Below are 115,343 nucleotides of genomic sequence, written 5' to 3'. Positions count from 1 at the left end.
TACCGAACATGTACGACTGCCAGTCCGAGGTGGACGCCCCGCCCCGGCCGTAGCGCGGATAGCCCACGGCACCGCGCGACAGGGTCACGGGCGTCTTGTGGTCGCTGTAGATGAGGCGGATGGATTCGATCTGCCCGGCCGTCAGGCAGCTGTCGTTGTCGGCGCCCTGGCACAGCAGGTCGGTGGGCACGTAGTTGCATGCCTCGACGTTGCCGATGATGCCGTCCTTCAGGCCATCGAGACCATCACACGCGGCCGCCTCGGCCTTGGCATACAGCGCGATCTTGGCCGGGCTCATCCAGTTCTCGCGGCTCTTGAAGATGTGGCGCAGCACCGTGGGGCCCAGGTTGACCTGGTGCGCCTGCTGGCTGATGGCGGGCTCCATGGCCACCACGCCGTCGTAGTCCTTGGGGTACTTCTGCGTGGAGATCAGACCCGAGCGCCCGCCGTTGGAGTGGCCCATGTGGTAGCGCCGCACGGGGCGCTTGCCGTAGAACTCCGTGGCGATGGTGGTGCCAATCTCCAGCACGAAGTGGTTGGCATCGAACGCATGGTTGCGCAACGCCACATCGCTGTTGCCCCAGGCAAAGCCGCGCACCTGGTGGCCAGAGTCGGAACTGATCTTCACATAGGGATTGGCCGATGGACCCACGAGCTGCTGGTACCACGGGTCATCGGTCGGAATGAACCCGTCGAACCCACCGCCGCCAATCGTCAGCGTCTTGCCGTTCCACTGCGCCAGCGTGGGCAGCTCCACCGCCCAGTTGATCGTCGACTCGGGCGAGGACACGATCTGGCCGCGCACGATGCAGGCGTCCGGCAGCGTGCCCTCGGCCTTGCGCAACTCGGTGCGCGTGACCTTGGCGCCATGGGGCAAGGCGGTGGAGGTGTAGGCGGCGCAGGCCTCGGCCAGGGGCCTGCTGGCCAGGGGCGCGGGGGCATCGCCACCGCCGCCGCAGGCCGTCAGCGCCACGGCGGCAAGGGCAGTCAGGGTGCAGGCGGCCCACCGCCCCGGGGGGGCACGGTGGTGGACGCGGCGATGGGGTGCCACGCCGGCAAGGAATGGAATCGGGAACATGCGGGAGTCTCCAGTGATGGTGGTTTTCAGGAGCCCAGGCACTGGCAGCAGCAGCAGGACGGCCGCCACCGCAGCCCTTGTGGCTCCGGTGGGGACGATAGGAAAAGAAGGCTCCCTTGCAGCCCCTGCAAATGCAGAGGGCCCGGGAAACTACCGAGCAGGCCTGGCTACCCGTTGCGCAGCGCCGCCACCAGCGCCAGCTTGTTGTTCACCCCCAGCACGGCGTAGGCGGTGCGCAGGTAGGTGCGCACGGTGGCGGGGGTGAGCCCCAGGGTGGCGGCGATGTCCTTGTGGGAACGCCCCTGGGCGTAGAGCATGGCGGCGCTCAGCTCGCGCGGGGCCAGTGGGGACTTCTGGTGGCGCGATGCCATGCTGACAGCCACCAGCGGACCGCAGGGTTCGAGCCGCAAGCGGCAGGACTTGCCCACCAACAGGCTGCAGGGAGCACGTGGCAGGGCCTGCAGAACCTCCAGCGGCACGCGGGTTCCCGTCCAGCCGGGGCACGCCTCGCCCAGCGCCATGCTGATGCGCAGGCCCGCAAACAGCAGCTCTCCCGAGGGCTCCGCCAGCGCAAAACTGTCCCAGGGACGGCTGGCGGACTCGCTCTGCAGCCGCTGCAGCACGTGGTGCCAGTGCTGCAGCAGATGCACCACAAATTCGCCAAACAACACGGTCTCTTCGTCGGTGAATTCCGAACGCGCCTGCGGGCGGTACACCGAGACAAAAAACATCAGTCCGCTGTGGGGCAGCTCGGCGGTGAGCGCCATGCAGTGGTACAGGCCATGGCGCTGGCTGAACGCCACCACCTCGGGGTGTTCCACGATATCGCCCACCACATCGCGCTCGCGGATCACCACGCCCAGCCGGGTCATGGACTGGCGCGCGAACTCGTCCACCGCGGACAGTTCGTTCCATTCCTGCGCAAAGCTCTGGCTCAGGCCGATGCTGCCATGCAGCCAGTTGCGCGGACCGGTGTGCACATCGCCGGCCGACACCTCGCCCCACCAGGCCGCGTCGAAGGGGACCAGCTCCCGCAGCGTCTGCAAGGCCTGGTGCAGCATGTCCTGCGGCGGCGCTTGCTGCGCCCCCCGCGCCAGCGCGAGCAGGCTGCGGCTGAGCGCCCGCAAGGCATCGGCGGGGCCGCGCCCGCCCGTTGCGGAAGGGGGCATGCTCATCGGCATACCGCCGGGGCGTCTTGCGCTGCGCGAAGCGCGTCGTCTGCGTGGGCCATGGCGCCAGTCTCCTGTTTTTTCAGGCGATGGTAGCGGCCACGCACGGGCCGCCACCCCAAGCCCCACCCGAGGCGGCGGCAGGTGCGTGCGCAGCCCGCTACGCGGCTGCAGCCCGCGCCGGCGCAAATGCTATCATTTTTATAGCTTTCTGCGCTTATTCACAAAGCGCCAGCGACCAATTCCATTCCATTCAGCGTGCCAGCCCATCCACCGCCTGGAACATCGACTGCCGCGCCTGGCTGATGATCTGGCCCTTCCATTCATCGGTGTCGGTGTAGAACGCCGCCAGCATCTGCGCCTTGATCTGCGCGGCCTTGTCGGCGGGGGTGCCGGGGTGCAGGTTGAGCCACTGCTCGGCGCGAATCGCGTTCATCACATCGAGCACGGGTACGGTACCGTATTCCATGGCGATGCCGGTGTACTCGGCATGCGGGCATTCGTCGTAGATCGAGGTCCACATGAGGCCGGTGAGGAAGGCCGAGGTGGACGAGCCGTCATAGATGGAGGTGACCGGCGTGGCGCCGCCGCCATCCCACCAGGCGCGTGCGCGCGCCACGGCCACATCGTCGTCGTTGCCGGCGTAGATGCGCTCGCCATGGCCGCTGGGGCCCAGGCCCGTGTGCAGGTCGATCCACGCGATGTGCGACGCGCCCGCGCCATGCTGGCGCAGCACCTGGCGCAGCGTGCGGTTGCTCCAGGTGGGCTCAGTGCCGCCAAAGAACAGGCCTTGCGGAAACTCGTGCTGGCCGCGCGATATGGCGGCCTGCCAGGCCGCCTCGCCCTTGGTGTCGATGTACTGCTGCACGGCGGCGGCATTCTCGGGCAACGGGGGCCACGCCTCGGGCAGCAGCAGCGGCTGGACTTCGCGGTAGGCCTCGTTCACGGGCAGGGGCTTTGAAAAGTCCTGGAAGTTGCGGTTCAGGTCCACGTTCTCGTGGGTGAAGCGGCGCACGTGCGAAAAACCGTAGGGGTTGAGCGCGTGGATGTAGAGCGTGGCCACGCCGGCCGCGCGCGCCTTGTCGCGCCACTCCTGGTCGTGCAGCGCAAACACCTGCACGCCACTGCCGCAGTAGCCTTCCACGCCGTGGCAGGCGCTGCTCACGATGAGCAGCCTGGTCGCATCGGCCGGGCCGTCGCGCACCACGTCCATGGCCAGGTCTTCGCCATCGCGCCCTTTGAGCGGGTGGGCGTGCGATTCGATGGGCAGGCCCGCAGCGGCCGCGGCCTCCAGAAATTTCTTGCGGGCCTGGGCGTAGCTGGGCGAAAAGGCGCGGGCGATGCCGATCATGGGCGGTGGCTTTCGTGGGTGGGTTGGGAACAAGAGAAAAGAAAGCCCGGGCACCCAGGGGGCCCGGGGCGTCAGGACAGCCAAGAAGCCGGCGTCAGGCCGCCGTTGGCTGCGCCAGCCACTCCTCGGCCAGCTTGACCCAGTAGGTGGCGCCCAGTGGGATCAGGTCGTCGTTGAAGTCGTAGCTCGGGTTGTGCAGCGTGCAGGGCCCGCCGCCATGGCCCATCTCGCGGTGCGCGCCGTCGCCATTGGCGATGAAGCAGTAGGCACCGGGCTTGGCCTGCAGCATGAAGGCGAAGTCTTCCGCGCCCATGGTGGGCTCCTGCACCAGCACATTGGCCTCGCCCACGATGCCGGCCATCACCTTGCGCGCAAAGTCGGCCTCGGCCGGCGAGTTCACGGTGGGCGGGTAGTTGCGGTGGAAGTGGAATTCGCAGGTGGCGTCGTGCGCGGCGCAGGTGTGCTCGGCGACCTGCTTCATGCGCTTTTCGATCAGGTCCAGCACCTCGATGGAGAACGTGCGCACCGTGCCCTGCAGCTCGCAGCTGTCGGGCACCACGTTGGTGGCCTCGCCCGCGTGCACCATCGTCACCGAGATCACGCCCGCGTCCACGGGCTTCTTGTTGCGGCTGATGATGGTCTGGAAGGCCTGCACCATCTGGCAGGCGATCGGCACCGGGTCGATGCCGTTGTGCGGCAGCGCCGCATGGCTGCCCTTGCCGCGGATGGTGATCTTGAACTCATTGCTGGACGCCATCACCGGGCCGGGGCTCACCGCGAACTGGCCCACGGGCATGCCAGGCCAGTTGTGCATGCCGTACACGGCCTGCATGGGGAACTGCTCGAACAGGCCGTCGGTGATCATCTCGCGCGCACCGCCGCCGCCCTCTTCGGCCGGCTGGAAGATCAGGTACACGGTGCCGTCGAAATTGCGGTGCCTGGCGAAATGCTGCGCCGCGGCCAGCAGCATGGCCACATGGCCGTCATGGCCGCAGGCGTGCATCTTGCCCTGGTGCTTGCTGGCGTGGGCAAAGGTGTTGAACTCCTGCATGGGCAGGGCGTCCATGTCGGCGCGCAGGCCGATGGCCCGTCCGCTGGCGCCGCCGTCGCGGCCCTTGACGATGCCGACCACGCCCGTGGTGCCCAGGCCCCGGTGGATGGGAATGCCCCATTCGGTGAGCTTTTGCGCCACCACATCGGCGGTGCGCACCTCTTCGAAGCACAGCTCGGGATGCGCGTGAATGTCCCGGCGCACGGCGGCAATACTGGCCGCCTGCGTGACGATGGAATCAATAACGTTCATGATATGTATCCTTACGATCTCACAGTCTAGCCCGCTGGCCTGCCCTGCGCCACCCGGGGTTTATTTGCACTGCAACATGAAGCTCTCGCCACACGCCCTCGAACTCGCGCAAACCCTGGTGCGCATGAACACCGTCAGCCACAACTCCAACCTGGAGCTGATCCATTTCATCCGCGACCACCTCGCCCGGCTGGGCGTGAAAAGCCGGCTGACCTTCAACGAGGACAAGACCAAGGCCAACCTGTTCGCCACCCTGGGCGAAGGCAAGCCGGCCGGCGTGATCCTTTCGGGCCACACGGACACCGTGCCGTGGGATGGGCAGGAATGGACGATGGACCCGCTGAGCGCGCGCGTCCTGGACGGCCCCGAGGGGCCGAGCCTGTATGGCCGGGGCAGCGCCGACATGAAGGCCTTCATCGGCATCGCCGTGTCGCAGGCCGAGCAGTTCCTCCACAGCAACGCGCCCTTCGCCGTGCACCTGGCCTTCAGCTATGAGGAAGAGATCGGCTGCTTCGGCGTCAAGGAACTGATCGCCGACCTGCGCGAAGCGAACATCAAGCCGCTGGCCTGCATCGTGGGCGAACCCACCAGCATGGTGCCCGCCATCGCCCACAAGGGCGTGTACCGCTACAAGTGCTGCGTGCGCGGCAAGGAGGCGCACTCGTCGCTCACGCCCCATTCGGTCAACGCCATCGAGATGGCGGCCCGCGTGGTCGGCCGCCTGCGCGACATGGGCGAGGGTTTCGAGCGCGAGGAGCCCCGCTTCGAGGGCTTCGACGTGCCGTTCTCGACCACCAGCGTGGGCCAGTTCCACGGCGGCATCGCCGACAACGTGGTGCCGCGCGATGCCGAGTTCCGCTATGAATTCCGCGACCTGCCCACGGCCAACGCCGCGCAGATGCAGTCCGAGGTGGTGGCGTATGCGAAATCTCTGGAGCCGCGCATGAAGCAGGTGGCGCCGGCGGCCGGCTTCTCGTTCGAAACCATCTGTGAGATCCCGAGCTTCCTGGGCAGCAAGGACGACCCGGTGACGCGCCTGGCGCAGACCCTGTCGGGCGAGAAGAGCACCACCCTCGTCGCCTTCGGCACCGAGGCCGGCCTGTTCAAGAACGCCGGCATCTCCACCGTGGTCTGCGGCCCCGGCAGCATCCGCCAGGCGCACCAGCCGGACGAGTATGTGAGCCTGGAACAGCTGGCGCGCTGCGAGGCGTTCATGCAGGGGCTGGCGCGCACCACCTCGATCGACTAGCCAAGTCCTGCAAAGCCTCTGGCCAACGCAATCCCCACGCGGGCTGCAACTGGCGCCCCCCAGACCAGTGCCACCGTGGAACTGGCTCCGCCAGGCCACGGGTGGCGTCCCCCTCTGGGGGAAGACGCGAAGCGGCTCAGGGGGATATCAAGTCCTCACGCGTCCGTCCCCCGTCAGCATCGACATCTCGACAAACTTCGACGCCGCGTGGCTGGTGGCGCTGAACGACACCGGAAACCCCGAGATCACCTGGTTGCCGATCGCCTCGGTGCCGGCGATGAAGCTCTCGCGCGTGAGCTTGCCACCGCCTTGCGCCTGCCGCAGGCCCTCGGTGAAGATGCGGGCGGCCAGGTAGCCTTCCATGCTGGAATAGTTGGGCTGCACCTTGTCGCCCCCCTTCTTGATGGCCTCCAGGAACTCGCGCGTGATCTGGCGCGAGGGCTGGTAGGGCGAGGGCACGACCTGCGAGACCACCACGCCCGCGCCGTCCTTGCCCAGCTCATCGGCCAGGGCCTGCGTGCCCACGAAAGACACGTTGTAGAACGTGCCGCCGTACCCCGCCTTGCGCGCCGCGCGCACGAAGGCCGCGCTGCCCGCATAGGCGGCGATCTGCACCACGGCGTCGGGCTGGGCGGACACCAGCTTGTCCACGGCGGCCTTCACATCGGTGGAATTGCGCTCCACCGTGGCCGTGGCCACCGCCGCGAGCTTGAGCTCGGCCAGGGCCCGGTTCACGCCGTCGAGCCCGGCCTTGCCGTAGGCGTCGTTCTGGTAGAACACGGCGATCTTCTTGAGCCCGAGGTTGGTGAGCTGGCGCACGATGAGCGCGGTTTCGTCGTAGTAGGACGCGCGCACATGGAAGATGAGCCGGTTGAATGGCTGGCGCAGCGCCTCGGCCCCGGTGAAGGGGCCGAAGAACGGCACCTTCTCCCGGGTGAACAGGGGCAGCGCGGCCAGGCTGGTGGGGGTGCCGATGTAGCCGAACAGGGCGAACACCTCGTCGGCGATGAGTTTCCTGGTGTTTTCGGCGCAGCGGTCGGGCTCGTAGCCATCGTCCATGGTGCGGATCTCCACCATGCGCCGGCCCACGCCGCCCTGGGCATTGAGCTGGTCGAAAAAGAGCTTGGCCCCCAGGTTGAACTGCACGCCCAGCTGCGCCGCCGGGCCGGTGAAGGCAGCCGACTGGCCCAGCACGATGCGGCCTTCGCCCTGGGCACCCGCCCTCTGGAAGCCCCCCAGCGCGGCCGCACCCAGGCCGATGGAAAACTGTCTGCGCCCCAATGCCATTTGCTTCATGGTGAAATCCCTCTTCCTGTCAACACAACGAGGCTGACCCCTCGATGCTGCCGGTGAGCAGCCTGCTGGGGAAGCGATGCGCAATTTGATAGATGTTGGTTAGATATGCACGCCGTTTCCAACCCTCTGGCAGTTTAACGACCACCCCACATATGTCCACGCCTTCCGCCACCATTTCTCCGCCAGCTGTCCCCGTCCAGGTGCGTGGCGCCTGCCCGCACGATTGCCCCGACACCTGCGCCCTGATCACCACCGTGGACGACAACGGCGTGGCCACCCGCGTGCAGGGCAATCCCGACCACCGCCACACCGACGGCGCGCTGTGCGCCAAGGTGAGCAAGTACACCGAGCGCAGCTACCACCCCGAGCGCGTGCTCACTCCGCTCAAGCGCACGGGCCCCAAGGGCAGCGGCCAGTTCGCGCCTGTCAGCTGGGACGAAGCCCTGGACGACATCGCCCATCGCCTGCAGTCCATCGCCGCGCGCGACCCCGAGGCCGTGCTGCCCTACAGCTACGCCGGCACCATGGGCATGGTGCAGGGCGAGAGCATGGACCGCCGCTTCTTCCACAAGCTCGGTGCATCGCTGCTCGACCGCACCATCTGCGCATCCGCCGGGGCCGAAGCGCTGACGCAGACCCTGGGCGGCAAGGTGGGCATGAAAGTGGAGTTCTTCGCCGAATCGCAGCTCATCCTGATCTGGGGCAGCAACTCCATCGGCAGCAACCTGCATTTCTGGCGCTACGCGCAGCAGGCCAAGAGGAATGGCGCCCGGCTGGTGTGCATCGACCCGCGCAAGAGCGAGACAGCCGACAAGTGCCACGAGCACATCGCCCTGCGCCCGGGCACCGATGCCGCGCTGGCCCTGGCGCTGATGCACGAGCTGATCGCCCACGACTGGCTGGACCACGACTACATCGCGCGCCACACGCTGGGCTGGGACCCGCTGCGCGAGCGCGCCCTGCAGTGGCCGCCCGAGCGCGCCGCCGAGATCTGCGGCATTCCGGTCGAGCAGATCCGCCAGCTGGCCCGGGACTACGGCACCACGAAGCCCGCCGCCATCCGCCTGAACTACGGCATGCAGCGCGTGCGCGGCGGCGGCAACGCGGTGCGCGCCGTGGCCTGCCTGCCCGCCCTCACCGGCGCCTGGCGCCACCGCGCGGGCGGCGTGCTGCTGTCCAGCTCCGGCCAGTTCCCGGCGCAGCGCGCGGTGCTGCAGCGGCCCGACCTGATGCCCCAGGCGGCCTCAGGGCGCGTGCCCCGCACCATCAACATGACGACCATCGGCGACGACCTGCTGCGCGAGGCATCGCCCGCCTTCGGCCCGAAGGTCGAGGCCGTGGTGGTCTACAACAGCAACCCCGTGGCCGTGGCCCCGGACTCGGGCAAGGTAGTGCGCGGGTTTGCGCGCGAAGACCTTTTCACCGTGGTGCTGGAGCACTTCAAGACCGACACCGCCGACTACGCGGACTACATCCTGCCTGCCACCACGCAGCTCGAACACTGGGACGTGCACCTGTCCTACGGCCACACCGACGTGGTGCTCAACCGCCCCGCCATCCAGCCCTTGGGCGAGGCCCGCAGCAACGCCCAGATCTTCCGCGACCTGGCCGCGCGCATGGGCTTTGCCGAGCCCTGCTTTGCCGACACCGACGAGGCGCTGTGCCGCCAGGCGTTTGGGGATGCCGTGGACTACGCGCTGCTCGAATCCCAGGGCTTTGCCACCGTGGCCATCCCGGATGCACTGTTCGCCGAAGGCAACTTTCCGTCACCGTCGGGCAAGTGCGAGTTCTACAGCGCCCGCCTGGCCGCCCAGGGCCTGGACGGCCTGCCCGACCACCTGCCCAATTACGAGCTGCAGGGCACCGACGCACGCTACCCCCTGGCGATGATCTCGCCGCCCGCGCGCAACTTCCTGAACTCCACCTTCGTGAACGTGACGAGCCTGCGCAACATCGAAGGCCGCCCGATCCTGGAGATCCACCCCGACGACGCCGAAGCCCGCGGCATAGCCAACGACGCCGTGGTGCGCGTGTTCAACGACCGCGGCAGCTACCAGTGCCACGCCACCGTCTCGCGCCGCGCCCGCCCCGGCGTGGTCAACGGCCTGGGCATCTGGTGGCGCAAGCTGGGGCTTGACGGCACCAACGTGAACGAGGTCACCAGCCAGGCCCTCACGGACCTGGGCCGCGCGCCGACGTTTTATGACTGCTTGGTGGAGGTAGAAGCGAGCACGGTGGAAACGCCGACGCTGGCATTTGCCTGATCGCACTCATCTGTGCAACTGAGTTGATATCAATTTGATAGCATTCAGCGCATACTCCAATAGCGCCACAGGCTATTTGTACTAAAAATCCTCCTCAGTGTGCGTGCGAAGCGTTCGATGACGGGGCTGGGCCCTCTTCACCCACGCCCCCCGGCGTTAGTGCCAGAAAGTGGTGCACCACCGGCCGCTCCGGCCCCTGGTGAAACCGCAGCGCCTCCGCCTGCAGGTCCGCGTCCGCCTTGGACACGCGGTGGTGCTGGCGCAGGTGCTCGGCCCAGGATTCGACCAGGAACCATTCGATGACCCGGCCCGGCTCGCCGGTGTGTTCGGCCACGCCCCAGGCGTAGGCACCGTCGCGGCGGCGCTCCTGGGACAAGCGCTGCATGGCCTGCAGGAAGGCGGGCAGGTCGGGCTTGGCGATGCGGTATTCGATCTGCACCATCACCGGGCCCCGGTCGTGCGCGACGGGCTCGGCCAGCAGGGGCTCGGGCCAGTGGTTGGAGGGCTGCAGGTCGGCCTCGCCGGTGGGCAGCTTCACGCGGTGAAAGATGAGCGATGCCACCACCAGCCCGGCCGCGCCCATCAGCAGCGTGACCGGCAAGCCGGCCTGCCCCGCGATGAGGCCCCAGCCCAGGCTGCCGGCGGCCATCGCGCCGTTGAAGACCATGAGGTAGATGGCCAGGCCGCGGCCGCGCACCCAGTTGGGCAGCACGGCCTGGGCCACGCCGTTGAGGGTGGTCAGCGCGATGATCCAGCCCAGGCCCAGCACCAGCATCAGCGCCACGGCGGCCCACTGGGGCGGGGCCACGGTCAGCACGCCCATGACGGCAGCCGTGAGCAGCGAGGCCAGCAGCACCAGGCCATCGGTGTCCAGCCGCTGGCGCAAGCGGGGCAGCAGCACGGCGCCCAGGATGGCGCCCGCGCCCACGGCGCCCAGCATCACGCCGTAGAAACCGGCCGTGCCGCCCAGCATGCGGCGCGCCACTAGCGGAAGCAGCGCCCAGACGGAGCTGGCGAACAGGAAGAACACGGCCGCGCGCAGCAGCACCACGTGCAGCTCGCGGCTGGCGCGGGCGTAGCGCACGCCGGCGCGGAAGGCGCCGAAGAACTGCTCGTTCAGGCCTGAGGCCTCGGCCTTGGGGCGCTTCCACCACAGCAGCGCGACGATCACGAACACATAGCTCAGCACGTCCAGGCCGTAGGCCATGGCCGCGCCGAAGCTGGCCAGCAGCAGGCCGCCCGCCGCCGGGCCGATGGCGCGTGCAATGTTGATGCCCAGCGAGTTGAGCGCCACGGCGCTCTTGAGTTCGCTGCGCGGCACCAGCTCGGGCACGATGGACTGCCAGGTGGGGCCCATGAGCGCGGCACCGATGCCGCCCACGAAGGTCAGCGCCACCAGCCACTCCACCGTCAGCGTGTGGGTGTTGGCCAGGATGAGCAGCGTACCGCTGACGGCGGCCAGCAGCACCTGCACGCCGATGAGGAAGCGGCGTCGGTCCAGGATGTCCGACAGCACACCCGCGGGAATGGCGAGCAGAAAGACCGGCAGCGTGGCGGCGGTCTGGATCAGCGCGACCGCGGTGGGGCTGGACGAGAGCTCGGTCACCATCCAGGCGCTGGCGACGTCGCGCATGAAGCTGCCGATGTTGCCCAGCACGGTGGCGGCCCAGAGCACCGCGAAGACGGGGATGGCCAGGGGAGCGAAGCTGCCGGATGCCGCGGGCGCTGTGGATGCCGCGGGCGCTGCAGCAGCGGGGGTATGGTGGTGGTGATGATCGTGTGGGTTATCCGGCATGGTGGCCTCCGAGGTCGTGCCAGGCGACGAGCAGCATGCCGCCCACCAGGCCCCAGTGTTCAAAAAATGCGTTGGCGCTGCGCTGCCGATCGGCGGGCGGTGCAGCCCAGAAGCGGTCCGCCAGCAAAGCGGCGAGCACGGTGAAGCCCGCCAGGGCCAGCGCCCCGAGCCAGCGGTACCAGCCCGAAAGGATGAGCGCCGAGGCCGAGAGCTGCAGCACCAGCGTGGCGGCCGCGATGGGCGCGGCGGGCGCCAGGCCGAGCGAGCGCACTTCGGCCACGGCGCCGGCAAAGTTGCGGGCCTTGCCGATGCCGCCCTGCAGGTAGGCGGCGCACAGGCACAGCAGCGCCAGCGTCTGCACCCAGGGCGCGGTGGCGGCCGATTGCAATGCGTGCTGCACCGTCACACCGCCCAGCAGGCACAGCCCAGGGCGCCCCAGAAGCCCTTGAGGTCGGACACCGGCAGCTTGCTGCTCCAGGCCGTGGCGTGGGCATGGCCGTGCAGGTTGCAGTTGCTGGCGCAACCGCAGTTCGCGGCAGCGTTGCGCAGCACGGCCTGCAGCGGCGCGCCGTCCGGCCCTCCCTGGGCGCCCCAGGCGCCGTAGCCGCCGAAGGTGCGCACGGGTGACCAGTCAGGCATGGCGGGCGGCGGGGCCGCGTCGTCGAAGCGCGCGAAGTCGCCCGCGCCATAGACCACCTTGCCGCCCACCACGGTGAGCAGGGCGGTCGTGTCGGCGATGTCGGACTCGGGGCAGGCAAAGAAGTCGCGGTCGGGCACGACGAGGTCGGCCAGCTGGCCCGCTTCGATGCGGCCCTTCTTGCCCTGCTCGTTGCTGAACCAGGTGACGTTCTCGGTCCACATGCGCAGGGCCTGGTCGCGGGTGAGGCAGTTGCGCTGCGGCGTGAGCTGCAGGCCGCCCACCGTCTTGCCGGTGACGAGCCAGGACAGCGACACCCAGGGGTTGTAGCTGGCCACGCGGGTGGCGTCGGTGCCGGCGGACACGTTGACGCCCTTCTCCAGCATGCGCTTGACCGGGGGCGTGGCCTCGGCCGCGGCAGCGCCGTAGCGCTCGACGAAGTACTCGCCCTGGTAGGCCATGCGGTGCTGGACGGCCACGCCGCCGCCCAGGGCGGCGATGCGGTCGATGGACTTTTCCGAAATGGTTTCGGCGTGGTCGAAGAACCAGTTCAGGCCGGCCAGCGGCGTGTCCTGGTTGACCTTTTCGAACACGTTGAGCGCGCGCTCGATGGTCTCGTCATACGTGGCGTGCATGCGCCAGGGCCAGCGGTTCTGCGCGAGGATGCGCACCACCTCTTCCAGCTCGCCTTCCATGCCGGGCGCGAGCTCGGGCTGGGGCTGGCGGAAGTCCTCGAAGTCGGCGGCGGAGAACACCAGCATCTCGCCCGCGCCGTTGTGGCGAAAGTAGTCCGTGCCCTGCTTGTACTGCGAGGTGGCCGTCCAGTTCAGGAAGTCTTCCTTCTCGTGCTGGGGCTTTTGCGTGAACAGGTTGTAGGCCAGGCGGATGGTGAGCTGGTCGGCATCGGCCAGCTCCTGGATCACGTCGTAGTCATCCGGGTAGTTCTGCATGCCGCCGCCCGCGTCGATGGCGCCGGTCACGCCCAGGCGGTTGAGCTCGCGCATGAAGTGGCGCGTGGAGTTGACCTGGTAGTCGTGCGGCAGCTTGGGGCCCTTGGCGAGCGTGGCGTACAGGATGGCCGCATTGGGCTTGGCCAGCAGCAGGCCCGTGGGGTTGCCCGCGCTGTCGCGCACGATCTCGCCGCCGGGCGGCGCGGGCGTGTCCTTGCCGTAGCCCACGGCGCGCAGCGCGGCGCCGTTGAGCAGCGCGCGGTCGTACAGGTGCAGGATGAACACGGGCGTGTCCGGCGCCACGGCGTTCAGCTCGGCGAGCGTGGGCAGGCGCTTTTCCGCAAACTGGTGTTCGGTGAAGCCGCCCACCACGCGCACCCACTGCGGCGCGGGCGTCACCGCCACCTGGGCTTTGAGCATGGCCATGGCGTCGGCCAGGCTGCGCACCCCGTCCCACCGCAGCTCCATGTTGAAGTTGAGGCCGCCGCGGATGATGTGCAGGTGGTTGTCGATGAGCCCCGGCAGCACGCTGCGCCCGCCCAGGTCGATGACCCGCGTGCCTGCACCGGCCAGCGCCATCACCTCGCGGTCGTCACCCACCTTGGTGAAGCGCCCTTGCGCAATGGCGACCGCACTGGCCACGGGGTTGGCGCGGTCCAGCGTGGTGAAGCGCCCGTTGCGCAGGATGAGGTCGGGGGTTTGGGCGGGTTGTGTCATGGTCTTCTGGCTTCGAAATTTCAGCGATGGCAGAGCGCAAAAAAAGGGTGCAGTGGCCGTAGCGAGCGGCCCAAGCCTGCATCGAGGACCGCAGCCGTACAAGCGTACGGCGAGAACCGCAGGTGCGGGATCGGGTCGCGCAGTAGGCCAATGCACCCTTTTTTTTAGGATTCTTGGGCGTTGAACATGGTCTTGGCGTAGGTGATGCCCAGGCCATAGCCCCCGCCGAACTTCCTGGCGATACCCGTCGTCATGTCGTACGTCTCGCCCCGCGCCCAGTCGCGCTGCAGCTCCAGCAGGTACTGCAGGGCCGTGATGGGCCGCGCGCCGGCCTGCACCATGCGCTCCATGGCGCGGTTGTGGGCTTCGGCCGAGATGTCGCCGCTGGCGTCGGCGATCACATACACCTCGAAGCCCTGGTCCAAGGCCGACAACGCCGGGCCGACGATGCACACGCTGGTCCACAGGCCGGCCAGCACGATGCGGGGCTTGCCGATGGCGTTGACCCGGGCGATCACGGCCTCGTCTTCCCAGGTGTTCATGGAGGTGCGGTCCAGCAGCGCCTGGCCGGGGAACGGTGCGGTCACTTCCTCGAACATGGGGCCGCTGAAGCTCTTTTCGGCCACGGTGGTGAGGATGGTGTCCACGCCAAACCCGGCGGCTGCGCTGGCCACCAGGCCGGCGTTGGAGCGCAGCGTGATCGCATCGATGGAGTGCGTGGCAAAGGCCATCTGCGACTGGAAGTCGATCATGACCAGGGTGTGGTCGTCGGCGTTCAGCAGCGTGGCGCCGGGCTTGGCGTAGGCGACGGGGCGGGCGTTGGCGCTGGCAGTCGTGGTGTGGGCGTGGGTCATGGTGAGCTCCCTGGAAATTGAAGATGAAGTACGTGAAGAAGAACAAACAAAAAAACGAGTCAAGGCAATGCGGCGGGCCGGGGCGCAGGGGATGGGCGGCATCGCCCACCCACCCCCACCTCAGGGCGCCCCATCCGCTCAGTGCGGCATCGTGGGCAGCTCGTTGGGCCGCAGGTCGAACACCAGCACCTCGGCGCCTTCGCCGTGGGCAAAGCGCAGGGCCCCGGCGTCGCGGATGCGGGCGCCGTCGCCTTCGGACAGCCGCTCGCCGTTCACCTCCAGGCTGCCGCGGGCCACGTGCACATACACGTTGCGGCCCGGGCCCACGTTGAGTTCGGCCGCTTCTTCGCTGCCGTCGAACAAGCCGGCATAGACCCGGGCGTCCTGGTGCACTGCCAGCGAGCCGTCGGCCCCTTCGGGCGAGATGATCTGGCGCAGGCGGCCGCGCTTGTCGGCCTCGCTGAAGTGCACCTGCTGGTAGCGGGGCTCGGCGCCGCGGTGGCCGGGCACGATCCAGATCTGCAGGAAGTGCACGGGCTCTTCGCCCGAGTGGTTGAACTCGCTGTGGCGCACGCCGGTGCCGGCGCTCATCATCTGCACGTCGCCGGGGCGGATGACCGAGCCGGTGCCCATGGAGTCCTTGTGCTCCAGCGCGCCTTCCAGCACGTACGAGAAGATTTCCATGTCGCGGTGCGGGTGGGTGCCGAAGCCCTTGCCCGGGGCCACGCGGTCGTCGTTGATGACCAGCAGGTCGGAAAAGCCTTGCTGGTGGGCGTCGTGGTAGTGGCCGAACGAGAAGGTGTGGCGCGAATGGAGCCAGCCGTGGTTGGCGTTGCCGCGGTGTTGGGCTTTGCGGATGTCGAGCATGGTGTCTTCCTTTCAATGTCTGTCGATGAATTTCACACTGGGCGTCCGGTTTGAAATCTGCTGGATTTCATTGGTCCTCAGTGCTGCGATGAATGAAGTATCCGGCGCATGGCAGGGCATCAGGTTGAAAGGTTTGGCCCGCAATCATCGATAATTTCGATGATCGAAAATCCGGGCCTGTTGCCATGCTGAAACTCTCCCTCGAAGCCATCGAACTGGTGGATGCGATTGCCCGCTACGGCTCGTTCGCGGGCGCCTCGGAGCGGCTGCACAAGGTGCCGTCCACCATCTCCTACGCCGTGGGCAAGCTCGAGGAGCAACTGGGCCTGGCCCTGTTCACCCGCAACGGGCCGCGCGTGGCGCTCACGCCCGCGGGGCACGAGCTGCTCAAGGAGGGCCGCTGGCTGCTGGCCTCGGCGCGGCAGCTCGAATCGCGCCTGCAGCAGATCGCCACCGGGTTCGAGTCCGAGCTGCGGCTGGTGCACGACTCGCTGATACCCACCAGCGCGTTCAACGACGACATCGCGGCCTTTGAGGGGCTGGACTGCGGCACGCGCCTGCGCATCGGCTGCGAGGCGCTGACGGGCACCTGGGAGGCGCTGCGCGATGGGCGCGCCGACATCATCGTGGCGGCGGGCGAAGGCCCCGCCGGCGGCGGCTACAAGGCCGTGGCGGTGGGCAGCCTGGACTTCGTGTTCTGCGTGACCGCGTCGCACCCGCTGGCGCGCCTGGGCCGGCCGCTCACGCGCAGCGACCTGCTGGAGCACACGGCCGTGGTGGTGGGCGACGGGGCGCGCACGCTGTCGGACCGCACGGTGGGTCTGCTGTCGGGCCAGCGGCGCATCACCGTGCCGTCGATGCAGGCCAAGATCGCCTGCCAGGCCGCCGGGCTGGGCCACGGCTTCGTGCCGCGCGCCTGCGTGCGGGTGGAGCTGGAAAACGGCATCCTGGTGGAGGTGCCGGTGGAGGAACCCCGCGCTGATGAGAGCTTCTGGCTGGCCTGGAAGTCCGAGCACCGGGGCGAGGCGCTCAAGTGGTGGTGCGAGCGGTTGGCCCGGCCGCTGCTGCCCGGAATCCTGCCGTACTAGCGGGCCCGGCGGAAGCCGGAACTACACTTTTGATAGCTACTTCCGCTTACCAGACAAGCGGTAGGAAGCTTTTTCATCTCAAATTATCAGACTCAGCGCCACTGCTGCGCGAAGAACTGCACCACCTGCTCTTCCAGCACCGCGTGGTAGGCCACGCGGTCGAAGCCCGCCGGGTTGGCGGCGGCGTCGCCCGCGTCGGACGGCAGGCTCTGGCTGGGCTGGGCCATGAAGGCGAAGTGGCCGGCGCCCGGCACGGTGTCCGCCTGCGCGGTGGCCAGATTCGCGGCCACCAGCCCGCCGTGGTACTTGCCCGTCAGCACGGCATCCTGCTCGGCCACGCGCAGCAGCACCGGCACGGTGACGGCCTTCAGGCTCTCGGGGGTGAACACCACGGCCATGGGCGCCAGGGCCACGACGGCGCGGATGCGCGGGTCGGGCACGGAGACCAGGGCGCCGTCCGGCACCACGTTGGCGGGCGTGGCAGTGTTGGCAGCGGCCGGCTGCGGCGCCTTGGGGCCCTGGGCCAGGCCGCAGAAGCCGGGGTCGTCCTGCACGCTGCGGCAGTGCTGCGCGGCACGGGCGGGCTCGGCCTGCCCGCCGGCCAGGGCCAGCACGGTGTAGCCGCCGGCCGAGTGGCCCAGTGCGCCGATGCGGCCTGCAGGGACGCGGGGTCCCCACTCATGGCTGGCCAGCAGCGCGTCGAGCACGCGGCTCACCTGGCGGGGGCGCTCGCCGAAGTAGCGGCCCGAGGTGATCATGGAGCGGTCCTGCCAGTTGTCACCCGGGTGGCGCACGGCGGCCACCAGGTAGCCCTCCGCCGCCAGGCGCGTGGCCAGGTTGTGGTGTGCAAGTTCATTGCCGCCCGTGCCGTGCGACACCAGGATCAGCCCCTTGAGCGGCTCGGCCGACACGGGCGCGCCCAGGCCGACCACCGGGCGCCAGGGGCCCAGCTGCACTACGCCTGCACTGCGCACGGTGGGGTAGAACAGCGCGACGTTGATCGGCTCGTCACCGGGCACGACCAGAGTACGCAGGCCGGCGTGCTGGGCCGATGCGGCGCCGGACAGCATGGTCAGCGCCACGAAGGCGGCGGCCATGAAGGGGCGGATATGCCGCGCGGCAAAGCGCAGGGCCAGGAGGAGGAGGATGGTCACGGTGCGCCTTTCGTCGGGTCTGCCAGAAGCCGCCACCGTGCGGAAGTGTGGTGGCGGCATGGCGGCACTGTAGGCGCGGCCCCCCTGCACGGGGAGCGGCATGCGACGAAATGCCCGTGGGCGGCGCGAAACGGTGGGCGAAAGGCGCAGGCCGTGCAGCTGGCGTCCCGGTCAGGGCCGCAGCATCACGCCAGCGCCTGCAGCAGGGCCTGCGCCGCAGGCTCGGACGACGCGGGGTTCTGCCCAGTGATCAGCAGCCCGTCGGTGACCACGTGCGGCTTCCAGTCGGCCTGCTTGGTGTACAGCCCGCCGTGGGCCATGAGCATGTCTTCCACCAGGAAGGGCACCACATGCGTCAGGCCGGCGGCGGCTTCCTCGCTGTTGGTAAAACCCGTGACGTTCTTGCCGCGCACCAGGGGCGTGCCGTCGGGCGCCTTGGCATCGCGCAGCACGCCGGGGGCATGGCACACGGCAGCAAGGGGTTTGCCGGCGGCCAGCGTGGATTCGATGAGGGCGATGGAGCGCGCGTCCTGTGCCAGGTCCCACAGCGGGCCGTGGCCGCCGGGGTAGAACACCGCATCGAACTGGGCGGCATCCAGCTCGGACAGCTTCAAGGTGCTGGCCAGTTGCGCCTGGGCCGCTGCGTCGTCCTTGAAGCGGCGCGTGGCATCGGTCTGCGCATCGGGCGCGTCGCTCTTGGGGTCCAGCGGCGGCTGGCCACCCCGGGGGGACGCGAGGGTGACCGAGGCGCCCGCGTCCTGGAACACGTAGTACGGGGCGGCGAATTCTTCGAGCCAGAAGCCAGTCTTCTTGCCCGTGTCGCCCAGTTGGTCGTGCGACGTGAGAACCATGAGGATGCGGGGCATTAGGCGTCTCTTTCCTGGGTGCGGTTGAAAATATCGAGTCTCCCACCCTACCCGCAATCCCCACCGCCGCGCCCCCACCCGGCGCAGGTTGCGGCGTTGGCTTACAGCGCGGCTTCAAGAATCCGACGACTCACGGCCGGCGTGATCTCGCGCTGCTCGCCCAGCGTGACCATGCCGTGCGCTTCGAGCTGCGCCACCACGGCGCCCACGGTGTCGGCGCCCAGGCCGTAGCCCGACAGGCGCGTGGCGATGCCCATGCTTTCAAAGAAGCCCCGCGTGCGCTCGATGGCGGCGGTGATGCGCTCGTCGTCGCTGCCGGTGGTGATGCCCCACACGCGCTCGCCGTACTGCAGCAGCTTGGCGCGCTTGGGGCCACGGCGCTCGTGCAGCAGCGCGGGCAGCACGATGGCCAGCGTGCGCGCGTGGTCGATGCCGTGCAGCGCCGTGAGCTCGTGGCCGATCATGTGCGTGGCCCAGTCCTGCGGCACACCCGCGCCGATCAGGCCGTTGAGCGCCATGGTGGCCGCCCACATGAGGTTGGCGCGGTCGTCGTACACGGGCTCGGGGGCGGTCAAGAGGCGCGGGCCGATCTCGATCAGCGTCTGCAGGATGCCTTCGGCAAAACGGTCCTGCACGGGCGCGTTGACCGGGTAGGTGAGGTACTGCTCCACCGTGTGCACGAAGGCATCGACCACGCCGTTGGCGAGCTGCTGGGGCGGCAGGGTGTAGGTCTTGGTGGGGTCGAGCACCGAGAACACGGGGTAGGTGTGGTGGCTGCCAAAGGCCAGCTTGGCGCCCTTGGTGCGGTGGGTGATCACGCCGCCGTTGTTCATCTCGGAGCCCGTGGCGGGCAGCGTGAGCACGGCGCCGAAGGGCAGCGCGGCGGTGACGTTGCGGCCGTGCTTTTCCAGAATGGCCCAGGGATCGCCGCCCTCGAACTTCACGGCCGCTGCGATGAACTTGACCGCATCGATCACCGAGCCGCCGCCCACGGCGAGCAGGAAGTCAAACCCGCCTTCGCGGATCTGCGCCACGGCCTTCATCGAGGTTTCATAGCTGGGATTGGGCTCGATGCCGCTGAAGGTGGCGTGCTGGCGGCTGGCGAGCGCCGTGCGCACCTCGGCCAGCGTGCCGGTCTTCTCGGCGCTGGCGCCGCCCACCAGGATCAGCACCTTGGCGGCGGCGGGCACGAGCTTGTCCAGGTCGGCGATGCGGCCCTGGCCGAACGCGATGCGGGTGGGGTTGTGGAAGTCGAAGTTCAGCATGGCAATCCTTGGGTGGGGTGCGGGCATTGTGTCGTGCCCTGGGCCGGGGCGAGCGTCGCCTGCGCAACACGGCGGGCAGGCACACCGGCCCGCCAGCGCGCCATGCCCCTCCCTGCCCCGCCTACCGCAGCACCACCAGCGCCGCAAACCCGAGCAGCAACACCATCGCCAGCGCCACGATGCCGGCGATGCCCACCGTCAGCACCTTGGCCACGGAGAATCCCCCGCTGCGGCGCAGGGTGCCCAGGCCCCGCAGCAGCAGGACCAGCGCGGCACACAGGGTGCACAGCACCGTGCCAAAAGCCGCGGCGATGCAATCGAGCCCGAACGTACCGCATGCCATGGCCTGCCCGAAGCCGGTGAGCAAGGCCAGCGACACGCCAAGGCCCACGGCGAGCACACCAAGCCCCGCCCAGACCGGCACCGGCACGCGCGCCGCCGCCGAAGATGTAGTGGTGGTGGTGGCCATCGATCAGCCCTCGGCCTCTTCTCGTGCCGCCTGCCAGGGCAAGGCCGGGTCGGTGAAGGCGGGTTGCCACAGGTCGGCATAGACCGCAAACGCCTGCCGGCGGGTCTCGTCCGACTCCAGCTCGACCGCGCCATCGTCAAGCCCCCGCACGCTCCAGTCGGCCAGCACGGCGTAGCGCCGCTGCGCCGTGTCGATCAGCACCGAATGCAGGGCGTGGGTCGTGCACGCCACATAGCGCCCACCGGGGCTGACCAGGAAGTAACCCACGTCGCCGGGCCGCAGGGCAGCCAGTGGCAGGGCGCGGCGCAAGGCATCGGCCCATTCGGGCGGGGCGGGTACGGGCATGGAAGAAAGAAACTCCTGGTGGGGCGCGGAACGTGCGCGCCGCGGTGGCGCGTCCTGCGTGGACCGACTGTAGCGGCAACGGCCACGGCCACGCTGGCGCCGCCCCTCAGGTGCTGCGGTCCCCGGGAGGCCCCGATCAATCCGGCGCCCCTGCCGCCCCACCCCTGGTTTCGCCCTGGCGACCGGACTCCGCGCCCGCCAACACCTGCAGCCGCTGCGCCATGAAGTCGCGCAGCGCGCGCACCAGCGGCGTGAGCTGGCGGCGGCTGGGCGCCACGAGGAACAGGGGCACGGCCTCGGTGGTCCAGCCCGGGCACAGCGGCACCAGGCGCCCGGCGGCAAGGTCGTCCGCCACATCGAAGTACGACTTGTAGGCGATGCCCCGGCCCCGCACGGCCCAGCGGCGCACGGCGTCGCCGTCGTTGGACACATTGCGGCTGCGCACGCGCACCAGCACCTCCTGGCCCGCCGCATCCCAGAAGCGCCAGCGGTCGTGCACGTCCTCGCCGAGCATGAAACACAGGGCGTCATGGCCGGCCAGCGCATGCGGCGTGGCGGGCGCCCCGCGGGCCTGCAGATAGGCGGGCGCGGCGCACAGCACGCGCCGGTGGTCGGCCGCGAGCGGCAGTGCCACCAGGCTCGAATCCTGCGGCTTGCCGTAGCGAAAGGCCGCGTCCACCGGCTCGCTGTAGACATTGGCCATGCGGTCCGACAGCTGCAGGCGGATGTCGATGCCCGGGTGCTCGGCCTGGAAGGCATCCAGCCACGGCAGCAGCACGTTGCGTCCCAGGTCCGAGGGGGCGGCGAGCAGGAGCGTGCCGCGAAATCCGCGGGCCTGGCCGCCTTGCAACTGGCCCCGCACCTGCTGCAGCGCGGCCAGCGCGGGGCGGCAGTGCTCCAGGAACAGCTCGCCCTCCTGCGTGAGCCGCAGGCTGCGCGTGGAGCGCACGAAGAGCGCCACGCCCAGCTCGGCCTCCAGCCGCTTGAGGGCCGCGCTGGCCGCCGCCGGCGTGAGGTCCAGCGCCCGCGCGGTGGCCGACAGGCTGCCGCTGTCCACGGTGCGCACGAAGATGTCGAGGTCCTGCAGGCTTTTCATGGGTGGCGTGGGGAGTTTTAGGGCTGGATTTTCAAATTTTCTTTGAATATTGATTCAACCACCAACCTATTTAAAACAAAAGACAACAGGATCACCATCACGGCCATGTTCCACACCGCTTGCCAAGGCACAACGCCATGACCTCCTCCGCCACCGCGCCCGCTCTCGCGCGCCCCTTGCAACTCGGCCCGCTCACCTTGCCCAACCGCCTGGTGATGGCCCCCATGACCCGCGCCCGCAGCAGCCAGCCGGGCGGCGTGCCCAACGCGCTCATGGCCGACTACTACGCCCAGCGCGCCAGCGCCGGGCTCATCGTGAGCGAGGCGAGCCAGGTCTCGCCCCAGGGCCAGGGCTACAGCTTCACGCCCGGCATCCACAGCGACGCGCAGGTGCAGGGCTGGCGCCGGGTGACCGACGCGGTGCATGCCGCCGGCGGCCGCATGGTGCTGCAGCTGTGGCACGTGGGCCGCATGTCGCACGCCAGTTTCCACGCCGACGGCCTGCCCGTGGCGCCCTCGGCCATTGCCCCCGAGGCCCGGGTGTGGGTGGCGGACGGCGACGGCGTGGGCCACATGCTCGACTGCCCGGTGCCGCGCGCGCTGCAAGCGAGCGAAATCGCCGGCGTGGTGGACGACTTCCGCCGCGCCGCCGCCAACGCCATGCGTGCTGGGTTCGACGGCGTGGAGATCCACGGCGCCAACGGCTACCTCATCGACCAGTTCCTGCGCACCACTTCCAACCACCGCAGCGATGCCTATGGCGGCCCGGTGGCCCACCGCACCCGCTTCGCCCGCGAGGTGGCCGCCGCCGTGGCCAGCGAGGCCGGGGCCGAGCGCACCGGCATGCGCCTGGCGCCGTTCATCACGCAGCGCGGCATGGACTGCCCGGACATCATCCCCACCATCCTGCACCTGGCACGCGAGCTGGACACCCTGGGCCTGGCCTACCTGCACCTGGCCGAAGCCGACTGGGACGATGCCCCCTCCATTCCCGCCGATTTCCGCCAGGCCCTGCGCGCGGCCTATGGCGGCCGCGTGATCGTGGCGGGCAAGTACACGCCCGAACGCGCGCAGCAGATCCTGGATTCGGGCATGGCCGACCTGGTGGCCTTTGGCCGGCCGTTCATCGCCAACCCCGACCTGCCCGCGCGCTATGCGGCCGGGCTGCCCCTGGCCGGCTACGACCCGGGCACGCTGTTCGGCGGCGCGGCCCAGGGGTATTCCGACTACCGCGCGCACGCGGCCGCGGCGTGACGCCTGGCCGCCACTGCATGGACCGCTCTTTTTCCACCTCACTTTTCTGCAAGGACACACCACCATGAAAGCCATTGGCTACCAGGCCCCCCGCGCCATCGACCACCCCGCATCGCTGCTCGACATCACCCAACCCGACCCCGTGGCCACCGGCCGCGATCTGCTCGTGGAAGTGCATGCCGTTTCCGTGAACCCCGTGGACACCAAGGTGCGCAAGGGCAGCGGCCCCGCCGAGGGCCAGGCGTACAAGGTGCTGGGCTGGGACGCCAGCGGCATCGTGCGCGCGGTGGGGCCCGACGTGACGCTCTTCGCGCCCGGCGACCGCGTCTGGTACGCGGGCTCCATCGCACGCGCTGGCACCAACAGCGAACTGCACCTGGTGGACGAGCGCATCGTAGGCCACGCCCCCCAATCGCTGGACTTTGCCGAGGCCGCCGCGCTGCCGCTGACCACCATCACCGCGTGGGAGCTGCTGTTCGACCGCCTGGGCGTGGTGCCCGGCAAGCAGCCGACGAACAGGACCCTGCTCATCATCGGCGCGAGCGGGGGCGTGGGCTCCATCCTCACGCAGCTGGCGGCGCGGCTCACCAGCCTCACGATCATCGGCACCGCATCGCGCCCCGAAACGCAGCAATGGGTGCGCGACCTGGGCGCCCACCACGTGATCGACCACAGCCAGCCCCTGACACAGGAGCTGGCCCGCATCGGCCACCCCTCGGTGGACATCATCGTGAGCCTCACGCAGACCGACGCGCACTTCGACCAGATCGTCGAGGCCATCGCGCCGCAGGGCCAGTTCGCGCTGATCGACGACCCGGTGTCGCTCGACGTGACGAAGTTCAAGCGCAAGTCGGTGTCGGTGCACTGGGAGCTGATGTTCACCCGCGCGCTCTTCGGCACCGCCGACATGATCGGCCAGCACCGGCTGCTGACCGAGGTGGCGCAGCTGGTGGATACGGGGCTGATTCGCACGACGCTGGACCAGCGCTTTGGCACCATCAATGCCGAGAATCTGAAGCGCGCGCATGCGCTCATCGAGAGCGGCAAGGCGCGGGGCAAGCTGGTGCTGGAGGGATGGGCCTGAAGAACTGCGGGCCACGCAGGGGGGCGCAGCACCATCCGCGCGACAGATTGTGTGCCGGGTTGAAAAACACTGTATTTACAAACAGTATTTCAGGTATAAAACAGGGCACCACAACCCGAGGAGACCTCCCATGCTGGACCACATGACCTTCCGCGTCACCGACATCGCCCGCACCAAGGCGTTCTACACCGCAGTCCTCACGCCTTTGGGCTACAGCCTGTGTTTTGAAGGCAACTACGGCTCCAACATGCTGGGCTATGCCTACCCGGCTCCGTCCGAGCCCGACGGCAAGAAGGCGGATGTGTGGTTCATCGACGGCCCCTCGCCCTACGGCGGCCCGCCTGCGACTACGGGCTGCCATCTGGCGTGGCGGGCCGCCACGCGGGCCCAGGTCGATGCCTTCTACCGCGCCGCCGTCGAAGCCGGGGGCCAAGACAACGGCGCCCCGGGCCTGCGGCCCGACTACCACCCCCACTACTACGGCGCGTTTGTCATCGACCCCGAGGGCAACAACATCGAGGCGGTGTGCCACCTGCCGGAGTAAGAAACACCGCTGCACCCTCCGCAGAGGGCGCGTCGCCAAGCGAGTGCACCCGTGGAACTGGCTTTGCCAGGCCACCGGGTGCGTCCCCCTGGGGGGAAGCGGCGCAGCCGCTCAGGGGGGTCAGTCGAGTTTCACGCCCGCCGCCTTGATGATCTCGCCCCAGCGCTTGGACTCCGCCCGCGCCATCGCGCGGAACTGCTCGGGCGTGCCGGGCAGGGCTTCCATGCCGAAGTCGTTCATGCGCTTGACCACAGCGGGGTTGAGCAGGGCCTTGTTCAGGTCGCCGTTCAGGCGCGCCGTGATCGCAGCGGGCAGACCGGCGGGCGCCAGGATGCCCTGGAACGCAAACACCTCGGTGTTGGGCACACCGGCTTCGGCCAGCGTGGGCACGTCGGGCAGCGCGGCCACGCGCTTGGCCGAGCCGATGGCCAGCGCGCGCACCTTGCCCGAGGTGATCACGGGCAGGCCGGCGGCCAGGTCCAGGAACATGCAGGGCACCTGCCCGCCCATCACGTCCTGCAGCGCGGGCGCCGCGCCCCGGTAGGGGATGTGCGTGAGGAAGGTCTTGGTGCGGTTCTTGAACATCTCCATCGCCAGGTGGTGTGGCGAGCCGTTGCCGGGCGATGCGTAGTTGAGCTTGCCGGGGTTGGCCCGCGCGTAGGCCAGGAATTCCTTGACCGTCTTCGCTTCGAACGCCGGGTGCACCACCAGCGCCAGCGGAAAGCGGCTGATGCCGCCCACGTAGGTGAAGTCCTTCTCGGGATTGAACGGCAGCTTGGTGAACAGGTGCTCGTTGTAGGCCAGCACGGCGTTGTCGGCCGACATGAAGGTGTTGCCGTCGGGCTTGGCCGTGGCCACCAGCTGCGCGCCGATGTTGGTGGACGCGCCGGGACGGTTGTCCACGATGATCTGCTGGCCCAGGGTCTGGCGCATGGCCTCGGCCACGGTGCGCGCCAGCACGTCGGTGCCGCCGCCGGCCGGGTACGGCACCACCCAGCGCAAGGGCTGGTCGGGCCACGCGGACTGGGCGGAGGCCCAGGGGGCGGCGGAGGTGGCGCCTGCGGCGGCCAGGGCGGTCAAGAGGGTTCTGCGGTGCATGGGGCTGTCTCCTTTTACTATTCAATTGATAGCTGCTTGCGCTTATATATCAAGCGCTAGAGGCCATTTTGGCTTAAAAATCTCTATGCCACACGTTCAGCGCACGGCGCATGAAACGGGCACATCCTCAGGCCAGTGCCACCGTGGAACTGGCTCCGCCAGGCCACTGGTGGCGTCCCCCTGAGGGGGAAGGCGCCGAAGGCGACTCAGGGGGCTGCAATGGTCTGGTCGATCGCGCCGAAGATGCTGGCGCCGTCCTTGCCCTTGATCTCGATGCGGATGGTGTCGCCGAACTTCATGAATTCGGTGCTGGGCTTGCCGTCCTGGATGGTCTCGATGCAGCGCTTTTCGGCGATGCAACTGTAGCCCTTGGGCCATTCGGTACGGCCGCTGGCGTCGGTCACGCCCTTGTTGCTCACGGTGCCGCTGCCGATGATGGAACCGGCGCGCAGGTTGCGCGTCTTGGCCACGTGGGCGATCAGCTGGCCGAAGTGAAAAGTCATCTCGGGGCCCGCATCGCACATGCCAACCTTGCGGCCGTTCCAGGTGGACTGCACCGTGAGGTTCACGCGGCCGTGGTCCCAGGCGTCGCCCAGTTCGTCCAGCGTCACGGCCACGGGGCCGAACGCGGTGGCGGGCTTGCTCTGGAAGAAACCAAAACCCTTGGCCAGCTCGGCGGGGATCAGGTTGCGCAGGCTCACGTCGTTGGCGATCATCACCAGGCGGATGCCGTCCAGCGCCTGGTCGGCGGTGGCGCCCATCTTCACGTCGCCGGTCACCACGGCGATCTCGGCCTCGAAGTCGATGCCCATGGCCTCGCTGGGCACCACCACATCGTCGCAAGGGCCGATGAAGTCGTCGCTGCCGCCCTGGTACATCAGCGGGTCGGTGTAGAAGCTTTCGGGCACCTCGGAGTTGCGCGCTTTTCGCACCAGTTCGACGTGGTTGATGTAGGCCGAACCGTCCGCCCACTGGTAGGCGCGGGGCAGCGGGGCCATGCACTGGGCGGGGTCGAAGGGGAAGGCGTGGCGCGCGCGGCCGCTGTTGAGCTGGTCGTACAGGTCCTGCAGCTGGGGCGACAGGAAGCCCCAGTCATCCAGCACCTGCTGGAGCTTGCTGGCGATGCCGGTCGCATAATGGGCTGTGCCCAGGTCGCGGGAGACGACAACCAGTTGGCCGTCGCGCGAGCCGTCTTTGTAGGTAGCGAGTTTCATGGTGGCAGGACCTTTGTCTCAAGGGGTTGAAAGTCTTCACCCAGCACGAATTACGCTTGGGTAAATTGATTTAACTAAACAAAACTCGCAAATTTTAGTGCACATGGACAAAGAACGTGCAGGAATTCAATCGGTCGAGGTGGGTTTTGCCCTGCTGGAGGGGCTGACACGCTCGCGCGGGCCGCTGATGCTCAAGGATGTGGCGGCCTCGGCCGGCATGAGCGCGGCCAAGGCGCACCGGTATCTGGTGAGCTTTCAGCGCCTGGGCCTGGTCATGCAGGACAGCCGCACCGCGCGCTACGACCTGGGGCCCGCCGCCCTCAAGCTGGGGCTGGCCTCGCTGGCCCGGCTCGATGCCGTGCGCCTGGCGCGCGAGCGCATGCCCGAGCTCATGGAAAGCATCGGCCACACCTTGGCGCTGGCCGTGTGGGGCAACCACGGCCCGACCATCGTGCACTGGGAGGAATCGCCCCAGGCCGTGACCGCCAACCTGCGCCTGGGCGACGTGATGCCGCTGCTCTCGTCCGCCACCGGCCGCTGCTTTGCGGCGCACATGGCGCCCGACGTGGTGGCTCCGCTGCTCAAGGACGAGCTGGCCCGCGCCGTGAAGATGCGGCGCACCGACCTGCCCTCCACCATGGCCGAGGTGAACGCACTGCTGGCGGAGGTGCGCACGCGCGGCGCGGCCCGCGTGGTGGACACCCTTCTGCCCGGCATCGTGGCGTTCTGCGCACCGGTGTTCGACGCGGACGGCCATCTGGAGCTGGGCATCACCACGCTGGGCTCCATCGCCACCTTCGACCCGGAATGGGACGGCGCCATCGACGTTCCGCTGCGCGCGGCCGCCGCCCAGCTGTCGAGCGACCTGGGCGCCGGCAGCGCCTGACGCCCCCTCCTGCACGCATCGCTGTAGATGCCACGGCGCGCCCTGGTTCTCATCACCGCCCTGGTACTGGCCCTGCACTGGCTGGTGCTGACAGGGGTGCCTCTGGCGTGGGACAGCCCCCAGCAGCCAGCGGCGGGCCGCGTCTTCAGCACGCGCAGCGTGGCAGCCCCGCCGCCCGCGCCCGCCCCCACCGCGGCTCCAGTGGCCGCGCCCACGCCAACGCCGCCTGCGGCCAAGCCCGTGGTGCGCAGGAAACCTGCGCCGCCCGTCCCCTCCCCGGCCGCGGCAGATCCGCCGGTTGCGGCGCCCGGGGCCTCCGTGCAGGTGGAGGGTGCAGAGGCCAGCGCAAACGCCGCCACCGCCGCGCCAGCCGCCGACGTTGCCACGCCAGACGCGGCCACCCCGGCATCAGCCCCCCAGGCCGAGGCACCGGCACCAGCGGCTTCGGCACCGCCTGCGGAAGAAACCACCACCACCACCGCCGCCGGAATCGACATCGCGCCCCCGGGCTCCGGCACAGCACGCAGCGCGGGTGCCCCGCCGCCGCCCGTGCGCATTCCGGCCCCCACGCGGCTGGCGTTCGACGTGAGCGGGCAGGCCAAGAAGTTCGCGTACAACGCCCGCGCCGAACTGCTCTGGCAGCACGACGGCAGCCGCTACGAAGCGCGCCAGGAGGTCAGCGCCTTCCTGGTGGGCAGCCGCATACAGCGCAGCGTGGGCGCCATCACGGCCCAGGGCCTGCTGCCCGAGAAGTTTTCCGACAAATCCCGCAGCGAGCAGGCCGCGCATTTCGACCATGCCAAGGGCCGGGTGACCTTCAGCGCCAACACACCCGAGGCCGCCGTCGGCCCGGGCGCACAGGACAGGCTGAGCCTGTTCATCCAGCTGGGTGCCATGCTGGCGGCCGACCCGGGCCGCTTCGTGCCCGGCACGCAGGTCACCATCACCACCGTGAGCGCCCGTACCGCAGACCGCTGGACCTTCACCGTCGAAGGCCCGGAAACGCTGGACCTGCCCGCCGGCCCCACCCCCGCCCTGAAGCTGCTGCGCCTGCCCCGCAAGGACTACGACCAGAAGGCCGAGCTCTGGGTGGCCCCCGCCCTCAACTACCTGCCCGTGCGCATCAAGCTGACCCAGGCCAACGGCGACTTCGCCGACCTGCTGCTGCGCAGCAGTGGCGCGCCGTGAGGCGTGGTCGCGGCAGGCCGGTTGAAACTGGTCTGCGCAAGAGGAAAGACGGCACAGCAGGCGGCTGCGGCGCCCACTCCTGCATCAAAGTGTTGCGCCCGAGCGCCACCCGAGCTCCGGACCGGTAAAAAACCCCCGGAAGCCCGGCCGCACCGCTTTTTCATGAAATACTGGAACGCAGCAGAGAGCCAAGCCCAGAGCGGGCTTCCCCTGATCACCGATCCGTAGGACAAGGCGTTACGACCTTGCCAGCGTTTCCCGGAAGCTGCCTTGGGCCTTGAACTCTGCGAACCCGCTGTCATCTGACATCTATATCGACAAGGGGAACACGATGCACATGCTCTACGACTCAGAATCCTTCGTGGTGGTCCACATGCTGCCCGACGCCGTGGAGAAAAAGAGCACCCAGGCGCTCAACGACACCGCCCCCGCCGTTCCCCAGCTCGCACGCCATGGCTTTGAAATCGTGGACAAGCGTTCGGGCAAAGAGGTGTACCTGGACGGCTCCTGGGCCGAGATGTTCCAGGAGCAGATCCTGGCTTGGCAGCGCGACACCCCCACGCAGGAAGAAGTGGAAGACGCGCTGGACCGTTATGCGGGGCTGGCGCAGAACCCGGTGGTCGTGCACTGAGCGGCGCGCGAAGGGCCGCGCAGCCTCTCCCCCCTCGTGGCCGGATCAAATGGGGATCCCGTCTGGCATCAATCCTTGTACATGTCGGCTATGCATCGCGGTATAAGCCGCTTCCAGGTGCCTCGCAAATTGCCGCGCATCAAATAGTGGCGAGACAACTTTCTGCTCCGCCAGTCTGGCGCGCAGCGCCTGCAAGCGCCCCGGGTCCTGCGCCAGCGCAATTGCCAGGGCCTCGTATTCGGCCGCGTCCCGGGTCACTAACTCCTGCATGCCCACGGCATGGAGCAGGCTGGACGCCACGCGGGCAGCAAACGACCTGCCCTGGCAGGTAAGCACTGGGAGCTCCGCCCACAGCGCATCGCTGGCTGTCGTGTGGGCGTTGTAGGGTAACGTGTCCAGGAACAGGTCGGCGCAGCGATGGCGCGCCAAGTGCTCATCCAACGGCATGCGCGGTGCGAACACCAGCCGCTCTGGAGCAACACCTCGCGCCTGCGCTTCACCGCGCAAATTGGTCACTACGCTGGCATTACCTTCAAAAAGCCACAGAACACTGCCTGGTACAGCGCGCAAGATACGCATCCAGCTATCGAAAACGAGTGGGCGAATTTTGTAATTATTGTTGAAGCAACAAAATACGAACCCCGCACTTGGAAGCCCCAGTTCCTCACGAGTGAATACCCTGTCACTGATTCTTCGCTTCGCGTCATTGACTTGGTAGCTGTGCGGCAAGTACACAACCTTCTCAGAAAAAAACTCCCTCTCGGCATCCGGAATGACCACCCTGTCGGCCATCACATAATCCATATATGGTGCCCCTGTCGTTCCTGGATATCCCAGGTAACTAACCTGTACGGGCGCACAACGATGAGAAAAAACTCCAAAACGTTGGTCTGTAGTGAAGCCTTTCAAATCGACAGCAATGTCTATACCCAGCTCCCTTGACATACGGGCAACATCAGCATCCCGGTGCTCACGCACATCGATAAAATGATCGAAGCTGGCAACCAAGCGTTCTCGCATTGAATCATGGATATTTGGCCCGCTTGAAAATGCAAACCATTCAAAATGCTGCCCATCATGCTCCTCAAACAGCTCCGCCATGAGATATGCAGTCGCATGACCATAAAAATCAGCAGAATAGTAGCCAACGCGAATTTTTTCAGATGACGCATGCTGAGGAATTGCACCCAGAGAATGATTCTCTGGGAAATCCGCCTTCACCCGATTAATAGCAGCTCGCATTTGCAGCGAGGGCGAATCAAACAACGACAACGCAACAAAAGGTGGCACATTATTTTCACCAGCAAGAATGCTTTCTTCGCAGCGTTTCAAATCGGCAGATAGCTCACTCCAGTCGCAAGAATGAACACGGCTATTCACAATCCAGCCGAACAAATACTGGTTATCTGGCTGCATATCCGACGCAGCCAGGAAGTCTGCTAGAGCCTCTGCATGTCTGTTGAATCGTACGTGGAGACCCGCACGGTTAAAGTACAGGCCGGGCCTGTCAGGAGCCAACCGGATTGCCAAGTCGTATATGTCCAGCGCATCTGCAAACAGCCCTGCGTCGGTCAGCGCCACCGCCAGAAGTGCAAGGATGTCCAAGTCATGGGGTTGCAGCGCAGAAGCCTTTCGCAGCACAGGCACGGCTTGGTCGTACCGGGCCAGCGCATGTAGTGACTGCCCCAGGTTCTTGTACGCTGGCACCAGCTTTTCGTCTGACTGAATGGCTGCTTGAAAATGCGGTACCGCCAACTCCCATTGTTCCTTCTGGGCCAGGATGGCGCCTTTACCGTTGTGGGCCTGAGCATGTAGCGGTTGCAGTGCGAGCAACCGGTCGAAGCCAGCTAGCGCCTCATCGGTGCGGCCTAGTGCTGCATTCAACGTTGCAAGGTTCAACAGGGCATCGACGTAATTGCCGTCCAATGTCCAGGCCTGCTGGTAGCACGCCAACGCCTCGTCCAACCGATCGAGCGCCCGAAGCGCGGTTCCTTTGTTGTTGTGGGCGGTAGCCATTCGGGGTTGGACGGCGATAGCCAGATCGTAGCTTTGGAGGGCCTCTGAAACCCGTCCAAGCTCAACCAATGTCTTTCCCCGGTTGACATGGGCCTCGGCAAAATCGGAGCGCAGTGCAATGGCGCGATCAAAATGCGCCAGTGCCTCTTCTCGCAGTCCCAATGCACCCAGTGCAAGCCCGCAGTTGACATAGGGCGCGGGATCCCTCGGCTGCTGCTCAATCGCTTGACCAATCAAATCGCATGCAGCCTGGTGATGCCCCGTCTGGTACGCCAAAACGCCCAGCATGTGCAAGGCTCCAAAATGGCGCGAATTGACCTGCAGGATGGCGTTATACATTTGATTCGCTTGTGCCAACTGCCCCTGCTGGTGCAAACGTATGGCCTGCTCAAACAATGCCGTTTGCTGGGTCTGGAGACTCCGTGGAGGGCGGCCACCCAAGTTGTATTTGATGCTCATGATCAGAAAGTGCGGCCATACAAGGGCACGCGCAAGATAGTTGTGTAAGCGAACGCATCGCCATGAACTCTGATTGTGCGGGAGGCCGCGGCCTCGCCCAACGCAGTCGCTCCCTGCCACATATCAGGCCTCGGAGGACGGGTAGATTTTGCGGTACAGCGGGTCCACCAGCATCAGCACCGCGATCAGCCGGCACACCTGGAACGCCGTGACCACCGGCACGCCCAGCTGCAGCACCTTGGCGGTGATGGCCATCTCGGTGATGCCTCCGGGCGAGGTCCCCAGCAGCAGGGTGACCCAGGGCAGACCTGTCGCCCAGGCCAGCGAGGCCGCGAACAACGCGCACACCCCCATGAGCACCAGGGTGCCCACCGCCACCGACACGAGCCAGCGCGGCGCCGTGTGCAGAAAATCCGCACGAAAGCGGACCCCCAGGCTCACGCCGATGACCAGTTGCGCCGCATTCACCATCGCCTGGGGCACGGCGGACAGGGTGATGCCTGCCATGGTGAGCCCCATGGACACCAGCATCGCGCCCATGAACCACGGGTTCGCCCGGCCCAGCCTGTCCATCAGCAGGGCCCCGGCCCCCGTCAGCAGCGCCATCAGCGCCAGACCGGGTGCGCTCACCACCCGGGCCGTGGGCGGCAGGATGTCCAGGCCATGCAGTCCGCTCCATTGCAGCGCGAAAGGGATCGTGACCGTGACGATCAGCAACCGCAGGCTGTGGCTGGCCGCCACGAGGTCGGTGCGGGCGTTCTCGCGTTCGGACAGCAGGGTCATTTCGGATGCCGCACCGATGGCCCCCGAGAAGTAGCTCGTGGCCCGCAGCATCGGCGCAGGCACCCCGTGCATGCGCGGCGCATGCACCCTGTACAGCCAGGCGCCAAACAGCCAGCCCAGGAACAGCGCCCACACGATGCCCAGCGCGATGGCCCACCAGAGCCCGCCAATCAATCCCACGACCTGGGGCGTGAAGTACAGGCCCAAGGCGGCGCCAATGGTCCACTGCCCCGCATTGCGCAAGGGCCCCCAGCTTTCCGTGGGCCCGCCAGCGATGGACACCACCGAAGTGGCCAGCAGCGGGCCGATCATCCAGGGCAGCGGGGTGTGAAGGGCTGCGCAGCCGATCGCGCAAGCCAGAGCGAGCAACAGGGTCAGGAGGATACGGAGAAACAGATTCATGGCAGCGGGGGCTCGGTATCGGCATCGGAAAGGACCAAACCCCGGCGGGCACCATATCCGCACCTCCGGCCCCTCGACATGTTCCAAATGGAACGGGGGGCATCGCGGAATGGCACAGCGGGGGCGGATGCCAGACACGCGCTGGCTCCGCCTCCCGGGGCTCAGCCGGCGTCCGCCTCCTTGAAATAGGCAATGGTCCGGCGCAAGCCCGCGTCAATGTCGACGCGGGGGGCCCACCCCCCCAGCAGCTGGCGCGCCAGCGAAATGTCGGGCTGCCGCTGCCGGGGATCGTCTCCCGGGAGCGGGTGGTAGGTGATCCGCGCGGACGAGCCCGTCCCTGCGAGGATTTTCTGCGCGAGTTCCAGGACGGTGAACTCCCCTGGATTGCCCAGATTGACCGGTCCCGCCACCTCGTCCGGCGTGGCCATCATGCGCACCAGGGCTTCCACGAGGTCATCCACGTAGCAGAAGCTGCGGGTCTGCGTCCCCGCCCCGTAAACGGTCAGATCCGCCCCGCGCAGCGCCTGGACGATGAAGTTTGAGACCACCCGGCCGTCATCCGGACGCATGCGCGGGCCATAGGTATTGAACAACCGCACGACCTTGGTGCGCACGCCATGCTGGCGCCGGTAGTCGAAGAACAGGGTCTCCGCGCAGCGCTTGCCCTCGTCGTAGCAGGCCCGCACACCGATGGGATTGACGTTGCCCCAATAGGACTCAGGCTGCGGATGCACGCCGGGGTCGCCATACACCTCGCTCGTCGAGGCCTGAAGAATCACGGCATGGCACTTGCGGGCCAGCTCCAGCAGATTCATGGCACCCAGCACGCTGGTGCGCAGGGTCCGCAGCGGATCGGACTGGTAGTGCACGGGCGACGCGGGGCAGGCCAGGTTGTAGATCTCGTCCACTTCGGCATCCAGGGCCTGGACGACGTCGTGGCAAAGCACACGAAACCGCGGCGAGGCCAGGAGGTGGGCGATGTTCTTTTCCAAGCCGGTGGAGAAGTCGTCCACGCACAGCACCGCATGGCCATCCTTCAGCAGGCGCTCGCACAGATGGGAGCCAAGAAAGCCAGCGCCTCCCGTGACCAGGATTTTCTTTTCCGTCGTCATGCTGCCATGGCCCCGAGTGCATCCGCAGCGCTGCGGCCCACGGTCAGATAGTCGAACCCCAGGGCCCGCATGGAGCGCGGCTCGTACAGATTGCGCCCGTCCACGACAAGGGGCTGCCGCAGGGCCGCCCGCAGGGCATCGAAATTGGGACTGCGAAACACCTGCCATTCGGTCACGATCAGCAAGGCGTCTGCACCGCGCGCGGCGTCAATGGGATCCTGGGCATAGCTGATATGCTCGAGCAGTTCGGGCCGGTCGCGCAGATCCTCCTCCAGGCAACGGCGGGCCTCCTGCATGGCCACCGGATCGAAGACCCGAAGCACCGCCCCGCGCTCCAGCAATTCACGGACCAGCACCCGGCTGGAAGCCTCGCGCATGTCATCGGTATTGGGCTTGAAGGCAAGCCCCCACACCGCCAGCCGACGGTCGGAAAGATCCGGTCCGAGCCGCTGGGCGAGCTTGTCCACCAGCAGCCGCTTCTGTCCATCGTTGACCTGTGCCACCGCCGCGAGCAATCGCAGCGGCAGACCGACCTCCTCGCCCATGCGCTGCAACGCAGTCACATCCTTGGGAAAGCAGCTGCCGCCATAGCCCACGCCCGGGTAAAGAAAGCTCTCACCAATGCGCGGATCCGCGCCGATACCCACGCGCACGGGTTCGATGTCCACACCCAGCCGGTCGGCCAGGTTGGCCATCTCGTTCATGAAACTGATGCGCGTGGCCAGCATGGCGTTCGCCGCATACTTGGTGAACTCGGCACTGCGCCGGTCCATGCAGATGACGCGGTCGTGGCCATGCCCGAACGGGCGGTACAACTCACGCATGAGGTTGCCGGCCCGCAGCTCCTGCGGCGTGTCGCCGCAGCCGAGAATGATGCGGTCGGGCCGCATGAAGTCCTCGATCGCGCTGCCTTCCTTGAGGAATTCTGGATTGGACACCACGGCGTAGTCAGGGGCCGGGTCCGCGCCTTCCCCGCGTCGCGCCAGCGTGGCGGCGACAGCACGGTGCACCGCTTCGCCCGTGCCGACGGGCACCGTCGACTTGTTGACGATGACCTTGAAGCCCGTCATGTGCGTGGCAATGGCACCAGCCACATCGAATACATGGCGCAGATCCGCACTGCCGTCCTCCGCAGAAGGAGTGCCCACCGCGATGAACTGGACATCCCCGTGGGCCACTCCGCGCGCCATGTCGGTGGAGAACCCCAGCCGGCCCGCGCGGGAGTTGCTGACGACCAGCTCCTGCAACCCGGGCTCGTAGATGGGCACTTCTCCGCGCTGAAGGGCTGCAATCTTGTCGGCATCCGTGTCGATGCACAGGACATCATTGCCCAGTTCCGCAAGGCACACCCCGGTGACAAGCCCCACATAACCGGTTCCGAACAGGGTGAGATTCATTTTTGGAGTCAGAGCAAAGTTGTGGAATTGGCACGCGCTGCGTACGCACCCGTGACGGCGCCAGCCACCGCTGCTCGGGGCTGCCAAGGAGGGAGCATCACACCTCGATCACATCGGGAGGCAAACCCTGGCACAAGCGGTCGTACATGGTGGTGTACGCCGATTCCACATGGCGTGCGAAGAGCCTGGCATCGAACAGCGGCGACACAGGGCCCTCCCTGCGCAGTTTGCCGCGAATATGCCCAAGCTGCGAGGGGTCACGGGCCAGCTCAATCGCCCGCGCCTCGAAATCGCCCTGGGTCTGCGCGATGAGTTCCGGCAGTCCGACGGCGCACAAGAGACTGGCAGCCACGCGGCTCGCGAATGACTCCCCCATGCATGTCAACACCGGCAACCCCGCCCACAAAGCATCGCTGGCGGTGGTGTGCGCGTTGTAGGGCAGGGTGTCCAGGAACAGGTCCGCCAGCCGCAAGCGCGCCAGATACTGGTCCATGGGCATGCGCGGCGCAAACACCAGGCGCTCCGCGGAAATCCCCCGGGCCTGCGCCTCGCGCCGCAAGTTCCGCGCGGCTGTCGGGTTGTCTTCCAGCAGCCACAGCACGCTGCCTTCGACAGCGTGGAGGATGCGCATCCAGCCGCCGAAAGTGGGTGGCATGATCTTGAAATTGTTGTTGAAGCAGCAAAAGACAAACCCGCTGGCTGGCAGACCCACCTCCTCGCGAGTAAATTCGCGCTCCGCAATCTTGCGCCGCGAATCGTTGACCTGGTAGCTGTGGGGAAGGTAGACCACTTTTTCAGTGAAATGGGCCTGGGATTGAGGCGGGATCACCACCTTGTCGGCAATCACGTAGTCCATGCAGTCGGCCCCGGTGGTACCCGGATAGCCCATATAGCTGGCCTGGACAGGGGCACACCGGTGGGAAAAGCAACCCAACCGGCTCGCCATGGTAAAACCCATCAGGTCAATGGCGATATCGATACCGAGTTCCCGAGAGAGACGGGCGATCTCGATATCACTGCGCTCACGGACATCCAGAAAATGATCAAACGCCGCCGCCACGCGCTGGCGCATCCTATCCTGTACGTCAGGCCCCACCGAGAAGGCGAACCACTCGAACCGCTCGCGGTCATGCACCTCAAAGAGCTCGGCGATCAGGTGCGCCATGGGGTGATCTCGAAAATCTGCCGAGTAGTACCCCACGCGGATTTTTCCGTGCCTTGCACGTGCAGGAATGGCGCCCAGTGCCGGAGCAGGAAGCTCGCGCTCGGCCTGGAGCCGCGCCGTCTCCTTGTGAAGCGCGGGCACATCGAACAATGACAACGCAATGAACGGCTCCAGCGCGTGCTTCTGGTCTGTGACTGCCTGCTGCAGCTGAAGGATCTCCTCCTCCAGACCCTGCCAAATGCAACCATTCACCTTCGCCGTGGCGATTTCGCACTGCAGCACAGGAATCGGGGCAGACAGGCGCTGAGCCAGGTACAACTGCTGCAATGCTTCGTCATACCGCTTCATCTCCCGCAGAAGCCTGCCCATGAGGAATCTGGACTCCCCTTGCTGGGGCCGAAGCTCGACCGCGCGGCGGACATCCGCCAGCGCGTTTTCCAGGTTTCTCAGTTGCAGTTGCGCCTCGCCCCGGTTGTTGTATGCCTCTGCGTACTGAGGCTGGAGGGCCAGTGCCCGGCTGAAGCTGGCAACTGCTTCGGCATAACGCCCCAACCGAAGCAAGGCCGTGCCCCGATTGTTGTGCGGCTCCGGTATCTCGGGTGCGCGCGCTATCACTTCGTCCATGCATTCCAGGGCTTCTCCAAACTGCTTCATCTGCAGGTGCACGCAGCCCAGGTTGAAACGCGCCTGCGCATTCCCGGGCTCCATCGCCAGCACGCGGCGGTAGCTTTCCATGGCCTCCGGCAACCGGCCCAGCGTTTGCAGGACGGTTCCGCGGTTGTAGTGCGCCAGCACCAACCCCGGCGAAAGCGCGATGGCCTGGTCGAATGAGGCCAAGGCCTCTTCGTTGCGCTGCAGGCGCAGCAGGGCGTTGCCGCGGTTGAAGTACGGATCAACGTAGTCGGGCTTGAGTGCGATGGCCCGGTCGTAGGCACGAATGGCGTCGGCAGTCCGGTTGGACAGCAGCCAGTCATTTCCCCGCGTGTTGCAGGCTGTCGCGTCATCGGGGAGGGCTGGCTCAGCGGCGACTCTATTGCCCGACACCAGGCCCGTGCCGTAGTTGATCCCGAACTTGAAACCAGGCGGTGTGGAAGATAGGGAGCCCACCTTGAAGGGCTGGCCAAAATGGGGTTTCTTTGCGTCGGTCAAGGTGCGTCCCGGTGCAGATGAGAGAGTGACATCCCGTGATGGTAAACACCTGCACGGCTCCAGTCCCGATCCGCCCTCCACCCGGGTGCCATCGGCCTCTGGACCTGAGAGGCTCCGGGGACAAGGCTCCGCTCGCTCCGTCTAGTCAACCGTTCCGGAACACGGGTACTGCGGCACCCGGCTCAATCACGGCACACGGGGGCGCTGCAGAGGGCACCACCGTGTCAGGCAGCGCCGCGGCGGCGCGCCATCTCCCGCCCCATCCCGTCCAGCGCAGCGGGCTCCAGCAGGTGCAGCGCCGCCGGGTAGGCTTCCTGCTCCTCGCGGCGGATATGGCCTGCATAGTGGTCCGCAAATCGATCAAGGAGCGCCTCCTCCGATTCCGCGAATCCCTGGATGGCTCCTTGTTCCAGCGCCTGGAGCGCAACCCGTGCTGCAGCCCAGTCCGCCACCATGCGGACATGGTCATCCTGCAGGCTGCGCACCAGCGCCTGGACCCCAGGCGCGGCCTGGGCGAGCAGCAGCGGGAAGACGTGGAGTTCCTCGTCTTCATGGTGCAGCGGTGCGGCGATGTCGAAATACCGCAGCACGTCGCGCGCCGCCTGGCGGGCGCTCTCGTCGGCACCCTGCAGGCGCACATGGGCGCGCAGGCGGCCCAGCAAGGCCAGCGAACGCTGCACGCGCTCATGGCAGGCCTCCAGCATGGCGAAGGGTTGCTCGAACCCGACGGCCGGCGCGCTGAAACCGGGGATATGGCGGGCGGATGGGGCGGGCGAGGCCATCTGCGCCTCAACCGAACCGGACGGGCTGTCCCTGCCGGTCGAAGGGTATATACGCCCCATGGGACCCGCCCTTGATCGCATCGACCATGCGTTGCAAGGGCGCCTGGGCATCCGCACTGGTGGGTGCCTTGTCCAGCGTGCCCGACAGGGCTGCTGCGAACACCATGGCCCAGTCATGGCCCGGGGCGCTGAACTGGCTGGCCTCTTCCACCAGCGCACTGAACGAAGGCAGCTCCTGCGGCGCCTTGTCCACGCACATCAGCGGCACCAGGGCTCCGCCCTGCCCCGCTTCGAAGCGGGCACGCTGGGCCGGGCTGGCGTCGTCCGGCAGCTCCACCGCGGCAAACACGAACAGGAGGCGCTGGGGCTCGGGCTGCAGGCGCGCAGCCTGCAGCAGGTCGTCAAAACTGGAAATGTCCATGAAGGTTTCTATGAAATGAAAGGAAATGAAAGGAAAGGAATCGCCGGGCGCGCCCCGCTTCAGAAGCCGGGCAGCACCACGCCCTGCTGCGCGTCGAGCGTGCTCACATAGCTGTCCGCCGCGGGCCGGGCACGCGCGGCCTTGCGCGACTGCACGGTCCCGATGCTGACAAAACACAGCGCCTGCTCCCAGGGGGCCAGCTGGAACAGCCCCCGCAGCCCGCCCGACGTGAGGGCCTTGCCGCTCGTGAGCGCCGACCCATACCCCTGCGCTGTGGCCATGAGCAGCATGTTCTGCACCGCGCATCCCGCGGAAACCTGGCGCTCGGACAGGTCGATGCCGGGGTCGCCGCATTGCCCGTTCACCACCACCAGCATCAGCACCGGTGCCCGGTAGGCCTTCTCGCGCGCCTGCTCGACCTGCGCCAGCGTGGCTGCGGGATCGCGCTCGCGCAGGGCCTGGGCAAACACATCGGCCAGCGCCGGGCGCGCTGCCTCGGGCACCAGCACGAAGCGCCACGGCACCAGCTGGCCGTGGTCCGGTGCGTGGGACGCGGCGTTGAGGATCTGCGCCAGTTCCAGGGCACTCGGCCCCGGGGCGGCCAGCCGCTTGGGCAGGATGGTCTGGCGCGACTGGATCAGCGCCGCGGCCATGGCGGCGACATCCTCCGGCGCGGCGGCCGCGCGTGCAGCGCCATGCGCCGCAGGGGGCGCGGGCCGGGGCGTGTGGTTCAAAGGCCAGGGAATGACAGCCATGGAATATCCTTGAAAAGGTGCTTCAGCCCGGACGGCCATCGGCCCGCACCCGGCCATACCACCGGCCCAGCCGGAGGCCCCACATGCCCATGGTGACGGCCCACAGGCACGCTGCCAGCGGCAGCAGCCAGGCCCACGCGATACCGAAAACACCCGGCACCGCCGACGCGATGCGCAGCACCGTGGCCGCCTGCAGCAGCCAGAACAGCGACCACGCGATGCGGTCGGCGACCAGCGCCCGGCCACTGTGCCCGCACGACACCCGCGTCACCATGGCCAGCATCAGCGACGCCAGGCAGCCCATGGTCAGCGCGTGCAGCGCGCCCAGGCCCAGCGTTCCCAGGCCAAAGCCCCAGGCCAGCCACTGCGACAGGCCTCCGAGCACGAAAGCCAGCCCCAGCCACAGAAATCCGATGTGCAGCATCGCCAGCAGCCGGTTTCTGAGGCTTTGCACCAGCCCCCACACGCAGGCCAGCCAGACCAGCACGCCCCCCACCACCAGCTGCAGCGTGCCGTGCACCAGCGTCCAGGCGGGCCCCGCCCGGGTGGCGGGCAGCCCGGCCCACTCCAGCCAGGCGGCGAGCACCTGCAGCAGCGCGGCGGCGAGCATGAGCCACAGCACCCAGAAGGGCCGCCACGCCTGCACCATGGGCATGGCGCTGGAGGTGAAGAAGGGGATCATGCGGTGCGCCACCGTGACGTAGACCACGACGACAAACCCCCACAGGCCGGTGAACACCCAGGCGCGGGCGAGCGCATGTGTTCCCACGGCAAGGCTCAGCCACAGGCCCGCGAGGCTGAGGCAGCCCAGCGCGCAGGCGCCCGCGACGACACGCGCATGCAATTGGTCCTGCGCCTGGCTCTGGCGCACACGGCCCCAGAACAGCGCCGACATCCACACCAGGCCAACGGCCGCCAGCGCCAGCCCCGCGAGGGCCGCGCCAATCCGCCAATGCGCGCCCGCCAGCCACAGCAGCCAGCCCGCGGCCTGCGCCACCAGGGGTGCGCGCAACGCCTGCGCCGGCAGGGGCGCCACCCCGAGCCATTTGGGGCCGGCCGTGAACAGGAAACCCGCAAAGAACAGCGGGATGAAGCCGAATGCCATCACGACCGAATGCACGAGCGTGGGGGACAGCGCATAGTAAAGGCCCCACCAGCCGGTGGACCTGGCCACCTGCACCAGCGCCCACCATCCCCCCGACGCCACCAGCACCACCATGGCCAGGAAGAAACCCAGCCGGTGCGGTGCCAGCATGAGGTAGCGCCAGCGCCACCGCGTGTCCAGCGCGGCCAGCACCTCAGGCGATGGTTTTCCCGCCGCGGGGCGCACGGGAATGACCGGCCGGGAGGTCACCCACAGGTCCCCAGGTGTCCACACTGCGTGCAGTAGTCGCAGCCGTCCTTGCGGATCACGGCGTGGGCGCCGCATTCGCTGCACTTCTTGCCCGCCATGGCCTGCGGCACGGCCACCGGCGGCGGCGCGGGTTCGTCCAGGGGCAGCAGCTGCTGCACGGGGTCGGCCACGCGGCGCGCCAGGATGTTCTGGATGGCATAGGCCATGGCCGCCACTTCGGAGTCGTGCCACATGGGCACCAGGGTGCCATCGTCCTTGCGGTGCTGCCCCAGGCGCACCGGGCCCCGGTCCCAGGCCACCTTGCGCATGTCGGACAGCGCCCGCTCCAGGAAGCCGCCGCGCGCCGCCAGCGACAGCATGCGCATGCTGGAGGTGATCCACTGCTGCGATTCACCGCTCTGGCCCACGGGCATGAAGAACTCGATGGCGCGGTCCACCGTACCGTTGCCAACCCCCGTGGGCACGGGCAGGAACGACACGATGAGGTACAGCGTCTTGTGGCCTTCCTGCGTCCAGTATTCGAGCTTTTCGGCCACGGCCGAAAGGCCGCCTTGGGGGCGGCTTTCGATCACGGTACGCATGGGGTCCACCGCAGGTGCGGGGGGTGCTACAGATGCTGGTTCAGGCGCGGCATGGGTTTCCAGCACCGATCCCAGGATGGCATTGGGCCGGTAGGTGGCCAGGCCCTTGAGCCTGGCGCGCCAGGCCTGCAGGTACAGGTCCTTGAAACCTTCGTAGGGATAGTCGGCCGGGATGTTCACCGTCTTCGAAATAGCCGTGTCCACAAAGGGCTGCACGGCCTCCATCATCGCAATGTGGCCTTCAGCGGGCATGGCCAGCGCCGAGACGAAGTAGTCCGGCAAGGCCTCCACATCGCCGCCCAGCTCGCGGTACAGCCGCCAGGCGTGGTCTTCGACGGCGTACTCCGAGGTGCTGCCGTCGAACTCGCGCTTCTTGCGCTTGTACATCCACGAGAAAGGAGGCTCGATGCCGTTGGAGGCGTTGTCGGCAAAGGCCAGGCTCACGGTGCCCGTGGGGGCGATGGACAGCAGGTGGCTGTTGCGGATGCCGTGCTGGCGGATGGCGGCCTTGAGCGAATCGGGCAGGCGGCTGGCGAACGTGCCCTCCGACAGGTAGGGCTCGGCCTGGAACTTGGGGAACACCCCTTTCTCGCGCGCCAGGTCTACCGAGGCGGCATAGGCGGCATCGCGCATGCACTCGGCGATGCGCGCGGCCATGGTGCGGCCCTCGGGCAGGTCATAGCGCAGGCACAGCATGGCCAGCGTGTTGCCCATGCCGGTAAAGCCCACGCCGATGCGCCGCTTGTCCATGGCCTCGTCGCGCTGCTGCGGAAGCGGCCAGTAGGTCACATCGAGCACGTTGTCCAGCGCGCGCACCTGCAGCGCCACGGCCTTCGTGAACGCATCGAAATCAAACGCGGCCACGCCCCCGAAACCGAAGGGATGGCGCACAAAGCGGGTCAGGATGATGGGGCCGAGGTCGCAGCACCCGTACGACGGCAGCGGCTGCTCGCCACAGGGGTTGGTGGCCGCGATGTCTTCGCAATAGTGCAGGTTGTTGTCTTCGTTGATGCGGCCCAGGAACAGGATGCCGGGCTCGGCGAAGTCATAGGCCGACTTCATGATCGTGTCCCACAGCTCGCGCGCGGGCACCGTGGCGTAGACCCACTGGCCATCGGCGCGCTGGCGGGCTCCCTGGGCCAGCAGGGCAGTGCCGGGGCGTGCCTTGTGCACCAGCTCCCACGGCGCGCTGTTCTGCACGGCATGGATGAACTCGTCGGACACCCCCACCGACACATTGAAGTTGTTCCAGCGCCCCGGCGTGCGCTTGGCCGTGATGAATTCGTGCACATCCGGGTGGTCGATGCGCAGCACACCCATCTGCGCGCCCCGGCGCGCGCCCGCGCTCTCCACGGTGGAGCACGACTGGTCGAACACGTTCATGTAGCTGCACGGCCCCGAGGCCATGGACGCGGTGCCCTTGACCTGCGCGCCCTTGGGCCGGATGCGCGAGAAGTCGTAGCCCACGCCGCCGCCCCGGCGCATGGTTTCCGCTGCCTCGCGCAGCGCCTCGTAGATGCCCGGGAAACCCTCGTCGTCCACACCCTGGATGCAATCGCCCACGGGCTGCACGAAGCAGTTGATGAGCGTCGCCTGGATGTCGGTGCCCGCCGCGCTCATGATGCGGCCCGCCCCGATGGCGCCCGCCTTCAGGTTGGCCAGGAACAGGGTTTCGTACTTTTCGCGGAGTTCTGGTTTTTCGACCGAGGCCAGGGCCCGCGCCACGCGCTGGTACAGCTCGTCGGCGGTGGTTTCCCCGGGTTTGAGGTATTTCTCGCGCAGCACATCCAGGCTGATGGGCTGCAGGGACGAGGTGGGCTTGAGGGGGGGCTGGGGTTCGCGTTTCATGGGGGCCGATGATTTGGGTTTCACGCCAGTGAGGTCTTGCGTTCCATCAAGAGGGACTCATTCCTCGCGGATCTGCCACGAGCATGCCCGACAAGGTCAAAGCTCGTCCAGAAGAACCTGCCCATCATGCTCCACGTACGGATGGTAAGGACCGGTTCCGCTGTTGTCCGCCCGCGAGGCCGGCACAAAACCGCCCGTCTTGACATCAAACACATGGACTTCTCCTTCCTCGATCACATAGTGCCAGCCGTGCAGGCTGATCTGCCCTGACTGCACGCGGCTGCGCACCATGGGGTACTCCATGAGGCGTTCGAGCTGCAGCACCACCGCGCGCTGCTCGGTGCGGCGCAGCACCTCGGGGCCAGCCTGCATCGGCAGCAGGGCCTCGCGCCCCAGGTCCAGCCAGCGGTTCAGGTTGGGCGCTTCGGGCGAAACCTCACCATACATCGCCTTGATAGCCCCACAGTGACTGTGGCCGCACACCACGATGCGGCGCACCTGCAGGTTGAGCACCGCGAACTCGATGGCCGCCGTGGTGCCATGGTGACCGTGAGATCCGTCATACGGCGGGATGAACGCACCCACGTTGCGCACCAGGAAAAGCTCCCCCGGGCCCGCGCCCGTGAGCAGATAGGGCACCAGGCGCGAGTCGGAGCAGCCGATGAACAGGGTGGTCGGGTGCTGCCCTTCGTCCACCAGCGCCTGGAACTGCTCGCGGTACTGGGGAAAGGCGTCGTTGTGGAAGCGGCGCAGGCGATCAAGCAGCTCGTCGGGCATGGGCAGGCAATCGGGTGGCGTGCGGTGCAACTACTGTACAAGCGGCGAGTCGGCCGCGTCCAGCGACACGCCTTCCACCACGGCCGCGCCCGCCAGCACCTGCAGGTACTGGCGCAGGGCGTTCACCCAGGCCTGCTGGCGCAGCGTGAGGGCGATGGCCCGGCGCACTTCCTCGAACGACGGCTGCTGCCCCGGGTCGCGGGCCACCACCTCCACCACATGCAGGCCAAACCGGCTGTGCACAAGGCGTGCGAGCACGCCGATCTCGGCGCTGCCAAACACCTCGCGGGCGAACTCGGGGGCGCAGTCGGCGCGGGTCAGCCAGCCCAGGTCGCCGCCTTGCTGGCCGCTGGGGCAGTTGGACCACTGCGCAGCCGCTTCGGCAAACTTCGCGCCCCCATCGTCCGCGCAGCGCAGGTCGATCAACATGGCCTCGGCACGCAGCCGCAGCTGCTTCACGTCCACACCCGGCGTCACGGCGAACAGTACGTGGCGCAGCTGGGCCCGCTCGCCATGGGCGTGTGCCGCAGGGTGGGCGTCGTGGTAGCGGCGGCAGGCTTCTTCCGACGGGTCGGGGATGGGCAGCTCGCGCTCCAGCAGTTGCTCGATGGCATTCGAGGCCTTGGTGCTGATGGCGCCTTCGACACCCGGCACGTCGTCCTGCGCCAGCAGGCCGCCTTGCTGGGCCGCCTGTCGCAGCAGCTCGGTGCAGGCACGCTGACGCAGGGCCTCCTCATCCAGCCACTCGGCCGTTGAATTCAATGCCACGCCGTTGATGCGCGCCACCGGGGCCTGCCCCATGGGCTGAGGGGTTGCCATGGCGGGCGAATCTGCCATGGCAGTCGCTCCTACCGTGGCGGAGAGCGCCTCGTAGGCGGCCGTCTGCTCCGGGGAGAGCATGCTTTGGGGGGCGCTCTGGCTGGTTGCGCTGGTGCCGCAACCGCAGCTACCGGTTCCACATCCGCTCATGGTGTGCTCCTTTTGTGATGCGAAATCAAGCGCCACGGCGGTCTTGCGACTGCATGTGGCCGGGCGGCAGGTTCAGGCGGCGCGCACGCACCACCTGGTAGGGGCGCAGCACATAGGCCAGCGTGCCAAAGCCGCTCCACACATGCACCAGGCGGGTGAAGGGGAAGATCAGGAAGATGCTCATGCCCAGGAACATGTGCGTCTTGAAGATCCATCCCGCACCGGCCAGCAGGTCGACCGCGCCACTGCGGAACGTGACGATGCGTTGCCCCCACTCAGCCAGGCGCATCATCATGGAGCCGTCCAGATGTTGTGCCGACAGCGGAATGGTGGCCAGGCCCAGCGCCAGTTGCACCCACAGCAGCACCAGGATCAGGATGTCGCTGGTCCTGGAGGTGGCGCGGATGCGCGCATCCGACAGGCGGCGGTGCAGCAGGAGGGACAGGCCCACGAAACCCATCAGGCCTGCAATGCCCCCCGACACCATGGCCATGAGCTGCTTGGCGCCTGCGCCGATGAAGTGCTCATACAAGAAGTGCGGTGTGAGCATGCCCACGGTATGGCCAAAGAACAGGAACAACACACCCACATGGAACAGGTTGCTGCCCCAGCGCAGGCTGCCGGTGCGCAGCAGCTGGGAAGAATCGCTTTTCCAGGTGTACTGGTCGCGGTCGAACCGCGCCCAGCTGCCGATGAAAAAGACAGCGAGGCAAATATAGGGATAGATGCCAAACAACAGGGTGTCAAGCCAGGCGGTCATACGGAGACTCCTTCTGGTGCCCGCTCGGCGCGGGGGGTACGAACAAAATGCAGAGGCTGCGGCTGGTCGGGCTTGGACTGGCCCTGGGTGCTGCAACCGCCAAACGCTTCGGGCTCGGCCCAGGCCTCGTCCATGGGCGGCTCGGGCGTGAGCGCCACCGACTGCACGAGCTGGCCCGACACTTCGAGCACCGCAGCAATCACGCTGGCATAGGGGCTGTTGCGCGCCACCAGCGCGCTGAACAGCGCGTTCAGGATGTGGGCCATTTCGCCCAGGAACTCCCTGGCCACTTCCACCGGCTGGGTGGAGGCGAACTCCAGCACCACCGGCAGGTGGTCGGGCAGCTCTTCGGCTTCGAACTTCAGGCCCGCCTTGTCGTAGGTCTGCAGCAGGTCGATGAGCGCCGGACCCCGGTCGCGCGAGTCGCCGTGCACATGCTCGAACAGGTGCAGCGAGGTCTGGCGGCCCCGGTCGAAGTTGTCCACGTAGCGGGCCTCGGCTTCCAGCGGGTCGATTGCCGCAAGGTGCTGGCACACGGCTTCGAGTTCGGCCATGCGCTCGGGGGTCAGGGCCTGCTCCACCTGCAGCGCGTCGATGAGCTGCGGCATCACGCTGCGCAGTTGCGCATCGGGGTAGCTCAGCAGGTAGCCCAGGGCGCGCAGGGTCAGGCGCACGGAGGTCGGGTTCTTCTTGAACATGGTGATTCCTTTGCCTGTGCTTCAGACCGTGGCTTTGATCGGGATCGTGCGGGGCTTCTTTCCGCCGAACATGCTGGTCTCGGTGGCGCCATCGGAACAGCCGTTGCCAAACGAGAAGCCGCAACCGCCCCGGATGTCGAACGCGTTCTCGGCGTACTCGCGGTGGGCCGATGGGATGACGAAGCGGTCCTCGTAATTGGCAATCGCCATCACGTGGTACATCTCCTCGACCTCGGCCATCGACAGGCCGGCCTGCTTGAGCACGGCCAGGTTCTGGCGCTGCTCCACGTGCTTGTCGCGCTGGTAGGTGCGCATGGCCAGCATGCGCTCGAGCGCCCGCACCACGGGCCCCGTGTCGCCTGCGGTCAGCAGGTTGGCCAGGTACTGCACGGGGATGCGCAACTGCGACACATCGGGAATGTCGCCATTCACGCCCACATGGCCCGCGTTGGCTGCGGCCGTGATGGGCGAGAGCGGCGGCACATACCAGACCATGGGCAGCGTGCGGTACTCGGGGTGCAGCGGCAGGGCCACCTTCCATTGCACGGCCATCTTGTAGACCGGGCTGTTGCGGGCGGCGTCCATCCAGCTGTCCGGGATGCCGTCGATGCGGGCCTGGCGGATCACATCGGGGTCGTTCGGGTCCAGGAAGATGTCGAGCTGCGCCTGGTACAGGTCGCGGTCGCGCTCCACGCTGGCGGCTTCCTGGATGCGGTCTGCGTCGTACAACAGCACGCCCAGATAGCGGATGCGGCCCACGCAGGTCTCGGAGCACACGGTGGGCTGGCCCGCCTCGATGCGCGGGTAGCAGAAGATGCACTTCTCGGCCTTGCCCGACTGCCAGTTGTAGTAGATCTTCTTGTAGGGGCAGCCCGAGACGCACATGCGCCAGCCACGGCACTTGTCCTGGTCGATCAGCACGATGCCGTCTTCCTCGCGCTTATAGATCGAGCCGCTGGGGCACGATGCCACGCACGCCGGGTTCAGGCAGTGCTCGCACAGGCGCGGCAGGTACATCATGAAGGTGTTTTCGAACTGGCCGTAGATGTCCTTTTGCACATCGTCGAAGTTCTTGTCCTTGCTGCGCTTGCTGAACTCGCCGCCCAGGATTTCTTCCCAGTTCGGGCCCCACTCGATCTTCTCCATGCGCTTGCCAGTGATCAGGCTGCGCGGGCGGGCCGTGGGCGCGGCCTTGCTCTCGGGCGCGGACTGCAGGTGGTCGTAGTCGAACGTGAAGGGCTCGTAGTAGTCGTCGATCTGCGGCAGGTTGGGGTTGGCGAAGATGCGCATGAGCAGCTTCCACTTGCCGCCCTGGCGGGGGGCGATGGAGCCGTCGGGGCTGCGTACCCAGCCACCGTTCCACTTGTCCTGGTTTTCCCATTCCTTGGGGTAGCCAATGCCGGGCTTGGTTTCTACGTTGTTGAACCAGGCGTATTCCACCCCGGGGCGGCTGGTCCAGACGTTCTTGCAGGTGACGGAACAGGTGTGGCAACCAATGCACTTGTCCAGGTTCAGCACCATGCCGATTTGTGCGCGAATTTTCATCGTGTTTCTCCTTGTCTTCGGCTTCAGGCGTGGGCTGCCGTGCTGGACACGGGCTCATCGTCGAGCCAGTCCACGCGGTCCATCTTGCGCACCAGCACGAACTCGTCGCGGTTGGTGCCGATGGTTCCGTAGTAGTTGAAGCCGTAGCTGTACTGCGCGTAGCCACCAATCATGTGGGTGGGTTTGAGCACGATGCGGGTGACCGAGTTGTGGATGCCGCCGCGCGTGCCGGTGATCTCGGAGCCGGGGGTGTTGATGATCTTCTCTTGCGAGTGGTACATCATCACCATGCCGGGGTTCACGCGCTGGCTCACCACCGCGCGGGCCGCGATGGCGCCGTTGGCGTTGAAGAGTTCGACCCAGTCGTTGTCCACGATGCCGGCGACCTTGGCGTCGTCTTCGCTCAGCCACACCACCGAGCCGCCCCGGTTGAGCGTGAGCATCATCAGGTTGTCGCTGTACGTGCTGTGGATGCCCCACTTCTGGTGCGGCGTGATGAAGTTCAGCTGGATTTCCTTGTTGCCGTTGGGCTTCTTGCCTTCGACCTCGTGCAGCGTCTTCAGGTGCACCGGTGGGCGGTAGCTCACAAAGCCTTCACCGAAGTCACGCATCCACGGGTGGTCCTGGTAGAACTGCTGGCGGCCCGTGAGGGTGCGCCATGGGATGTACTCGTGCACGTTGGTGTAGCCGGCGTTGTAGCTGACCTTTTCGCTCTCCAGCCCCGACCAGGTGGGCGAGCTGATGATCTTGCGCGGCTGCGCCTGGATGTCGCGGAAGCGGATCTTTTCGTCCTCGCGGTGCAGCGCCAGGTGCACGTGGTCGCGGCCGGTCTGCTTGCCCAGGGCCTCCCAGGCCTTGCAGGCCACGTGGCCGTTGGTTTCGGGGGCCAGCATCATCACCACTTCGGTGGCGTCGATGTCGGTCACGATGCGGGGCATGCCCTGCGTCACGCCTTCTTCCTTCACGCGGCCGTTCAGATCACCCAACTGGCCCACCTCGGTCTGCGTGTTCCAGCCGATGCCCTTGCCGCCGTTGCCGGCCTTGTCCATCAAGGGGCCCAGGGCGGTGAAGCGCTTGTAGAGGTTGGGGTAGTCGCGCTCGACCACCGTGACCTGGGGCGCCGTCTTGCCGGGAATGAGTTCGCACTCGCCGTTCTTCCAGTCGCGCACGCCATAGGGCTGCGCCATTTCACCGGGGGTGTCGTGCATGATGGGCGTGAGCACCACGTCCTTTTCGACGCCGAGGTGACCCACGCTGACCTCGCTCACGGCCTTGGCGAAACCTTTGTAGATCTCCCAGTCGCTCTTGGCCTGCCATGCAGGGTCCACCGCGGTGGACAGCGGATGGATGAAGGGGTGCATGTCGCTGGTGTTGAGGTCGTTCTTCTCATACCAGGTGGCCGTGGGCAGCACGATGTCGGAGTACAGGCAGGTGGTGCTCATGCGGAAGTCGAGCGTGACCAGCAGGTCCAGCTTGCCTTCGGGCGCGTGGGTGTGCCACTGCACTTCCTCGGGCTTGGCTTCGTCCTTGCCCAGGTCCTTGCCCTGCACGCCGTGGGTGGTGCCCAGCAGGTGCTTGAGGAAGTATTCATGCCCCTTGCCCGACGAGCCCAGGATGTTGGAGCGCCACACGAACATGTTGCGCGGCCAGTTGGACGGATGGTCCGGGTCCTCGCAGCTCATCGTGAGCGTGCCGTCCTTCAGAGACTTGACGACGTAATCCTTCGCGTCCATACCCGCGGCAGCGGCATCCTTGGCCACCTGCATGGGATTGGTCTTGAGCTGGGGAGCCGATGGCAGCCAGCCCATGCGCTCGGCGCGCACGTTGTAGTCGATCTGCGCACCGTGGTAGGCCTTCTTGTCGGCCAGGGGCGAAAGGATTTCTTCCATGCCCAGCTTCTCGTAGCGCCACTGGTCGGTGTGGGCGTAGAAGAAGCTCGTGCTGTTCATCTGGCGGGGTGGGCGGATCCAGTCCAGCGCAAAGGCCAGCGCCGTCCAGCCGGTCTGGGGCCGCAGCTTTTCCTGGCCCACGTAGTGCGCCCAGCCGCCACCGCTCTGGCCGATACAGCCGCACAGCATCAGCATGTTGATGATGCCGCGGTAGTTCATGTCGCAGTGGTACCAGTGGTTCATCGCCGCGCCGATGATCACCATGGACTTGCCATGCGTCTTGTCGGCGTTGTCGGCGAACTGGCGCGCCACGGTGATGATCTGCTCGCGCGGCACGCCGGTGATGGCCTCTTGCCAGGCAGGGGTGTAGGGGCGGTCGGCGTCGTAACCGCCACCGGGCTCTTCGCCGGGCAGGCCCCGGTCAATGCCGTAATTGCCCGCCAGCAGGTCGAACACCGTGGCCACCATCACGCGGCCCTGGGCTTCGTGCCCGGCCAGCTCCAGGTGGGACACCGGCACGCGGCGCACCATCACGTCGCCACCTTGTTCGTTGGCCGTGAAGTTGGGCGTTGCCACACCCCCAAAGTACGGGAAGGCCACATCAGCCACGTCATGGGCCTGCGCGCCGTCCTCGATCACCGACAGCTTGAGCTTGACGGTGTTGCCGGTGCGTGCTTCTTTGTTCTCCAGGTTCCACAGGCCCTGGTCGGGGCGGCCGTCGGCCCCCCAGCGAAAGCCGATGGAACCATTGGGCAGCGTGACCTGGCCCAGCTCGTCGTAGCCCACCGTCTTCCAGTCGGGATTGTTGGACTGGTCGAGCTGGCCGGGGAAGTCGCTGGCGCGCACATAGCGGTCGGGCACCATCACCGTGCGGCCATCGGGCAGCGTCTTTTCCTTGAGCACCACCAAGAGCGGCAGGTCGGTGTAGCGGCGGGCGTAGTCGTCAAAGTACGCGGAGCGGCCCTTGCCGCCGTCCTTGAAATAGAACTCCTTCAGGATCACATGGCCCATGGCCATGGCCACGGCGGCGTCGGTGCCCTGCTTGGGGTGCATCCAGAGGTCGCCGAGCTTGGCGACTTCGGAATAGTCGGGCGTGATGGACACCACCTTGGTGCCCTTGTAGCGCACCTCGGTCAAGAAGTGGGCATCGGGCGTGCGCGTCTGGGGCACGTTGGAGCCCCAGGCAATGATGTACGAACTGTTGTACCAGTCGGCCGATTCGGGCACGTCGGTCTGCTCGCCCCAGGTCTGCGGGCTGCTGGGTGGCAGGTCGCAGTACCAGTCGTAAAAACTCATGCACACGCCGCCGATCAGGCTCAGGTAGCGTGAGCCAGCGGCGTACGAAATCATCGACATCGCGGGGATGGGCGAGAAGCCGATGATGCGGTCCGGCCCGTGCTTCTTGATCGTGTACACGTTGGCCGCGGCGATCATCTGGTTGACTTCGTCCCAGGTGCTGCGCACGAAGCCGCCCAGGCCCCGCTGCTTTTGCCATTCGCGCTTGGAGGCGTCGTTCTCGACGATGCTGGCCCAGGCGTCCACCGGGCTCTTGGCCAGGGCGATGGCGGCGCGCCAGTGCTTGAGCAGGCGGCCACGCACCATGGGGTATTTCACGCGGTTGGCGCTGTACAGGTACCAGCTGTAGCTGGCGCCGCGCGCGCAGCCACGGGGCTCGTGGTTGGGCAGGTCGGGCCGGGTGCGGGGGTAGTCGGTCTGCTGGGTTTCCCAGGTGACGATGCCGCCCTTGACATAGATCTTCCAGCTGCAGCTGCCCGTGCAGTTCACGCCGTGCGTGCTGCGCACGATCTTGTCGTGCGCCCAGCGGTCGCGGTAGGCGTCTTCCCAGGTGCGGTCTTCACCGTTGGTTTCGCCGTGGCCCTGGGCAAAGGTCTCGCGGGGCTGCGAGAAGTACGAAAGGCGATCGAGGAAATGGCTCATCGGGGGCTCCTTGTTCTGTCTTGTTCAGGTGTGCTCAGCAAGGCATGGCGGCGTTCTTGCGCGCGTAGTGCCACCAGGTGATGACGATGCAGACGATGTAGAACGCGAAGAACGTCCACAGCGCGGCATGGGGGCTGCCGGTCAGGGCAATCGAGCTGCCATAGCTCTTGGGAATGAAGAACCCGCCGTAGGCGGCCATGGCGGCGGTGAAGCCCAGCGTGGCCGCGCCCAGGGTGTTGCCTTCCTTGTTGGCATGCGCGATGGCGGCCGGGTCGTTGCGGTCCACGCCGCGCATGGCTTCGGTCAGGAAGATCACGGGGATCATGCGGAAGGTGGAGCCGTTGCCGATGCCGGTGGTGAGGAACAGCACCAGGAAACACACGAAGAAACCCGCGAACTGGCCTTCGTTGCCGCCGGGGCCGCCGGAGGGCAGGAAGAACGTGACGCCCACCACCGCGATGGCCATGACGATGAAGTTCCACAGCGTGACGCGTGCGCCGCCGAGCTTGTCGGCCAGCCAGCCGCCAAAGGGGCGGATCACGGCGCCCACCAGCGGGCCCAGCCAGGCGTAGGCCAGGGGGTTCACGCCGGGGAACTGGCTCTTGATGAGCAGCGGAAAGCCCGCCGCATAGCCGATGAACGAGCCGAAGGTGCCCAGGTACAGCACGCACATCAGCCAGTTGTGCTTGCGCCTGAAGATCGCGGCCTGCGCGGCGAACGAGGCGCGCGCGTCGGCGATGTCGTTCATGCCGAACCAGGCGGCAAGCGCCGTCAGCGCGATCCATGGCACCCAGATGAAGGCGGCGTTCTGCGTCCACACCTGCACGGTCTGGCCGTTCTTCACGATGGTCTGGCCTTCGCCGCCAAAGATGCCGAAGATGCCGGCCGTGACCACGAGCGGGCTCAGGAACTGCACCACCGACACGCCCAGGTTACCGAGGCCCGCGTTCACCCCCAGCGCCGAGCCCTTGCGCTCCTTCGGAAAGAAGAAGCTGATGTTGGCCATGCTGGAGCTGAAGTTGCCGCCGCCCAGGCCGCACAGCAGCGCCAGGATGAGCATGGTGGGGTAGGCCGTGGTGTTGTCCTGCACGGCAAAGCCGATGCCGATGGCGGGGATCAGCAACGAGGCGGTGGAGATCGCCGTCCAGCGGCGTCCGCCCACGAGCGGCACCATGAATGAATAGAAGATGCGCAGCGTGGCACCCGAGAGCGCGGGCGCCGCCGCCAGCCAGAACAGCTGGTTGGTCGAATACTTGAATCCGAGGCCCGGCAGGCTCACGGCGACCACGCTCCAGACCTGCCAGATGGCGAAGGCCAGGAACAGCGCGGGCACCGAGATCCACAGGTTGAGCTTGGCGACGGCCTCGCCTTCGCGCTCCCAGAACGACTTGTCCTCCGGAGCCCAGAGGGTGAGCAGGCGCCCCTGGCGCCCGCTGGTGGTGGTGGCAGACATGGTGAGGTTCCTTGAAAAATCAGCGGGCGCCAGCCGGTGCGGCGGCGTTCGGCGAGCCCATGAGACGGGTGTTGCGCACTTCGGTGAAGTACATCCAGATCAGCGAGACCCACACCACGCCGTACATCAGCATGAAAGCGCTGGAGCGGATGCCGGTGATGTCCATCAGCGCGCCGAACAGGATGGGCAGGATGAAGCCGCCCAGGCCGCCGGCCAGGCCCACGATGCCGCTGATGGCGCCGATGTTGTGGGGGTAGTCGTCGCTGATGTACTTGAAGACACTGGCCTTGCCGAAGGCCCAGGCAATGCCCAGCAGGAACATCAGGCCGGTGAACAGGTAGACGTTCAGGCCGATGTGGAAGGTCTTCGGGCCGTTGACGGTGGCGATGGTGAAGTCGGTCTGCGGGTAGCTCAGCAGGAACAGGCAGATCCAGCTCACCCACATCACCCACCAGGTCACGCTGTGGGCGCCGTACTTGTCAGACAGCATGCCGCCGATGGCGCGCAGCACGCCGCCGGGCAGCGAGAAGCAGGCGGCCAGCAACGCCGCCACGCGGATGTCCAGGCCGAACTCGCCCACGTAGTACTGCACCATCCACAGCGACAGCGCCACGTAGCCGCCGAACACGATGCTGTAGTACTGGCAGTACTTGAGTACCTTGGGGTCCTTGAGCGCCTTGAGCTGGTCGGTGAACTTGACGTTGCTTCCCACCAGGTGGGCCGGGTCGCTGTAGCTGAACAGCCAGAACAGCACCAGCGTGCCCAGCATGATGGCCGCGTACACCTGCGGCACCATGGTCCAGCCAAAGGCCACCAGCAGCACCGGGGCCACGAACTTGTTCACCGCCGCGCCCGAGTTGCCCGCGCCGTACACGCCCATGGCCGTGCCCTGGCGGTGCTTGGGGAACCAGCGCGCCACGTAGGGCGTGCCCACCGAGAACGAGCCCCCCGCCAGCCCCACGAACAGGCCGATGGTGAGGAAGTGCCAGTACTCGGTGGCGTAGCCCATCATCCAGATGGCGGGCACGGTGGTCGCCATCACGGCGGCCATCACGATGCGGCCGCCGAAGCGGTCGGTCCAGATGCCCAGCGGCACGCGCACCAGCGAGCCCGTGAGCACGGGCATGGACATGAGCAGCCCGAACTGCGTGGAGTTCAGGTTGAGCATCTTCTTGATGGGGATGCCGATGACGCCGAACATCATCCAGACCATGAAGCAGACGGTGAATGCGAAGGTGCTGACGATCAGCACCGACCAGGCCTGGCGGGTGCGCTGTGGGCTTTCGCCCGGGGGCAAGGTGGTGTGTGCCATTGCGCGGTTCCTCTTCCTTCTTCTCTTTGGGGTATGGCTGTATGGTCCGTTTTCAGGGCCGCCCTGAACATCCTTCGCAAGCACACCCGCGCCACGGCAGAAGGACTAGGCCGGAGGGCGCCGCGAGGCCCGCGCATCGTCCGAAGGAACTATGGACACCGGGGCCGCCTGGGTGCAGCAAAGTCCCCGGCGCGCGCGCACGGGCCGCCAATGCCGGGCCCACCGGGGTTGGATATCGAAAGAAAACAGGCTTTCGCGCTGGATGGACAAGCGCCAGAAGCTACCAATTCAGTAGCAAATCACCGCATGCGGCCACCGGGGATGGCGGCCGTGGGCACCCTCTACTCCGTGCGCTGGCGGTCCGAGGCGTAGACCGCCGCCTGCACGCGCGAGGTGAGGCCCAGCTTGCGCAGGATGTGCTGCACGTGGATCTTCACCGTGGTCTCGGCGATGTCCAGGGTGCGCGCGATTTCCTTGTTGCTCGCGCCGCGCGCGATCTCGCGCAGCACGTCCTCCTCGCGCGGCGAGAGCGGCGCCACACCGCCCGCGGGATCGGCCTGCAGCGGCGCGGGCGCGGACGCCAGGGCGTGGGCTGGCGGCGCCTCGGGCGCGCCTTGCGACTGGAACGCCGCCACCAGCTTGCCCATGAGCTCGGGGCTGACCACCGGCTCGCCGCGTGCCGCGCGGCGGATGGCCTGGGCGAGCAGGTCGCCGTCGATGGTCTTGAGCAGGTAGCCCTGCGCGCCATTGCGCAGCGCGGCGGCCAGGTCCTGCGAATCCTCGCTCACGGTGAGCATGAGCACGCGCGATGCGGGCGCCACTTCGCGCAGCCCCCGGATGGCGTCCACGCCCATCACGCCGGGCAGGTGGTTGTCCAGCAGGATCACCTGGGGCCGCAGCTGGGGCGCCAGGCGCAGCGCCTCGGCGGCGTCGCCCGCCTCGCCCAGCACCAGGAGGCCCGCGTCCTGCCCCAGCAGGGCGATCAGCCCCCGGCGGAACAGCGTGTGGTCGTCCACCACGAGCAGGGTCACCGGCGGCTGCACCGGGGCGTCCGGGTGCGCAGGGACAGCTGCCGGAAAAGGGGCGGTGGTGGTGGTGTTGTTCATGGTGCGTGCGCCGCCACCGGGCTGGTGGCTGCGGCAGAGGGGGTGTCCGCGCCAGGCGGCGTGCCGCGCGAGGCGCGGGCCACGGATGGCGGGGTGGCGGGCGGGTGCGCCGGCGGCGCAGGCATGGAGGCGGCGGCCGTCACCGTGGGCAGCTCGATGCACACGCGCGTGCCCTGGCCCGGCGCGGATTCGACCTGCAGGGCCGCCCCCACGCGCTGGGCCCGCTCGCGCATGATGCCCAGGCCCACGTGCAGCGAATCGGGCGGCACGCTGGCCACGTCGAAGCCCTTGCCGTTGTCCTGCACCTCGAAGCGCCAGCGCGGGTGCCGGTGCACCAGCAGTTCCACGCGCGTGGCGCCCGAATGCTTGCGCACGTTCGACAGCGCTTCCTGCACCATGTGCAGCACCTGGATCTGCAGGTCCGGCGGCAGCGGCAGCCCATGGCCCACCATGCTGAGCACGGTGGCCATGCCGGTCTGGTGCTCGAACTTGGACAGCGTGGCGCGCAGGGCGGACTCGATGTCCTCCTCGCTGGTGCGCGTGCGAAAGTGCACCAGCAGCTCGCGCACGTCGGCATAACACTCGCGCACGCCCACGTCCAGCTCGCCGATGCTGCGGTCGCGCTTGGCCTCGTCGCCGCGCGCCACCGCGTCGCGCAGCAGCTGGGTCTGGATCTTGAGGAAGGCCAGCGACTGCGCGATGGAGTCGTGCAGCTCGCGCGCCAGCAGGCTGCGCTCCTCGGCCACCGCCGCCTCGCGCTCGAGCGCCGTCGCGCGCAGGCCCTCCATGGCGCTGGCCAGGTGGCGCGTCATGGCTTCGAGCAGGTCGCGCAGCTCGTCGGTCAGCTCGACCTGGGAGCGGAAGAACAGGTCCACCTCGCCCAGCAGGCGCTGCTGCATCTGCACGGGGATGGTCACCATGGTTTCAAAGCCCGCTTCGCGGCAGTGGGGCAGCGCGACGTGGGTGGACGGCGTGATGGGAATGACCCGCGTGCGCGCCTGGGCCTGGGGCTGGCCGCACAGGCAGCTGCCCGTGTGCAGGCAGTGCTCACCGTCGGCCATGGAGCGCGGCAGGCCGTCACCGGCCAGCAGCACATAGCGTTCGTTGGCCTCGTTGGACCAGCGCACGGCCGCCGCGTCGGCCCCGGCCACGCGGCGGATCTGCTGCACGAAGCCCTGGGCCAGCAGCTCCAGGCTGCCCGCGGTGGACGCCAGCGCGCTCACCTCGTACAGCGCGGCCAGGCGCTGGTTCTTCACGGCGATGCTGACGGTCTTGTCGCGCACCTTGTGCTCCAGCTCGTCGTGCGAGGCCTGCAGCGCGTGCGCCATGAGGTTGAAGCCCGCCGAGAGCTGGCCGAACTCGTCATCGGTATCGACCGGCAGGCGCGTGCCCAGCTCGCCCTGGCGCAGCCGGGCCTGGGCCTGCTGCAGGCGCGCCACGGGGTTGATGACGAGCAGGTAGCTCACGGCCATGAAGGTCACGGCCGCCACGATGGCCAGCGCCATCATGAACAGCTGGAACAGGTGCAGCGCGGCCGTCCAGCCCGCGATCTGCAGCTCGATCGCGTCGACGAAGCCGTCCACCTGCTGCACGAACGCGTCGGCCTGCGCCAGCGTGCGCGCGCGGTCGGGTGGCTGCGTGGCCACCCAGCCGCTGCGCGCCTGCGTCCACTGCGCGCGGATCGCGTCGAAGCGCGTGCGCGTCTCGGCGCTCCAGGGCACGAACAGCGGCCGCGAAGGATCGCCCGTGCGCAGCAGCTCCAGGCTCGCATCGAAAAGACGGGCGCGCTCCTGCACCGCCTCGGGCGGTTCGGTCTGCAGCACCAGCACCATGCGCAGCATGTTCATGCGCAGCCGGCCCGCCTCATTGACGGCGGCCGCGCCGCCCTCCAGCTTCCAGGTCACCCACAGCGTGAGGCTGATGGAGGCCAGGGCCACGAGCAGAAAGCCTCCACCCATCGCCAGGAGCTTGGTGGTCAGGGTGGGCTTGGAGCGCATCGGCCCAGTGTAGGCAGGGGGTTCGCCCGAAGTCTTGACCTGCGTCAAGTCGCGGCCGCGTAGCATCGCCCCATGCACACACAGCACCCGACCACCTTTGCACCGTCTTCGGCCCCGGCCCGTGGCCGCTGGCGGGCTTGTACGCTGGCCTGGGCCGCCGCCACGGCGGCGGCGCTGAGCGCCTGCGCCAGCCCTGAATCCAGCGCCCCGGTGTCGCCCGCCGCCTGGCCCGCGCGCCTTGAGGCCCTGCTGCCCGCCGACGTGCTGCTGCTGGGCGAAAAACACGATGCCCCCGAGCACCAGCGCCTGCAGCGCGAGGCCGTGCAGTGGCTGGCGGCGCGCGGACAGCTGGCGGCCCTGGTGCTGGAGATGGCCGAGCGCGGGAACGGCACCACCGGCCTGCCCCGTGACGCCACCCCGGACCAGGTGCAGGCCGCCCTGCAATGGAAGGACGCCGCCTGGCCCTGGCAGGCCTATGGCCCCGTGGTGATGGCCGCCGTGGCCGCCGGCGTGCCGGTGCTGGGCGGCAACCTGCCGCGCGCGGATATGCGCGCGGCGATGGGCGAATCCGCGTGGGACCGGCACCTGCCCGCCGCCGCGCTGCAGCGCCAGCACGAGGCGCTGCGCGAGGGCCACTGCGGCCTGCTGCCCGAGGCGCAGATCGCCCCCATGGCCCGCATCCAGATCGCGCGCGACGCCAGCATGGCCCGCACCGCGCGGGAGGCCCTGCGGCCCGGCCAGACCGTGCTGCTGGTGGCCGGCGGCGGCCATGTGCTGCGCAGCCTGGGCGTGCCCACGCACTGGCCCTCGGATCTCAGGTCAAAGGTGGCCCTGGCGCAAGCAGGCAAAGCGCAGGAAGCTATCAAAAACGAAGCAGATGCGGTGATCGAGACCCCCGCCCCGCCGCCCCGAGACCATTGCGCGGAACTGCGCCAGCAATGGGGCCAGGGCGCGCGCACGGGCGGCTGACGGCGGCGGGGCGAGCGTTCAGCGCGGCTCGCCACGCTCCCGCAGCAGCGCGGCGAACCCGTCGGCGGGCAGCGGGCGGCTGCACAGGTAGCCCTGGTAGGCGTCGCATCCGCGCGCCTTCAGGAAGGCCAGCTGGCCCTCGTCCTCCACCCCCTCGGCCAGCACCGACAGCCCCATGCTGTGCCCCATGGCGATGATGGCCGCGCTGATGGCCATGTCGTCCGCGCTTTGGGGGATGTCGCGGATGAAGCCCTGGTCGATCTTGAGCACGTCGATGGGAAAGCGCTTGAGCTGCGCGAGCGATGAGTACCCCGTGCCGAAGTCATCCACCGCGATCCGCACGCCCACGCTGCGCAGCCGCATCAACACCTGGCGCGCCTCCTCGGTGCGCTCGGCCAGCGCGGACTCGGTGATCTCCAGCTCCAGCAATTCGCTGGGAAAGCCCGAGTCGGCCAGCGCCGCCGAGGTGCACCCCGCCAGGTCGGTCAGGTGGAACTGGCGCGGCGACACGTTGACGGCCAGCGTCAGGTCGGGCAGGCCCTCGGCGCGCCACTGCTGGCCCTGGCGGCAGACCTCGCGCAGCACCCATTCGCCCAGCGGGCCGATCACGCCCGAGGTCTCGGCCACGGGGATGAAGCGCGCGGGCGAGATCAGCCCCTCCTCGGGGTCGTTCCAGCGCACCAGCGCCTCGGCCCCCAGGATGCGCCCGCTGGCGATGTCCACCTGCGGCTGGTAGTGCATCTGCAGATGGCCCTGGGCCAGCGCCAGGCGCAGGCGCGATTCGAGCGCGAGCCGCTCGCGCGCGGCCTGGGTCATGGCTTCGTGGAAGAAGCACCACGCGCCACGGCCCCGGGCCTTGGCGCCGTACACCGCAGCGTGCGCGCCCTGCAGCAGCAGTTCGGTGGTGGCGGCGTGTTCGGGGAACATGCAGATGCCCACGCTCACGCCGGCCACCACCTCGAAGCCGTCGGGCGAGCGCCAGGGCTCGGCCACGGCGGTGATGAGGTGGCGCGCCACGGCCGCAGCGCCGTCCGCATGGCGCAGGTGGCGCGCCACCACGGCCAGCTCGTCGCCGGCCAGCCGCCCCAGCACGTCGCCGGGCCGCAGGGCCGACTGCACCTGCCGCGCGATGTGCTTGAGCACCTCGTCGCCCGTGGTGTGGCCGTAGCTGTCGTTCACGTCCTTGAAACGGTCCAGGTTGAGCAGCAGCACGGCGATGTGCTCGCCGCTGGCGCGCGCCTCCTGCACCACCTGCTCCAGCTGGTGGCCGAACCAGGCGCGGTTGGACAGCCCCGTGAGCGCGTCGTTGTGCGCCAGGAATTCCAGCTGCCGCTGGTGCGCCTTCTCCTCGGAGATGTCGGTGAACATGCACACGTAGTGCGTGACCTCGCCCGCCGGGTCGCGCACGGCCGACAGCGACATGTGCTCGGGGAAGACCTCGCCGCTCTTGCGCCGGTTCCAGATCTCGCCCTGCCAGTGGCCCGTGCGCCGCAGCGTGCTCCACAGGGCCTCGTAGAACGCCTTGTCGTGCCGGCCGGACTTGAACACGCGCGGCGTCTTGCCCAGCAGTTCCTCCTCGGTATAGCCCAGGAGCCGTGTCACGGCCGCGTTGGCGGACAGGATGCGGCTGTGCGCATCGGTGACCACCACGCCCTCGATGGTGTTGTCCACCACCGTGGCGGCCAGCCGCTGGCGGGCCTCGCTGGTCTGCAGCGCGGCGCGCGCGGCCTTGATCTCGTCCAGGTCCTGCACCACGCAGACCAGGTGGGCGGGCTCGTCGCCCGCTTCGGGTATCTGCGTCACGGTGCACAGCACCGGCACCCCGCGCGTCCCGCCGGGCCGCCGGCACTCGCGCTCGTCCACGCAGTGGTCGATCTCTCCCGCCAGCAGGCGCACCAGCTGGGCGGTTGCCCCCTCGGGGTCGGGGGACTGCATCACATCGTGGAAATTGAGGTGGCGCACCTGCGCCAGGGACACGCCCAGCAGCTCGCACAGGCGCTCATTGGCCCAGAGGAAGCGGCCGTCCGGCGCCACGCGCGCGAAACCCGCGGGCGCATGGCGCACCACCTGGGCCAGCTCCCGGGCCATGGCCCAGCGCACCTTCTCGGCGTAGCGCATGCGCCGCAGCATGCACCAGGCGAGCACGCTGGTGGCCAGCACATAGCCCCAGCCTTTCCAGGTCTGCCAGTGCGTGAGCTGGGCCGGGTCGGTCACCCAGCGGGCCAGCAGCGCGTCGCCCGCGAACACCCAGGCCACCCCGAGCACCAGGTACAGCAGCATCCCCCGCCAGGGGGCAAGACGCGGGGCATCGCCCGGATTGACCATCGATTCCCTCGTTCCTTGGGCGCCTGTAGCCATGCTGCGACAATTGGGCAGCTATGACGACCAACGCCTACATCCTTACTCTGTCCTGCCCCGACCGCCTCGGGCTGGTGCACGCAGTCTCCGGCTTCCTGCTGGAGCACGGCGGCAACATCGAAGAAGCCGCCCAGTACAACGACCACGCCACCGGCCTGTTCTTCATGCGGGTGCAGTTCGCCTGCGACCAGCATGACCACGCCACGCTCAAGACCCGCCTGGCCAGCTTCGCGGAGCCCCACACCATGCGCTGGAGCCTGCACGCCACGGCCGCCCCCATGAAGACGGTGCTCATGGTCAGCAAGGAAGGCCATTGCCTCAATGACCTGCTGTTCCGCTGGAAAAGCGGCCTGCTGCCCATCGACATCCGCGCCATTGTCAGCAACCACCGCGACTTCTACCAGCTCGCGGCCAGCTACAACGTGCCGTTCCACCACATCCCGGTGACTGCCGCCAGCAAGCCGCAGGCCGAAGCGAAACAGTTGGAGATTATCGAGGCCGAAGGGGCCGAGCTGGTGGTGCTGGCGCGCTACATGCAGGTTCTTTCTCTTGATCTGTGTCAAGCTTTGGCCGGACGGGCGATCAACATCCACCACAGCTTCCTGCCCAGCTTCAAGGGCGCCAAGCCCTATTACCAGGCGCACGACCGGGGCGTGAAGCTCATCGGCGCCACCGCGCACTACGTGACGGCCGACCTGGACGAAGGCCCGATCATCGAGCAGGACGTGGCCCGCGCCGACCACACCGACACGGTGGAAGACCTCACGGCCCGGGGCCGCGACACCGAAAGCCAGGTGCTGGCCCGTGCCGTGAAGTGGCACAGCGAGCACCGCGTGCTGCTCAACGGCCACAAGACCGTGGTTTTCCGCTAGCCCGTTCTGCCCCATGGCCACGGCAGCTCCGTCCTCCTTCCTCAGCAGCGCGGCACGGCGCATCCCGCCGATACAGTGCCTGCTGACGTTTGAAGCCCTGGCCCGCCTGCGCAGCGTGACGCAGACGGCGGACGAGCTGTGCGTGACGCCCAGCGCGGTGAGCCACCGGGTCAAGCAGCTCGAACAGATCCTGGGCGTGCGGCTGTTCGGGCGGGCCGATTTTTCGCTGACCACCGAGGGCAGCGCCTACCTGGCCCACGTGCGCGAGGGCCTGGGCGCGCTGCAGCGGTTTCCGGGGGCCGCTGCGGCGCCCGGGCGCCGGCGGCTCAAGCTGGCCGTGACGCCCACGTTCGCGCGCACCATCCTCATTCCGCGCCTGCGCCAGTTCACCGAGGCCTACCCCGAGATCGACCTGGCGCTGCAGGTGTCCATCCCGCTGCTGGACGTGGTGGCCGAGGACGCCGACCTGATGGTGCGCTTTGGCCCCGGCCACTACGCCGACGTGGAGCATGTGGAGCTGGCCCGCGACGTGGTCACGCCCCTGGCCTCGCCCGCGTTCGTGCGCGAACACGGCCCGTTCGACCGGCCGGAGGACCTGGAGGGCGTGCCCCTGCTGCGCAGCCCGCTGGAGCCCTGGCGCACCTGGTTTGCCGCCACGGGCCTGGACTGGGCCGAGCCCAGCGAGGGCTCGCAGTTCAACGACATCGGCCTGATGTGCGACGGCGCCGCCGCCGGCATGGGCGTGGCGCTGGTGCGCCTGAAGCTCGGGGCCCCGTGGCTGGAGAACGGCACGCTGGTGCGCCTGTTCGACACCGATACGACCAGCCCCCACGCACACTACCTGTGCTGGCGCACGGGCACCATGGACCGCTGGGAGTGCGCGGCGTTCGCCGAGTGGCTGCGCAAGACCATGGCCTGAGCCCTCGCCGCATTCAAGGCCATTCTGGCCTCCAGCGCTTACCTATAAAGCGCCAATAGCTATACATTTTATAGCATCCCGGATCCACCCTACCCTCCCCTGTGGCGCGCAGGGTTCCAGATTCACGCAGCCCGCCTGACGCCGTCACCCGGCACGCGCCTCTCGCCTGTCCTGTCTCTTGACCTCTCCACCATCTCACCACGCCGTGCCACAAGACGCCCACTTCAAGAAGAGATACCCCACGCTGGAGCAGAACGCGGTGCTCAACGCCACGGCGAGCGCGGTGCTGGTCAACGCGCTCGCGGGCACGGGCAAGACCACCACCCTGGCCATCAAGGCCGCCGACCTCCTGCGCACCCAGGGCGCAAGCCGCATCCTGATGCTCGCGTATTCGGAGGCCGGGCTGGCCGCCATTGCGCAGCGCCTGGAAAAGCTCGTTCCGGCCATTCCGCGCCAGGTGCAGATCATGACCGTGGAGCAGCTGTGCGCCACCGTGCTCAAGGAACAGGGCGACGAGCTGGTGCGTGTCACCGAGCCCCTGCAAAAGAACCTGCTGGTCCGCCAGGCCCACACCGCGCTGCTCCAGGACCCGGCGCTGGACAGGGCGCCCGAGGCCGGCGACTTCCTGTCGCGTGAACTGGACGTGCAGGCCTTCGCCGACTTCGAGGCCCGGGCCAAGCAGCAACTGCTGCTGCGCGACATGGACCGCTCGGACCTCGGCGCCCTGCCCTACTGCCGCGAGCACCAGCTCGACTACGGGCTCTACCAGCTGCTGGTGAAGTACGAACGCCTGCGCCGGGGGCTGAACCACGAGCCGCATTTCTACGCACCGGGCGACTGCACGTATGAAGTGGCCACGCAGCTCGGGGAGCTGGATTTCGGCGATGCCTTCGCGCCGCTGCAGGGGCGCTTCGATGCGGTGCTGTTCGATGAGCTGCAGGACCTGGACGAAGCCGCCATGCTGGTGCTGCGGCATCTGGTGCAGGGCGGCAACGGTCTGTTCGTCGGCGCGGGAGACTTCAACCAGCACATCCTGCCCGGCGCGTTCTCCGTCTTCGGCGACAGCCTGGCCCGCATCCGGCAGGAGCTGCCCGCGGACACCCAGGTGGTCGCCCTCAACACCACCTACCGCTTCGGCAACGCCATCTGCCAGGGGCTGAACCCCCTGTTCGGCGTGGAATTTGCCGCGCACTACCCCACCAAGCCCTCCGCGTTCGAGCGGCGCAGCTACACCGACGACGAGGATTGCGCCCGGCAACTGCTGGCGATCCACGACGCCGTGCTGCACCAGCAGCCCCCCGCGCCCGGCGGCACCACGCCCCCTCCTTGCCTGAACGTGGTGCTGCGGTCGCCGGAAGACTCCATCCTGCTGGAATGGATGTTCGCCCACGAAGGCGTGCACTACGCCTGCTTGGGGCTGAAGCGCTTCTACCAGCGCCGCGAGATCGCCCTGGTGCTGGCCATCATGGGGGCCATGCAGGGCTGCGGCACCGGCGTGCGGCTCACGCAGGGCATTCTGAGCAGCGCCATGGAAGGCCTGCTGCGCTACGTACGGCGCGGCAGCCAGCCGGACCAGGACGTGCTGGCCAACGGCGCGTTCGACATGCAGGCGCTGGTGGAGGACTCCCCCGTCGAAATGGACACCCGCGCCGTGGCGGCGGAACTCATCGGCAGGCAGGACCTGGTGCGCCGGTTTCTGGTGCGCGCCAGCTTCAACCCCCAGGCCCCGGTGGCGTCCCCCGTGTGCGAACAATTGCTGGCCTTGCCCCCCGAGGCCTGCGCCGACGCGGGGCAGCTGTGCGCGCACCCGCTGGTGCACCGCTTCTTCGCGCAGGCGCCCATCAGCCCGCAGGAGCTGCGCTACTGCAGAGACAGCCTGGCGGCGCTGGCCCGCATCTGCGCCGGCTTGTCCGTGGACGAATTCCTGGGCCGGCTCACGCTCATGGTGCAGGCCAGCATCCACCAGCACACCCAGCAGGAAGCCTCCAGCCTGCAGCTGCTGACGGTGGAGCGCTGCAAGGGGCATGAATACGACCATGTGGCCGTGCCCCTGGTGGAGCGCGGGCGCTTTCCGCGCAGTGCCGCCCGGCAGGAGGCCTATCGCGAACGCAACATGCTGTATGTCGCCATGACGCGCGCCAGCAAACGCCTGTGGCTTCTGGAAGGCAGCCAACGCCCGGTGAGCCCCGGGCCAGTGTGAGGAGGATGAGGGTGAGGAGGGGGGCTGCGGGCCGCCCACCGGCCCAATTCAAGACAAAGGAGCCTCCAGCGCTTTGCCCACATGCGCCAGCCGCTCATTGATTGATAGCAAACGGCCACACCCAGGCCATTTCACAGACCGCTGCAAGAAAACTCACGCTCCCGCGCGCGGGCTTCCTCTACAGTGGCGGCCATGAACACTGCCGCCGAACCCACCACAGCCCTGTCCGAACGCGCCGCACGCCAGGCCGAGGTTGTCCAGGCCCTGAGCCGCGTGGTGCCCGCGCACGCGCTGCTGTGGCACGCCGAAGACACCACCCCCTACGAATGCGACGGCCTCACCGCCTACCGCCAGCGCCCGCTGGTGGTGTGCCTGCCCGAAACATACGAGCAGGTGCAGGCCGTGCTCAAGGCCTGCCACCACCTGCAGGTGCCCGTGGTGGCGCGCGGCGCGGGCACGGGCCTGTCGGGCGGCGCCATGCCGCATGCCCTGGGCGTCACGCTCTCGCTCGCCAAGTTCAACCGCATCCTCGACCTCGACCCGGTGAGCCGCACGGCCGTGGTGCAGTGCGGCGTGCGCAACCTGGCCATCAGCGAGGCCGCCGCGCCCTACGGCCTGTACTACGCGCCCGACCCCAGCAGCCAGATCGCCTGCACCATCGGCGGCAACGTGGCAGAGAACTCGGGCGGCGTGCACTGCCTGAAATACGGCCTCACGGTGCACAACGTGCTCAAGGTGAAGGGCTTCACGGTGGAAGGCGAGCCGGTGGAGTTCGGCAGCGATGCGCTGGACACCCCTGGCTACGACCTGCTGGCCGCCGTGATCGGCAGCGAAGGCATGCTCGCGGTGATCACCGAGGTGACGGTGCGCATCATCCCCAAGCCCATGCTGGCGCGCTGCATCATGGCCAGCTTCGACGACGTGCGCAAAGCGGGCGACGCGGTGGCGGCCGTGATCGCCGCCGGCATCATCCCCGCCGGCCTGGAGATGATGGACAAGCCCATGACCGCCGCCGTGGAAGATTTTGTGCACGCAGGCTACGACCTCGCGGCCGAAGCCATCCTGCTGTGCGAAAGCGACGGCACGCCGGAAGAGGTGGAAGAAGAAATCGGCCGCATGAGCGACGTGCTGCGCGCGACGGGTGCCACCGCCATCTCGGTCAGCCAGGACGAGGCCGAACGCCTGCGCTTCTGGAGCGGCCGCAAGAACGCCTTCCCCGCCAGCGGCCGCATCAGCCCCGACTACATGTGCATGGACTCGACCATCCCGCGCAAGCGCCTGGCGGACATCCTGCTCGCCATCCAGGAGATGGAAAAGAAATACCAGCTGCGCTGCGCCAACGTGTTCCACGCGGGCGACGGCAACCTGCACCCGCTGATCCTGTTCGATGCGAACGATGCCGACCAGCTGCACCGCTGCGAACTGTTTGGCGCGGACATCCTGGAGACCAGCGTGGCCATGGGCGGCACGGTGACGGGCGAGCATGGCGTGGGCGTGGAGAAGCTCAACAGCATGTGCGTGCAGTTCACGGCCGAGGAGAACGCGCAGATGTTCGGGCTCAAGCACGCGTTTGACCCGGCGGGGCTGTTGAATCCGGGGAAAGTGATTCCCACGCTGAACCGGTGTGCGGAGTACGGGAAGATGCTGGTGCGCGGGGGGGCGATCAAGCATCCGGATTTGCCGAGGTTTTGAGGACAGCGGCCCCACCTGCCCTGTTTGTTGACTAAGTCGAAGTTAGCATTCCGGTCAGTAAGATCGCTTGAATCGCTTTCAGACCAGGAAAATCTTGAGCTTTGACACACTGTTGCTTATCTGCTTTGCCCTCGCGTTGGTTCAGTGGATCGTCATCGTCGTAAAAACGAAGAAGCATCGCAAGTTTCTTGATCAATTCAAGGCAAGCTCACACGCTTATGCGATGGCGCAACTAGCGCAGACCCATCCGCAGGACGCATTTTTGATCCGCGCGTGCTATGCGCTTTTTGGTGTTGAAGTAGCTGTGGCAACGCTCTTGAAGACGTTGTTTTATTAAGCCCCCAAAGGCGTTGAAGTTCGTTTCTGACTGAACACGAACGGTCGGTACGGAGCGATAGCAGCCGGCGAACCGCCGACAATCCGAACACCTATCCTCTGCCATTTTGACCAGATGCTCAGCGACTCCCCCTCCACCCTCCTCCAGTCCGGCAACGCCCTCGTCGCCCAGGCGCAAGCCGTAGCCACGCAAGACTTCGCCGCAGCGCGGGCGCTGTGGCGGCAGGCGGGAGTGTTGTTTCAACGGGCGCATGACGCCGACCCCACTCAACATGCTGCTGCGTTTCGCCTGGGGCAGGCGTGGGTCGCAGAGGCCCATGCGCTGCAGAAAGAAGAATCAGAAGACGCGGCCGCGATGTGGCGCCAGGCGGCGCTGCAGTGCGAGGTGGCCTTTGCGCTCGACCCGCACCATGCAGTGACGGCCATGCACATCGCCAGTTGCTACGCCTGGGCGCAGGACGCCGAGGCCAAACAGGCGTGGGCGCAGATTGCGCAGCATCTGCAGGAAGAACACGCGGCCAACATGGTGGCGGATCAGGCAGCACGCTAGCTGACGCAGCCCAGCCGCGGCCGAGCAACGCGATGGCCCGTGTGGCTGCTCGGCTCCCACCCCCTGCTGGCTGCGCCTGCGGCGGGGCGGTTGCGGGGTGGCATGCGCGTCGGAGCGCGCATGCCTCGTGAACTGACTCGCCGTGGTTGTCCGAGCGGCGCGCCGCAGGCGCAAAGCGAGTTCCACGGCGCACCCCGCAACCGCCCCGACGCAGGTTGCCCCTTCGCATCGCGAAGGGGTCGCAGACTGGGGGTCGCCTTTTCTTTGGTGACTTTCTTTTGGCGAAGCAAAAGAAAGTTACTCGCACGCCGGGCGACTCCCGGCCTCCGCCCCCAACACCAGCAAGCTTGCCAACCAGTACGCCCCGGCTTCGACAAGCTCAGCCCGAACGGATGGAGTGGCGCCCTGGCTTCGGCAGGCTCAGCCACCCGCCACCGCCCGCCAAATCTCCCCCGCGTGCGACACCGCAAACAGCACCAGCCCGATCAACCCGCCCACCACCGTCCCGTTGATCCGGATGTACTGCAGGTCCTTGCCGATGTTCAGCTCGATCAGCCGCGTCATCTCTTCGGTGTCCCAGCGCCGCACCGTGTCCTCGATGTGCTGCGCCACGAACTGCGACACCTCCGGCGCCAGGCCCCGCACCCACCGCTCCAGCCGGTCATTGAGCGACTGCCGCAGCGCCGCATCCCCCGCCAGCGACTGGCCCAGCCACTGCCCCAGGTTGCGCACCTGCCGCGCCAGCACCGAATCCGCGTCGGACAGATCGCGCTGCAGCGCCCCGCGCAGGTCCTGCCACAGCGCCTGCACATAGCCACCCACCGTGGCATCGGTCTGCAGCCAGGCGCGGATCTCTTCGCCCTTGCGCGCCCAGTCGGGGTCGCCGCGCAGGCGCCCGATGAAGCGCTGCACCGCCGCGTCGAACTGCGCGCGCAAGGCGTGCTGCGGGTTGGCGGCCACATCGGCCATCACGCTCTCCAGCGCGCGCGCCAGCAGGGCCGAGCCCTTGTCGCCCAGCCAGTCGCTGGGCAATAGCCTCTCGGTGCGCGGGTGGTCCTTCTTGAGCCAGGCCACGATGGTCTGCGCCACCCAGGCACGGGTCTGCTCGTTCTGCAGCAGCTCGATGAGCTTGCCCAGCACGTCGTCCAGCAGCGCCTGGTGGCGGCCGTTGTGCGTGAGGGTGTCGAGCACCGCCGCCAGGGCCCGCGACATGTCCACCTGCCCGATCAATGCGCGCGCCGCCTTCTGGATGAAGCGCTCCACCTGCGCGTCCTGCACCGTCTCGAGCGCGGCCGACGCCAGGCGGGTGGCCTGGTGGCCCAGGAGCGCGGCGTTGCCGGGTGCCGTGAGCCACTGCGCCAGCCGCTCGGCGGGGTCGTGCCGGCGGATCAGCGCCACCAGCGAGGGCACGTCCAGGAACTTGTCGCGCACGAAGACCGCCAGGTTGCGGCCGATGCGCGCCTGGTTGCGCGCGATGACCGCCGTGTGCGGGATCGGCAGGCCCAGCGGGCGGCGAAACAGCGCCACCACCGCGAACCAGTCGGCCAGCGCGCCCACCATCGCGGCCTCGGCCACGGCCTTCAGGCAGTTCAGCCACAGGCCCCGCTCCACCACGCTGGTGGCCACGAACACGGCCGACACCAGCACCAGCAGCCCGAGGGCGTGGCGCCTCGCACGTTGCAGGGCAAGGGCTTGTGGCAGCGGTTCGGATTCCGGGGTCATGGCATCGGACATGCAGCATGCGGGCGGGCGGGGCGGCCGGCCGGCGGGGGATTCAAGATGCATTCACCCTACCATGCCCGGCCCCGGCGCATGCCCCGTCTCCACTCGCGCCCCGGCCGTCCAGGCGCACCCACTGTCATTCGCGGGGCGCGGGCTCCCTGGCCAGCATGCCGCGCGCGGCGCGCTCCTCCTCCCGCAGCTCCCGCAACCGCCGCACGTTCGCCAGGATCATCTGCCGCTGGGCGGGCGTCAGGATGAGTCGCTGGCGTTCACGGTCGTCCACGGGCGGGGCGGGCACCACTGCCACCGCCGCCACCGGCCGGGCGCCGTCCTGCGAACAGCCCCCCACGGGGTGGTCCCGCCCTGCGCAGGGCGGCAGCGATCCTTCGCGGGGGTGGCGGGGGCCGCTGCTGCACACGTCCCGGCCCCCTGTCAGTGCGGCAGCCCGCGCACCGTGGGCGTCACCGCCGCGCAAGTACATGGGTGACTGTGGCGCAATGCAGAACCCCGCACAATGGGCCGGCGGCCGGGCCACCCGCGCGGCCGCCGCCCGCCCGGCAGGGCTGCCGCGCGCATGCAGGCACCGGGAAACCAGCCCACCCGCTCCCGCCGGGCTTCCCAGGTTTCCATCCTTCGGTGTTCGACAGCCACGCCACCCTCCTTGCAAGGCCGCTCGTTGCCCCTGAATTGGCGGGCAGACCCGCTACGTAACCAACGAGCAAATTAATTGCGTGACTATATACAAGAATCACTGCGGCTCCTGCGCGCCTTTTTAGTGTGACTGCATGCAGGATGCAAAAAGACAGTTTGCGGACCGGTTACGCAAGGCGATGATGGACGCAGGCTATGAACCCAGGCCGGCGGTGCTGGAGCGCGAGTTCAACACCCGCCACTGGGGCAAGCCCATGACGCTGCACGGCGTGCGCCGCTGGCTGCTGGGCGAGACCATGCCCGACCACAAGAAGCTCACCACCCTGGCCGAATGGCTGCAGGTGCCGGTGCAGCAGCTGGGCTACGGCGATGCAGAGCCCCTGCGCGTGCGGGAGCGGCAGGCGCAGTGGCATGCGGGCCTGGGCTACCAGGACCGCGAGCTGTTCGACATCTACCTGCGCCTGCCCGTGCCCAAGCGGCGCCTCGCGCGCGACGTGATCCTGGCGATCGCGCGCGCCCACGCGGCCGAAGAGGCCGAGCGCGAAACCCAGGCCTCCTAGGGATTCTCTGCACGAATGAATCACCGCGCCGTGTGCATCTGCGGTCTCGGGCGGTCCGCGGCGCGCACCTGCCGCCCGGTGCGTGCCGAGCCCCAGGCACCGCCACCGCGCCCGGCCACCACGAAAAAAAGCCACCCGCGGGTGGCTTTTTTTCAAGAGGCCCGCGAAACACGGACGGCGGCCCGGTTCAGCCGCGCGGGGCCACCTGGTCGAGCGCGGTGCTCAGGTGGCCCACCGTGCGGTCCACGTTGTGCCACTTCTCCAGGCCGAACAGGCCGATGCGGAAGGTCTTGAAGTCCGGCCCCTCGTCGCACTGCAGCGGCACGCCAGCGGCGGTCTGCAGGCCCACCTCCATGAACTTCTTGCCGTTCTGGATGCCGGGGTCGGTGGTGTAGCTCACCACCACGCCGGGGGCCTTGAAGCCCTCGGCCGCCACGCTCGGGAAGCCGCGCGACTCGAGCAGCGCGCGCACCTTGGCGCCCAGCTCGATCTGCTCGTCGCGCACCTTGGCAAAACCGTATTCACGCGTCTCGGCCATCACTTCGGAGAGGCGCACCAGCGCGTCGGTGGGCATGGTGGTGTGGTACGCGTGCTGGCCCTTTTCGTAGCCCTCGGCGATCTGCATCCACTTCTTGAGGTCGCACGAAAAGCTGCTGCTCGTGGTGCCGTCGATGGCCTGGCGCGCGCGCTCGCTGAGCATCACCATGGCGCAGCAGGGCGAGCCGCTCCAGCCCTTTTGCGGGGCCGAGATCAGCACGTCCACGCCGGTGGCCTGCATGTCCACCCACATCGCGCCCGAGGCCACGCAGTCGAGCACGAACAGCGCGCCCACCTCGTGGGCCGCGGCCGTCAGGGTGCGCAGGTAGTCGTCGCTCAAGATGATGCCGCTGGCCGTTTCCACATGGGGCGCGAACACGACCTTGGGCTTTTCGGCGCGGATGGTGGCCGCCACTTCCTCGGCCGGGCACGGCGCCCAGGGCGCCTGCGGGCCGCTGCCCTGCGGGCGCGCCTTGCACACCACGGAGCCGCCGCCCAGGCCCTTGTCGGCGTCGAAGATCTGCGTCCAGCGGTAGCTGAACCAGCCGTTGCGCACGATGAGCACCTTCTCGCGGTTGGCGAACTGGCGCGCCACGGCCTCCATGCCGAAGGTGCCGCTGCCGGGCACCAGCACGGCGGTGTGGGCGTGGTAGACCTCCTTGAGCGTGGCCAGGATGTCCTGCATCACGCCGGTGAAGCGCTTGGACATGTGGTTGAGCGCGCGGTCGGTGTAGACCACCGAAAACTCGAGCAAACCATCGGGATCGATATCGGGCAGCAGTCCGGGCATGGTGAAAAGTCTCCGTCAAACAGGGGCGCCGCCCCGGCGTGGGGCGGGCAAGGCGGGCCAGCTTAGCATGCAGCGCGCGGCCCGCGCGCTGCCCTACCAGGTGTCCACGAACCGGTGCCCGGGCGGCGCCACCTGCGCCGATGCCAGGCCCCGTGCCAGCCATGCGCGCGTGTCGGCCGGGTCGATCACCGCGTCGATCTCCAGCGTGGTCGCCATGTGCAGCGCCTCGCCGTTGGCGTACGACCTGGCCAGCAGCTTGGCGAACAGCGCGTCGCGCTCGGCGCCCTCGGGCAAGGCCTCCAGCTCCTTGCGGAAACCCAGGCGCACCGCGCCTTCGAGCCCCATGGCCCCGAACTCGCCCGTGGGCCAGGCCACGGTGAACACCGGCGCATGGAAGCCCCCGGCCGTCATGCCCATGGCGCCCAGGCCGTAGCCCTTGCGCAGCACCACGCTGAAATACGGCACGCGCAGGCTGGCGGCGGTGACGAACAGGCGGCTCACGTGGCGCACCTGGGCCGTGGCCTCCACCTCGGGGCCGACCATGAAGCCGGGCGTGTCCACCAGGCTCACGATGGGCAGGCCGTGCGCGTTGCACAGCTGCATGAAGCGCGCGCCCTTGTCGGCCGCATCGGCGTCGATGGCGCCGCCCAGGTGCAGCGGGTTGTTGGCCAGGATGCCCACGGGGCGGCCCTCGATGCGCGCCAGCGCCGTGTGGATGCCCGCGCCGAAGCCGGTGCGCAGCGGCAGCAGGCTGCCGTCGTCCACCAGGCCGGCCATCGCCGCGCGGGTGTCGTACACGCGCAGCCGGTTCTCGGGCACCACGGAGCGCAGGGCCCGTGCGTCCGGCGCCGTCCAGGCACCGGTGCGCCCCTGGAAGAACGACAGGTAGTGCCGCGCGGCCGCCACGGCCCCGGCTTCGTCATCGACCAGCACGTCGATCACGCCATTGGCATGCTGCACGCGGCTGGGGCCGATGTGCTCGGGCTTGAACACGCCCAGGCCGCCGCCCTCGATCATGGCCGGTCCGCCCATGCCGATGTTGCTGCCGCGCGTGGCGATGATCACGTCGCTGCAGCCCAGCAGGGCCGCGTTGCCCGCAAAGCAGCGCCCCGCCGCGATGCCGATCACCGGCACCTGGCCCGAGAGCGCGGCGTAGCTGGCGAAGGTGTGCACGTGCAGGCCGGCCACCACAGGCATGTCGGTGTCGCCCGGGCGGCCGCCGCCGCCTTCGGCGAACAGCACCACGGGCAGTTTCTGCGCCAGCGCCACGCTCAGCATGCGGTCGGTCTTGGCGTGGTTGCGCGCGCCCTGGGTGCCCGCGAGCACGGTCGCGTCGTAGGACATGACCACGGCGCGGGACTTCTCGGGCCCGAACAGCGCACCGTTGATGCCGCCGATGCCCGTGACCATGCCGTCGGCGGGCGTGTTGGCGATGAGGTCATCCAGGCTGCGGCGGCGCGTCTGCGCGGCGATGGCCAGCGTGCCGTATTCGATGAAGCTGTCCGCGTCGCACAGGTCGGCGATGTTCTCGCGCGCGGTGCGCCCGCCCTGGGCGTGGCGCCTGGCGATGGCCTCGGGCCGCGCGGCGTCGAACGTGAAGGCGTGGCGGTCCCGCACGCGCTGCAGGTCGGGGCGAATGGCATCCAGGTCCTGCTGCGCGCCCTGTGCGTCCTGGGCGAGGTCCGCCCCCTCCACGGCATCGAGCACCAGCAGCGGCTGGCCCTGCACGAGGTAGCCGCCCGGCACCGCGAGCAGCGCGCGCACGCGGCCCGCATTCGGCGCCAGCAGCATGTGCTCCATCTTCATGGACTCGAGCACGGCCAGCTCGGCACCCGCGGCCACCACGTCGCCCTCGGACACGCTCAGTTGCACGAGGCGCGCGGGCATGGGAGCGAGCACGGCGCCTTCGGGTGCGGGCGCTGACGGATTTTGGGGGTTTTGAGCGCTAGCGCTTGAATCATATGCGCCAGTAGCTATATTTTTGGTAGCAACCAGCAGTTCTGGCAGCACCGACTCCAGCCAGCGCGTGTGCACCTGCTGGCTTTCCATTTCGGGCCGCGCGGCCAGGGCCTGCAGCAGCGCGAGGTTGGTGGCCACGCCACCGATGCGGCACTCGTCCAGCGCGCGCCGCGAGCGGCGCAGCGCATCGGCAAAGCGCGGGCCGCCCGTGTGCACGATGAGCTTGGCCAGCAGCGTGTCGTAGTGCGGCGAGGGCGTGGCGCCCGCTGCGCCGTGCGTGTCCACGCGCACGCCGGGGCCGGTGGGAAGGTCGAAGCGGGTTAGCGTGCCGCTGCCGGGGGTGGCACCGCCCTGCGCGTCCAGCGTCTCGGCGTTGATGCGCCACTGCACCGCAAAGCCGCGCACGGCGGGCGGCGCGGCGGGGTCGAGCCCGATGTCTTGCAGCCTGCGGCCGGCCGCCAGCGCGATCTGCGCCTGTACCAGGTCCACGCCGGTCACCTCTTCGGTGATGGTGTGCTCCACCTGCAGGCGCGGGTTGCATTCGATGAACACGAAGGGCACGTCGCTGGAGGCCAGGTCCACCAGGAACTCGAAGGTGCCCAGGCCCTCGTAGGCCACCGCGCGCGCCATGGCCAGCGCGGCGGCGATGATGCGTTCACGCAGCGGCGCGGGCAGCGAAGGGCTGGGCGCGATCTCCACCACCTTCTGAAAGCGCCGCTGCAGCGTGCACTCGCGCTCGCCCAGCGCGACCACGTCCTGGCCGTCGCCCAGCACCTGCACCTCGATGTGGCGCGCGTTGGACATGAGCCGCTCCACATACACGCCGTCCACGCCAAACGCTGCCTGCGCCTCGCTGCGGCAGCGCGCGTAGGCGGCGGGCAGGTCGTCCTGCGCCTGCACGGCGCGCATGCCGCGCCCGCCGCCGCCGCCAATCGCCTTGATCACGATGCCGGCGCCGCCCTGCTGCGCGAAGAAGGCCTGGGCCTCCTCCAGCGACACCGCCGCCTGGGTGCCCGGCATGAGCGGCACGCCCTGCTGCAGCGCCAGCGCGCGGGCCTGCGCCTTGTCGCCGAACAGCGCGAGCTGCGCAGGCGTGGGGCCGATGAAACGCAGGCCGGCCCCGGCGCAGGCGCGTGCGAAGTCGGCGCGTTCGCTCAGGAAGCCGTAGCCGGGGTGCACGGCGTCGCAGCCCTGCGCCTGCGCGATGGCGATGATGCGCGCGCCGTCCAGGTACGCGGCGGGCCCGGTGGCGCCCAGGGCGACGGCGGTGCCCGCGGCCTGCACGTGCGGGCTGGCCGCATCGTCATCGGCAAACACGGCCACGCTGGCGATGCCCAGGTCATGAAGGCCGCGCACGGTGCGCAGCGCAATCTCCCCCCGATTGGCGACAAGAACTTTGGTGAACAGAGCGGGCGATGGCATGGGGTGTTGCTATGGTTGGTGGAGCTGCCAGCGCAGGATGGGCAAGCGCTGGAATCGTTTCTGGTTCAGAGGTCGCGCAGCAGGCGGCGCAGCACCTTGCCGGCGCCCGTGGCCGGCAGCGCGTCGATGAAGCGCACCTCGCGCGGGGCCTTGTAGGGCGCCATGTTCTCGCGGCACCAGGCCACCAGGGCAGCGGCGTCCACGTCCTGGCCGGGTTTCTTCACGATGAAGGCCCGCACCACCTCGCCCTTTTCCGCGTCGGGCACGCCGATGACGGCGGCCTGGGCCACGGCGGGATGCTTGATGAGCAGGGTCTCCACCTCTTCCGGGAACACGCTGTAGCCGGAGACCTTGATCATCTCCTTGAAGCGGCCGATGAAGGTGACGTAGCCGTCGGCATCGATCTTGCCCATGTCGCCGGTGTAGACCCAGCCGTCCCGCAGGGTCTTGGCCGTGGCCTCGGGCTTGTTCCAGTAGCCCTTGAAGTTGCCGGGGCCGTGGATGGTGATCTCGCCCACCTCGCCCGTGGCCAGCGGCGCGCCGGTGTCGGGGTCGACGATGCGCAAGGTGTTGCCCGGCACGGGCTTGCCCTGGGTGCCCCAGCGGATCGCGTCCACGGGCATGGCGGTATCCACCGTGTGGGTTTCGCTCAAGCCGTAGGCGGCCTCGTGCGCGATGCAATGGGGCGCGAACTGCCGCCACTGCTGGGCGAGCGCCTCGGTGAAGGTGATGCCAAAGCTCGTGACCGGGTTGCGGCGCAGCGCGCTCCAGTCCATGGCGCGCGCGCCCGGCACCTGCATGAGCGCGCCGTTCATGGGCGCAATGCTGTACCACCAGGTAATGCGATGGCGCTCCAGCGCCTGGGCCACGCCCAGCGGATCGAAGCGGTACAGCAGCACGGCCGTGGCGCCAGTGTAGACGGGCAGGTTCACGCCCATCACCATGCCGGCGATGTGGTACAGCGGCGCCACCGCGAGCAGCGTCTCCTGCTGCGTCATGCCATTGCAGTCGGCCGACGCGGCGGTCTTGAAGGTGGCGTTGCCGTAGCTCAGCATCGCGCCCTTGGGCAACCCCGTGGTGCCCGAGGTGTAGGTCATGAGCGAGACATCGTCCATGGACAGCGCCACGGGCGCGGGCCGCTGCCCGGTGCGCGTGGCGGCCAGGAAGTCCTCGCAACCCGCGGGGGCTGGCGCCATGGCGGCACGCATGGCCAGCAGCTCGGCGGGCGCGTCGATGCTGAGCGCGCCGTCGGGCAGCAGCTCGGCATAGCGCACCACGAACACGTGCCGCAGCGCCGTGCTGGCGCGCACCTTGTCCACCACGGGCAGCAGCACGTCGGCCGCGACGATCACGCGCGCCTGCAGGTCGGTGAGCTGGTATTCCAGCTCGTGCTCCTTGTTCAGCGGCCCGCAGGGGCAGACGATGGCGCCGATCTTCTGGATGCCGTAGTGCGCCATCACGTACTGCGGGCAGTTGTTCATGAACAGCGCCACGGGCTCGCCCTTGCCCACGCCCAGCGCCTGCAGGCGCGCGGCGAAGGCGTCGCTGGCCGCGTCGAGCTCTGCCCAGGTGACGGGCTGGCCGTACCAGAGGTACGCGGTGCGGTCGGGCGTTTCGCGCGCGTGGCGGCGCAGGTGTTCGTGCAGCGGCAGCTGCGGTGCGGTCTGTGGCATGGCGTTGTCTCCGAGGTGTCTGGAATCGCTGGTTCTAAGGGCTTGCTAAGGGTTTGCGATAGGCACCCCTGCCCGCCAGCGTCTTGCCAATATATACCGAGTGGTAGAACAATGCTACCCATGGGTATAAATCAACCGTCACACAAAGGACAGCCTGCCATGGGCCAGCAGCTCCCCATGCAGGCCAGCGGCCGGCAGAAAGCCGCCACGGCCGGGTCGGACGAGAAGCGCGAGCGCATCCTGCGCGCAGCAGAGGCGCTGTTCGATGCGCAGGGCTACGCCAACACCACCATCGAGCAGATCGTGCAGAAGCTGGGGGTGACCAAGCCCTTCGTCTACTACTACTTCCGCAACAAGCAGGAGATCTTCGAGACCCTGTCGTGGGCACCCGCCGTGGCGTGCTTCACGGCCATGGACTTCGCCGAGGACGACCCGCGCCCCGCGCACGTGAAGGTGGCCGAGGGCATCGACCGCCTGATCCGCGCCACGCTCGCGCACCACCCGTCGGCGTTCTTTCCGTACCGCGAACCCCAGGTGTACCGCCCCGAATACCTGGCCACCCAGAAGCAGCTGGCCAACCATTTCTACGACAAGCTCTGCGCCCTGCTCGAGGAAGGCCGCGAGGACGGCATGTTCGAGTTCCACGACACCAAGATCACCGCCCTGGCGGCCTGCAGCCTGCCGGGCTTTCTCTACAACTGGTACCGGCCGGACGGCCGCCTGTCGGCCGACGAAGTGGCGCAGGAGCTGTCCACCCTGGCCTACCGGGTGCTGGGCCTGCGCGCCCGGCGCCGGCCCGCGCGCTGAGCGCGGCGAGAGTCTTTCGCTCCCACACACCCCTCAAGGAAACCTAGCCACCATGCTGCTGTCACGACGATCCACACTGGCGCTGCTCGGCGCCACATCGCTCGGCCTGAGCCGCGCGCTGCACGCCTCCGCCCCTTTCCCGGCCAAGCCGCTGCGCTGGATCGTGCCCTACCCCGCGGGCGGCGGCTCCGATTTCATGGCGCGCACGGTGGGCCAGCCCATGTCGGCCGCCGTGGGCCAGAGCGTGGTGGTGGACAACAAGCCCGGCGGCAATGGCGCCATCGCCGTGGCCGATGTGCTGCGCGGCCCGGCCGACGGGCACACGCTCATCAACGTGGACAACGGCACGCTGGTCTTCAACCCGGTGCTGTACCGAAAGCTCGGCTACGCGCCCGACAAGGACCTCAAGCTCGTGACGCTGCTGGCGCGCGCCCCGATGATCCTGGTCGTGGGCCCCGCCTGCGACGCCAAGGACGCGAAGGAGTTCATCGAGCAGGCGCGGCGCCAGCCCGGCACGCTCAACTTTGGCTCGGCGGGCGCGGGCACGCCGCAGCACATGGCGATGGAGATGCTCATGCACCACGCCCGACTGAAGATGACGCACATCCCCTACAAGGGATCGTCGCCCGCGCTCGCCGACCTGGCGGGCGGGCAGATCCCGGCGGTGATGAGCGACTACGCGGCCGCGGGCGGCTTCCTGCAGGCGGGCAAGCTGCGCGCGCTGGCGGTGGCCGACAGCCGGCGCCACCCGCGCCTGCCCGATGTCCCCACGTTCGAGGAACTGGGACTCAAGGGCGTGGAGGCCACGGCGCTGGTGGGCGTGGCGGTGCATGCGTCCACGCCGGATGCCACCGTGCAGGCGCTGCAGAAAGCCATCGCCCAGGCCCTGCTGTCGCCGCAGACCAGCGCCCGGTACCGCGAGGTGGGGATCGAGCCCGTGGGCAACACGCCGCAGGAGTTCACGCAGATGATCACGGCCGAGGTGTCGCGCTGGCACCCGCTGATACGCAGCCTGGGCATCGCGCTCGACTGACGGGCCCAGCCTTCTCCCTCCCGCCGGGGTGGCAAGCCCGCCCCGGTCTCACCACGACAAGAAAGCGAGACAAGCACCATGCTGCGCCACCCCCTGACGCGTTCCCTCACGCCCCTGGCCGCCTGTGCGGCCCTGCTGTGCACCGCCGCCGCCTCCACGGCCTGGTCGCAGGAGACCTTCAAGGTCGCCTACATCGACCCGCTCTCGGGCCCCTTCGCCAACGTGGGCGAGCTCATGCTCACGCACACGCAGTACGCCATCGAGGACATCAACGCCAAGGGCGGCGTGCTCAAGGGCACGAAGCTGCAGTTGCTGCAGTTCGACAGCAAGCTCTCGGCCCAGGAGAGCCAGAGCGCGCTGCAGGCGGCCATCGACCAGGGGGCCAAGGCCATCGTGACGGGCGGCTCGGGCTCGTCGGTGGTCACGGCGCTGGTGCAGGCGGCGGCGCGCCACAACCAGCGCAACCCGGGCAAGGAGATCCTGGTGCTCAACCACTCCTCCATCGACCCCGAGCTCACCGGCAAGGCCTGCAACTTCTGGCACTTCCAGTTCGAGGCCAACACGGCCATGAAGATGAAGGCCATCGCCAACTACATCAAGAAGCAGCCGGACATCAAGAAGGTGTACCTGCTCAACCAGGACTACGCGCATGGCAAGCAGTGGGCGCACTACGGCCGCGAGATGGTGGGCCTGGCGCGCCCCGACATCCAGTTCGTGGGCGAGGCGCTGCACCCCATCGGCCGCGTGAAGGACTTCGCGCCCTATCTCGCCAAGGTCAAGAGCACCGAGGCCGACTCGGTCATCACCGGCAACTGGGGGCAGGACATGACGCTGCTGCTCAAGGCGGCGGGTGACGCGGGCTACAACCTGCGCTACTTCAACCACAGCGCGGGCTCCATTCCCGGCACGGTACTGGCGGTGTCGCAGGCCAAGCAGGGCCAGCTGACATGGGTGGCCGAATGGCACCCGGGCCAGGCCGACACCCCCAAGGTGGACGCGCTCGCCAAGGCCTACCAGGCCAAGACGGGCAAGGACTTCCTCGCGCCGCGCATCGAGATGACGCCGCGCTTCCTCGCCGCGGCCATCAACAAGGCACAGTCCATCGACCCGGTGAAGGTGGCCCGCGCGCTGGAAGACCTGACCATCGACTCGGTGGTGGGCCCCGTGCGCATGCGCGGCGAGGACCACCAGCTGCTGCTGCCGCAGGTGGTCAACACCATCGCGCCGGTGGACGGCAAGACCGTGAAGGTGGGCTGGGAAGGCACGAACTATGGCTTCCGCACCGATGCCGCCTACACCGGCAATGAGCTGGCGCAAGGCACGGACTGCAAGATGACCAGACCGTAGCCCCCCTGAGTCGCCTTCGGCGCCTTCCCCCCAGGGGGACGACGCCCTCGCTGCGGGGCGGCCCTGGCTCGGCGTCCCTGGCCTCGGCAGCGCCCATGTCGCCGGCCGAGCGCCTTGCGGCCGCAGGGGAGGCCAACGCGACTAACATGGCCGGTCTTTGCATTCATTGACCCGACCCACGAGGACCGCGCCCATGCCCGACTTTCGCAGCGACACCGTCACCCAGCCCACGCCCGCCATGCGCGAGGCCATGTTCAAGGCCCCGCTGGGCGACGATGTGTTTGCCGACGACCCTTCCGTGAACGCACTGCAGGAGCATGCGGCGCAGTTGCTGGGCTTCGAGGCCGCGCTGCTCGCACCGTCGGGCACGCAGACCAACCTGATCGCGCTGTGGGGCCACTGCCAGCGCGGCGACGAGGCCATCGTGGGCCAGAGCTGGCACACCTACCGCTGGGAGGCCGGTGGCATGGCGGTGCTGGGCTCCATCCAGCCGCAGCCGGTGGAGACGCAGCCCGACGGCACCTTGCGCATTGCCGACATCACCGCCGCCATCAAGCCCGACGACCCGCACTTTGCCCGCACCCGCCTGGTGGTCCTGGAGAACACGACCGGCGGCCAGGTGCTGCCGCCCGCCTACATCGCCGAGGTGGCCCATCTGGCGCGCAGCCGGGGGCTGGCGATGCACCTGGACGGCGCGCGCCTGTTCAACGCCGCCACGGCCAACGCGGCGCGCCACGGCACCGATGTGTACGACGAGGCGCGTTCGCTGTGCAGCCATTTCGATTCGGTGTCGCTGTGCCTGAGCAAGGGCCTGGGCGCCCCCGTGGGCTCGCTGGTGCTGGGCTCGCGCGACTTCATCCGCCAGGCGCGCCGCACCCGCAAGATCCTGGGCGGCGGCATGCGCCAGGCCGGCGTGCTGGCCGCAGCAGGCCACCATGCGCTGGAGCACCACGTGCGCCGACTGGCCGACGACCATGCGAACCTGGCACGGCTGGCCCAGGGGCTGAGCGATATCAACCAGCGCCATCCGGTGCTGCAGGGCAAGATCACGGTCCACCCCTGGCAGACCAACATCCTCTTCACCGACCTGCATGCGGATGTGGCCCCGGCCTTCACCGCCTGGCTGGCCGAGCACGGCGTGCGGGTGACGAGCAGCCTGTACGGCGTCGCCACGCGCCTGCGCTGGGTGGCGCATCTGGACGTGAGCGAGGCCGATGTGACAGCGGCGCTGGACTGCGTGGGGCGGTTCCAGCTACCGGGCTGATCGACCGGCTCATGCTTCAGGCGGGGTAAGTCCGACCTCCAAAAATGCCGGTGCCCACGCGCACCATCGTGCTGCCGGCGTGGATGGCGGCCTCCAGGTCGGCCGTCATGCCCAGCGAGAGCGTGTCAAAACGAGCCAAGCCTGGCTCGTTCAGGGCGCATATCTCGTCAAAAAGCGCTCGGGCGCGGGTGTGGATGGCCAACTGTGCTTCGAATTCAGGAGCCTGGTCCGGGATGCTCATGATCCCGCGCACCACCAGCCGTGGCAGTTTCGCGACAGCGCGGACCAGTTCCAGCGCGTCGGCCGGCGCCACGCCCGACTTGGTGGCCCCGCCATCGATGTTGACCTGAACGCATATTTGTAACGGCGCCAGGTGCTCCGGGCGCTGGGCCGACAGGCGCTCGGCGATCTTCAGGCGGTCCACCGTGTGGACCCAGTCGAAGTGCTCGGCCACCAGGCGCGTCTTGTTGCTCTGGATGGGCCCGATGCAGTGCCACTGCAGCGCCACGCCGGGCGCGGCGGCGCGCAGGGCGGCGATCTTGTCCACCCCTTCCTGGATGTAGTTCTCGCCGAAATCGCGCTGCCCGGCGGCCAGGGCCTCGGCCACGGCGTCGGCGCCAAAGGTCTTGGAAACCGCCAGCAAGGACACGCTGGCCGGGTCGCGCGAGGCGGCTGTGCACGCCTGCGCCATCCTGCCCAGAACCTGTTGGAGGTTGTTAGCAATCGTGGTCATAATGTTTGACAGCGTATCAAACGATAGAGGGATTCCGTGGACATTACCCAACTGCTCGCTTTCAGCGTCAAGAACAAGGCCTCCGACCTGCACCTTTCCGCAGGCCTGCCGCCCATGATCCGGGTCCACGGGGATGTCCGCCGCATCAATGTCGATGCGCTCGACCACAAGACGGTGCATGCCATGGTGTACGACATCATGAGCGACTCGCAGCGCAAGACATATGAAGAGTTCCTGGAGGTCGACTTCTCGTTCGAGATCGAAGGCTTGGCCCGCTTTCGCGTCAACGCCTTCAACCAGAACCGTGGCGCGGCCGCCGTGTTCCGGACCATTCCCTCCAAGATCCTCACGCTCGAGCAGCTCAATGCGCCCAAGATCTTCGGCGACCTGGCCCTGAAGCCTCGCGGTCTGGTGCTGGTGACCGGCCCCACGGGCTCGGGCAAGTCCACCACGCTGGCCGCCATGGTCAACTACCTGAACGAAACCGAGTACGGCCACATCCTCACGGTGGAGGACCCGATCGAGTTCGTGCACGAATCCAAGAAGTGCCTGATCAACCAGCGTGAAGTCGGCCCGATGACGCTGTCGTTCGCCGCCGCGCTGAAGTCCGCGCTGCGCGAAGACCCGGACGCCATCCTGGTGGGCGAAATGCGCGACCTGGAAACCATCCGCCTGGCCATGACGGCGGCGGAAACGGGCCATTTGGTGTTCGGCACGCTGCACACCTCCAGCGCCGCCAAGACCATCGACCGGATCATCGACGTGTTCCCCGCCGAAGAAAAGGAAATGGTCCGCGCGATGTTGTCCGAGTCGCTGCAGGCCGTGATCTCGCAGACGCTGTGCAAGACCAAGGACGGCTCGGGCCGCGTGGCGGCGCACGAGATCATGCTGGGCACCAGCGCCATCCGCAACCTGATCCGCGAGGCCAAGGTGGCGCAGATGTACTCCACCATCCAGACCAGCAACAGCGTGGGCATGCAGACGCTGGACCAGAATCTCACCGACCTCGTTCGCCGCAACATCATCAGCCCGGCCGAGGCGCGCGCCAAGGCCAAGATCCCCGAAAACTTCCCGGGCTGATCCGCGCGCGGCACCCATGTACCCTGCGGCCCGACGAGCTGCCGCACACCGGAGCACTGTATGAAAGGCATTCTGAGCCTTCTGAAAATGAAAACCCGCGGCGGCAAGCCCATGGAGGACAACACGGATTCGGTGCTGTTTTCCACGGCCTTCGCCGGCCAGGGCGTGGACGATTCGATGCTCGTGCCCTGGGAGGCGCGTGCCGTGGAAGTGGGCGCCAAGCGCCTGCCCACCAGCCGTGGCGGCAAGCTGCTGCAGGGCCTGTGGGCCAAGGACAAGTACATGGCGCACCTGGACAAGGACGCCGTGGAGCGCATGGAGCGTTTCTTCGAATTCGCGGCCATCCCGTCCAACCGCGACGTGATCCGCCAGGACGAATACGGCAACTTCATGGTGGTGCTGCTCACCGGCACCATCGCGGTGGACCGCGTGCAGCCCTGGGGCGAACAGCTGCGCCTGGCCGAGACCCGGCCCGGCGACATCCTGGGCGAGATGTCGCTGCTCGACAGCGGCATCCGCTTTTCGGCCTGCACCACGCTCACCGACTGCGAGATCGCCGTGCTGAGCGCCGAGGCCATGGACGACATGATGACCAAGGACCCGCAGCTCGCCGCCAGCCTGATCGCGCTGCTGGCCCGCAAGCTGTCGCTGCGCCTGCGCGTGGTGAGCGCCCGCCTGAGCGACAACCAGAAATGATGATGCGCGGATACCACCTGCACAACGACCACCCGACAGACGAACACCCCCGGGAGAAATTCTGATGGAACGCGATCAGGCCAGTAAATTCATCAATGACCTGCTCAAGTTGATGGTGAGCCGCAATGGCAGCGACTTGTTCATCACGGCGGAATTCCCCCCCGCGATCAAGGTCGATGGCAAGGTGACCAAGGTGTCGCCCCAGCCGCTCACGCCCAACCACACGCTCACGCTGGCGCGCGCCATCATGAGCGACAAGCAGGTGGCCGATTTCGAACGCACCAAGGAGTGCAACTTCGCGATCTCGCCCGCCGGCATCGGGCGGTTTCGCGTCAACGCGTTCATCCAGCAGGGCAAGGTCGGCATGGTGCTGCGCACGATTCCGCTCACGCTGCCCACCATCGACGGCCTGGGCGTGCCGCAGGTGCTCAAGGAAGTGACCATGACCAAGCGCGGCCTGTGCATCCTGGTGGGTGCCACGGGCTCGGGCAAATCGACCACGCTGGCCGCCATGGTGGACTGGCGCAACGAGAACTCGTTCGGCCACATCATCACGGTGGAAGACCCCATCGAATTCGTGCACCCGCACAAGAACTGCGTGGTGACGCAGCGCGAGGTGGGCCTGGACACCGACAGCTGGGAAGCGGCCCTGAAGAACACGCTGCGCCAGGCGCCCGACGTGATCCTGATGGGCGAAATCCGCGACCGCGAGACCATGGAGCATGCCGTGGCCTTTGCGGAAACCGGCCACCTGTGCCTGGCCACGCTGCACGCCAACAGCGCCAACCAGGCGCTGGACCGGATCATCAACTTCTTCCCCGAAGAGCGCCGCGCGCAGCTGCTGATGGACCTGTCGCTCAACCTGCGCGGCATGGTGTCCCAGCGCCTGATCCCCAAGCAGGACGGCAAGGGCCGTGCTGCGGCCGTGGAAATCATGCTGAACACGCCGCTGATCTCCGACCTGATCTTCAAGGGCGATGTCTCCGAGATCAAGGAGATCATGAAGAAGAGCCGCAACCTGGGCATGCAGACCTTCGACCAGGCACTGTTCGACCTGTACGAGGCCAACGTGATCAGCTATGAAGACGCGCTGCGCAACGCCGATTCGCTCAACGACCTGCGCCTGCAGATCAAGCTCAACAGCCAGCGCGCCAAATCGCCGGACCTTGCCTCGGGCACCGAGCACTTCGCGATTGTGTGACAACCCCCTGAGCGGCTGCGCCGCTTCCCCCTTTTCTCGCGCTGCGCGCGGGAAGGGGGACGACGCTGGTGGCCTGGCAAAGCCAGTTCCACGGCGTCCGCTGGCCTGGGCCGCGCCAGTTTCAAACGCTGCCCCCGTGGCGGCCTTTTTTTGCAAGAACCACTCCCATGCCAAGCACCAATCCCCGCAACTACGACGCAACCCCATCCCGCAAGGTCGCCTTCCTGGGCCTGGGCGTGATGGGCTATCCGATGGCCGGCCACCTCGCGCTGGCCGGGCATGAGGTCACGGTCTACAACCGAACCGCTACAAAATCCATAGCTTGGTGCGCGGAGTACGCCAGCGCCAAGGCGCCAGGGCATGCCGCAACGCCGCGCGAGGCCGCGGCTGGTGCCGACATCGTGTTCTGCTGCGTGGGCAACGACGATGACCTGCGCTCCGTCACCCTGGGAGCCGACGGCGCCTTTGCCGGGATGAAGCCGGGCGCGATCTTCGTGGACCACACCACCGCGTCGGCCGAGGTGGCGCGCGAGCTGTACGCAGCCGCCCGTGCCCTGGGCCTGCACTTCGTGGATGCCCCCGTCTCCGGCGGCCAGGCCGGCGCGCAGAACGGCCTGCTCACCGTGATGTGCGGCGGCGACGCGGCGGCCTTCGAGGCGGCCCAGCCCGTGGCCATGGCGTTCTCGCGCGCCTTCACGCTGCTGGGTGACAGCGGCGCGGGCCAGCTGGCCAAGATGGTCAACCAGATCTGCATCGCCGGGCTGGTGCAGGGGCTGTCCGAGGCGGTGGCGTTTGGCCAGAACGCGGGCCTGGACATGAAACAGGTGCTGGAGGTGATCGGCAAGGGCGCGGCCCAGAGCTGGCAGATGGACAACCGTGGCAAGACCATGGTGGACGGCAAGTTCGACTTCGGCTTTGCGGTGGACTGGATGCGCAAGGACCTGGGCCTGGTGCTCGACGAAGCCAAGCGCAATGGCTCGCGCGTGCCCGTGACGGCGCTGGTGGACCAGTTCTACGCCGATGTGCAGAAGATGGGCGGCAACCGCTGGGACACGTCGAGCCTGATCAAAAGGCTGACATAGCCCCCTGGGTCGCCTGTGGCGCCCCGGGGTGGCACGCGCCAGAGGCGCTCGCGGCCTCTTCGGCCTGGCGAAGCCGGCTCTGCGGGTGCACTCGCTTGTGCCGTGCCAGCTTCATGCCGCAACGCGCGATGCAGGGTCTCCAAGAAAAAATCCCGGTCCGCGTCATGCGAACCGGGATGTTTCCACTCAGGGGCTGTGCAGGCTATCGAGCCTGACCGCCCGCTTTCAACCGCCGGGCGATGCGCTGTTGTCGGTGGTCACTGGCGCGGGCTGCGGCGCGATGCGGCGCAGCTCTTCTTCCGAGACGATCTCGAACACGCGCACGACCTTGCTCACGCCGCTCACGCCCCGGGCGATCTCGGTGGCGCGGTTGGCCTCGCGCTGCGACACGCGGCCCATCAGATAGACGATGTTGCGCTCGGTCACCACCTTGAAGGAATTCGCCGAGATGTCCTGGGCGTCCACCAGGCTGGCGCGCACCTTGCCGGTGATGAAGGTGTCGTTGGAGCGCTGGCTCAGGCTGCTGGCGGGCATCACGGCCAGGTCATTGACGACCGAGCGCGTGTTCTCCACCTGCGACACGATCTGCTCGACGGTCTGGCGGTCCTGGGCGTTCGGCACCTCGCCGGTCAGCAGGGCCTGGCGGTTGTAGCTGGTCACGTTGACATGGGCGCGGTCGCCCAGGGTTTCGCGGATGCGGTTGGCGGCGCGCAGCTCGATGCCTTCGTCCTCGATCTGCGTGCCGGTCGTGCGGCGGTCCACGGCCATCACGCCGCCCACGACAGCGCCGCCCACGATCAACGGCGCGCAGGCCGACAGGCCCGTGACCAGCGCGGCGGCGGCCAGCACCGTGCACACGGTGCGCCGGGTACGTTTCAGGGTGGTTTGCTTCATAGGGGAATCTCCTGTTCGCCAAGTAACTGGGCGTCCACGCCATCGCTCAGGCAATGCAGCACCAGGGCATGGACTTCGCGCACGCGCGCGGCGCGGTCGTGCGGAACGCTGATCAACACATCGGTCTCGCGCAGCAGGGCGGCCAGCTTGCCGCCCGTGCGGCCGGTCAGCACCACCACGGTCATGTCACGCTCGTGGGCGGCCTCGGCGGCGGCCAGCAGGTTGGCGTCATTGCCGGTGACCGACAGCGCCAGCAGCACGTCGCCCGCCTGGCCCAGCGCTCGCACCTGGCGCGCAAACTGCTGCGCCGCATCGTGGCTGCCACCCGTGGCGGCCGTGAGCAGCGTGCTGTCGGAGGTGAGGGCCAGCGCGGCCAGCTCGGGCCGGTCGCGCTCGAAACCGGCCACGCAGAACGCGGCGAACTGCTGCGCCTCGGCGGCCGAGGGGCCGTTGCCGCAGGCCAGCACCTTGCCGCCGCTGGTCACGCAGGCCAGCACGGCCTGCACGGCGGCGGCGATGGGGTGGCTCAGAACCTGCGCGGCCTGGTACTTCAGGTCGGCGCTGTCGATGAAATGCTGTTGGATGCGTTGCTCAAGCATGAGGGCCCGATGATACCCGCCGCGTGTTACAGCTTTTGTAGCAAACCGTAGTTCCCTGCATGGCGCCGGCGCCAGGGATGGCGGCCACCGGGCGCGCGCCTACTGCGCATCGAAGGCGGCCTGCAGCCACTGCACGGACTCCTCGACCAGCACCACGTCGAAGCGGCAGGGCGGCGGGGAAGGCAGGCGCAGCAGGTAGTGCCGGGCCGCGAAAATGATGCGCTGCTGCTTGGTGGCGCCGATGCTGGCCCCTGCGCCGCCAAACGCGCGGCCCGCGCGGCTGCGCACCTCGACGAACACGAGCGTGCCGTCCCGTGCACGCATCACCAGGTCGATCTCGCCCCCGCCGCGCCCGGGCGTCCGATAATTGCGCTGCACCAGTTGCAGGCCCGCCGCCTGCAGGTGGGCCAGGGCCTGGTCTTCCGCCGCATTGCCGCGCTCGCGCGTGGTGGCGGGTTTGGCGGCCGGGCCAGGGGCTTCCGCCGGTTTTCTCTTTCCAAGGAATTTCATTGAGCGCATCTTTCGCTTCAGCCCAGGGCGCCGCGCGTGAAGCGGCGGCTGCGCAGCATTATCCCGAGGGCGCCCTGTACGTGGTGGCCACGCCCATCGGCAACCTGGCCGATATCACCCTGCGCGCGCTGCATGTGCTGCAGATGGCCGACACCGTGGCCTGCGAGGACACGCGCCATACGCAATCCCTGCTGCGCGCCTATGGCATCGACAAGGGGGCCTCGCAGCTGCTGGCCGTGCACCAGCACAACGAGGCCGAAGCCGCGCAGAACGTGGTGCAGCGGCTGCAGCAGGGCCAGCGCGTGGCGTACGTGAGCGACGCGGGCACGCCCGGCGTGAGCGACCCCGGCGCCCGGCTGGTGGCCGCCGTGCAGGCGACCGGCCTGCGCGCCGTGCCCCTGCCCGGCGCCAGCAGCATCACCACCGCGCTGAGCGTGGCTGGCGCCGTGGCCCACAGCACCGAACACGGCGGCTTCGTGTTTGCGGGCTTCCTGCCCGTCAAGAACGCTGAACGCGCCACGGTGATTGCGCAGCAGCTGGCCCATGAGCCCCGCTGCGTGGTGCTGCTCGAAGCCCCGCACCGCATCGGCGAACTGGCCCAGGCCCTGGCGGTGCTGGGCGATCGCCCGGTGACGCTGGCGCGGGAATTGACCAAGCAGTTCGAGGAAGTGACCACGCGGCCCGCCCATGAGCTGGCGGCGTGGCTGGACGGCGCCCCCCAGCGTTCGCGCGGCGAGTTCGTGGTGCTGCTGCACCCGGTGGCGGTGGCCAGCGACGATGGCTCCAGCCTGCGGGTGCTGCGCCTGCTGGTGCAGGAGCTGCCGCTGAAAACCGCCGTGCGCCTGGCCGCCGAGATCACCGGCGCATCGCGCAATGTGCTGTACGACACGGCCCTGGCATGGAAGCGCAGCGGTGCGGACGACGGGGGTGCAGACAGCGGCACCGCGGACTGATTCCGGCCCGGATTTCATGCCAAATTGGCCTCAGACCCTTGGCAGGAAAGCGCCAACAGCTACATTTTCAATAGCAAACCGACCCGCCACGGCGAGTACCGGCACCCGCCGGGGTGCGCGGCACCTCCCGCCGGACTCTCACCCCGACACCGCCAGCCCGGCCGCCACGCCGCCGAACAGGTCGCCTTCCACCTGGGGGGTGCCGGGAAATGCCGCCTTGAGGGCCTGGCGCAGCGGCCGCAGGGCCGACGAGCCGCCCGTGAGATAGATCGCATCGACCCCCTGCTGTCCCAGGCCCGCCAGCTGCACACATTCCTGCGCGCAGGCCACCACCTGTTCGAGGGGCTGCGACAGGAACCGCGCCAGCCCCTCGGGGGTGATGGATTCAGCCAGCCCGGCCTCGATCCAGTCCAGCGGCATGGGCGCATCGGCATCGCCCAGGGACGCGGCGATCTTGGCCTGCTCCACGGTGTTGGCCATGCGGTGCCCCAGGCGCTCGTGCAGCACCCGCATGAGCCGCGCGTGCAGCCGGGCATCTGAATAGTCGGTGCGCAGGTTCTGCGCGTCGCGCAGCGCGCGCGGCGAGTACAGCCACTGGATCAGGTGCCAGGTGGACAGGTCGAAGAACACCCGGCTGGGCACCTCGCGCCCCGCGGGGCCGGTGTGCCGAAATCCGAGCAGGGGCATCAGCAGGTCCAGGCTCAGCCGCCGGTCGAAGTCGGTGCCGCCCACGTGTACGCCGGTGGTGGCCAGCACATCGCTGCCGCGCTCGGCGCGCGCCATGCGCTGCGGCCCCAGCCGTACCACCGTGAAGTCCGACGTGCCCCCGCCGATGTCCACCACCAGCACCAGCGACTCGTGCGTGATGCGCTGCTCGTGGTCCAGCGCGGCGGCGATGGGCTCCAGCTGGAACGACACCTCGGCGAACCCCGCGTCCACCGCGGCCTGGCGCAGCGCATCTTCCGCCTGCTGGTCGCGGCCGGCGTCCCCGTCCACGAAATGCACCGGGCGCCCCATCACCACCCGGGCCGGCATGCCGCCCAGGTCATCGCGCGCCTTTTGCACCAGCATGCGCAAGAAGAGGCTGATGATGTCCTGGTAGCTCACCAGCTTGTTGTGCACCGCCGTCTTGTCCTGCAGCAGCGCGCTGCCCAGCAGGCTCTTGAGCGAGCGCATCAGGCGCCCCTCCGTGCCCGCCAGGTACTGCCCCACGGCATCCCGGCCAAAATGGGTGCGGTGGTCTTCCGCATTGAAGAACAGCGCGGTGGGCAGTGTGGGGGCGCCTCCTTCGAGCGCGATCATCCGCGCGGGCCCGGTGCCCTGGCGCACGGCCATCGCGGAGTTGGAAGTGCCAAAGTCGATGCCGAGGGTGGTGTCCTTCAGGAAGGGTGTCATGGGAGGTCAGAGAATCGGTGGCGAAGTCACTCTGCACGGCCGAACTGTCGTGCCCGGGCCGGCGAGTGGCGGCGGTGGCCGCGTGAACAGGGTGAATGGCATGCCGCGAGGCATGCCGGGGGAAACCGTCCGGCGCCCAGGGCGCCCATTGAAAAGAAAAGGCCCTTGATTCCTTCATCAAATCAAGGGCCTTCGGCGGTGCAGGCGGGTACCGGCACATCGGCCGCGCATTCACACGCCGTTGCCTGGCGTTGCCGCCGGGCCTGGTGCCTGCCACGGCATGGCGCCCTCGGATCGGCAGCGGCAGTGGGGCTCCCGTGGAGCCGCTGCGCAGGGCGGCATTGTCTCACGCTCCGCGCGCCCTCGGCCCGAAGCGGCATGCCGCCCCCGGCAGGTGCGCATGGAAACCGGCGACCGCCCGCCGCGGCCACCGGCGGGCACGGGAAAGGCAGGCCGTCAGCCCCGGGTGAGGCCCCGGCGCGCCGGGGCCGGCGCCTTCTTCGCCGGCGGCGGGGGCTGGCAATCGCTGCACTGGCCGTACAAGGTGATGTCGTGGCCGTCCACGGTGAAGCCCGGCGGGGCCAGGTGCGCGAAGCCGCCGGGGCATGCATGGATATCGAACACGCGGTGGCAGACCCGGCACAGGAAATGGTGATGGTGGTCCTGCCCCGCCATCTCGTAGCGGGCGCTGCTGCCGGGCAGGGTCACCGGCTCGATCGTGCCGTCCTCCATCAGCGCGCGAAGATTCCGGTAGACGGTTGCCACCCCCAGCGAGGGGATGTCGGCGCGTGCTGCCTCCAGGACCTCCTGCGGCGACAAGGGACGCCCTGCGGTGGCTATCGCGGCGTGGATTGCCGCACGCTGGCGGGTTGCTCGTTCCATGGTCGTGTTTCTTGGGGGGTCGGTGGGCTCCCGCGATTCTAGGGACTCGCCGTGCCCCACGGGACCGGCGGGCGGCGCGCCCTGAGGGGGCCCACAGAGCTCCACCATGCCATCTATTGGTTCCCCGCAAGGCCTCCAGTCGGTATATTCGACCTGGCCGATAGCAGCCAGCCAACGGATTCCTGATGTGCTGCACGATGCAGCAGGCATGGCGAACCCCGTCCTTCCGGTGCCGGCGTACTGTTCGATCCGGGTCCATCCGGCCGGGTCTCCTCACGGAAAGGTCAATACGGTGGCACGCTGGTCCAGTTTCGAAAGCAAGGTCGCCATTGCATTCGGCGCCGCCGTGCTGGTGGTGGCGGCGCTGGTGGCGGCCACCTGGCGGGTGGCGAACGATGCGTCCCAGACCGCGCTGATGCTCGCGCATACCCATGAGGTGCTCAACAACTTGGCCCGCACCCGTGGCTATACCCTGCAGATCGAGCTGGCCACGCAGAACTTCCGGCTCAGCGGAGACCCCGCCCACATCGCCGAACGCGACGACACCATCGCGCAGAGAGAGCGCACGCTGGAGAGGATCCAGTTGCTGACCGCCAGCAACCCCGACCAGCACCAGCGCTGGGGCCAGCTGCGGGAAATCGTGAACCAGCGGATGGTGATCTCCCGGCAGGTCGAGATGCTGCGCAAGACCCAGGGCCAGGAGGCCGCCAATGCCTTCGTGGCCACGGCGCCGCTGCGGGCCACGCGCGCACGCACCTACGAGCTGCTCGGCGACATGGACACGGCGGAGCGCCACCTGCTCACGCTGCGTGCCAACGCGCATGCCCAGGCACGGCAGAAACTGGTGGTGGCGGGCTCCATCGCCGCCGCGATGCTGGTGGCCCTGCTGGGCGCGACCTACCTGCTGATCCGCCGGCAGCTGCGCGAAACCGAAACCAGCCAGCGCGCGCTGGCGGACAGCGAAGAAAGCCTGTCGACCACGCTGCACTCCATCGGAGATGCCGTGCTGGCCACCGACACCGAGGGCCGCATCCTGCGCATGAACCCCGTGGCCGAGCAGTTGACGGGCTGGCCCATCGCGCTGGCCCGGGGGCTGCCGGTGGAAGCGGTGTTTCGCATCGTCAACGAACAGACCCGCGAGCCCGCCCTGGTGCCCGTGGCCGCCGCGCTTGCCACCGGCGAGATTCAAGCCCTCGCCAACCACACGTCGCTGCTCGCGCGCGACGGCACGGAATGCCCCATCGCGGACAGCGCGGCCCCCATCCGGGATGCCAACGGCCAGCTGCATGGCGTGGTCCTCGTCTTCCGTGACGTCACGGCAGAGCGCCAGGCCGAGCAGACCATTCGCGCGCAGAACATCCTGCTGGAGTCGCACGTCCGGGAGCGGACGACGCAGCTCAAAGAAAGCGAAGACCACCTGCGCAGCGTCATTGGCGCGGTTCCCGCGCTGATCGCGTTCGTGAGTGCCGAGCGGCGCTATGTGTATGTGAACGACCAGTACCGCCAGAGCTTCGCCCCGGAACGCGCGGACATCACGGGGTGCACGGTGCAGGAAATACTCGGCGACGAACGCTACGGCCAGGCCGCCCCGATGATCGACGGCGTGCTGGCGGGCACTCCGCAGGCCTATGACTGGCAGCCCTTCCCCGGGGTCTGGCAGGCCATCCGCTACCTGCCCAGGTTCGAGGCGCACGACAAGGTGGGCGGCTACTACGTGCTGGGCACCGACATCACGGACCGCAAGCACTTCGAGAACCGCATACAGACGCTCAACACCGAACTGGAGCAGCGCATACGGCAGCTGGAGCACGCGACCCGCGCCCTGCGCACCCTGAGCGCCGGCAACCGCACCATGCTGCGGGCCAGCGAGGAACAGGATCTGCTGGACAGCATGTGCCAGGCCATCGTCACGGCCGGCGGCTATGGCATGGCCGTGGTCTGGTACTGCGGCAGCCGCCCGGAGCTGCCCCTTGAACCCATGGCCGAATGCGGCTACCCCGGCGGCATGGACGCGCTGCGGCAGCTGGGGCTGGACCTGAGCGGCACGGCCCTGGGCCAGGGGGTCACCTCCAGCGCCATCCGGACCGAGGAGGTCTGCCTGGTGCGCAACATGAACACCGACCCCGGCCATGCGCCCTGGCACGGCAGGCCCCACGGGCCGAGATCCGGCATCTCGTGCCCGCTGCGGGTGGCAGGCCGGGTCATTGGCGCCTTGTCCATCTACGACCCGGAACCCGACACCTTTGGCGAGGACGAAATCGCGCTGCTCACGGAGTCCAGCGATGACCTGGCCTATGGCATCGCGACCTTGCGCTCGCGCGTCGAACAGGAGCGCGTGCAGGCCGCCATGCACCACTTCACCCGGCATGACCCGTTGACGGGCCTGCCCAATGCCCTCCAGTTCGAAGAGGCGCTGGCCGCCGCCATCCACGAAGGCGGTGAACAGCCGCGCTCGCTGGCGGTGCTGCAATTCAATATCGAGCGCCTGAGCGAAATCAACGAAGCGCTGGGCTTTGCGCACGGCGACGACATCCTGCGCGAGTTCGCACGGCGGCTGCAGCGCAGCGCCCCGCCATCGGCCCTGGTGGCCCGCCTGCGCGGCGATGAGTTCGCGGCCCTCTTGCCGGACAGCGACCTGCACGCCGCCCGCCACACGGTGAACATGCTGGAGCAGAACTTGTCACAGCCGATTTCGGTGGCCGGCATCGCGCTGGATGTGGTGGCCAAGGCCGGCATCGCGCTGTTCCCGGAGCACGGGCGAACCGTGCACGACCTGCTGCGCCGCATGGACAAGGCGGTTCACCAGGCCAAGAGAATGGGCGTGGACCACGTCGTTTTCATTCCTCAGCAGGAACAGGACCAGGCCGAGCGCCTGAACATGGCGGGCGAGCTGCGCCACGCGATCGACGCCGGCCAGCTGCGGGTCTACCTGCAGCCCAAGGTCGATTTCGCCAGCGGCCGCGTCTGCGGCGCCGAGGCACTGGTGCGCTGGCTCCACCCCCAGCGCGGCCTGCTGGCGCCCGGGGTCTTCATCGAACTGGCGGAGCACACGGGGCTCATCAAGCCGCTGACGGAATGGATGCTGGTGTCCGTGCTCGACATACTCCAGGCCTGGCAGCGCCAGGACTGCGCCCTGCCCATCGCCGTCAACCTCTCGGCGCGCAACCTGCGCGATGAGCAGCTGTTCGCCAAGTTCCGCCACTGGCAGCGCGAGCGCGGCGTGGCACGCGGGCTGCTGGAGGTGGAGATCACCGAGAGCACCGTCATGGAGGATGCGCAATACGCCATGGGCGTGCTCCACGCCCTGCGGGAGGAAGGCATTCCGCTGTACATCGACGACTTTGGCACCGGCTACTCGTCCCTGGCATACCTGCAGAAGCTCCCCGTGGACTGCATCAAGATCGACCAGTCTTTCGTCGCCGCCATGACACACGACAAGAGCTCCGCCAAGATCGTGCGCTCCACCATCGACCTGGTCCATGACCTGGACCGCAAGACAGTGGCCGAGGGCATAGAGACCCGCGAGCACTGGGAGCAGCTCTTGCATCTGGGGTGCGACATAGCGCAGGGCTACTTCATTGCCAGGCCCATGCCGGCAGACGAGTTCCCGGCGTGGGCCGCCAGCTTCAGGGCACCGGCTCCCCCGCCCGGGGGATGACCGCGTTCACGCGCCGGGCAGAGGCCGTGCGCCCGGGACGGCGCCTGCGCCCCCATCAGCCCCGGCGGCGGCGCAACCCCAGCAAGGCCATGGCAGCCAGCGTGGCCCCCGTCAGCACGACGCCCCATTCGCTCAGCGTGGGAATGGCGGTAGCCAGGCCCGCGGGGGCCAGTGGCATCACCGGGTCCACGATCACGCCGTTCTGGGCCCAATCGTCGTCCCCCAGCTGGCCGTCGGTCAGGTCGAAACTCACGGCGTTGCCGTCGATGGTGAGATTCCTCGGCGCAAAGAAGCTGGCGCTGGCGGCGCCGCTGCTGGCCCTGCCGTACTTGGTGAAGCCGGCGACCGGCTGCGGCCACAGGGTGGTCACACGCACCGTGGCGCCCGGGGTGCAGTCCACCAGCCGGACGCGGAACGCGCCCTGCGGCGCGCTCTGCCCCGGCGGGGCGGCGCTGGCGGCCATGAAGCCGGTGGCGGCGGGGTCGAACCGGCAGCCGGCGCCTCCACCCGTGAAGCTGGCGCTGGCCGGGCCGCCCGCACCCGTGGTGGGCACGGTGGTGCCGCTGTAGGTGACAGGGATGGCGATGGTCTGCTGCACCTGGGCGGCAGCGGCGTAGTTCGCGTCGCCTGCCTGGTTGGCATTGACGGTGCAGGTGCCCGCGCCGGCAAATGTCACCACGCTGCCCGCGACCGAGCAGGCCCCGGCCGTCGAGGCGGCATCGATGGTGAACACGACCGGGTTGCCCGAGCCGCCGCCGAGGGCTGACACCGCATAGGCCCCGCCCACGACGGGGTACGCCGGTGGCGTGGAGGTGAACGTGATCGCCTGGCCGGGCAGGACCACCTGGTTGACGAGGACGTTCATCGTCGTCTTGATCGTGCCGTCGCCCTTGCTCGTCGCCGTGAGCGTGCGCGAGCCGGGCCCGGCAAACGTCGCCGCGAACGCCGCGCTGCCTTCGCTTTGCTGGATCTCGCCCGGCATCGTGTCGCCCGGGTTGCTGCTCGTGATCGCCCAGCGTGTCGTATCGTCGATGTTCGCATTGACCGGGTCGGCCACGGTCAGCCGGAACGGGATCGGCGCATTGGCCGCGACCGTCACCGACGCGGCGCCGGGCACCATGTCGATGGTGCCCGGGCCACCGAGCGACGGCGCGGGCAGCGGCAGGTTCTCGAAGTGGATGACGGCGCGCAGGTTGTGCCCCGGCATGCTGATGATTCCCTGGTACTGGCCCGCGACGCGGTTGGCCCGGGCGTCGTAGATGTAGTAGCCGGTGCCGCCATCGCCCATGAAGCCCTGCTCCGCCGGATCGGGATCACTCTGAATGATCGCGCTGGCGCCGCTGGACGGCACCGCGACGTTGATCGGGGTCGCATAGGGCAGGTAGGAACCTTCGGGGGTCGATGCCCTTGGGTCGATGACGATGGGGTTTCTCGTGAAGAGCTGCCCCAGGCGCGCGCGCAGCGACAGCGACGGGTTGCACATCCCATCGCCCAGCGCAAGGCAGTAGTTGCGGGTGTGTTCGCTGTCGTCCCTGTCGAACTTCATGAAATTGCGCATCCTGTCCGACACGGGCGTGATCGCGGCGACGAAACGCGGCATGTGCCCGGTCCGGGTGTTGTTGTCGCTGTCCAGCGTCAGCGGAGCCTGCAGGTTCGTCGAGCCGGCGATGGCGAAGTTCTCGCGGCGATCCGCGTTGTAGGCACCCGCGAGCGCGGAGACATAGCCCTCACTGGCATCGACGAACAGGGACTGGTTCTGCGCATCCCGGTCGAGCGGTGCGGTGGCGAACAAGGCTGCTGCGGATGGTTCGGTCCAGCCCCCGTTCCAGGAGGTGACCTGCTGGTTCTGCGAGGTGAATCCCGGCCTGGTGTAGAAATTCGCCTGCGGCTGTGCCGTGGCCTGTTCCGGCACCGGCGCATTCACGAACGCCACCATGGTTTGCTTGACCCCCACGGAACCCATCTCGTTCAGGGCGGTGCGCAAGGTGAAGGCGCCCGTGGGCAATGATTGCGGCTGTATCAGCGCATATGCCCGGTTGCCCGGGACGCCGCTCAGCCACAGATTTTCGTCCTGGGCAAAATTCCGTGAAGCCACGGAGGGGTCGATGGACGACTGGCGCACGCTGGTCGCGGCATAGGCGTTCCTGGTGGCGCCCACCGCATCGCTGAGCGTGATCAGCAGCTGGGGCTGGTGCAGTACATGGGCCTGCCCCGCTGGCAGCTCCTTGCTCGCGAACTCGAAACTGCCAAAGGTGTTGTCGTTGGGATCGGGGGCCGCGCCCACACGCATCATCGACTCGACGTTGTTGGCCAACCGGTATTTGACCAGCTTGGTGACATCGAAGCTGTAGAAACCCGGCGTGGTGATGCGCAGGGGCTGCGCGGGACTGTCCGCATCGGTGGCGGCCGCATCGGCGCTGGCCACGGACTGGCCGCAGTGGGGTGCCGTGTCCTCGCGCTCGAAGCAATCGGCACCGTCCTGATGGGCGCTGAATATCGCGATGTAGCCAGGCGCGGCCACTTTCTCCACATAGAGCACCAGGCGCGCGCGCGCGACCTTGTCGGCATTCAGCGTGTAGGCTTCCTGCCCCACGGAGGCCGTCGTGCTCGCCTTGTCCACGACCAGCTTGGTCAACGTTCCGCTCGGCAACGTGGCGTACGAGAACTTCAGCTGCGCATTCGCGTCGGGGTTCACGAGCAGCGTGGGCTCGAAGGGGAAATAGTCCGCGTTGCGGGTGTAGCCGTCGGCGACAAGCGGCGCCTCGATCCACGACGACAAGGTCGCTCCGCCACAGGCCTGCAGCAAGACCACCGCCGCCGCAAGCGCGAGCCCCCGGACCGCCCGGGACCTTTCCAGGGATGCGCCCGCGCTGCGCCCTGGCTGGGAGCTGTGGCGCGCCGTTGCGCCCGGCCGCATCGCGGCCTCTACCATCCGAATCATGTATTCCTCACTCCGTGGTGCGTTCGAGAAAAGCCGCTCGGGCTTGCCCTGGATGGAACGGTGTCGGCCACCGTGTTCTTGTGGATTCAGGCGCAGGCCCCTGCTTGCGGGACCGGAAGTTACCGGATGGGCACGGTTTTGTATGTCCCCCGTTTGGGCGACATGACAAGGGCCCCGGGGGATGGCAGCATGGACAGAGCACCCGCCGAATGGGCGCGCATTGACGACCTGGAACCCATGCAGAAACCCACCGACCCCGCATGCAGCCCGAAGAACCGACCATGATCCGCCGCTTGCCACCGTACCGGCTGGCGCAGCCGGCCTGCCGGGCACAGCAGCCCCGCCAGGCCCGGCGCTTTTGACCTGGGCCTGTGGCAGCATCGGCGCATGGTTTCCCTTCCTCGCACAACTCCCTGGGCGCCGGATGCGGCGCCTGCGCCCCCTGCCATCCGCGTGGCGGTGGTGGAGGACGACTTCGTCTGCCGCAACGCGCTGGCGCATGCCTTGCAAGGCGCGGCCGACATGCATCTGCAGTGGGTGGCGGCCAGCCGCGCCGAAGCGCTGGCGGCGCTGCAGGCGGACGATGCGCCGCTGGACGTGCTGCTGCTGGACCTGGGGCTGCCCGATGGCAGCGGGCTCGACGTGCTGGCCGTGCTGCGCGCGCGCTGGCCCGGGGCGGCGGCCATGGTGAGCACGATCTTTGGCGATGAGGCGCATGTTCTGGGCGCCATCGAGGCCGGTGCGATGGGCTACCTGCTCAAGGACCTGCCACCCAGCGCCGTCGTGGACGAAGTGCGCAGCCTGCATGCGGGGGGCAGCCCCATCAATCCGATGGTGGCGCGCAAGCTGCTGCTGCGCCGCGCGCAGTCTCCCGTGACAGCCAAGCCGTCAGCGGGCCTGGAGCCGGGGTTGGCGGCGGCGGAGATCACGGAGGTGGCACCTTCGGCGCGCGAGGCCGAGTTGCTGCGCATGGTGGCACGCGGCTACACCCTGGACGAGGTGGCGCGGGCGATGGGCGTGTCGCGCCACACGGTGCGTACCTTCGTGCGGCGCGTGTACGCCAAGCTGCAGGTGACGACCCAGGCCGAAGCGGTGAGCGCCGCGGCGCGCAAAGGGTGGATCGATGTGGCTTGATCTCGTGCGCCTGGCGCTGCGGTTCTTGCTGGCCGGTGCCGCCGCCGGGGGCGCGGCGCTGGCAGGCGTGCTGCCCGCGCACCTGGTGCAGGCGCAGGCGTGGAATCCCGCCAGCGGGGGCTGGGCGCCGCCGCCCTCGCTGCACGAATCACCCGATGCAGTGCTTTCGAGCACCATACCGTGGAGCACGGTGGACCTGCCACATGCCCGCGCACGCAGCACGGTCTCGACAGCCGCGCAGGCCGATGCGCCACCCGAGGTGTGGTGGTACCGCCTGCGGGTGCCGGGCGAGGCGCTCGCCGCCACGCCCCAGGGCACGCGCCTGTACATCCCGCGCTGGCAGACAGTGGGCACGGTGGCGGTGTATGCCGATGGGCACCTCGTCTGGCAGTCGCACGGCAGCCGGGTCTGGAACAGCTTCAACCGCCCGGTGTGGGTGGACCTGGCGGGCCATGCTGCGCCCGGCGTTCCCCTGGAGGTGCATGTGCGCATGGCCAACCTGCCCGGCGTGGGCGGCGCGCTGTCCAGCGTGTGGGCCGGGCCGGCCGAGGCGCTCTGGCCGGGGTGGCGGCTGCGCAGCCTGCTGCAGACCGACCTGGTGGCCTACCTGCGCGGTGCCTACCTCGTGCTGGGTGTGTTCGCGCTGGCGGTGTGGCTGGTGCGGCGCGGCCGGGGCGAGGCGGGCTACCTGCTGTTCTTCCTGCTGTCGGTGGGGCACTTGCTGGCCACGCTGTTCTACCTGGTCGATGCCGAGGGCTTCGGCGTGCCCGACGAATGGTTCTCCTGGCTCACGCTCGTGGGCTCGCTGGGGTCGTCGGCCTGCTCCTTCTTTCTGTTGTGCCGGATGCAGGGCCGGGGCTATCCGCGGCTGGCGCGCGCCGTGGTCGCCTATTGCGGCTTGGTGGCGCTGGCGGCCCTGCCACTGTGGGACCTGCGGCACGAGGCGATGCTGCCGCTGTTGCGCCTGGCGCTGTTTCCTCCGGCCCTGGTGGTGCTGTGCGTGGCGGCGCTGGGCGCTTGGCGCGAACGCTCCTGGTCCAGCGTGCTGCTGGCCGGGGCCGTGGCGCTCTCGTTTCCCCTGGCCATCCACGACCTGGCGATGCAGCGCTACCGCATCAGCATCGAGCACATCTACCTCACGCCCTACGTGTACATGGGCGTGTTCACCATGTTCCTGCTGGTCGGGTTCACGCGCTACCACCGCGCGCTGGAAGTCGCCGAGCAAGCCAATGCCGTGCAGGCCGAGCGCCTGGCCGCGCAGGAATTGCAGCTGCGCGAAACACACGAGCTGCTGCGCGCCGCCGAGCGCGAGCAGACGCTGCTGCACGAGCGCCAGCGCCTGATGCGGGAGATGCACGACGGCGTGGGTTCCTCGCTGATGAGCGCACTGCGGCTGGTAGAGACTGCGCCGGCGGCACCCGTGGACGTGGCGCAGGTGCTGCGGGAGTGCATCGACGACCTGAAGATCTCCATCGACTCACTGGAGCCCGTGAATGCGGATCTGCTGGCACTGCTGGCCGGCCTGCGCTATCGGCTCGGGTTGCGGCTGGAGGGCGCGGGACTGGTCATGCACTGGCAGGTGGACGACCTGCCGCCGCTGCCCTGGCTGGACGCGCAAAACGCGCTGCACGTGCTGCGCATCCTGCAGGAGATCCTCACCAACATCCTCAAGCACAGTGGCGCGACGGAGATCGTGCTGAGCACGGCCGAGGCCGTCTGGCCCCCGCCAGAGGGCGGCGGCGATGGCACGCGCGGCGTGCAGGTGTGCATACGGGACAACGGCCGTCCATTCACCCCCCCGGCGTCCGAGGCGCTGGCGCCCGCCCGCCGGGGCCTGCCCAACGTGCACAGCCGCGCGCTGGTGCTGGGCGCGCATTGCACCTGGAGCACCAGTGACGGCGCCCAGGCGCAAGGTTCCACCTTCACGCTGTGGCTGCCGCTGCACAAGCAGGGCTGACACCCCGCCCTCCGCGCGAGCCAGCCGCCACGGGATCGTTGGCACCGGTTCAGGGCCGATGGCGCCAGCACAAGGCATCCACCGCAGCGACAGCGGTGGCGCTCCAGAGGGCATGAAGTGTCGCCATCGAGCGAAGAAGACTATGCGATGGGGACTTCCGTGCGCAGCGGGACCCTAGCCGCGCAGGAAGTCTCTTGCCACCAGGCCATGCCGGCGCAACTTGTCGTACAGCGTCTTTCGGGGGAGATGGAGCTGCTCGGCGGCCTGGGCCACGCGGCCCCGTGCCTGGCGAAGCGCTTCACTTATCAGCGCGGCCTCTGTTTCGTCCACGCGCGCGGTGAGCGACGTAGAAACCGGCGGCGGATCGGCTTGCGAAAGCCCGTCGGGCAGGCCCAGGCAAAGCCTCTCGGCAACGTTGCGCAGCTCGCGGATATTGCCGGGCCACCGGTGGGCCTTCCAGCGGCGCAGGTCGTCATCGCTCCATTCCGGTTGCGCCATGCCGTGGTGTTGGGCGAACTCGCGCAGGAAGTGGACCATGAGCAGCGGGATGTCCGGCATGCGATCGCGCAATGGCGGGACGTCGATCGTCACCACATTGAGCCGGTAGAACAAGTCCTCGCGGAATCGGCCTGCCGCCGTCATGGCCTTGAGGTCCCCCTTGACGGCGGCGAGCACGCGGCAATCGACGGGTATGGAGACATTGCTGCCCAGCCGTTCGATCTCGCGCTCCTGCAGCACCCGCAGCAGCTTCAGTTGAACGGAGAGCGGCATCGACTCGATTTCATCGAGGAACAATGTGCCTTTGTTGGCGAACTCGATGCGCCCCACGCGCCGCTTGGCGGCGCCGGTGAAGGCACCCACCTCGTGGCCGAAGATTTCACTCTCGATGACGCTCTCTGGCAGGGCGCTGCAGTTGAGCGCAACAAAGGGACCGCTGCGGCCGCTGGCGGCATGAATCGCCCGTGCCACGACCTCCTTGCCCGCGCCCGTCTCTCCGGCGATCAGGACATCCACGTTGGTCGCCGCCAGTGCGCGAACCAGCTGGCGGACACGCTGCATGGCGGGTGTCTGGCCAATGAGCGGACGCCCCTCTTCGCAAGGCAAGCGCTCACGCAGGCGCCGGTTCTCTTCCAGCAGCACGCGCCGCTCGACGGCCCGGCGCACGACGCCGACCAGCGTTTCCGAGGAAAACGGCTTCTCTATGAAATCGTAGGCGCCTTCGCGCATTGCCTGCACCGCCATGGCGACGTGCCCGTGCCCGGTGATGAGAACCATCGCGACTTCACGATCATGCTGGCGCAATCTGTTGAGCAGCTCCAGGCCATCCATGCCGGGCAACTTGACGTCGCTCACGACGGCCCACGGCTGCACGTCCTCGAAAACATCCAGCGCGGCCTCCGCGCTGCCGACCGCCTTCACGGCGATGCCGGCAAGCACCATGGCTTGCTCGAGGCCGCGCCGCACGGCGGGCTCGTCATCCACGAGGAGAACTCGCGGCCTTTCGTCGGCAGGGATGGGTGGCACGGGCATCAATAGACCTCCAGCGTGATGGTGAAGAGCGCGCCCTGCCGGTCCAGGTTGCGCGCTTCGATGCGCCCGCCGAAGCTCTCGACGATGCTTTGCGAAAGGGCGAGCCCAAGACCCAGCCCCGCGCCCGCGGGCTTGGTGGTGTAGAACGGTTCGAACAGCCGTTGCATGGCCTCTGGCGCGATGCCGCCGCCCGTGTCGCTGACGGAGATGACGGCATGGCGCCCTTTTTGCCGGACCGCCACCCTCACCAGGCGCTCCGCCCGGGACTCGACCGCGTCGAGCGCGTTGCGCATCAAGTTCACGAGCACCTGTTCGAGCCGGGTGGCGTCGGCCCGCACCGGGCGGGTCGCCAGCGTTGAGCTGACCAGGATATCCGCCCGCACCTCGCACCGCCGAGACTCTACGAGCATGAGCGCATGATGGATCGCCATGTCCATGGCCACGGGTTCGAGGCTGGTGCTGTCGGCGCGGGCAAAGGCCTTGAGCAGCGCCATGATGCGCCCCATGCGGGCGGTGAGTTCGCTGATGAGGTGAAGGTTCTCGCGCACCTCTTCCAGGCGCGCGCCGTCAAGCAGCGTGATCGCGTTGTCCGACAGGGTCCGCAGTGCGGTGAGCGGCTGGCTGAGCTCGTGGCCCATGCCTGCAGACATCTGCCCGAGCACGGCGAGCTTGCCCGCATGCACCGCACCGTCCCGCGTCTCATGAAGAATCGCCTCGGTACGGCGCAGTTCTTCGATCTTGCGTTCCAGCGAGGCATTGGCGTGGCTGATATCCGCCGTGCGCTCGATGATGCGCTGCTCAAGCCGGGCATTCGCTTCCACCAGCGCGCGCTTGGCTTTGCGCATCTCCTCACGACGATACCGGCCTTCCTGAAAGCCGATGGTGAGCGCCCCCAGGAAGGCGGCGACGGAGGCGGCGGCCAGTGCGGCCAGGACGGCGGCGCGGCGCGAGGGTGCCTGGTCCACCAGAAGTGCGGCACGCCAACCCAGATCTTCGCTCGCATGGGTGGCCATGGTGTAGTGCGTGATGCCCCCTTCGCGCACGAGCGTTGCGTGGGACCGGGTGAAATCCAGCCCCGGCCCGGGCAGCGCGAGCAGCGGCAGGTCCCCATACTGCCGCGATTGCCGGATGCGGTCGCGCGCGGCCGGTGCGAGCGCGGCGACGGTGCGGTACCGCCACTCGGGAACGGAGCTGAGAATGACCACGCCCTCGCGGTCCGTGAGGATCACCACGTCGGTGCTCTGCCGCATGGCTTCCTCGAACTTTTCGAGCGAGAGCTTGACCGCGATCACACCGCGGGCGCCGCCCGGCGCCACCACGCCGGCCGCCAGGAAGTAGCCGGCTTCGCCGGTGGTGGATCCGATGCCGTAGAAGCGCCCGGTGCGGCCCGCCATCGCATCCTTGAAGTAAGGCCGATAGGCATAGTTCTCGCCAACGAAGGTCAGCACCTGGTTCCAGTTGCTCGAAGCCAGCGTCGTCCCGCCGGCATCCAGCAGGTAGACGGCAGAAATGCCGGAGGCCTTCGCCACTGTTTCAAGATACGCGTTGGCGGCGGCCTGGGCCGCCAGCGTGTTCGTGTCCAGCAGCGAGCCAAGCGTTGACTTGAGTCCGATGATGCCTGGCAGGGCTTCGTTGCGATGGACGAGCGCCTGCAGGCTGAGCACGACAAACTCGAGGCGTTTCGCGGCGCCCCGGGCCTGCTCTTCCCGATAGAAAGTGAAGGAGGCCACATAGGCGACCGCGCCGCACAGCGCGCATGCCGCCAGCACGACAACGTGGCGCCACCGCCAGCGGAGCGTCGTGCCCGCCCGGGCGGGTATCGAGAGATCGCCCGAGGATGCATCGCGCGCCGGATCCGCCGCAGGCAAGACCCGCAGCGAAGAGGCATTGCGGGGTGTCGTCATGGGCGATCCGTGGGGTCAACCTGCCTGCACGGCGCAGGCCCATTCTTCCATCAGCGCCGTCCCCGGCGCGATGCAGGGGGCTCGGGCTCCAGCTCCCCGGGGGTGGTGTCGGTGGCATCCCTGAGCTGCCCTTCATGGTCGTGGTGAACCAGCAGCTGCCGCGTGCGCTGCCAGGACGACAGGCGGGCGGGCGGCACGTCAATGTAGGAGGCCAATGCGGACAGCGACGATGGCTCATGGGTGGATGGCGCCTCGCGTTCATGCTGGCGGCGGCGCCACGGTGCCACCACCAGCATCGATACAAGGATCGCGGCGATCACTGCCGCGTACAGGCCAAGCAGATGTAGCACTTCGGGCTGCGAGCGGGCATTGAGCACATAGGGCCAAGCGTACCAGACCGCACAGAACCAGATCGCAAGAGTGAGCGCAGGGCGCAGCACGCGCAGCCAGAGGTACATGGCGAGCGTGCGCCGCGGCGACCGGCCCGCGCCGAACGCCTGCAGCGAAACCCGGGCGGCATCGATGATCGGCTCCTCGCCCACTGGCTGCCCCCAGGAATGCCGCCGGCTCGGTGGGCGCACGTCGGCGTGCGGCGCGGGCGGCAGGGAATGGTCGTCGGGCTCATGAGACATCGGAGACTCCTCGGTCGGGGCTCGTCCACACCGCGCGCTTGCCGCGGCGGCGCATCAGAGCGTTGGGAAGCGCGACCACGGTGGTGGTCATCGTGATGGTCCAGAATGCGATCGGATACCAAATCGTTCCGGCGAAATAGCGCATGAGATCGCGGTCGTAGCGCCGGTCGATCCACAGGCTCAGCAGCATCTGCAGGATGCAGGTCATGGCCAGCAGCGTGCCTTGCCAGTGCGGAAGAAGCGTGGAGTGCCACACCGATTCCTGCGGCAGCAGCGGACGCATCGCGCTGATCAGCAGCACGATCGCCATCGCGTAGGCCCACACCACGCTCGCCATGTATTCGCCATAGATGAGCCACAGGCGCCAGCTGCGCAGACGCAGGATGGAGGGCGTGATGCGCAGCATGGTCTGGATACCGCCCACCGCCCAGCGCAGGCGTTGTTTCCAGAGGCCGCGCAGCGTTTCCGGCATCAGAATCCAGCACAGCGCGCGCGGCTCGAACCGCAGCCGCCAGCCAAGGAGCTGCAACTTCCAGCTGATGTCGATGTCTTCGGTGAGCACATCCGGGCTCCAGAAGCCCACCTCGAGTACCGCGCGGCGGCGGAACATGGCGAGCACGCCGGACACCGTGAACAGCGTGCCGACAAGCTGCTGCGAGCGCTTGATGAGACCGATGATCGAGGAGAACTCACCCACCTGCATGCGCCCGAGCAGCGTGGTGCGCGTACGGATGCGCGGGTTGCCCGTGACGGCGCCAATGCGGTCCGAGACCAGCATGCGCCGCAGCATCCAGGCGATGGCGTTGGGGTCCACCAGCGCGTCCCCGTCGATGCCGAGAATGTACTCGCCGCGCGCGAGCTGGCTCGCGGTGTTGAGGCCGACGGCCTTGCCCTGGTTGCTGGCGTTGTGGATCACGCGCAGGCGGCTGAACTCCAGCGTCATCGCGTCGAGCAGATCGCCAGTTCCATCGGTGCTGCCATCATTGACGGCGATCACTTCATAGTTCGGGTAGCGCGTGCGCATCAGCTGCTCGATCACTTCTCGCAGGTGAGGCGCCTCATTGAAACAAGGGACCACCACCGTGACGAACGGCCGCGAGGGCAATGCCAGCAAAGGGTCGGTCTCTACGTCGTCCTTGCGTTCGAACGCCCACGCGTGCGAAAGGCCGCCGGCCATCCACACCCATGCCATGAAGAACGGGTAGTAGAAAACGAAACCGAAGAGCAGCGAGGGCAGCGCCTGGACGAGCCACGGGCCGGAGGTCATCGGGATTCCCCGGCCTGCGCAGGCACCGCAGGCGCCGTCTGTGGAGGGACCGTCGCCGCGGCACCCGCCGGCGAGCGCAGCGCGCGCGGCAGCAGCTTGCGCACCGAGATCGCGCGGCGCACCGTGTCGAGCGAGGGATGGTTGCCAAGAAAGTCATCCGGGTAGTAGCCCAGGTGCCGCACGCCTGCGCGCTGCAGCTGCGCCCACTGGCGCGTGAGCTCGTCGTTGGGCACGGGCTTTCCGGTATGCCAGTCGCGGGCCTGCAATTCGAACACGGTGCCGTCCAGGCCACGGGGGGTGTCGGCTGCGCGGCGCGCCAGCCGGGCAAGCCAGCCCTGGGCATCGCTCTCGCGCTCCATGCGCGGCATGGCCATCAGCGCAACATAGTCGTAGGCCGCGAGCGATGCTTCGTAGTTTTGCGCGAACCATTGCTCCGCCTCGGGTTCGAGCACGGGGCGGGCGTACAGGTTGCGCGCGGTTTCGAGCGTTGGCCGCCAGGCGCCCACCCGGCCCAGGAGCTCCTGGGTGAACTCGATGAGGTGGCGGGTCTTGGCGGTGGTCCAGCGGGACCGCAGCGCCGGATCGGCCTGGATGGCGCCCACGTCGGGCGGCAGGCCCCAGCGGGCGTAGGCGGACAGCGCGTCGGGAGAGGCGTCCTCGTCGTCGGCCAGCATTGCGTCGTCGTGGAACAGCAGGCCATCGAAGAAGGTGTAGCGGCCCAGGTCTTCATAGATGTCGCCGATCAGCGTGCGCACCGCCGGATGGAAGGGCGTGAGCCGGTGATAGCGGTCGGCCGGCGCCTTGCCGCCCCGCGCCATCACCGTATGGGCAGACAGTGGATGCGAAGCCGGCAGACGGTAGGCCATCACCGGCATCCAGGCATAGACCTTCACGCCGGCGCGGCTGCGCAGCTGCCAGGCAGCGCGGCCGAACAGGTCGGCGCGCACGGGCAGATGGCGGTTCGGGAAGTACATGGCATCGGCCACGCCGTCGCCATCGGGGTCGGCGTAGGCCTGCAGGAACACCGAGCGCGGCCGCACGGCGGCCACACGCTCGATCAGTGCCGAAAGGTTGCGCTCCTGCTGTCCCGGATCGGGGTCGTACACATAGTCAAGGTCCACGTGCATCACGCGGTTGACAGGCCGCGTCTCGCCGCCCGCAGGGCTGCGCAGGAGCTGGGCGTATTCGGGCGCCGCATTGTCGTAGACGGCCAGCGCGCGGCGGATGCGTGCGAGCGGCACGGCGGCCGTATTGGGACCATCGTCCAGCGTGAAGGTGATCGGCATGCCCGCGCGCTCGGAGGCCCGCAGCGCCATCGCGTTGTAGGCGCCATAAGGCCAGACGGTGGCGCGGACCCTGGCGCCGGTGCGCGCCTCGATGATCTCCCGGCTGCGGCGCAGGTCGGTCTCGATGCGGTGCCGGTAGGCGGCATCTTCTTCGTAGCGGCCGGTCCCGGGATCGTAGCGATGCGTGGCGGCGGCCGCCAGCATGTTCCCCTGCGGGTTGGCCTGGATTCCCATGTGCATGGCATCGCTGTGGCTGGCGAACTCGGCCAGGCCCGAGCGCGCCATTTCGGCGGCCTCGCGCCAGAGCAGGAAGTTCTCGCGTGGCGCCGGCTTGTCGCCCCAGTGCACCGGCTGGCCTTCGGGCACCTCGAGCCAGCTCGTCACCAGCGCGAACAGCGCCGGGTACCCGTAGCGCTTGAGCAGCGGAAACACCTTGGTGTAGGCGCTGCGGTAGCCGTCGTCGAAGGTCAACAGCACGGGCCGGACGGGCAGGGGCCGGCCGCCCGCACGCGCGTCGATGATCTGCTGCAGGCTCACCGGGTGGTAGCCGCTGTACTGCAGCCAGGCGAACACCTCCACGAGCGTGCGGTCGTCAATGGCGGTGGCATCGGGCGAGCTCTCGAAACTGGCGCGCACGCCGGTGCGCACGTCATGGAACGAGATCACGCGAAAGCTCACGCCATCGTCGGGGTCAGCCGGCGGCAGCGGTTGGGCGGGCGCAAGCCGGGACAGCGCGCACAGCGCAAGCCCGATCAGCAGCCATGCCATGGCGGCCCGCAGGAAGGGGAAGGTGTTCTTTGCGGACATCACTGCAGGGGCATCGAGAAGTTCAGAAAGACGCTGCGCTGTCGTTCGCGCACGCCGTCGTAGGGATGGCTGGCGATGCCCAGGCCGTAGCGCAGCGTGAGCCGCTGGCCCAGGCTCCAGCTGTGTTCATAGCGCAGGCTCCACAGCGGTCCGCTGCCGAAGCCGCGCTGGTGATAGTTGCCGCCACCGACCTCGATGGCCTGGAAGAACTGCCGGTCGTCGCTCTTCCACGTGAGCCATTGGGCCCGCGCCGCAAGCCGCACGCTGGCATCGCGCGGCGGGTTGAAGTACGGCGTGTCCAGCACGCGGCCACGGCCCGTGCCGGCCTCGAGCCGGGTCTCGGCCTGGACGCGCGGCGTGCTGACCCAGCGCTCGGTCCAGCCCAGGCCCAGGCCGCTGCGCACATTGCCGTCGCTGAAATCCAGGCGCTGCCACTGCAGGTTGAAGCGGCGCGCCTCGTTCACCACATGGCTCACGCCGCCCGCCATCTCGCGCGCGCCTGTGCCAGCTACCCGCGCCTTCCAGGGCAGTTCCTTGCTGTCGCCATCGTAGGCAGCCCACAGCCGCCAGGCATCGCTGGCGCGGTAATCGACGCGACCGGCCACCCCGTTGCGGTAAGGGCCGGCAGCGGCATGCTGCAGAGCACCTTCGGCCACCCAGGGACCGCGCTGCCAGCGCAGGCCGAGGCCACCACGGACCCTTTTGGCGTTGCCGGCCTCGGTGCTGCCCTGGGCGAGCGACTGGTCGTAGAACACGCGCCACTGGTCTGCGATGAGTCCCGAACTCAGCCGGCTGTCGATGCGCCACTCGCTGCTGGCGATCACGGCGCCACCACGCGACGCCGCGGCGTCGACCTCAAGCCGCGCACCGGTGAGGGTATCGCGCTTGCGTTCCATGTCGCGCACCTGCAGGCTGTCGGGAACATCGGCCACCAGCGATGCGGCGCGCTGGCGGGCTTCGCCGAACCAGCCCGCACCGAGCAGCGCCTCGACATGGCCGACGCGCATGCCGATGTCGTCGGGATGGTCCGCCATCTGCGCCTCAAGGCGCGCGAGCCCGGCCTCGGGGCGTTCGCGCAAGCGCTCGGTGAGACTGGCGCCAAGGGCATAGCCCGCGTTGAGCGGCGCGTCCAGCGTCAGCGCCGTGAAGCTCTGCTGAGCAAGCGCGAGCCGGTCGGTGTAAAGCTGCATCAGCGCACGCATGCCAATCACCTCGGTGTATTGGCTGTTGGGCCGGCCAGGTTCGGGTGCCAGGCGCGTGAGCGCCGGCGTGCTCTCCTCGAGCCGCTTGAGCAGCGCTTCAGCCTGTTCGAAGCGGCCGGTGTCCAGGTAGGCATAGACCAGACCGAAGTGGATTTCGCCCGGCATCGGCACGTCCGCCCCACCCTTCGCGATGGCGGCTTCATACAGGGGCACGGCCTCGGCCGAACGGCGCTCCTGCGCGAAAGCGCGGGCCGCCGCGGCGAGTCCGTGGAACGACAGGTCGATGCCCGCCAAGCTCAGGGTTTCGTAGAGCGCGACGGCGTCCCCGGGACGGCCACGCTCCACCAGCGCGAGCAGCCGATCGGACTCAAGATTCCTGCGCAGCACGCGCCAGGCCTCGGCGTCCGCGCCGCGGGCCTGCTGCGCCGCGGCTTCGAGCCGGACCAGGGCGGCCTCCTGGTCGGCCAGCACCTTGTCGAGTGCGACCACGCGCGCCACGCCCCGGCGTTGGTCGCGCTCCTGGAGGGCCCAGCGCAGCCGCTGGGCCAGTGCCTTCTGTTGCAGCATGGACAGCGCCAGCGCGGAAAAGGCGCCGGGGTTTTTCCCTGCGGCTGCTTCGGCGTCGTCGAAGGCGGTAGGCGCCGCGCCGTTGTCGGCGAGCAGAAAGTCGGCCTCGCGGCGAATGTCCAGGCGCTCGGGGCGCAGCGCACCGGCCTCGGCGTAGGCGGCCATCGCGATCAGTGGCTGGTCTTCGGCGCGGGCCACGGCAGCGCGCAACTCCAGCAGCGCGACACGGACTTCGATGTGCTCTACCGCTTTCCGCATGAGCGCCTCGCTGATTGTTTTCGCGCCCACGACATCTCCGCTGTCGAGGCGCCAGAAAGCTTCGTGGATGCGGGGTCCGAGCGCCTGCGGCTGCCGCGCGCGCCAGATGCTGATGGTGTCGCCTTGCAGCGCGGTGTCCTGCACGCGCCGCGCGGCCACGGCGAGCGCCTCCAGCGCGTAGTCGCTCAACCCCGCCGCGGTTTGCTGGCGTCCCAATGTCACGGCTTCGGCGAACTGGCCGCCGGCGGTCGCCATCACGACGGCGTCGGAGACCAGACGCTGGCGCACGCTGTCGCTCAATGGCACGTCGAGCCAGTCCTTCAACTGCTGCAGCGCTTGGGCCGGGGGGACATGCCCCCCGCGGTGCGCCAGGATCAAGGCATCATGCCGCTGCGGGTCATAGGCCATGGAACTGCGGCCCGTGGCAGCTGGGGCGGAGTCCGCCGGGTTCGCGAATGCCACCGAGGCACCCAGCATCAATGCGCAGGCGATGGGAGGGAAAGCCGTTGACCACCCTCGATGCCGCAGCGGAACTGCGCCGACAGCCCCGGATGGCCGTTCCGCGGCAAACGATCCACCGTCTTGTTGGAGGACTGGCACTCGGCAATCCGGCTATCGATGGAATTTGGCAGCAGTGCGCGGCGCCCATGCACACCCCAGGCGCTCGCCGTCATCGCCGATGACTGCCTGGCAAGACGGGTGGAGGCAGGGTGGAGGGGCGTGCGGCTTGGGGTGTGACAGCATGGAGATGGGGGTTCCTGAACCTGTGTTGGACGAAGCCGCCTTGTTCATGGCGGCTTGAAATCACGCAAGAAGATGGTTCACACGGCATCCATTTCTGCAATCGATGAACCGATCAACGAATGTCCATCTAGCAACGCATGTGCCACACGGCGCCATCCTTGGAAGTCATTGATTTCAAAGAGATTTCCATTTCCATGGCGGCACCTTTCCCGCATTCCTGGATGAAAATCCATCCCAGAAAACCGGAGAGGCTGGAAATCCGCACATGCCGCGCGGTGATGCCCTGCGCCCGCGTTCACCCCGGACGCGGCATGTGCCTGAAGGAAAGACAACCCCGGGCTTGTCCGGCCCGTGCCGGCGGCCAATGAGCCGACAGACCGCCCCCATACGCTGGGCGCCTTGCGGCTGGGGGGTGTCGCTGCGGGTGGATGGCCGCGCTGCGCATCCACAGAATGGCCATGGGGCTTCGGCAGCAACCTCGACGGATCCGAAACCTTTCCAGCCACGGACTGGGCGGCCGCCTTCAACGATCCAGCGTGCGCAACACCTGCGCGAGCTTCTTCACAGCGGTCTCCAGCTCCTTCGGCGCATACGCGGCAAACCCCATGAGGAATCCGGCCCGGCTCGTGCCCGCTGCATGCAATGGCGTAAGCCCCAGCAGATCGATACCGGCACGCTGCGCTGCGCCCATGGCTTCCAGCTCGGGAATGTCGCGAATGAACCGGCAGGGCATTTGCATGCCGCCGTCCGGCACTTCAGGCTCGACGAAGTCTGCCAGGTGCCTGCGCACGAGCAGTTCCAGGGCATCGCGCCGCTCACAATAGACGGCACGCATGGTCCGCACGTGCGCCCCGAAATGGCCACCCTCCATGAAGCGCGCCAGGGTCAGTTGCGGAATCGGCGCGCTGTGCCCATCCAGCAGGGTGCGTGCGGCGGTCATCGGAGCCACGAGTTCGGGCGGCAGCACCATGAAGGCAATGCGCAAGCCCGGAAACATCGACTTGGTGAATGTGCCGATGTAGATCGTTCGCTGGTTCGGGTCCAGGCCCTGCACGCAGGCCGTGGGCTTGCCCGCGTAATGGAACTCGCTGTCGTAGTCATCCTCGATGATCCAGGCCTGGTGCTGCCGGGCCCATTCGATGATGTCCAGCCGCCGGTCCAGCGCCAGGGTGGCTCCGGTCGGAAATTGATGCGAAGGCGTGAGAAACACCGCCTTGCCCGGTTGCCGCGCCTTGCGCAGAGGCTCCACCCGCATTCCCTCCCCATCCAGCGGCACGGGCACACATTCCAGCCCCGCGGCGTCGAACGCCTTGCGCGCGCCGTGGTACACGGGGTCTTCAACGAAGATGCGGTCGCCAGCGTCCAGCAGCACGGTAGCGCACAGGGTCAGGGCCTGCTGGGAGCTGGTGAGCACCAGCACACGCTCGGCCGTGGCATGCGCGCCGCGTTCGAGATTGACGTAGTTCGCAATCGCACGCCGTAGCGGCTCCATCCCTTGCGGTGGGCTGTGCAGCAGTGCCGTGGTGCCCCAGTCCTTCAGCACCTGCCGCTCCAGCCGCTCCCAGGTGGCCAGCGGGAAGCCGCGCGTTTCCGGCACGCCGGGAGCGAACGGGCGGGGAGCCAGAAAGTCCCGCACCCCACCGCCGCGGAACATGGCCGATCCGCGCTGGCTCAGCCGCAGAGGTTCCCGCAGTGCTGCAGGGCGCCGCCCCGTGCCCCGCCCCCGCAAACGCTGAGCCCTCTCCGAAACGAAGCTGCCGCTGCCCACGCGCCGTTCGATAAACCCCTCGGCATGCAGCTGGCTGTATGCCGCCTCCACCGTGTCGCGGGACAGGCCCAGCGACTTTGCCAGTGCGCGCGACGCAGGCAGTGGCGCCCCCACCTCCAGCGCACCGTCGAGGATGAGTTGCCGGATGGCGCGCTGAATGCGCGCGTGCAGGGGCAAAGCGCCATGCGCTGGATCGAGCAGCCAGGCTTTCACGGATTCGAGTTGCGCATGCTTGAACAATTGGCCGGTATCTCATTGAAAAATTGGCTGGGCACAGTATGCCATTTCAAGCCTATAAATCAGCACCATGGCCTGCTCCATGGGGCCACTTTCAGGAGCCCCGATCCCACATGCCGTCCCCACCGCCCGCCTCCTCTTCCCGCTGGTCCGATCTCGCCCATCCCATTGTCGCGGGCCTCATTTCCGTCATCGTCAACTACGGCGGTACCTTCATTCTCGTGTTTCAGGCGGCCAGGGTGGCAGGCCTGAGCCCGGAGCTGACGGCATCGTGGGTGTGGTCGATTTCGATTGGCGTGGGCGTCACGGGGCTCATGCTCAGCTGGCGGACGCGCGAGCCGATCATTACCGCCTGGTCCACGCCGGCAGCGGCGTTCCTGGTGACTGCACTGGCCACCACGCCCTATGCCGAAGCGGTGGGCGCGTACCTGATCTCCGCCGCGGCCTTTGTGGCGCTGGGGCTGTCAGGCTGGTTCGAGCACTTGATCCGGCTGATTCCTCCGGGCGTGGCCGCAGGCTTGCTCGCGGGCATCCTGCTGCAATTCGGCATCCAGGCTTTCGGCGGCATGGGCATCGATCCGGTGCTGGCTGGCTTGCTGATCGTGACGTATGTGGCGCTCAAGCGCTTCAGCGCACGCTATGCCGTCGTGGGCATCCTGGTGCTGGGCCTGCTCTTTCTGCTCATGCAGGACCGGGTGGACCTGTCGGGACTGGCGTTGAGACTCGCCGCCCCGGTCTTCACCATGCCGGCGTTCTCGCTCAATGCCTTGCTGAGCGTCGCCTTGCCCCTGTTCCTCATCACGCTGACCGGCCAGTACATGCCCGGCATGCTGGTGCTGCGCAATGACGGGTTCAGGACCAGCGCCAATCCCATCGTGGCGCTGACCGGGCTCGGCTCGCTGCTGATGGCGCCATTCGGTTCGCATGCCTTCAACATCGCTGCCATCACGGCCGCCATCGCCACGGGCCGGGAGGCGCACGAAGATCCGTCCAAGCGCTGGATCGCGGGCATCGCCGCAGGCGTGTGCTACATCCTCGTGGGCGTGTTCGGCGTGACGCTGGCGGCCGTCTTCATGGCCTTCCCGGCGACCTTCATCACCACGCTGGCGGGGCTGGCGCTGCTGGGCACCATCGGCGGCAGTTTGGCCACCGCACTGGCCGATGCCAAGACCCGTGAAGCGTCGCTGATCACCTTCCTGGCCGCGGCGGCCAATATCACGCTGCTGGGCATCGGTGGTGCGTTCTGGGGCCTGGTGGTGGGCCTGGCGGCGCACGCCGTGCTCAATGGCACACTGCCGCGCCGCGGGCGCCCCGCCACCGCGGCAGCGGCCGCAGAGCCCGCGATCGTCAAGAGGGAAAGGAACCAGGCCAATGCTTGAGCAACCG

The 115,343-nt window shown here is 68.2% G+C and carries 90 protein-coding genes (2 of these 90 cut by a window edge); 32 read left to right on the top strand and 58 right to left on the bottom strand.

Translation table 11 applies throughout. The features are described from left to right. From AC3RCE_RS03070 to AC3RCE_RS03055, 4 genes are all read right to left on the bottom strand, one after another. On the bottom strand, positions 1-1,078 hold the 5' portion of the coding sequence (locus AC3RCE_RS03070) for a tannase/feruloyl esterase family alpha/beta hydrolase (RefSeq protein WP_255591698.1). The gene continues 560 nt to the left of window position 1, outside the view; the window shows 1,078 of its 1,638 coding nt (coding positions 1-1,078); its start codon is at positions 1,076-1,078; its stop codon lies off the left edge, out of view. Positions 1,079-1,245: 167 nt separating this feature from the next. After that, entirely contained in the window at positions 1,246-2,247 is a 1,002-nt protein-coding gene (locus tag AC3RCE_RS03065) for a LuxR C-terminal-related transcriptional regulator (RefSeq protein ID WP_369641244.1), read from the bottom strand. A gap of 253 nt (positions 2,248-2,500) precedes the next feature. Then, the gene (locus AC3RCE_RS03060) at positions 2,501-3,598 is read right to left on the bottom strand and encodes a M14 family metallopeptidase (RefSeq protein ID WP_218341395.1); all 1,098 of its coding nucleotides are present in this window, start codon (positions 3,596-3,598) and stop codon (positions 2,501-2,503) included. Between the two features lie 94 nt (positions 3,599-3,692). Beyond that, positions 3,693-4,901, bottom strand: a complete 1,209-nt coding sequence (locus AC3RCE_RS03055; protein WP_218297278.1) for a M20 aminoacylase family protein — start codon at positions 4,899-4,901, stop codon at positions 3,693-3,695. Between the two features lie 76 nt (positions 4,902-4,977). Between AC3RCE_RS03055 and argE the strand changes: the two genes are divergently transcribed. After that, positions 4,978-6,150 carry an acetylornithine deacetylase gene (gene argE / locus AC3RCE_RS03050; RefSeq protein ID WP_218297279.1) on the top strand — a complete coding sequence of 391 codons (1,173 nt, stop codon included), beginning with the start codon at positions 4,978-4,980 and terminating at the stop codon, positions 6,148-6,150. A gap of 147 nt (positions 6,151-6,297) precedes the next feature. Here the strand turns inward: argE and AC3RCE_RS03045 are convergent, their stop codons facing one another. Continuing rightward, positions 6,298-7,446 carry an ABC transporter substrate-binding protein gene (locus AC3RCE_RS03045; protein WP_492254497.1) on the bottom strand — a complete coding sequence of 383 codons (1,149 nt, stop codon included), beginning with the start codon at positions 7,444-7,446 and terminating at the stop codon, positions 6,298-6,300. Between the two features lie 152 nt (positions 7,447-7,598). On the opposite strand from AC3RCE_RS03045, the gene AC3RCE_RS03040 reads away from it, so the two are divergent. Continuing rightward, positions 7,599-9,710 carry a molybdopterin-containing oxidoreductase family protein gene (locus AC3RCE_RS03040; protein ID WP_492254496.1) on the top strand — a complete coding sequence of 704 codons (2,112 nt, stop codon included), beginning with the start codon at positions 7,599-7,601 and terminating at the stop codon, positions 9,708-9,710. Positions 9,711-9,804: 94 nt separating this feature from the next. Here the strand turns inward: AC3RCE_RS03040 and AC3RCE_RS03035 are convergent, their stop codons facing one another. The 5 genes from AC3RCE_RS03035 to AC3RCE_RS03015 form a co-directional block, all read right to left on the bottom strand. Then, entirely contained in the window at positions 9,805-11,505 is a 1,701-nt protein-coding gene (locus AC3RCE_RS03035) for an MFS transporter (RefSeq protein ID WP_492254495.1), read from the bottom strand. Then, positions 11,495-11,905: a DoxX family protein gene (locus AC3RCE_RS03030; RefSeq protein ID WP_492254494.1), complete on the bottom strand. Its 411-nt coding sequence runs from the start codon at positions 11,903-11,905 to the stop codon at positions 11,495-11,497. The genes AC3RCE_RS03035 and AC3RCE_RS03030 overlap by 11 nt, the downstream gene beginning before the upstream one ends. A gap of 2 nt (positions 11,906-11,907) precedes the next feature. Then, a complete protein-coding gene (locus AC3RCE_RS03025) occupies positions 11,908-13,809 on the bottom strand; it encodes an amidohydrolase (protein ID WP_492254493.1) in 1,902 nt (633 codons plus the stop codon). A 164-nt stretch (positions 13,810-13,973) separates the two neighbouring features. Beyond that, complete coding sequence (locus tag AC3RCE_RS03020; RefSeq protein ID WP_492254492.1) at positions 13,974-14,663, bottom strand: hydrolase; 690 nt, start codon at positions 14,661-14,663, stop codon at positions 13,974-13,976. A 138-nt stretch (positions 14,664-14,801) separates the two neighbouring features. Next, a complete protein-coding gene (locus AC3RCE_RS03015; RefSeq protein ID WP_492254491.1) occupies positions 14,802-15,530 on the bottom strand; it encodes a pirin family protein in 729 nt (242 codons plus the stop codon). Between the two features lie 185 nt (positions 15,531-15,715). On the opposite strand from AC3RCE_RS03015, the gene AC3RCE_RS03010 reads away from it, so the two are divergent. Beyond that, the gene (locus tag AC3RCE_RS03010; protein WP_492254490.1) at positions 15,716-16,618 is read left to right on the top strand and encodes a LysR family transcriptional regulator; all 903 of its coding nucleotides are present in this window, start codon (positions 15,716-15,718) and stop codon (positions 16,616-16,618) included. 92 nt (positions 16,619-16,710) lie between these two features. On the opposite strand, the gene AC3RCE_RS03005 is transcribed toward AC3RCE_RS03010, so the two are convergent. From AC3RCE_RS03005 to AC3RCE_RS02980, 6 genes are all read right to left on the bottom strand, one after another. After that, positions 16,711-17,772: an alpha/beta hydrolase family protein gene (locus tag AC3RCE_RS03005; RefSeq protein ID WP_492254489.1), complete on the bottom strand. Its 1,062-nt coding sequence runs from the start codon at positions 17,770-17,772 to the stop codon at positions 16,711-16,713. Between the two features lie 185 nt (positions 17,773-17,957). Further along, the gene (locus AC3RCE_RS03000; protein WP_369641236.1) at positions 17,958-18,638 is read right to left on the bottom strand and encodes a type 1 glutamine amidotransferase domain-containing protein; all 681 of its coding nucleotides are present in this window, start codon (positions 18,636-18,638) and stop codon (positions 17,958-17,960) included. Positions 18,639-18,739: 101 nt separating this feature from the next. Continuing rightward, positions 18,740-19,903, bottom strand: a complete 1,164-nt coding sequence (locus tag AC3RCE_RS02995; protein WP_492254488.1) for an iron-containing alcohol dehydrogenase — start codon at positions 19,901-19,903, stop codon at positions 18,740-18,742. Between the two features lie 121 nt (positions 19,904-20,024). Then, a complete protein-coding gene (locus tag AC3RCE_RS02990) occupies positions 20,025-20,372 on the bottom strand; it encodes a hypothetical protein (RefSeq protein WP_218297288.1) in 348 nt (115 codons plus the stop codon). Between the two features lie 3 nt (positions 20,373-20,375). After that, positions 20,376-20,717: a hypothetical protein gene (locus tag AC3RCE_RS02985; RefSeq protein ID WP_492254487.1), complete on the bottom strand. Its 342-nt coding sequence runs from the start codon at positions 20,715-20,717 to the stop codon at positions 20,376-20,378. A 136-nt stretch (positions 20,718-20,853) separates the two neighbouring features. Then, complete coding sequence (locus tag AC3RCE_RS02980; RefSeq protein WP_255591693.1) at positions 20,854-21,813, bottom strand: LysR family transcriptional regulator; 960 nt, start codon at positions 21,811-21,813, stop codon at positions 20,854-20,856. Positions 21,814-21,950: 137 nt separating this feature from the next. Here AC3RCE_RS02980 and AC3RCE_RS02975 point away from each other — a divergent pair, with 137 nt between their 5' ends. The 3 genes from AC3RCE_RS02975 (at position 21,951) to AC3RCE_RS02965 (ending at position 24,694) form a co-directional block, all read left to right on the top strand. Beyond that, positions 21,951-23,066, top strand: coding sequence for an alkene reductase (locus AC3RCE_RS02975; protein WP_492254486.1), 1,116 nt, complete (start codon positions 21,951-21,953; stop codon positions 23,064-23,066). A 64-nt stretch (positions 23,067-23,130) separates the two neighbouring features. Continuing rightward, positions 23,131-24,150: a zinc-binding alcohol dehydrogenase family protein gene (locus AC3RCE_RS02970; protein ID WP_218297291.1), complete on the top strand. Its 1,020-nt coding sequence runs from the start codon at positions 23,131-23,133 to the stop codon at positions 24,148-24,150. 130 nt (positions 24,151-24,280) lie between these two features. Beyond that, on the top strand, positions 24,281-24,694 hold the full coding sequence (locus tag AC3RCE_RS02965; RefSeq protein ID WP_218297292.1) for a VOC family protein: 414 nt from the start codon (positions 24,281-24,283) through the stop codon (positions 24,692-24,694). 120 nt (positions 24,695-24,814) lie between these two features. On the opposite strand, the gene AC3RCE_RS02960 is transcribed toward AC3RCE_RS02965, so the two are convergent. Both AC3RCE_RS02960 and AC3RCE_RS02955 read right to left on the bottom strand, forming a co-directional pair. Further along, positions 24,815-25,792 carry a Bug family tripartite tricarboxylate transporter substrate binding protein gene (locus tag AC3RCE_RS02960; RefSeq protein WP_492254485.1) on the bottom strand — a complete coding sequence of 326 codons (978 nt, stop codon included), beginning with the start codon at positions 25,790-25,792 and terminating at the stop codon, positions 24,815-24,817. Positions 25,793-25,998: 206 nt separating this feature from the next. Continuing rightward, positions 25,999-27,006 (bottom strand): fumarylacetoacetate hydrolase family protein, encoded by a 1,008-nt coding sequence (locus AC3RCE_RS02955; RefSeq protein ID WP_218341382.1) that lies wholly within the window; start codon positions 27,004-27,006, stop codon positions 25,999-26,001. A 103-nt stretch (positions 27,007-27,109) separates the two neighbouring features. On the opposite strand from AC3RCE_RS02955, the gene AC3RCE_RS02950 reads away from it, so the two are divergent. The 3 genes from AC3RCE_RS02950 to AC3RCE_RS02940 all read left to right on the top strand — a co-directional run bounded on the left by AC3RCE_RS02950 (position 27,110) and on the right by AC3RCE_RS02940 (position 29,711). Further along, positions 27,110-27,892 (top strand): IclR family transcriptional regulator, encoded by a 783-nt coding sequence (locus tag AC3RCE_RS02950; protein WP_492254484.1) that lies wholly within the window; start codon positions 27,110-27,112, stop codon positions 27,890-27,892. 27 nt (positions 27,893-27,919) lie between these two features. Next, the gene (locus AC3RCE_RS02945; RefSeq protein WP_492254483.1) at positions 27,920-29,080 is read left to right on the top strand and encodes a DUF3108 domain-containing protein; all 1,161 of its coding nucleotides are present in this window, start codon (positions 27,920-27,922) and stop codon (positions 29,078-29,080) included. Positions 29,081-29,411: 331 nt separating this feature from the next. Next, the gene (locus AC3RCE_RS02940; protein WP_010462989.1) at positions 29,412-29,711 is read left to right on the top strand and encodes a BTH_I0359 family protein; all 300 of its coding nucleotides are present in this window, start codon (positions 29,412-29,414) and stop codon (positions 29,709-29,711) included. Between the two features lie 45 nt (positions 29,712-29,756). Here AC3RCE_RS02940 and AC3RCE_RS02935 read toward each other — a convergent pair whose 3' ends face one another. From AC3RCE_RS02935 to AC3RCE_RS02840, 20 genes are all read right to left on the bottom strand, one after another. Then, complete coding sequence (locus tag AC3RCE_RS02935) at positions 29,757-32,186, bottom strand: tetratricopeptide repeat protein (protein WP_492254482.1); 2,430 nt, start codon at positions 32,184-32,186, stop codon at positions 29,757-29,759. Positions 32,187-32,309: 123 nt separating this feature from the next. After that, entirely contained in the window at positions 32,310-33,371 is a 1,062-nt protein-coding gene (locus AC3RCE_RS02930) for an AbrB family transcriptional regulator (RefSeq protein WP_492254481.1), read from the bottom strand. A 161-nt stretch (positions 33,372-33,532) separates the two neighbouring features. Further along, on the bottom strand, positions 33,533-34,483 hold the full coding sequence (locus AC3RCE_RS02925; RefSeq protein ID WP_218297299.1) for a UDP-glucuronic acid decarboxylase family protein: 951 nt from the start codon (positions 34,481-34,483) through the stop codon (positions 33,533-33,535). Continuing rightward, the gene (locus AC3RCE_RS02920; protein WP_492254480.1) at positions 34,480-35,880 is read right to left on the bottom strand and encodes a UDP-glucose dehydrogenase family protein; all 1,401 of its coding nucleotides are present in this window, start codon (positions 35,878-35,880) and stop codon (positions 34,480-34,482) included. Before AC3RCE_RS02920 ends, AC3RCE_RS02925 begins: the two co-directional genes overlap by 4 nt. A 97-nt stretch (positions 35,881-35,977) precedes the next feature. Further along, positions 35,978-38,194 carry an O-linked N-acetylglucosamine transferase, SPINDLY family protein gene (locus AC3RCE_RS02915; protein ID WP_492254479.1) on the bottom strand — a complete coding sequence of 739 codons (2,217 nt, stop codon included), beginning with the start codon at positions 38,192-38,194 and terminating at the stop codon, positions 35,978-35,980. 224 nt (positions 38,195-38,418) lie between these two features. Then, positions 38,419-38,976 (bottom strand): hemerythrin domain-containing protein, encoded by a 558-nt coding sequence (locus tag AC3RCE_RS02910; protein ID WP_492254478.1) that lies wholly within the window; start codon positions 38,974-38,976, stop codon positions 38,419-38,421. Between the two features lie 7 nt (positions 38,977-38,983). Then, a complete protein-coding gene (locus AC3RCE_RS02905) occupies positions 38,984-39,397 on the bottom strand; it encodes a ribonucleotide reductase subunit alpha (RefSeq protein WP_492254477.1) in 414 nt (137 codons plus the stop codon). 59 nt (positions 39,398-39,456) lie between these two features. After that, the gene (locus tag AC3RCE_RS02900; RefSeq protein WP_492254476.1) at positions 39,457-40,152 is read right to left on the bottom strand and encodes a nitroreductase family protein; all 696 of its coding nucleotides are present in this window, start codon (positions 40,150-40,152) and stop codon (positions 39,457-39,459) included. A 22-nt stretch (positions 40,153-40,174) separates the two neighbouring features. After that, entirely contained in the window at positions 40,175-41,506 is a 1,332-nt protein-coding gene (locus AC3RCE_RS02895) for an NnrS family protein (protein ID WP_492254475.1), read from the bottom strand. Beyond that, on the bottom strand, positions 41,503-43,935 hold the full coding sequence (locus AC3RCE_RS02890; RefSeq protein WP_492254474.1) for an adenosylcobalamin-dependent ribonucleoside-diphosphate reductase: 2,433 nt from the start codon (positions 43,933-43,935) through the stop codon (positions 41,503-41,505). Before AC3RCE_RS02890 ends, AC3RCE_RS02895 begins: the two co-directional genes overlap by 4 nt. A 96-nt stretch (positions 43,936-44,031) precedes the next feature. Further along, a complete protein-coding gene (locus AC3RCE_RS02885; protein ID WP_218297305.1) occupies positions 44,032-44,712 on the bottom strand; it encodes a carbonic anhydrase in 681 nt (226 codons plus the stop codon). Positions 44,713-44,742: 30 nt separating this feature from the next. After that, complete coding sequence (locus AC3RCE_RS02880; protein ID WP_492255353.1) at positions 44,743-45,549, bottom strand: peptidylprolyl isomerase; 807 nt, start codon at positions 45,547-45,549, stop codon at positions 44,743-44,745. Positions 45,550-45,706: 157 nt separating this feature from the next. Next, positions 45,707-46,441 carry a respiratory nitrate reductase subunit gamma gene (gene narI / locus AC3RCE_RS02875; protein WP_492254473.1) on the bottom strand — a complete coding sequence of 245 codons (735 nt, stop codon included), beginning with the start codon at positions 46,439-46,441 and terminating at the stop codon, positions 45,707-45,709. Further along, positions 46,438-47,139, bottom strand: coding sequence for a nitrate reductase molybdenum cofactor assembly chaperone (narJ, locus tag AC3RCE_RS02870; RefSeq protein WP_492254472.1), 702 nt, complete (start codon positions 47,137-47,139; stop codon positions 46,438-46,440). Before narJ ends, narI begins: the two co-directional genes overlap by 4 nt. A 21-nt stretch (positions 47,140-47,160) precedes the next feature. Further along, positions 47,161-48,684, bottom strand: coding sequence for a nitrate reductase subunit beta (gene narH, locus AC3RCE_RS02865; protein WP_492245694.1), 1,524 nt, complete (start codon positions 48,682-48,684; stop codon positions 47,161-47,163). Between the two features lie 23 nt (positions 48,685-48,707). Further along, positions 48,708-52,511: a nitrate reductase subunit alpha gene (locus tag AC3RCE_RS02860; RefSeq protein ID WP_492254471.1), complete on the bottom strand. Its 3,804-nt coding sequence runs from the start codon at positions 52,509-52,511 to the stop codon at positions 48,708-48,710. A gap of 34 nt (positions 52,512-52,545) precedes the next feature. Next, positions 52,546-53,964, bottom strand: a complete 1,419-nt coding sequence (locus AC3RCE_RS02855) for an MFS transporter (protein ID WP_218297311.1) — start codon at positions 53,962-53,964, stop codon at positions 52,546-52,548. A 19-nt stretch (positions 53,965-53,983) separates the two neighbouring features. After that, positions 53,984-55,276: an MFS transporter gene (locus AC3RCE_RS02850; protein ID WP_218297312.1), complete on the bottom strand. Its 1,293-nt coding sequence runs from the start codon at positions 55,274-55,276 to the stop codon at positions 53,984-53,986. Between the two features lie 341 nt (positions 55,277-55,617). After that, positions 55,618-56,382 carry a response regulator gene (locus tag AC3RCE_RS02845; protein ID WP_492254470.1) on the bottom strand — a complete coding sequence of 255 codons (765 nt, stop codon included), beginning with the start codon at positions 56,380-56,382 and terminating at the stop codon, positions 55,618-55,620. Further along, positions 56,379-58,379, bottom strand: a complete 2,001-nt coding sequence (locus tag AC3RCE_RS02840) for a type IV pili methyl-accepting chemotaxis transducer N-terminal domain-containing protein (RefSeq protein WP_492254469.1) — start codon at positions 58,377-58,379, stop codon at positions 56,379-56,381. Before AC3RCE_RS02840 ends, AC3RCE_RS02845 begins: the two co-directional genes overlap by 4 nt. A gap of 72 nt (positions 58,380-58,451) precedes the next feature. Here AC3RCE_RS02840 and AC3RCE_RS02835 point away from each other — a divergent pair, with 72 nt between their 5' ends. Continuing rightward, a complete protein-coding gene (locus tag AC3RCE_RS02835; protein ID WP_492254468.1) occupies positions 58,452-59,348 on the top strand; it encodes a ChaN family lipoprotein in 897 nt (298 codons plus the stop codon). A gap of 18 nt (positions 59,349-59,366) precedes the next feature. On the opposite strand, the gene AC3RCE_RS02830 is transcribed toward AC3RCE_RS02835, so the two are convergent. Continuing rightward, a complete protein-coding gene (locus tag AC3RCE_RS02830) occupies positions 59,367-61,673 on the bottom strand; it encodes a putative bifunctional diguanylate cyclase/phosphodiesterase (protein WP_218297314.1) in 2,307 nt (768 codons plus the stop codon). Between the two features lie 53 nt (positions 61,674-61,726). Between AC3RCE_RS02830 and purU the strand changes: the two genes are divergently transcribed. From purU to AC3RCE_RS02800, 6 genes are all read left to right on the top strand, one after another. Beyond that, a complete protein-coding gene (gene purU, locus AC3RCE_RS02825) occupies positions 61,727-62,578 on the top strand; it encodes a formyltetrahydrofolate deformylase (RefSeq protein WP_218297315.1) in 852 nt (283 codons plus the stop codon). Positions 62,579-62,591: 13 nt separating this feature from the next. Further along, on the top strand, positions 62,592-63,497 hold the full coding sequence (locus AC3RCE_RS02820; protein WP_218297316.1) for a LysR substrate-binding domain-containing protein: 906 nt from the start codon (positions 62,592-62,594) through the stop codon (positions 63,495-63,497). A gap of 205 nt (positions 63,498-63,702) precedes the next feature. Next, a complete protein-coding gene (locus AC3RCE_RS02815; protein WP_218341370.1) occupies positions 63,703-65,697 on the top strand; it encodes a UvrD-helicase domain-containing protein in 1,995 nt (664 codons plus the stop codon). 192 nt (positions 65,698-65,889) lie between these two features. Further along, positions 65,890-67,389: an FAD-linked oxidase C-terminal domain-containing protein gene (locus tag AC3RCE_RS02810; protein WP_492254467.1), complete on the top strand. Its 1,500-nt coding sequence runs from the start codon at positions 65,890-65,892 to the stop codon at positions 67,387-67,389. Between the two features lie 94 nt (positions 67,390-67,483). Continuing rightward, the gene (locus tag AC3RCE_RS02805) at positions 67,484-67,726 is read left to right on the top strand and encodes a hypothetical protein (RefSeq protein WP_492254466.1); all 243 of its coding nucleotides are present in this window, start codon (positions 67,484-67,486) and stop codon (positions 67,724-67,726) included. 114 nt (positions 67,727-67,840) lie between these two features. Next, on the top strand, positions 67,841-68,275 hold the full coding sequence (locus AC3RCE_RS02800) for a hypothetical protein (RefSeq protein WP_492254465.1): 435 nt from the start codon (positions 67,841-67,843) through the stop codon (positions 68,273-68,275). Positions 68,276-68,695: 420 nt separating this feature from the next. Here AC3RCE_RS02800 and AC3RCE_RS02795 read toward each other — a convergent pair whose 3' ends face one another. Together AC3RCE_RS02795 and AC3RCE_RS02790 are read right to left on the bottom strand one after the other, a co-directional pair. Next, on the bottom strand, positions 68,696-69,997 hold the full coding sequence (locus tag AC3RCE_RS02795; RefSeq protein ID WP_492254464.1) for a DUF445 domain-containing protein: 1,302 nt from the start codon (positions 69,995-69,997) through the stop codon (positions 68,696-68,698). 136 nt (positions 69,998-70,133) lie between these two features. Beyond that, complete coding sequence (locus AC3RCE_RS02790) at positions 70,134-70,346, bottom strand: hypothetical protein (RefSeq protein ID WP_492254463.1); 213 nt, start codon at positions 70,344-70,346, stop codon at positions 70,134-70,136. Between the two features lie 436 nt (positions 70,347-70,782). On the opposite strand from AC3RCE_RS02790, the gene AC3RCE_RS02785 reads away from it, so the two are divergent. Next, a complete protein-coding gene (locus AC3RCE_RS02785) occupies positions 70,783-71,208 on the top strand; it encodes an XRE family transcriptional regulator (RefSeq protein WP_492254462.1) in 426 nt (141 codons plus the stop codon). A 187-nt stretch (positions 71,209-71,395) separates the two neighbouring features. Here the strand turns inward: AC3RCE_RS02785 and AC3RCE_RS02780 are convergent, their stop codons facing one another. The 3 genes from AC3RCE_RS02780 to AC3RCE_RS02770 form a co-directional block, all read right to left on the bottom strand. After that, positions 71,396-72,535 carry an aminotransferase class V-fold PLP-dependent enzyme gene (locus AC3RCE_RS02780; RefSeq protein ID WP_369641209.1) on the bottom strand — a complete coding sequence of 380 codons (1,140 nt, stop codon included), beginning with the start codon at positions 72,533-72,535 and terminating at the stop codon, positions 71,396-71,398. Positions 72,536-72,628: 93 nt separating this feature from the next. Continuing rightward, a complete protein-coding gene (locus AC3RCE_RS02775; RefSeq protein WP_492254461.1) occupies positions 72,629-75,916 on the bottom strand; it encodes an acetyl-CoA carboxylase family protein in 3,288 nt (1,095 codons plus the stop codon). A 65-nt stretch (positions 75,917-75,981) separates the two neighbouring features. Then, entirely contained in the window at positions 75,982-77,589 is a 1,608-nt protein-coding gene (locus AC3RCE_RS02770; RefSeq protein WP_218341364.1) for an AMP-binding protein, read from the bottom strand. Between the two features lie 159 nt (positions 77,590-77,748). Between AC3RCE_RS02770 and AC3RCE_RS02765 the strand changes: the two genes are divergently transcribed. From AC3RCE_RS02765 to ltaE, 4 genes are all read left to right on the top strand, one after another. Beyond that, positions 77,749-78,396 carry a TetR/AcrR family transcriptional regulator gene (locus tag AC3RCE_RS02765; RefSeq protein WP_218297326.1) on the top strand — a complete coding sequence of 216 codons (648 nt, stop codon included), beginning with the start codon at positions 77,749-77,751 and terminating at the stop codon, positions 78,394-78,396. Between the two features lie 52 nt (positions 78,397-78,448). Next, complete coding sequence (locus AC3RCE_RS02760) at positions 78,449-79,429, top strand: Bug family tripartite tricarboxylate transporter substrate binding protein (RefSeq protein WP_218297327.1); 981 nt, start codon at positions 78,449-78,451, stop codon at positions 79,427-79,429. 78 nt (positions 79,430-79,507) lie between these two features. Continuing rightward, positions 79,508-80,776, top strand: coding sequence for a branched-chain amino acid ABC transporter substrate-binding protein (locus AC3RCE_RS02755; protein WP_492254460.1), 1,269 nt, complete (start codon positions 79,508-79,510; stop codon positions 80,774-80,776). Positions 80,777-80,969: 193 nt separating this feature from the next. Then, on the top strand, positions 80,970-82,040 hold the full coding sequence (ltaE, locus tag AC3RCE_RS02750; RefSeq protein ID WP_218297329.1) for a low-specificity L-threonine aldolase: 1,071 nt from the start codon (positions 80,970-80,972) through the stop codon (positions 82,038-82,040). A gap of 16 nt (positions 82,041-82,056) precedes the next feature. On the opposite strand, the gene AC3RCE_RS02745 is transcribed toward ltaE, so the two are convergent. Next, on the bottom strand, positions 82,057-82,773 hold the full coding sequence (locus tag AC3RCE_RS02745) for a YggS family pyridoxal phosphate-dependent enzyme (protein WP_492254459.1): 717 nt from the start codon (positions 82,771-82,773) through the stop codon (positions 82,057-82,059). A gap of 36 nt (positions 82,774-82,809) precedes the next feature. Between AC3RCE_RS02745 and AC3RCE_RS02740 the strand changes: the two genes are divergently transcribed. The 4 genes from AC3RCE_RS02740 (at position 82,810) to AC3RCE_RS02725 (ending at position 86,832) form a co-directional block, all read left to right on the top strand. Beyond that, positions 82,810-83,853: a type IV pilus twitching motility protein PilT gene (locus AC3RCE_RS02740; RefSeq protein ID WP_010463046.1), complete on the top strand. Its 1,044-nt coding sequence runs from the start codon at positions 82,810-82,812 to the stop codon at positions 83,851-83,853. Positions 83,854-83,913: 60 nt separating this feature from the next. Next, a complete protein-coding gene (locus AC3RCE_RS02735; RefSeq protein WP_218297331.1) occupies positions 83,914-84,549 on the top strand; it encodes a Crp/Fnr family transcriptional regulator in 636 nt (211 codons plus the stop codon). Between the two features lie 64 nt (positions 84,550-84,613). Next, positions 84,614-85,750, top strand: a complete 1,137-nt coding sequence (locus AC3RCE_RS02730; RefSeq protein WP_218297332.1) for a PilT/PilU family type 4a pilus ATPase — start codon at positions 84,614-84,616, stop codon at positions 85,748-85,750. 167 nt (positions 85,751-85,917) lie between these two features. Continuing rightward, positions 85,918-86,832 carry an NAD(P)-dependent oxidoreductase gene (locus tag AC3RCE_RS02725; protein WP_492254458.1) on the top strand — a complete coding sequence of 305 codons (915 nt, stop codon included), beginning with the start codon at positions 85,918-85,920 and terminating at the stop codon, positions 86,830-86,832. A gap of 225 nt (positions 86,833-87,057) precedes the next feature. Here AC3RCE_RS02725 and AC3RCE_RS02720 read toward each other — a convergent pair whose 3' ends face one another. From AC3RCE_RS02720 to AC3RCE_RS02710, 3 genes are all read right to left on the bottom strand, one after another. Continuing rightward, positions 87,058-87,726, bottom strand: a complete 669-nt coding sequence (locus AC3RCE_RS02720) for a BON domain-containing protein (protein WP_369641206.1) — start codon at positions 87,724-87,726, stop codon at positions 87,058-87,060. Further along, positions 87,723-88,325, bottom strand: a complete 603-nt coding sequence (locus AC3RCE_RS02715; protein ID WP_218297335.1) for an SIS domain-containing protein — start codon at positions 88,323-88,325, stop codon at positions 87,723-87,725. The genes AC3RCE_RS02720 and AC3RCE_RS02715 overlap by 4 nt, the downstream gene beginning before the upstream one ends. A gap of 99 nt (positions 88,326-88,424) precedes the next feature. Next, positions 88,425-88,835: a YraN family protein gene (locus AC3RCE_RS02710; protein WP_218297336.1), complete on the bottom strand. Its 411-nt coding sequence runs from the start codon at positions 88,833-88,835 to the stop codon at positions 88,425-88,427. Between AC3RCE_RS02710 and rsmI the strand changes: the two genes are divergently transcribed. Beyond that, a complete protein-coding gene (gene rsmI, locus AC3RCE_RS02705) occupies positions 88,835-89,788 on the top strand; it encodes a 16S rRNA (cytidine(1402)-2'-O)-methyltransferase (protein WP_492254457.1) in 954 nt (317 codons plus the stop codon). The genes AC3RCE_RS02710 and rsmI overlap by 1 nt on opposite strands. A 138-nt stretch (positions 89,789-89,926) precedes the next feature. On the opposite strand, the gene AC3RCE_RS02700 is transcribed toward rsmI, so the two are convergent. Together AC3RCE_RS02700 and AC3RCE_RS02695 are read right to left on the bottom strand one after the other, a co-directional pair. Beyond that, the gene (locus AC3RCE_RS02700; RefSeq protein ID WP_492254456.1) at positions 89,927-91,183 is read right to left on the bottom strand and encodes an Hsp70 family protein; all 1,257 of its coding nucleotides are present in this window, start codon (positions 91,181-91,183) and stop codon (positions 89,927-89,929) included. 456 nt (positions 91,184-91,639) lie between these two features. After that, entirely contained in the window at positions 91,640-92,065 is a 426-nt protein-coding gene (locus tag AC3RCE_RS02695; RefSeq protein WP_218297339.1) for a Fur family transcriptional regulator, read from the bottom strand. Between the two features lie 292 nt (positions 92,066-92,357). Between AC3RCE_RS02695 and AC3RCE_RS02690 the strand changes: the two genes are divergently transcribed. Next, positions 92,358-95,723: an EAL domain-containing protein gene (locus tag AC3RCE_RS02690; protein ID WP_492245716.1), complete on the top strand. Its 3,366-nt coding sequence runs from the start codon at positions 92,358-92,360 to the stop codon at positions 95,721-95,723. Between the two features lie 55 nt (positions 95,724-95,778). On the opposite strand, the gene AC3RCE_RS02685 is transcribed toward AC3RCE_RS02690, so the two are convergent. Beyond that, positions 95,779-98,664 carry an IPTL-CTERM sorting domain-containing protein gene (locus tag AC3RCE_RS02685; protein ID WP_492254455.1) on the bottom strand — a complete coding sequence of 962 codons (2,886 nt, stop codon included), beginning with the start codon at positions 98,662-98,664 and terminating at the stop codon, positions 95,779-95,781. 387 nt (positions 98,665-99,051) lie between these two features. On the opposite strand from AC3RCE_RS02685, the gene AC3RCE_RS02680 reads away from it, so the two are divergent. Together AC3RCE_RS02680 and AC3RCE_RS02675 are read left to right on the top strand one after the other, a co-directional pair. Continuing rightward, positions 99,052-99,798 carry a helix-turn-helix transcriptional regulator gene (locus AC3RCE_RS02680; protein ID WP_218297342.1) on the top strand — a complete coding sequence of 249 codons (747 nt, stop codon included), beginning with the start codon at positions 99,052-99,054 and terminating at the stop codon, positions 99,796-99,798. Next, positions 99,788-101,755: a sensor histidine kinase gene (locus tag AC3RCE_RS02675; RefSeq protein ID WP_492254454.1), complete on the top strand. Its 1,968-nt coding sequence runs from the start codon at positions 99,788-99,790 to the stop codon at positions 101,753-101,755. The genes AC3RCE_RS02680 and AC3RCE_RS02675 overlap by 11 nt, the downstream gene beginning before the upstream one ends. A gap of 174 nt (positions 101,756-101,929) precedes the next feature. Here the strand turns inward: AC3RCE_RS02675 and AC3RCE_RS02670 are convergent, their stop codons facing one another. Genes AC3RCE_RS02670 through pgaA form a run of 6 tightly spaced genes read right to left on the bottom strand, consistent with a single transcriptional unit; the run spans position 101,930 to position 111,685 of the window. Then, positions 101,930-103,285, bottom strand: a complete 1,356-nt coding sequence (locus AC3RCE_RS02670; RefSeq protein WP_492254453.1) for a sigma-54-dependent transcriptional regulator — start codon at positions 103,283-103,285, stop codon at positions 101,930-101,932. After that, positions 103,285-105,189, bottom strand: coding sequence for a sensor histidine kinase (locus AC3RCE_RS02665; protein WP_492254452.1), 1,905 nt, complete (start codon positions 105,187-105,189; stop codon positions 103,285-103,287). The genes AC3RCE_RS02670 and AC3RCE_RS02665 overlap by 1 nt, the downstream gene beginning before the upstream one ends. Before the next feature lie 50 nt (positions 105,190-105,239). Beyond that, complete coding sequence (pgaD, locus tag AC3RCE_RS02660; RefSeq protein ID WP_218297346.1) at positions 105,240-105,821, bottom strand: poly-beta-1,6-N-acetyl-D-glucosamine biosynthesis protein PgaD; 582 nt, start codon at positions 105,819-105,821, stop codon at positions 105,240-105,242. Then, entirely contained in the window at positions 105,811-107,088 is a 1,278-nt protein-coding gene (gene pgaC, locus AC3RCE_RS02655; RefSeq protein ID WP_218341350.1) for a poly-beta-1,6-N-acetyl-D-glucosamine synthase, read from the bottom strand. The genes pgaD and pgaC overlap by 11 nt, the downstream gene beginning before the upstream one ends. After that, positions 107,085-109,181, bottom strand: coding sequence for a poly-beta-1,6-N-acetyl-D-glucosamine N-deacetylase PgaB (gene pgaB / locus AC3RCE_RS02650; protein ID WP_492245720.1), 2,097 nt, complete (start codon positions 109,179-109,181; stop codon positions 107,085-107,087). Before pgaB ends, pgaC begins: the two co-directional genes overlap by 4 nt. Further along, on the bottom strand, positions 109,181-111,685 hold the full coding sequence (gene pgaA / locus AC3RCE_RS02645; protein ID WP_492254451.1) for a poly-beta-1,6 N-acetyl-D-glucosamine export porin PgaA: 2,505 nt from the start codon (positions 111,683-111,685) through the stop codon (positions 109,181-109,183). The genes pgaB and pgaA overlap by 1 nt, the downstream gene beginning before the upstream one ends. 425 nt (positions 111,686-112,110) lie before the next feature. On the opposite strand from pgaA, the gene AC3RCE_RS02640 reads away from it, so the two are divergent. Further along, positions 112,111-112,320: a hypothetical protein gene (locus AC3RCE_RS02640; RefSeq protein ID WP_492245722.1), complete on the top strand. Its 210-nt coding sequence runs from the start codon at positions 112,111-112,113 to the stop codon at positions 112,318-112,320. A gap of 155 nt (positions 112,321-112,475) precedes the next feature. Here the strand turns inward: AC3RCE_RS02640 and pdxR are convergent, their stop codons facing one another. Continuing rightward, positions 112,476-113,960, bottom strand: coding sequence for a MocR-like pyridoxine biosynthesis transcription factor PdxR (gene pdxR, locus AC3RCE_RS02635; RefSeq protein WP_492254450.1), 1,485 nt, complete (start codon positions 113,958-113,960; stop codon positions 112,476-112,478). Between the two features lie 110 nt (positions 113,961-114,070). On the opposite strand from pdxR, the gene AC3RCE_RS02630 reads away from it, so the two are divergent. Together AC3RCE_RS02630 and AC3RCE_RS02625 are read left to right on the top strand one after the other, a co-directional pair. After that, positions 114,071-115,336: a benzoate/H(+) symporter BenE family transporter gene (locus AC3RCE_RS02630; protein WP_492254449.1), complete on the top strand. Its 1,266-nt coding sequence runs from the start codon at positions 114,071-114,073 to the stop codon at positions 115,334-115,336. Then, positions 115,329-115,343, top strand: the 5' portion of a protein-coding gene (locus tag AC3RCE_RS02625) for a YggS family pyridoxal phosphate-dependent enzyme (RefSeq protein ID WP_492254448.1). Its footprint extends 801 nt past the window's final position; the window shows 15 of its 816 coding nt (coding positions 1-15); it begins with the start codon at positions 115,329-115,331; its stop codon lies beyond the right edge, outside the window. Before AC3RCE_RS02630 ends, AC3RCE_RS02625 begins: the two co-directional genes overlap by 8 nt.

It is taken from the genome of Acidovorax sp. GW823-FHT05D11, from assembly GCF_058795695.1.
Note: the sequence above shows the minus strand (reverse complement) of the source record. Positions and strands in the feature narration are given on the sequence as shown.

What these genes read in the sequence shown, in the direction of transcription:
- AC3RCE_RS03065 (WP_369641244.1), bottom strand. Translation starts at nt 2,247, where the DNA reads ATGCCCCCTTCCGCAACGGGCGGGCGCGGCCCCGCCGATGCCTTGCGG.
- AC3RCE_RS03060 (WP_218341395.1), bottom strand. Translation starts at nt 3,598, where the DNA reads ATGATCGGCATCGCCCGCGCCTTTTCGCCCAGCTACGCCCAGGCCCGC.
- AC3RCE_RS03055 (WP_218297278.1), bottom strand. Translation starts at nt 4,901, where the DNA reads ATGAACGTTATTGATTCCATCGTCACGCAGGCGGCCAGTATTGCCGCC.
- argE (WP_218297279.1), top strand. Translation starts at nt 4,978, where the DNA reads ATGAAGCTCTCGCCACACGCCCTCGAACTCGCGCAAACCCTGGTGCGC.
- AC3RCE_RS03045 (WP_492254497.1), bottom strand. Translation starts at nt 7,446, where the DNA reads ATGAAGCAAATGGCATTGGGGCGCAGACAGTTTTCCATCGGCCTGGGT.
- AC3RCE_RS03040 (WP_492254496.1), top strand. Translation starts at nt 7,599, where the DNA reads ATGTCCACGCCTTCCGCCACCATTTCTCCGCCAGCTGTCCCCGTCCAG.
- AC3RCE_RS03035 (WP_492254495.1), bottom strand. Translation starts at nt 11,505, where the DNA reads ATGCCGGATAACCCACACGATCATCACCACCACCATACCCCCGCTGCT.
- AC3RCE_RS03025 (WP_492254493.1), bottom strand. Translation starts at nt 13,809, where the DNA reads ATGACACAACCCGCCCAAACCCCCGACCTCATCCTGCGCAACGGGCGC.
- AC3RCE_RS03020 (WP_492254492.1), bottom strand. Translation starts at nt 14,663, where the DNA reads ATGACCCACGCCCACACCACGACTGCCAGCGCCAACGCCCGCCCCGTC.
- AC3RCE_RS03015 (WP_492254491.1), bottom strand. Translation starts at nt 15,530, where the DNA reads ATGCTCGACATCCGCAAAGCCCAACACCGCGGCAACGCCAACCACGGC.
- AC3RCE_RS03010 (WP_492254490.1), top strand. Translation starts at nt 15,716, where the DNA reads ATGCTGAAACTCTCCCTCGAAGCCATCGAACTGGTGGATGCGATTGCC.
- AC3RCE_RS03000 (WP_369641236.1), bottom strand. Translation starts at nt 18,638, where the DNA reads ATGCCCCGCATCCTCATGGTTCTCACGTCGCACGACCAACTGGGCGAC.
- AC3RCE_RS02995 (WP_492254488.1), bottom strand. Translation starts at nt 19,903, where the DNA reads ATGCTGAACTTCGACTTCCACAACCCCACCCGCATCGCGTTCGGCCAG.
- AC3RCE_RS02990 (WP_218297288.1), bottom strand. Translation starts at nt 20,372, where the DNA reads ATGGCCACCACCACCACTACATCTTCGGCGGCGGCGCGCGTGCCGGTG.
- AC3RCE_RS02985 (WP_492254487.1), bottom strand. Translation starts at nt 20,717, where the DNA reads ATGCCCGTACCCGCCCCGCCCGAATGGGCCGATGCCTTGCGCCGCGCC.
- AC3RCE_RS02980 (WP_255591693.1), bottom strand. Translation starts at nt 21,813, where the DNA reads ATGAAAAGCCTGCAGGACCTCGACATCTTCGTGCGCACCGTGGACAGC.
- AC3RCE_RS02975 (WP_492254486.1), top strand. Translation starts at nt 21,951, where the DNA reads ATGACCTCCTCCGCCACCGCGCCCGCTCTCGCGCGCCCCTTGCAACTC.
- AC3RCE_RS02970 (WP_218297291.1), top strand. Translation starts at nt 23,131, where the DNA reads ATGAAAGCCATTGGCTACCAGGCCCCCCGCGCCATCGACCACCCCGCA.
- AC3RCE_RS02965 (WP_218297292.1), top strand. Translation starts at nt 24,281, where the DNA reads ATGCTGGACCACATGACCTTCCGCGTCACCGACATCGCCCGCACCAAG.
- AC3RCE_RS02960 (WP_492254485.1), bottom strand. Translation starts at nt 25,792, where the DNA reads ATGCACCGCAGAACCCTCTTGACCGCCCTGGCCGCCGCAGGCGCCACC.
- AC3RCE_RS02955 (WP_218341382.1), bottom strand. Translation starts at nt 27,006, where the DNA reads ATGAAACTCGCTACCTACAAAGACGGCTCGCGCGACGGCCAACTGGTT.
- AC3RCE_RS02950 (WP_492254484.1), top strand. Translation starts at nt 27,110, where the DNA reads ATGGACAAAGAACGTGCAGGAATTCAATCGGTCGAGGTGGGTTTTGCC.
- AC3RCE_RS02945 (WP_492254483.1), top strand. Translation starts at nt 27,920, where the DNA reads ATGCCACGGCGCGCCCTGGTTCTCATCACCGCCCTGGTACTGGCCCTG.
- AC3RCE_RS02940 (WP_010462989.1), top strand. Translation starts at nt 29,412, where the DNA reads ATGCACATGCTCTACGACTCAGAATCCTTCGTGGTGGTCCACATGCTG.
- AC3RCE_RS02935 (WP_492254482.1), bottom strand. Translation starts at nt 32,186, where the DNA reads ATGAGCATCAAATACAACTTGGGTGGCCGCCCTCCACGGAGTCTCCAG.
- AC3RCE_RS02930 (WP_492254481.1), bottom strand. Translation starts at nt 33,371, where the DNA reads ATGAATCTGTTTCTCCGTATCCTCCTGACCCTGTTGCTCGCTCTGGCT.
- AC3RCE_RS02925 (WP_218297299.1), bottom strand. Translation starts at nt 34,483, where the DNA reads ATGACGACGGAAAAGAAAATCCTGGTCACGGGAGGCGCTGGCTTTCTT.
- AC3RCE_RS02920 (WP_492254480.1), bottom strand. Translation starts at nt 35,880, where the DNA reads ATGAATCTCACCCTGTTCGGAACCGGTTATGTGGGGCTTGTCACCGGG.
- AC3RCE_RS02910 (WP_492254478.1), bottom strand. Translation starts at nt 38,976, where the DNA reads ATGGCCTCGCCCGCCCCATCCGCCCGCCATATCCCCGGTTTCAGCGCG.
- AC3RCE_RS02905 (WP_492254477.1), bottom strand. Translation starts at nt 39,397, where the DNA reads ATGGACATTTCCAGTTTTGACGACCTGCTGCAGGCTGCGCGCCTGCAG.
- AC3RCE_RS02900 (WP_492254476.1), bottom strand. Translation starts at nt 40,152, where the DNA reads ATGGCTGTCATTCCCTGGCCTTTGAACCACACGCCCCGGCCCGCGCCC.
- AC3RCE_RS02890 (WP_492254474.1), bottom strand. Translation starts at nt 43,935, where the DNA reads ATGAAACGCGAACCCCAGCCCCCCCTCAAGCCCACCTCGTCCCTGCAG.
- AC3RCE_RS02885 (WP_218297305.1), bottom strand. Translation starts at nt 44,712, where the DNA reads ATGCCCGACGAGCTGCTTGATCGCCTGCGCCGCTTCCACAACGACGCC.
- AC3RCE_RS02880 (WP_492255353.1), bottom strand. Translation starts at nt 45,549, where the DNA reads ATGGCAGATTCGCCCGCCATGGCAACCCCTCAGCCCATGGGGCAGGCC.
- narI (WP_492254473.1), bottom strand. Translation starts at nt 46,441, where the DNA reads ATGACCGCCTGGCTTGACACCCTGTTGTTTGGCATCTATCCCTATATT.
- narJ (WP_492254472.1), bottom strand. Translation starts at nt 47,139, where the DNA reads ATGTTCAAGAAGAACCCGACCTCCGTGCGCCTGACCCTGCGCGCCCTG.
- narH (WP_492245694.1), bottom strand. Translation starts at nt 48,684, where the DNA reads ATGAAAATTCGCGCACAAATCGGCATGGTGCTGAACCTGGACAAGTGC.
- AC3RCE_RS02860 (WP_492254471.1), bottom strand. Translation starts at nt 52,511, where the DNA reads ATGAGCCATTTCCTCGATCGCCTTTCGTACTTCTCGCAGCCCCGCGAG.
- AC3RCE_RS02855 (WP_218297311.1), bottom strand. Translation starts at nt 53,964, where the DNA reads ATGTCTGCCACCACCACCAGCGGGCGCCAGGGGCGCCTGCTCACCCTC.
- AC3RCE_RS02850 (WP_218297312.1), bottom strand. Translation starts at nt 55,276, where the DNA reads ATGGCACACACCACCTTGCCCCCGGGCGAAAGCCCACAGCGCACCCGC.
- AC3RCE_RS02845 (WP_492254470.1), bottom strand. Translation starts at nt 56,382, where the DNA reads ATGAACAACACCACCACCACCGCCCCTTTTCCGGCAGCTGTCCCTGCG.
- AC3RCE_RS02840 (WP_492254469.1), bottom strand. Translation starts at nt 58,379, where the DNA reads ATGCGCTCCAAGCCCACCCTGACCACCAAGCTCCTGGCGATGGGTGGA.
- AC3RCE_RS02835 (WP_492254468.1), top strand. Translation starts at nt 58,452, where the DNA reads ATGCACACACAGCACCCGACCACCTTTGCACCGTCTTCGGCCCCGGCC.
- AC3RCE_RS02830 (WP_218297314.1), bottom strand. Translation starts at nt 61,673, where the DNA reads ATGGTCAATCCGGGCGATGCCCCGCGTCTTGCCCCCTGGCGGGGGATG.
- purU (WP_218297315.1), top strand. Translation starts at nt 61,727, where the DNA reads ATGACGACCAACGCCTACATCCTTACTCTGTCCTGCCCCGACCGCCTC.
- AC3RCE_RS02820 (WP_218297316.1), top strand. Translation starts at nt 62,592, where the DNA reads ATGGCCACGGCAGCTCCGTCCTCCTTCCTCAGCAGCGCGGCACGGCGC.
- AC3RCE_RS02810 (WP_492254467.1), top strand. Translation starts at nt 65,890, where the DNA reads ATGAACACTGCCGCCGAACCCACCACAGCCCTGTCCGAACGCGCCGCA.
- AC3RCE_RS02800 (WP_492254465.1), top strand. Translation starts at nt 67,841, where the DNA reads ATGCTCAGCGACTCCCCCTCCACCCTCCTCCAGTCCGGCAACGCCCTC.
- AC3RCE_RS02795 (WP_492254464.1), bottom strand. Translation starts at nt 69,997, where the DNA reads ATGACCCCGGAATCCGAACCGCTGCCACAAGCCCTTGCCCTGCAACGT.
- AC3RCE_RS02785 (WP_492254462.1), top strand. Translation starts at nt 70,783, where the DNA reads ATGCAGGATGCAAAAAGACAGTTTGCGGACCGGTTACGCAAGGCGATG.
- AC3RCE_RS02780 (WP_369641209.1), bottom strand. Translation starts at nt 72,535, where the DNA reads ATGCCCGGACTGCTGCCCGATATCGATCCCGATGGTTTGCTCGAGTTT.
- AC3RCE_RS02775 (WP_492254461.1), bottom strand. Translation starts at nt 75,916, where the DNA reads ATGCCATCGCCCGCTCTGTTCACCAAAGTTCTTGTCGCCAATCGGGGG.
- AC3RCE_RS02770 (WP_218341364.1), bottom strand. Translation starts at nt 77,589, where the DNA reads ATGCCACAGACCGCACCGCAGCTGCCGCTGCACGAACACCTGCGCCGC.
- AC3RCE_RS02765 (WP_218297326.1), top strand. Translation starts at nt 77,749, where the DNA reads ATGGGCCAGCAGCTCCCCATGCAGGCCAGCGGCCGGCAGAAAGCCGCC.
- AC3RCE_RS02760 (WP_218297327.1), top strand. Translation starts at nt 78,449, where the DNA reads ATGCTGCTGTCACGACGATCCACACTGGCGCTGCTCGGCGCCACATCG.
- AC3RCE_RS02755 (WP_492254460.1), top strand. Translation starts at nt 79,508, where the DNA reads ATGCTGCGCCACCCCCTGACGCGTTCCCTCACGCCCCTGGCCGCCTGT.
- ltaE (WP_218297329.1), top strand. Translation starts at nt 80,970, where the DNA reads ATGCCCGACTTTCGCAGCGACACCGTCACCCAGCCCACGCCCGCCATG.
- AC3RCE_RS02745 (WP_492254459.1), bottom strand. Translation starts at nt 82,773, where the DNA reads ATGACCACGATTGCTAACAACCTCCAACAGGTTCTGGGCAGGATGGCG.
- AC3RCE_RS02735 (WP_218297331.1), top strand. Translation starts at nt 83,914, where the DNA reads ATGAAAGGCATTCTGAGCCTTCTGAAAATGAAAACCCGCGGCGGCAAG.
- AC3RCE_RS02730 (WP_218297332.1), top strand. Translation starts at nt 84,614, where the DNA reads ATGGAACGCGATCAGGCCAGTAAATTCATCAATGACCTGCTCAAGTTG.
- AC3RCE_RS02725 (WP_492254458.1), top strand. Translation starts at nt 85,918, where the DNA reads ATGCCAAGCACCAATCCCCGCAACTACGACGCAACCCCATCCCGCAAG.
- AC3RCE_RS02720 (WP_369641206.1), bottom strand. Translation starts at nt 87,726, where the DNA reads ATGAAGCAAACCACCCTGAAACGTACCCGGCGCACCGTGTGCACGGTG.
- AC3RCE_RS02715 (WP_218297335.1), bottom strand. Translation starts at nt 88,325, where the DNA reads ATGCTTGAGCAACGCATCCAACAGCATTTCATCGACAGCGCCGACCTG.
- AC3RCE_RS02710 (WP_218297336.1), bottom strand. Translation starts at nt 88,835, where the DNA reads ATGAAATTCCTTGGAAAGAGAAAACCGGCGGAAGCCCCTGGCCCGGCC.
- AC3RCE_RS02700 (WP_492254456.1), bottom strand. Translation starts at nt 91,183, where the DNA reads ATGACACCCTTCCTGAAGGACACCACCCTCGGCATCGACTTTGGCACT.
- AC3RCE_RS02695 (WP_218297339.1), bottom strand. Translation starts at nt 92,065, where the DNA reads ATGGAACGAGCAACCCGCCAGCGTGCGGCAATCCACGCCGCGATAGCC.
- AC3RCE_RS02685 (WP_492254455.1), bottom strand. Translation starts at nt 98,664, where the DNA reads ATGATTCGGATGGTAGAGGCCGCGATGCGGCCGGGCGCAACGGCGCGC.
- AC3RCE_RS02680 (WP_218297342.1), top strand. Translation starts at nt 99,052, where the DNA reads ATGGTTTCCCTTCCTCGCACAACTCCCTGGGCGCCGGATGCGGCGCCT.
- AC3RCE_RS02675 (WP_492254454.1), top strand. Translation starts at nt 99,788, where the DNA reads ATGTGGCTTGATCTCGTGCGCCTGGCGCTGCGGTTCTTGCTGGCCGGT.
- AC3RCE_RS02670 (WP_492254453.1), bottom strand. Translation starts at nt 103,285, where the DNA reads ATGCCCGTGCCACCCATCCCTGCCGACGAAAGGCCGCGAGTTCTCCTC.
- AC3RCE_RS02665 (WP_492254452.1), bottom strand. Translation starts at nt 105,189, where the DNA reads ATGACGACACCCCGCAATGCCTCTTCGCTGCGGGTCTTGCCTGCGGCG.
- pgaD (WP_218297346.1), bottom strand. Translation starts at nt 105,821, where the DNA reads ATGTCTCATGAGCCCGACGACCATTCCCTGCCGCCCGCGCCGCACGCC.
- pgaC (WP_218341350.1), bottom strand. Translation starts at nt 107,088, where the DNA reads ATGACCTCCGGCCCGTGGCTCGTCCAGGCGCTGCCCTCGCTGCTCTTC.
- pgaB (WP_492245720.1), bottom strand. Translation starts at nt 109,181, where the DNA reads ATGTCCGCAAAGAACACCTTCCCCTTCCTGCGGGCCGCCATGGCATGG.
- pgaA (WP_492254451.1), bottom strand. Translation starts at nt 111,685, where the DNA reads ATGCTGGGTGCCTCGGTGGCATTCGCGAACCCGGCGGACTCCGCCCCA.
- AC3RCE_RS02630 (WP_492254449.1), top strand. Translation starts at nt 114,071, where the DNA reads ATGCCGTCCCCACCGCCCGCCTCCTCTTCCCGCTGGTCCGATCTCGCC.